This window comes from Streptomyces sp. NPDC094143 (genome assembly GCF_040303825.1).
GTDB lineage: Bacteria > Actinomycetota > Actinomycetes > Streptomycetales > Streptomycetaceae > Streptomyces.
Map to the genome: position 1 here is coordinate 112,739 of NZ_JBEOTZ010000008.1, position 82,774 is coordinate 195,512.

74 protein-coding genes, 2 tRNA genes and 1 pseudogene (1 of these 77 only partly in view) are annotated in these 82,774 nt (G+C 72.4%); 48 read left to right on the top strand and 29 right to left on the bottom strand.

The features are described 5' to 3' along the window. Both lanKC and ABTZ58_RS13345 read left to right on the top strand, forming a co-directional pair. A protein-coding gene (lanKC, locus tag ABTZ58_RS13340) for a class III lanthionine synthetase LanKC (RefSeq protein WP_351354695.1) crosses the window boundary here: on the top strand, positions 1-1,888 show its 3' portion. It extends 713 nt beyond the left edge of the window; 1,888 of the gene's 2,601 nt are visible here — the last part of the coding sequence; the start codon falls outside the window, past its left edge; the stop codon is at positions 1,886-1,888. After that, positions 1,888-2,601 (top strand): GAP family protein, encoded by a 714-nt coding sequence (locus ABTZ58_RS13345; protein ID WP_351354698.1) that lies wholly within the window; start codon positions 1,888-1,890, stop codon positions 2,599-2,601. Before lanKC ends, ABTZ58_RS13345 begins: the two co-directional genes overlap by 1 nt. Positions 2,602-2,743: 142 nt before the next feature. On the opposite strand, the gene ABTZ58_RS40175 is transcribed toward ABTZ58_RS13345, so the two are convergent. The 4 genes from ABTZ58_RS40175 to ABTZ58_RS13360 all read right to left on the bottom strand — a co-directional run bounded on the left by ABTZ58_RS40175 (position 2,744) and on the right by ABTZ58_RS13360 (position 5,367). Next, entirely contained in the window at positions 2,744-3,412 is a 669-nt protein-coding gene (locus ABTZ58_RS40175; protein ID WP_502996061.1) for a DUF8758 domain-containing protein, read from the bottom strand. A 35-nt stretch (positions 3,413-3,447) separates the two neighbouring features. Continuing rightward, a tRNA-Pro gene (locus ABTZ58_RS13350) sits at positions 3,448-3,521 on the bottom strand. A gap of 47 nt (positions 3,522-3,568) precedes the next feature. Then, complete coding sequence (locus ABTZ58_RS13355; RefSeq protein ID WP_351354701.1) at positions 3,569-4,339, bottom strand: Pr6Pr family membrane protein; 771 nt, start codon at positions 4,337-4,339, stop codon at positions 3,569-3,571. A gap of 101 nt (positions 4,340-4,440) precedes the next feature. Next, positions 4,441-5,367: a metallophosphoesterase gene (locus ABTZ58_RS13360; RefSeq protein ID WP_351354704.1), complete on the bottom strand. Its 927-nt coding sequence runs from the start codon at positions 5,365-5,367 to the stop codon at positions 4,441-4,443. A gap of 134 nt (positions 5,368-5,501) precedes the next feature. Between ABTZ58_RS13360 and ABTZ58_RS13365 the strand changes: the two genes are divergently transcribed. Continuing rightward, positions 5,502-5,966: a GatB/YqeY domain-containing protein gene (locus ABTZ58_RS13365; RefSeq protein WP_309097950.1), complete on the top strand. Its 465-nt coding sequence runs from the start codon at positions 5,502-5,504 to the stop codon at positions 5,964-5,966. Positions 5,967-6,052: 86 nt separating this feature from the next. Here the strand turns inward: ABTZ58_RS13365 and ABTZ58_RS13370 are convergent, their stop codons facing one another. Further along, the gene (locus tag ABTZ58_RS13370; protein ID WP_351354707.1) at positions 6,053-8,362 is read right to left on the bottom strand and encodes a transglycosylase domain-containing protein; all 2,310 of its coding nucleotides are present in this window, start codon (positions 8,360-8,362) and stop codon (positions 6,053-6,055) included. Positions 8,363-8,770: 408 nt separating this feature from the next. On the opposite strand from ABTZ58_RS13370, the gene wblA reads away from it, so the two are divergent. Next, positions 8,771-9,109, top strand: a complete 339-nt coding sequence (gene wblA, locus ABTZ58_RS13375; RefSeq protein WP_179272479.1) for a transcriptional regulator WblA — start codon at positions 8,771-8,773, stop codon at positions 9,107-9,109. 145 nt (positions 9,110-9,254) lie between these two features. Here wblA and bagB read toward each other — a convergent pair whose 3' ends face one another. Continuing rightward, a complete protein-coding gene (gene bagB / locus ABTZ58_RS13380; RefSeq protein WP_351354711.1) occupies positions 9,255-10,673 on the bottom strand; it encodes an ATPase BagB in 1,419 nt (472 codons plus the stop codon). A gap of 163 nt (positions 10,674-10,836) precedes the next feature. Continuing rightward, the gene (gene bagA / locus ABTZ58_RS13385; protein WP_309098060.1) at positions 10,837-11,814 is read right to left on the bottom strand and encodes an ATPase BagA; all 978 of its coding nucleotides are present in this window, start codon (positions 11,812-11,814) and stop codon (positions 10,837-10,839) included. 118 nt (positions 11,815-11,932) lie between these two features. On the opposite strand from bagA, the gene sp36 reads away from it, so the two are divergent. From sp36 to ABTZ58_RS13405, 4 genes are all read left to right on the top strand, one after another. After that, positions 11,933-12,091 (top strand): Sp36 family protein, encoded by a 159-nt coding sequence (sp36, locus tag ABTZ58_RS13390; protein ID WP_003991873.1) that lies wholly within the window; start codon positions 11,933-11,935, stop codon positions 12,089-12,091. Further along, complete coding sequence (locus ABTZ58_RS13395; protein WP_351354716.1) at positions 12,091-12,552, top strand: RidA family protein; 462 nt, start codon at positions 12,091-12,093, stop codon at positions 12,550-12,552. Before sp36 ends, ABTZ58_RS13395 begins: the two co-directional genes overlap by 1 nt. A gap of 109 nt (positions 12,553-12,661) precedes the next feature. Then, positions 12,662-13,549 carry an NUDIX hydrolase gene (locus tag ABTZ58_RS13400; protein WP_309098058.1) on the top strand — a complete coding sequence of 296 codons (888 nt, stop codon included), beginning with the start codon at positions 12,662-12,664 and terminating at the stop codon, positions 13,547-13,549. Beyond that, a complete protein-coding gene (locus tag ABTZ58_RS13405; protein WP_351354719.1) occupies positions 13,546-14,376 on the top strand; it encodes an MBL fold metallo-hydrolase in 831 nt (276 codons plus the stop codon). Before ABTZ58_RS13400 ends, ABTZ58_RS13405 begins: the two co-directional genes overlap by 4 nt. On the opposite strand, the pseudogene ABTZ58_RS13410 reads toward ABTZ58_RS13405, so the two are convergent. Next, a pseudogene (locus ABTZ58_RS13410) lies at positions 14,373-15,064 on the bottom strand (nucleotidyltransferase domain-containing protein). The gene ABTZ58_RS13405 and the pseudogene ABTZ58_RS13410 overlap by 4 nt on opposite strands. A 189-nt stretch (positions 15,065-15,253) precedes the next feature. Continuing rightward, positions 15,254-15,928, bottom strand: a complete 675-nt coding sequence (locus ABTZ58_RS13415) for a Crp/Fnr family transcriptional regulator (RefSeq protein ID WP_031115987.1) — start codon at positions 15,926-15,928, stop codon at positions 15,254-15,256. 464 nt (positions 15,929-16,392) lie between these two features. On the opposite strand from ABTZ58_RS13415, the gene nth reads away from it, so the two are divergent. From nth to ABTZ58_RS13430, 3 genes are all read left to right on the top strand, one after another. After that, entirely contained in the window at positions 16,393-17,271 is an 879-nt protein-coding gene (nth, locus tag ABTZ58_RS13420; protein WP_351355026.1) for an endonuclease III, read from the top strand. A 343-nt stretch (positions 17,272-17,614) separates the two neighbouring features. Beyond that, positions 17,615-18,310, top strand: coding sequence for an NUDIX hydrolase (locus tag ABTZ58_RS13425; protein ID WP_351355029.1), 696 nt, complete (start codon positions 17,615-17,617; stop codon positions 18,308-18,310). 13 nt (positions 18,311-18,323) lie between these two features. Then, on the top strand, positions 18,324-19,523 hold the full coding sequence (locus ABTZ58_RS13430; RefSeq protein WP_351354723.1) for a MarP family serine protease: 1,200 nt from the start codon (positions 18,324-18,326) through the stop codon (positions 19,521-19,523). A 65-nt stretch (positions 19,524-19,588) separates the two neighbouring features. Here ABTZ58_RS13430 and ABTZ58_RS13435 read toward each other — a convergent pair whose 3' ends face one another. The 6 genes from ABTZ58_RS13435 to ABTZ58_RS13460 all read right to left on the bottom strand — a co-directional run bounded on the left by ABTZ58_RS13435 (position 19,589) and on the right by ABTZ58_RS13460 (position 27,762). Further along, positions 19,589-19,771 carry a hypothetical protein gene (locus ABTZ58_RS13435; protein ID WP_309096886.1) on the bottom strand — a complete coding sequence of 61 codons (183 nt, stop codon included), beginning with the start codon at positions 19,769-19,771 and terminating at the stop codon, positions 19,589-19,591. 128 nt (positions 19,772-19,899) lie between these two features. After that, a complete protein-coding gene (locus tag ABTZ58_RS13440) occupies positions 19,900-20,838 on the bottom strand; it encodes an alpha/beta fold hydrolase (protein WP_351354727.1) in 939 nt (312 codons plus the stop codon). Further along, the gene (locus ABTZ58_RS13445) at positions 20,835-21,323 is read right to left on the bottom strand and encodes a phage holin family protein (RefSeq protein WP_351354730.1); all 489 of its coding nucleotides are present in this window, start codon (positions 21,321-21,323) and stop codon (positions 20,835-20,837) included. Before ABTZ58_RS13445 ends, ABTZ58_RS13440 begins: the two co-directional genes overlap by 4 nt. A 120-nt stretch (positions 21,324-21,443) precedes the next feature. Beyond that, positions 21,444-22,880 (bottom strand): Na+/H+ antiporter NhaA, encoded by a 1,437-nt coding sequence (gene nhaA, locus ABTZ58_RS13450; protein ID WP_351354733.1) that lies wholly within the window; start codon positions 22,878-22,880, stop codon positions 21,444-21,446. A gap of 199 nt (positions 22,881-23,079) precedes the next feature. Continuing rightward, a complete protein-coding gene (gene acs / locus ABTZ58_RS13455) occupies positions 23,080-25,035 on the bottom strand; it encodes an acetate--CoA ligase (protein ID WP_351354736.1) in 1,956 nt (651 codons plus the stop codon). A 357-nt stretch (positions 25,036-25,392) separates the two neighbouring features. Beyond that, the gene (locus ABTZ58_RS13460; RefSeq protein ID WP_351354739.1) at positions 25,393-27,762 is read right to left on the bottom strand and encodes a SulP family inorganic anion transporter; all 2,370 of its coding nucleotides are present in this window, start codon (positions 27,760-27,762) and stop codon (positions 25,393-25,395) included. 293 nt (positions 27,763-28,055) lie between these two features. On the opposite strand from ABTZ58_RS13460, the gene ABTZ58_RS13465 reads away from it, so the two are divergent. Beyond that, the gene (locus ABTZ58_RS13465) at positions 28,056-29,327 is read left to right on the top strand and encodes a polysaccharide deacetylase family protein (RefSeq protein ID WP_351354742.1); all 1,272 of its coding nucleotides are present in this window, start codon (positions 28,056-28,058) and stop codon (positions 29,325-29,327) included. 151 nt (positions 29,328-29,478) lie between these two features. After that, complete coding sequence (locus ABTZ58_RS13470; protein WP_351354745.1) at positions 29,479-30,303, top strand: Fic family protein; 825 nt, start codon at positions 29,479-29,481, stop codon at positions 30,301-30,303. 352 nt (positions 30,304-30,655) lie between these two features. On the opposite strand, the gene ABTZ58_RS13475 is transcribed toward ABTZ58_RS13470, so the two are convergent. After that, complete coding sequence (locus ABTZ58_RS13475) at positions 30,656-31,489, bottom strand: HAD family hydrolase (protein WP_351354748.1); 834 nt, start codon at positions 31,487-31,489, stop codon at positions 30,656-30,658. 612 nt (positions 31,490-32,101) lie between these two features. Between ABTZ58_RS13475 and ssd the strand changes: the two genes are divergently transcribed. From ssd to ABTZ58_RS13510, 7 genes are all read left to right on the top strand, one after another. Beyond that, positions 32,102-33,214 carry a septum site-determining protein Ssd gene (ssd, locus tag ABTZ58_RS13480; protein ID WP_351354751.1) on the top strand — a complete coding sequence of 371 codons (1,113 nt, stop codon included), beginning with the start codon at positions 32,102-32,104 and terminating at the stop codon, positions 33,212-33,214. Next, a complete protein-coding gene (locus ABTZ58_RS13485; protein ID WP_351354754.1) occupies positions 33,211-34,431 on the top strand; it encodes a TadA family conjugal transfer-associated ATPase in 1,221 nt (406 codons plus the stop codon). The genes ssd and ABTZ58_RS13485 overlap by 4 nt, the downstream gene beginning before the upstream one ends. Next, complete coding sequence (locus tag ABTZ58_RS13490; protein ID WP_351354757.1) at positions 34,415-35,290, top strand: type II secretion system F family protein; 876 nt, start codon at positions 34,415-34,417, stop codon at positions 35,288-35,290. The genes ABTZ58_RS13485 and ABTZ58_RS13490 overlap by 17 nt, the downstream gene beginning before the upstream one ends. A gap of 151 nt (positions 35,291-35,441) precedes the next feature. Further along, positions 35,442-36,233 carry a type II secretion system F family protein gene (locus tag ABTZ58_RS13495; RefSeq protein WP_351354760.1) on the top strand — a complete coding sequence of 264 codons (792 nt, stop codon included), beginning with the start codon at positions 35,442-35,444 and terminating at the stop codon, positions 36,231-36,233. A gap of 131 nt (positions 36,234-36,364) precedes the next feature. After that, a complete protein-coding gene (locus ABTZ58_RS13500) occupies positions 36,365-36,574 on the top strand; it encodes a DUF4244 domain-containing protein (RefSeq protein WP_309096899.1) in 210 nt (69 codons plus the stop codon). After that, complete coding sequence (locus ABTZ58_RS13505; protein ID WP_351354764.1) at positions 36,561-36,920, top strand: TadE family type IV pilus minor pilin; 360 nt, start codon at positions 36,561-36,563, stop codon at positions 36,918-36,920. Before ABTZ58_RS13500 ends, ABTZ58_RS13505 begins: the two co-directional genes overlap by 14 nt. A 166-nt stretch (positions 36,921-37,086) precedes the next feature. Next, positions 37,087-37,503, top strand: coding sequence for an Rv3654c family TadE-like protein (locus ABTZ58_RS13510; protein WP_351354766.1), 417 nt, complete (start codon positions 37,087-37,089; stop codon positions 37,501-37,503). Here ABTZ58_RS13510 and ABTZ58_RS13515 read toward each other — a convergent pair. Continuing rightward, positions 37,421-40,171, bottom strand: coding sequence for a DEAD/DEAH box helicase (locus ABTZ58_RS13515; protein WP_351354769.1), 2,751 nt, complete (start codon positions 40,169-40,171; stop codon positions 37,421-37,423). The two genes, ABTZ58_RS13510 and ABTZ58_RS13515, sit on opposite strands and share 83 nt — an antisense overlap. A gap of 79 nt (positions 40,172-40,250) precedes the next feature. Here ABTZ58_RS13515 and bldG point away from each other — a divergent pair, with 79 nt between their 5' ends. The 13 genes from bldG (at position 40,251) to ABTZ58_RS13580 (ending at position 58,426) form a co-directional block, all read left to right on the top strand. After that, positions 40,251-40,592 (top strand): anti-sigma factor antagonist BldG, encoded by a 342-nt coding sequence (bldG, locus tag ABTZ58_RS13520; protein WP_003991900.1) that lies wholly within the window; start codon positions 40,251-40,253, stop codon positions 40,590-40,592. Positions 40,593-40,726: 134 nt separating this feature from the next. Further along, positions 40,727-41,155, top strand: coding sequence for an ATP-binding protein (locus ABTZ58_RS13525; protein ID WP_351354772.1), 429 nt, complete (start codon positions 40,727-40,729; stop codon positions 41,153-41,155). A 274-nt stretch (positions 41,156-41,429) separates the two neighbouring features. Next, complete coding sequence (locus ABTZ58_RS13530; RefSeq protein ID WP_351354775.1) at positions 41,430-43,835, top strand: sodium-translocating pyrophosphatase; 2,406 nt, start codon at positions 41,430-41,432, stop codon at positions 43,833-43,835. Positions 43,836-44,030: 195 nt separating this feature from the next. Beyond that, positions 44,031-44,621: a small secreted protein gene (locus ABTZ58_RS13535; protein WP_351354778.1), complete on the top strand. Its 591-nt coding sequence runs from the start codon at positions 44,031-44,033 to the stop codon at positions 44,619-44,621. Positions 44,622-45,029: 408 nt separating this feature from the next. Further along, positions 45,030-46,559 carry a DUF7059 domain-containing protein gene (locus tag ABTZ58_RS13540; protein WP_351354781.1) on the top strand — a complete coding sequence of 510 codons (1,530 nt, stop codon included), beginning with the start codon at positions 45,030-45,032 and terminating at the stop codon, positions 46,557-46,559. Between the two features lie 248 nt (positions 46,560-46,807). Beyond that, positions 46,808-47,005, top strand: a complete 198-nt coding sequence (locus ABTZ58_RS13545; protein WP_351354784.1) for a hypothetical protein — start codon at positions 46,808-46,810, stop codon at positions 47,003-47,005. A 246-nt stretch (positions 47,006-47,251) separates the two neighbouring features. Continuing rightward, positions 47,252-50,092, top strand: coding sequence for a type I DNA topoisomerase (gene topA / locus ABTZ58_RS13550; protein ID WP_351354787.1), 2,841 nt, complete (start codon positions 47,252-47,254; stop codon positions 50,090-50,092). A 154-nt stretch (positions 50,093-50,246) separates the two neighbouring features. Further along, positions 50,247-53,555 carry a dTMP kinase gene (gene tmk, locus ABTZ58_RS13555; RefSeq protein WP_351354790.1) on the top strand — a complete coding sequence of 1,103 codons (3,309 nt, stop codon included), beginning with the start codon at positions 50,247-50,249 and terminating at the stop codon, positions 53,553-53,555. 271 nt (positions 53,556-53,826) lie between these two features. Next, a complete protein-coding gene (locus ABTZ58_RS13560) occupies positions 53,827-55,032 on the top strand; it encodes a DNA polymerase III subunit delta' (RefSeq protein ID WP_351354793.1) in 1,206 nt (401 codons plus the stop codon). A gap of 97 nt (positions 55,033-55,129) precedes the next feature. Beyond that, positions 55,130-56,773 carry an alpha/beta hydrolase gene (locus ABTZ58_RS13565; RefSeq protein ID WP_351354796.1) on the top strand — a complete coding sequence of 548 codons (1,644 nt, stop codon included), beginning with the start codon at positions 55,130-55,132 and terminating at the stop codon, positions 56,771-56,773. 108 nt (positions 56,774-56,881) lie between these two features. Next, a tRNA-Thr gene (locus tag ABTZ58_RS13570) sits at positions 56,882-56,958 on the top strand. Positions 56,959-57,183: 225 nt separating this feature from the next. Then, complete coding sequence (locus ABTZ58_RS13575; protein ID WP_351354799.1) at positions 57,184-58,077, top strand: glycosyltransferase family 2 protein; 894 nt, start codon at positions 57,184-57,186, stop codon at positions 58,075-58,077. A 16-nt stretch (positions 58,078-58,093) separates the two neighbouring features. After that, positions 58,094-58,426 carry a hypothetical protein gene (locus tag ABTZ58_RS13580; RefSeq protein ID WP_351354802.1) on the top strand — a complete coding sequence of 111 codons (333 nt, stop codon included), beginning with the start codon at positions 58,094-58,096 and terminating at the stop codon, positions 58,424-58,426. 17 nt (positions 58,427-58,443) lie between these two features. Here ABTZ58_RS13580 and ABTZ58_RS13585 read toward each other — a convergent pair whose 3' ends face one another. Continuing rightward, complete coding sequence (locus ABTZ58_RS13585; protein WP_351354805.1) at positions 58,444-60,123, bottom strand: bifunctional 3'-5' exonuclease/DNA polymerase; 1,680 nt, start codon at positions 60,121-60,123, stop codon at positions 58,444-58,446. 51 nt (positions 60,124-60,174) lie between these two features. After that, positions 60,175-60,918, bottom strand: coding sequence for a Clp protease N-terminal domain-containing protein (locus tag ABTZ58_RS13590; RefSeq protein ID WP_351354808.1), 744 nt, complete (start codon positions 60,916-60,918; stop codon positions 60,175-60,177). A gap of 82 nt (positions 60,919-61,000) precedes the next feature. On the opposite strand from ABTZ58_RS13590, the gene ABTZ58_RS13595 reads away from it, so the two are divergent. Further along, a complete protein-coding gene (locus ABTZ58_RS13595) occupies positions 61,001-62,101 on the top strand; it encodes a DUF2786 domain-containing protein (RefSeq protein ID WP_351354811.1) in 1,101 nt (366 codons plus the stop codon). 7 nt (positions 62,102-62,108) lie between these two features. On the opposite strand, the gene ABTZ58_RS13600 is transcribed toward ABTZ58_RS13595, so the two are convergent. The 4 genes from ABTZ58_RS13600 to rpmB form a co-directional block, all read right to left on the bottom strand. Further along, positions 62,109-62,651: a DUF4232 domain-containing protein gene (locus ABTZ58_RS13600; protein ID WP_351354814.1), complete on the bottom strand. Its 543-nt coding sequence runs from the start codon at positions 62,649-62,651 to the stop codon at positions 62,109-62,111. Between the two features lie 116 nt (positions 62,652-62,767). Next, entirely contained in the window at positions 62,768-63,319 is a 552-nt protein-coding gene (locus ABTZ58_RS13605; RefSeq protein WP_351354817.1) for a hypothetical protein, read from the bottom strand. A gap of 123 nt (positions 63,320-63,442) precedes the next feature. Further along, the gene (gene rpsN / locus ABTZ58_RS13610; RefSeq protein WP_351354820.1) at positions 63,443-63,748 is read right to left on the bottom strand and encodes a 30S ribosomal protein S14; all 306 of its coding nucleotides are present in this window, start codon (positions 63,746-63,748) and stop codon (positions 63,443-63,445) included. Next, positions 63,748-63,984, bottom strand: a complete 237-nt coding sequence (gene rpmB, locus ABTZ58_RS13615) for a 50S ribosomal protein L28 (protein ID WP_309096561.1) — start codon at positions 63,982-63,984, stop codon at positions 63,748-63,750. Before rpmB ends, rpsN begins: the two co-directional genes overlap by 1 nt. Positions 63,985-64,049: 65 nt before the next feature. On the opposite strand from rpmB, the gene rpmG reads away from it, so the two are divergent. From rpmG to ABTZ58_RS13640, 5 genes are all read left to right on the top strand, one after another. Next, a complete protein-coding gene (rpmG, locus tag ABTZ58_RS13620) occupies positions 64,050-64,214 on the top strand; it encodes a 50S ribosomal protein L33 (protein ID WP_010044249.1) in 165 nt (54 codons plus the stop codon). 2 nt (positions 64,215-64,216) lie between these two features. Continuing rightward, positions 64,217-64,465 carry a type B 50S ribosomal protein L31 gene (locus tag ABTZ58_RS13625; RefSeq protein ID WP_031115921.1) on the top strand — a complete coding sequence of 83 codons (249 nt, stop codon included), beginning with the start codon at positions 64,217-64,219 and terminating at the stop codon, positions 64,463-64,465. Between the two features lie 4 nt (positions 64,466-64,469). Further along, positions 64,470-65,672 carry a CobW family GTP-binding protein gene (locus ABTZ58_RS13630; RefSeq protein ID WP_351354825.1) on the top strand — a complete coding sequence of 401 codons (1,203 nt, stop codon included), beginning with the start codon at positions 64,470-64,472 and terminating at the stop codon, positions 65,670-65,672. 7 nt (positions 65,673-65,679) lie between these two features. Continuing rightward, positions 65,680-65,913 (top strand): 30S ribosomal protein S18, encoded by a 234-nt coding sequence (gene rpsR / locus ABTZ58_RS13635; protein WP_114254543.1) that lies wholly within the window; start codon positions 65,680-65,682, stop codon positions 65,911-65,913. Positions 65,914-66,554: 641 nt separating this feature from the next. Next, positions 66,555-66,773 (top strand): DUF397 domain-containing protein, encoded by a 219-nt coding sequence (locus tag ABTZ58_RS13640; RefSeq protein ID WP_051648637.1) that lies wholly within the window; start codon positions 66,555-66,557, stop codon positions 66,771-66,773. Between the two features lie 87 nt (positions 66,774-66,860). On the opposite strand, the gene ABTZ58_RS13645 is transcribed toward ABTZ58_RS13640, so the two are convergent. After that, the gene (locus ABTZ58_RS13645; protein ID WP_351354828.1) at positions 66,861-67,355 is read right to left on the bottom strand and encodes an ATP-binding protein; all 495 of its coding nucleotides are present in this window, start codon (positions 67,353-67,355) and stop codon (positions 66,861-66,863) included. A gap of 350 nt (positions 67,356-67,705) precedes the next feature. Here ABTZ58_RS13645 and ABTZ58_RS13650 point away from each other — a divergent pair, with 350 nt between their 5' ends. From ABTZ58_RS13650 to ABTZ58_RS13675, 6 genes are all read left to right on the top strand, one after another. Further along, the gene (locus tag ABTZ58_RS13650; protein ID WP_502996065.1) at positions 67,706-68,542 is read left to right on the top strand and encodes a Sco1979 family transcriptional regulator; all 837 of its coding nucleotides are present in this window, start codon (positions 67,706-67,708) and stop codon (positions 68,540-68,542) included. A 96-nt stretch (positions 68,543-68,638) separates the two neighbouring features. Then, complete coding sequence (locus ABTZ58_RS13655) at positions 68,639-70,102, top strand: aldehyde dehydrogenase family protein (RefSeq protein WP_351354831.1); 1,464 nt, start codon at positions 68,639-68,641, stop codon at positions 70,100-70,102. A gap of 102 nt (positions 70,103-70,204) precedes the next feature. Further along, positions 70,205-70,756, top strand: coding sequence for a DinB family protein (locus ABTZ58_RS13660; protein WP_309096566.1), 552 nt, complete (start codon positions 70,205-70,207; stop codon positions 70,754-70,756). A 10-nt stretch (positions 70,757-70,766) separates the two neighbouring features. After that, on the top strand, positions 70,767-71,408 hold the full coding sequence (locus ABTZ58_RS13665) for a PadR family transcriptional regulator (RefSeq protein WP_351354835.1): 642 nt from the start codon (positions 70,767-70,769) through the stop codon (positions 71,406-71,408). 74 nt (positions 71,409-71,482) lie between these two features. Next, a complete protein-coding gene (locus ABTZ58_RS13670; RefSeq protein WP_351354838.1) occupies positions 71,483-72,442 on the top strand; it encodes an ATP-binding cassette domain-containing protein in 960 nt (319 codons plus the stop codon). Continuing rightward, entirely contained in the window at positions 72,439-73,200 is a 762-nt protein-coding gene (locus tag ABTZ58_RS13675) for an ABC transporter permease (protein ID WP_351354841.1), read from the top strand. The genes ABTZ58_RS13670 and ABTZ58_RS13675 overlap by 4 nt, the downstream gene beginning before the upstream one ends. 75 nt (positions 73,201-73,275) lie before the next feature. Here ABTZ58_RS13675 and gad read toward each other — a convergent pair whose 3' ends face one another. Together gad and ABTZ58_RS13685 are read right to left on the bottom strand one after the other, a co-directional pair. Further along, positions 73,276-74,682, bottom strand: coding sequence for a glutamate decarboxylase (gene gad, locus ABTZ58_RS13680; RefSeq protein WP_351354844.1), 1,407 nt, complete (start codon positions 74,680-74,682; stop codon positions 73,276-73,278). Positions 74,683-74,713: 31 nt separating this feature from the next. Beyond that, on the bottom strand, positions 74,714-76,000 hold the full coding sequence (locus ABTZ58_RS13685; protein WP_351354847.1) for an ion channel protein: 1,287 nt from the start codon (positions 75,998-76,000) through the stop codon (positions 74,714-74,716). A gap of 102 nt (positions 76,001-76,102) precedes the next feature. On the opposite strand from ABTZ58_RS13685, the gene ABTZ58_RS13690 reads away from it, so the two are divergent. Further along, positions 76,103-76,864 carry a MerR family transcriptional regulator gene (locus ABTZ58_RS13690; RefSeq protein WP_351354850.1) on the top strand — a complete coding sequence of 254 codons (762 nt, stop codon included), beginning with the start codon at positions 76,103-76,105 and terminating at the stop codon, positions 76,862-76,864. A gap of 18 nt (positions 76,865-76,882) precedes the next feature. On the opposite strand, the gene ABTZ58_RS13695 is transcribed toward ABTZ58_RS13690, so the two are convergent. Next, positions 76,883-77,248, bottom strand: a complete 366-nt coding sequence (locus tag ABTZ58_RS13695) for a YbjQ family protein (RefSeq protein WP_351354853.1) — start codon at positions 77,246-77,248, stop codon at positions 76,883-76,885. 134 nt (positions 77,249-77,382) lie between these two features. Here ABTZ58_RS13695 and ABTZ58_RS13700 point away from each other — a divergent pair, with 134 nt between their 5' ends. Beyond that, a complete protein-coding gene (locus ABTZ58_RS13700; RefSeq protein ID WP_351354856.1) occupies positions 77,383-78,258 on the top strand; it encodes a DedA family protein in 876 nt (291 codons plus the stop codon). Between the two features lie 31 nt (positions 78,259-78,289). Here the strand turns inward: ABTZ58_RS13700 and ABTZ58_RS13705 are convergent, their stop codons facing one another. Both ABTZ58_RS13705 and ABTZ58_RS13710 read right to left on the bottom strand, forming a co-directional pair. Further along, positions 78,290-79,996: a threonine/serine exporter family protein gene (locus ABTZ58_RS13705; RefSeq protein ID WP_351354859.1), complete on the bottom strand. Its 1,707-nt coding sequence runs from the start codon at positions 79,994-79,996 to the stop codon at positions 78,290-78,292. Positions 79,997-80,117: 121 nt separating this feature from the next. Further along, entirely contained in the window at positions 80,118-80,609 is a 492-nt protein-coding gene (locus ABTZ58_RS13710) for an inorganic diphosphatase (RefSeq protein ID WP_003991985.1), read from the bottom strand. A gap of 79 nt (positions 80,610-80,688) precedes the next feature. Here ABTZ58_RS13710 and dacB point away from each other — a divergent pair, with 79 nt between their 5' ends. Then, complete coding sequence (gene dacB, locus ABTZ58_RS13715) at positions 80,689-82,278, top strand: D-alanyl-D-alanine carboxypeptidase/D-alanyl-D-alanine endopeptidase (RefSeq protein WP_351354862.1); 1,590 nt, start codon at positions 80,689-80,691, stop codon at positions 82,276-82,278. Positions 82,279-82,774: the final 496 nt, after the last annotated feature.

An 82,774-nucleotide genomic window follows, 5' to 3' on the forward strand; every position in this document is an offset into this window, starting at 1 on the left:
CAACAGCGGCGGCGTGTACCTCGCGACGAACACGGACACCGGCGGCCAGGTCGTGCTGAAGGAGGCCCGCCCCTCGGCCGGTTACGACCTGATCGGCGGCGACTGCGTCCAGCGCGCCCGGCAGGAGTACGAGGCACTCCGCAGATTCGCCGACCTGCCCGCCGTGCCCGCGGTCCACGAGCAGTTCACCTGGCAGGGGCACCTGTTCACGGTGATGGAGTACATCCGGGGCACCACGCTCCTGGAGTGGTGCGCCGCCAGACAGCCCTACCTGCTGCGCCCCGACCCCTTCCGGCCGCCGACGGCACAGGACATCGGGGAGTACCGCCGGCAGGTCGACACCATCCTCGAACAGGTCCGCGCCTTCCTCTCGGCCCTGTGGGAGCGGGGACACGTCTTCGGGGACGTCCACCCGGGCAACGTCATCGTGACACCCGACCTGGAGGTCAGGTTCGTCGACCTGGAGGCGTGCATCGAGCAGGACGCTCCCCGCCCCTTCCCCGGCGCCCCCGGCTTCAACGACTACACCCGCACCGGGCGGGCGGCGGACGAGTACGCCCTCGCCATGCTGGAACTGTCCTGCTACCTGCCGCTGACCCATCTCGTCCGCATGGACGGGGCCAAGCTCCACCAGCTCCTGCACACCAGCACGGAGCGCTTCGACCTGCCGGCCGAGTGGGCCGAGCGCGTGGTGCGGCTCTGCGCACCCCACGAGGTCCGGCCCGCGCCCACCGCCCTGCGCGCGGCGTCCAGCCATCTCGACGACGCGCTCGGCTTCGAGGAGTGGGCCGCCCAGATCGTGGCCGGCCTCGCGGACACCATGACTCCGCAGCGCACGGACCGGCTCTTCCGGAACGACTTCTCGGGCTTCTCACTGTCGCCGGTGTGCCTGGCCACGGGCGCGTCCGGCGTGCTGTGGTCGCTGCTGGGAACGCGCGGCGTCGAGGCCCCGGACCTCGTGGAGCAGGTGATCGACTGGATCGCCGTCCGCGGCCGGGAGTCGGCCGACCGACTCGAATGCGGCCTGTACGACAGTGAACTGGGCGCCGGCTACGCCCTCTGGCGGCACGGTCACCCGGAGCACGCCCCGTGGCTGGTGGACGCCGCGATGGCGAAGGAACGCGACGGCAGCGGGCTCAGCGTGTTCAGCGGCCTCGCGGGTGTCTTCCTCGCCTGCGCCGAGATGGCGACCGGCCCGGATCCCCTCGTCAAGGCGGCCACGGCCGAGAAGCTCGGCGCGGACCTCGTCGACCGTGCCCGGCGGCTCCTGGGCCGGCTCAAGGGCAGCGAGACACCCGACGTCGCTCACTTCGGCCTCCTCCACGGAGTGGCGGGTATCGGCCTCGCCGTCCACCGCTACGGCCTGCTCATGAACGACACAACGGCGGTCGATCTGGCCCGTGAGCTGCTGGAGTTCGAACTGACCGGGTACGTGCGGTGCGCGGACGGCTCCCTGCAGTTCAACGAGGCCGACCGCCGCAGCCTCGGCTACGTCGAGGTCGGCTCACTGGGCACGGCCCTGGTCCTCTCGGAGTTCGCCCGGCACGAGGGCTGGGCACCCACCGGTGCGGGCATCCCCGATCTGACGCGCGCGAACGGGCCCGAGCTGATGGTCCAGAGCGGGCTCTTCCGAGGCCGGTCCGGATTCATCGCCGGTCTGGCCTCCCTGGCCCGGGACGGACACGAGGAACCCGCCCGGTCGTTCATCGACCGCCACATGAACCAGCTCGGCCTGCACGAGGTGCGCCCGCGGGAGAACCGGCTGCACTACCCGGGCACCCGCAACTACAAGCTCTCCAGCGACCTGCGGACCGGCAGCGCCGGGGTGCTCACGAGCATCGCCTTCGCCGAGGGCCGCCGCGACGACTGGCTCCCAGGGGTCAGGTGATGACCGGCGTACTGGGCGAGATCCTGCCCCTGGCCCTGCTCGACACCCTCGGCGTGTCCACCATCGCCATCCCCGTCTGGTTCCTGCTCATGCCGACGGGGCTGCGGATCGGCCGTGTATTCGGCTACCTCCTCCTCGTGTCGGCCGGCTACCTGCTGCTCGGTCTGCTGCTGCTGAGCATGCTCGCGGCCGTCCGGGAGGACCTGCGCTCCGCCCTGCAATCGCCGCTCGGAGACAAGGCGATGGCCGTGACAGGAGGCGCGCTGCTGCTCCTCGCCGTCTGGTACGGGCTCCTGCGCACCGAGAAACCCGGCTCCGGCCGGCTCTCCCGGTGGCGGGAGCAGGCGGTCGGCCGGACCGCCACGGCACGCGGGCTGCTCACCGTGGCCGCCCTGGCGGTCCTCCTCGAAGTGGCCACGATGTTTCCCTACCTGGCGGCCATCGGCACGCTGAGCCGCAGCGCGCTGCCCTGGCCGTCCCAGGCCGCTGCCCTCGCGATCTACTGCCTGGTCATGGTCGCCCCCGCCGTCCTCGTCACGGTGGCCCGCCTCGTCGCCAAGGGCCTGGTCCACAGGCCACTGCGCAGGATCGACGACTGGCTCAGGGACAACGCCCGGGAGAACACGGCGTGGCTCATCGCCCTCGCGGGATTCATCCTGCTGTCGAACACCACGGCGTACGACGGCATCATGGCGTTCCTCTCGTCCGACTGACCCCGAAGCCGGACCAGAAACCACTCAGGGCCCCGACCCGCGTTAGCGGATCAGGCCCCTGAGCTCGTGTTTCGTGCACTGGTACCTACGCGGGGACGTCGCCGTCGGCGCAGCGGAAGCTGTAGCGGAAGTCGAGCGGCACCTACCCGAGTGGATTCAGTTCCTGCTCACGGGTCGAGTTGGCCGGCCAGGGCGGCCTTGGAGGCGGACCAGGGCTCGGCGGACTCCAGCCGGAAGCGGGTGATCTCGGCGGGCTGGAAGACGCCGGGGACGGTCCTCGCTTCTGCTGATCCCGCTTGATGGCGCAGAGCGACGGGGCGACCAGCGGTCCCACATACTGGTACCGCTTCCTCCAGCGGCCGTCGGACGCTACGTCACCCACGATCTCCAACGTGTCGAGGTCGGGCCGGAGACTGCCTGGGCGTGAGTCCCGCTCCGGACGGTGCGGCTCGACGTCGACCTCGATGATCGAGTACTTGGAGAACCGGGCTTCCTCAGGTGTCCCGTCCTTCGTATCCGGCTGACCAGAGACCGGGCGTGACGGACGGAACCTGGGCTGCCTGGAACAGATCATCAAGGGAGACCGCAAGAGCCGCCCGCTTCCTTGGCCAGCCGTTTTCGCGTCCACCCCCGGTCCTCCCGCAACGCACGTACCCGCTGGGCGAGCGCACGGGCGTGGTCGCTGGTCCGAGGGCGCGTAGGCGCCGCTCTTCCTGCGGCACTGGAGACTGCTCCTGGGAGAAGCCGACCGAGATCGTCTCCCAGATGTTTCATAAACGATCTCCAGAAACCCGTCAGGGGCCTGATCCATTCACTGGATCAGGCCCCTGACCTGGTACTTCACTGTCGGGGTGGCGGGATTTGAACCCACGACCTCTTCGTCCCGAACGAAGCGCGCTGCCAAGCTGCGCTACACCCCGATGTCGCTGCTGTCGCGGCGACGTCGTTTACTTTAGCCCACGGGTGGCTAGAGACGAAATCCGGTTTTGCCGCGGTGGCGCATGAGGGCCGGGCGGCCGTGGTCCAGCACCACGAGGAGGACCGCCAGGGCGTAGATGGCCAGGACCAGGAGGAGGGCGTTGCCCAGGACGTGCTCGTAGCCGTCCTGGCCGACGTCCAGGAACGGGTGGAGGTAGCGGTCCGTGGTGCCCGGGAGGAGCAGCTCGCCCCGGATGAGGAAGAAGGTCAGGTAGACCAGGGGGTAGAGCAGCCAGGTCGGGGCGTGGCGCAGGCGCAGGCGGCCCGGGCTCGTGAGCAGCAGCCAGTCCAGTACGGCCGCGATCGGCGTCACCGTGTGGAGCGTGTGGTGGGCCAGGGCCTGCCAGCCGGTGGGGTCGGCGGCCTCGCCCGTGAGGGAGAAGGGGCTCGCCTCGTTCGCCAGGAGCAGGTGGTGCACCAGGGCCGCGACGACGACGTAGAGCAGGGTCGCGCCCAGGAGGGAGCCGGGCAGGGGGCGCGCGGCCGTCCACGCTCGGCGGGCCGAGAAGATCATGACCACGGCCAGCAGGGCGTTCGCCTGGACCGCGAGGTAGCCCGCGGTCCGGGAGGGGTCGCCGAGGAGCAGTTCGAGGGTCACGCCGGCGGTCGCCGCGAGGGCGGTCAGCAGGCGGTAGGCCGCCGCCGCGGGGCGGCGGACCGGCGTGACGACGGCCGTGGCCGGGACGGGGGTGGGCCGGAGCGCCGGCTTGCGCGGGATCGCGGGGAGATCCGGGATGTCCCTGGGTATCGGGGCTGTCATGCCCCCAAGCTGGCAGAACTGGACAAAGGGGGCCATGCGGGCGCCGCTGTGTGGGTTATCCCCGTACCCCCCTAGCCGTACCCCCTAGCCGTACCCCCCGGCTACTCCCGCCCCGCCAGCGTCAGCAGCGTCGCCTCCGGCGGGCACGCGAACCGGACCGGCGTGTAGCGGTTCGTGCCGCAGCCGGCCGAGACGTGGAGGTACGACGTGCGGCCCTGCGCCGAGTGCGTGGACAGGCCCTTCACCCGGTCCGTGTCCAGGTCGCAGTTGGTGACCAGGGCACCGTAGAAGGGGATGCAGAGCTGGCCGCCGTGGGTGTGGCCGGCCAGGATCAGGGGGTAGCCGTCGGCGGTGAAGGCATCCAGGGAACGCAGGTAGGGGGCGTGGACGACACCCATGGAGAAGTCGGCCGTGTCCGACGGGCCGCCGGCCACCTGGTCGTAGCGGTCCCGCTTGATGTGCGGGTCGTCCAGGCCCGTCAGCTCCAGTGACAGGCCCTCGATCTTGAGCGTGCCGCGGGTGTTCGTCAGGTTGAGCCAGCCCGCCGCGTCGAAAGCGTCCCGCAGGTCCTCCCACGGGTTGTGCACCGCGCCGACGGCCGGCGGGTTGCCGTTCAGGCCGTGGCGGCCCTGGGCCTTCTCCATCAGGTAGCGGGCGGGGTTGCGCAGCTTGGGGCCGTAGTAGTCGTTGGAGCCGAAGACGTACGCGCCCGGGAACTCCATCAGGGGGCCGAGCGCGTCCAAGACCTCCGGCACGCCCTCCGGGTCGGAGAGGTTGTCGCCCGTGTTGATCACGAAGTCGGGGCGCAGACCGGCCAGGGACCGCAGCCAGCGCTGCTTCTTGCGCTGGCCGCCGACCATGTGGATGTCCGAGACCTGGAGCACGCGCAGGGGGCGCATCCCCGGGGGCAGCACCGGCACCGTGACCCGGCGCAGGCGGAAGGAGCGGGCCTCGAAGCCCGCCGCGTACAACAGACCGGCGGCGCCAGCCGCCGCGATTCCCAGGGGGACTTTGTATCGCGCGCGCATACGGCCATCGTGTCAGACCGGGCGGGATGCCCGCGTCCGCCGGTGCCCGAAAGGGCCTGGCGGTACGGGCCCTTGCGCTGCCGCCCCGTAAATGGAGGGGCGTCTTTCCCGTCGCACCTGCGACAATCGATGCCATGACCACGCTCAAGTCGAAGCTGCAGGATGACCTCAACGCCGCGATCAAGGAGCGCGACGAGCTGCGCTCCTCGACGCTCCGGCTGACGCTCGCCGCGATCACCAAGGAGGAGGTCGCGGGCAAGGAGAAGCGCGAGCTCTCCGACGACGAGGTGCAGAAGGTGATCACCCGCGAGGCGAAGAAGCGGCGCGAGGCGGCCGAGGCCTTCGCGCAGGGCGGTCGTGCCGAGCAGGCGGAGCGGGAGAAGGCGGAGGGCGAGGTGCTCGCCGGCTACCTGCCCAAGCAGCTGTCCGACGAGGAGCTCCAGCGGATCGTGGCCCAGGCCGTCGAGGAAGCGAAGGCGGCCGGTGCGGAGGGGCCGCGCGCCATGGGCGCGGTCATGAAGATCGTGAACCCGAAGGTGGCGGGTCAGGCCGAGGGCGGCCGCGTCGCCGCCGCGGTGAAGAAGCTGCTGGCCGGCTGACCGCCCGGCCTTCCGGAAGAACGGAAGCGGCCCCCTCCGACCGTACGGTCAAGACGGGGCCGCTTCCGTTTCGTCACCCGGCGGGGTCAGTCGAACCGGCCTCCGTTGCCGTTGCCGCCCCCGTTGTCCTGCCCCCGGAAGAAGCCCTCCGGGATGGAGAACGACGGGGTCGGGAAGGGCTCGCCGCCGCCTCCGCCACCGTTGTTGTTGCCGCCGACCAGGCCGCCGACGAAACCGTCGCCGCCGCCGGTGCCCCCGTTGCCGCCGTCGTCGCCCCCACCGTCGCCGTCGTCGCCCCCACCGTCGCCGTCGTCGCGGTCGATGCCGTCGGGGATGTGGACGTCGTTGAACTGCTCGACGGGCTTGCCCTCCAGCGCGCCGGACATCATGTCGCGCCAGATCGGGCCGGGGACCTCACCGCCGAAGACCTTGCCGTGCGTCCGGCCGCCGATGGTGATGTTCACCATCTTCCGCTTGTGCGCGGGGTCGCCGACCCACACCGCGCCGGCCATGTTCGGCGTGTAGCCCACGAACCAGGCCGCGTAGCGCTCGTCCGTCGTACCCGTCTTGCCCGCGCTGGGACGGCTGCCGAGGCCCGCCTTCGAACCCGTGCCGTCCTCGACGACGCCCTTCAGCAGCTCGTTGATCGTGTCGGCGGTCTTCTCCGACATGGCGCGCGAGCACGTCGACTTCGGGACCTCCAGCTTCTTGGACGCGTCGCCGACCCGCCGGCTGACCGACTCGATGGCGACCGGCGTGCAGTACATGCCCCGCGAGGCGAAGGTCGCGTACGCGTTCGCCATGGTCAGCGGGGACATCTCCTGCGTGCCGAGGGCGATGGACGGGGCCTGGTCCATCTTGCGGCCGTCGGCCCGCTCGACGCCCATCTTCTTCGCCATGGTCGTCACCGGGCAGATGCCGATGTCGCTGATCATCTGCACGTAGTAGGTGTTGACCGACTTGGCGGTCGCCTCCTTCATGTCGTACGGGCCGACCTCGGACTCGTTCTCGTTCTCCAGCCGGGCCGGGTTGCTGCGGCTGTTCTGCCAGGTCTTGCCGTCGCACGCCGAGACCGGCGAGGGGTAGGCCATCTGGTACGGCGCCGAATACACCTTGTTCGCCGGCATGCCGTCCTGGAGGGCAGCCGCGGCCACGATCGGCTTGAACGTCGAACCGGGCTGGTAGCCCATGCCGCCGCCCATGGACTGGTCGACGGAGAGGTTGATCTGCGTCTCGTTCTTCTTGAAGCCGTACGGACGCGACTGGCCCATGGCGAGGATCTTGCCGGTGCCGGGCTGGACGACGGTGGCGGCGGTGGCCACCTCGTCGCTCTTGTAGACGTGGTCCTTGATGGACCGCTGGGCCGCGTCCTGGGCCTGCGGGTCCATCGTCGTGCGGACGGTGAGGCCGCCCTGGTTCCAGATCTTCGCCCGGGCCTCCCGGGACTTGCCGAAGACCGGGTCCGTGAGGAAGACCTCGCGCACGTAGTCGCAGAAGAAGCCCGCGCCCTTGACCGCCGTGATGCAGCCGTTCCTGGGCTTGCTGACCTTCAGGCCCAGCGGGGTCTTCATCGCCGCGGCGGCCTGCGCCCGGGAGATGTCGCCGACCTCGGCCATGCGGCTCAGCACGATGTTGCGGCGCTTGGTGGCCTCGGCCTCGTCGTTGACCGGGTCGTAGCGGCTGGGCGACTGGACGATGCCGGCGAGGAGGGCCGCCTCCTGGACGTTCAGGTCCTTGGCCGACTTGGAGAAGTAGCGCCGGGCCGCGGCCTCGACGCCGTAGGCCTGCTGGCCGAAGAACGTGATGTTCAGGTAGTTCTCGAGGATCTTCTTCTTGCCCAGTTCCTCCTCGACCTGGATCGCGTACTTGAGCTCGCGGATCTTGCGGCCGATGGTCTGCTGGGTGGCCTGCGCGACCTTCGTCGGGTCGTCGCCCGCCTCCTCGACGAAGACGTTCTTGACGTACTGCTGCGTCAGCGTCGAGGCGCCCTGGGCGACCTCACCGCTGCGCGCGTTCTTGTTCAGGGCGCGCAGCACGCCCTTCAGGTCGACCGCGCCGTGCTGGTAGAAGCGCGAGTCCTCGATCGCGACGATCGCCTTCTGCATGTACGGCGACATGTCCTTGAGGGGGACCACCGTGCGGTCGCGCGAGTAGACGGTGGCGATCTGGCCGCCGTCGGCGTCGAGGATGGTGGTGCGCTGACTCAGCGGCGGAGTCTTGAGGTTGGCCGGGAGTTCGTCGAAGCTCTCCACCGATCCCTTCGCCGCCAGCCCCAGCGCGCCCACCGCGGGCAGCGCGATGCCGGCCAGCACGGCCCCCGCGAGGACACTGACACCGAGGAACTTGGCGGCCTGCTGCGTGGGAGACAGACCACCGCCCGAGCGCTTCTTTGGCATGAGGGCAGCCTACGTTCTCAATCGCCGGACAGGCGTATATGCCTTGGCCTAAGCTGCTCCCGACTGTCACAGCAGTGAGGCCACGTATCAATACGTCCGGCGACCCCGAATCGTTCCGGGTGTTCCCCGACTTTTTGGGTGGGGGCGTGTCCGAATCCGCCTTCTGTGTCATACGGCGTCCGTTGTGACGCAACTGAACTGTCCCGTTTTGACGGGAAAGTCATGTATGTCGCCAGCTCACTCCCCCGGGTGATCTGCCGCTTACCCATAGTCCGTTCGGGCCATTCAAGATTGGGCCCGCTGGGGGTGTTGCGCTGTGCCCACCTTCCGTAACGTCCTCAACTGGCGGCGGTGAATATGCCGCTGCCGCCGTGGGGGAGCCTCGATTCGGGAGAGGACGGCGCCGGTATGGGCTGGGTAACCGACTGGAGTGCGCAGGCGGCCTGCCGCACTACCGATCCGGATGAACTGTTCGTTCAAGGAGCAGCGCAGAACAGGGCCAAGGCGGTGTGCACCGGATGCCCGGTGCGTACGGAGTGCCTGGCCGACGCGCTGGACAACCGCGTCGAGTTCGGCGTGTGGGGAGGCATGACGGAGCGGGAGCGCCGCGCGTTGCTGCGCAGGCGGCCCACGGTGACCTCCTGGCGCCGGCTGCTGGAGACGGCGCGCACGGAGTACGAGCGCGGCACGGGTGTCGTGCCCCTGGACGACGACGAGATCTACGAGAACTACGCGGCGGTGAGCTGAGCCCCTCCGGGAGCTCCGCAGGTCCGAGGGCCCTTCACGGGCCCTTCGCCGTCACCGCACCCGTCACCGGACGGTGCTCAGGCCGCCCGTGCGCGCCATGCGTCGTGCGCCGCCCGCCCCGGAGCGCTCAGGCCACCGGCGGTGCTCAGGCGCTCGCCTCGGGCAGCACGGAGGCGTCGGGCAGCTCGCGCTCGTTGGCCGCCAGGCGGTCGCCGATGGCGCGCAGCCCCGCGAGGTCGTGCACATCGCCGGGCAGCGCGGCCACTTCCGTCACGGCCACCTCCGGGTGGAGCGCGGTGAAGCGGTCACGCGTGCGCTGCTCACGGTGCAGCATGTGCATCCGGTCGGCGTGCAGCCTCAGCAGGCCGGCCGTGAGCTGGTCGACGGACCGCTCGGCAGAGCCGGACGCCTGCGTGTCCTCGGCGTCCTCTGTGTCCTGGGCGTCCTCGGCGGGGGAGCCACCGTCGGCTGCCGGACCAGCGGCGCGAGCTGGTGTCTCGGGCGTGGGAGAGTCTGAACTGTCCTGTGCGTCGGGGGAGTTACGAAGTACTGCTTTCCCGCCCTCCTGATCCACAATGCGGGGCTCTTCAAGATTTTCCGCCGCGGCGAGCGCCCGCTCGGCCGACAGCCCGTCGGCGCCGCTGCCGTGGACCCGGTTGAGCACCAGACCGGCCAGCGGCATGTCCTCCGCGGCCAGGCGCTCCACGAAGTAGGCGGCCTCGCGCAGCGCGTCCCGCTCCGGGGCCGCGACCACGAGGAACGCCGTCCCGGGCGCCTGGAGCAGCTTGTACGTGGCGTCCGCGCGCGTGCGGAAGCCGCCGAAGGTGGTGTCCATCGCGGAGACGAACGTCTGGACGTCCTTCAGGAGCTGACCGCCCAGCAGCTTGCCGAGGGTGCCGGTCATCATCGACATCCCGACGTTCAGGAACTTCATCCCGGCGCGGCCGCCCAGCTTCGCCGGGGCCGTCAGCAGCCGGATCAGCCGCCCGTCCAGGAACGACCCGAGCCGCTTGGGCGCGTCCAGGAAGTCCAGCGCCGAGCGGGACGGCGGGGTGTCGACGACGATGAGGTCCCACTCGTCCCGGGCGCGCAGCTGCCCGAGCTTCTCCATCGCCATGTACTCCTGCGTGCCCGCGAAGCCCGCCGAGAGCGACTGGTAGAAGGGGTTGGCCAGGATCGCGGCCGCCCGCTCGGGATCCGCGTGCGCCTCGACGATCTCGTCGAAGGTGCGCTTCATGTCGAGCATCATCGCGTGCAGCTCGCCCCCCGCGGAGTCGTCGATGCCCTTCACCCGGCGCGGGGTGTTGTCCAGGGAGTCGATGCCCATGGACTGGGCGAGGCGACGGGCGGGGTCGATGGTGAGCACGACGACCTTGCGGCCCCGCTCGGCCGCGCGCAGGCCCAGGGCGGCGGCCGTCGTGGTCTTGCCGACGCCGCCCGAGCCGCAGCACACCACGATCCGGGTCTTCGGGTCCGCCAGCAGTGGATCCACGTCGAGCAGGCGCGCGGGGGCGAGGCGGGGGCGGGCCGCGTCGGGCGCGTGCACCGGGTCCGGACGGCTCATGACATCCCCTGCTTCCGACTCGTGACGGGCCTTGCCTGCCCGGGCTGTCCGGCGGGCCCTGCCTGTCTCGGTTCCGTGGTGGCCCTTGCCTGTCTCGGTTCCACAGCGTGCCTCGCCCGTCTCACCTGGCGCACGCCCATGACGGGCCTTGCCGGTCCCCGGCTCATGACACGCCCTGCCCGCGCAGCTCACGGGCGAGCGCGTAGAGCCCCGCGAGGTCCATGCCCTCGGCGAACAGCGGCAGTTCGTGCAGCGGCAGGCCCAGCTCGGCGAGGACCGCACGCTGCTCGTGCTCCAGCGCGTACCGCTCGGCGTACTCCTCGGCCTGCGTGAGCAGCGGATCCACCAGCCGCTCCGCGTGCCCGCCGCGCCGCGCCCCACCGAGCCCGGCGGAGGACAGCGACCGCGCGAGGGTGGAACGCGGGACGGTCCGTACGAGTTCCAGGTCGGCCGCGTCCAACACCTCCGGCCGCACCATGTTCACGATGATCCGCCCGACGGGCAGCCGCGCCGACCGCAGCTCCGCGATGCCGTCCGCGGTCTCCTGGACGGGCATCTCCTCCAGCAGTGTGACCAGGTGCACGGCCGTCTCGGGCGACTTCAGCACCCGCATCACGGCCTGCGCCTGATTGTGTATCGGGCCGATCCTGGCCAGTCCCGCCACCTCGTCGTTGACGTTCAGAAAGCGCGTGATGCGCCCGGTGGGCGGGGCGTCCATGACGACGTAGTCGTACACGAACCGGCCGCTGCGCTCCTTGCGCCGGACCGCCTCGCACGCCTTGCCGGTGAGGAGTACGTCCCTCAGGCCGGGCGCGATGGTGGTGGCGAAGTCGATCGCGCCGAGCTTCTTCAGGGCCCGCCCGGCGCCGCCCAGCTTGTAGAACATCTGGAGGTAGTCCAGAAGGGCCAGTTCGGGGTCGATGGCCAGTGCGTACACCTCCCCGCCCCCGGGAGCGACGGCGATCTTCCGCTCCTCATAAGGCAGCGCTTCGGTCTCGAAGAGCTGCGCGATGCCCTGACGGCCCTCGACCTCGACGAGAAGCGTCCGCTTCCCCTCCGTGGCCAGGGCCAGCGCTAGGGCCGCGGCCACCGTGGTCTTGCCGGTACCGCCCTTGCCGCTGACGACCTGGAGCCTGCTCACGTATTCGAGCCTAACCAGTCCGCGCCCGGGCTACGCGGGAGGCTGTGGACAACCCGTGCCGGGGTCGGCCCCGGACCGCGGCCGTGACCCCGCTCGGACAGGGGCTAAAGTCGGCCGCATGACCAAGTGGGAATACGCAACCGTGCCGCTGCTCGTCCACGCCACGAAGCAGATTCTGGACACCTGGGGCGAGGACGGCTGGGAGCTCGTCCAGGTCGTGCCCGGGCCGAACAACCCCGAGCAGCTCGTCGCCTACCTGAAGCGGGAGAAGCAGTAGTGGGCGCCGTCGAGGCGAAGCTCGCCGAGCTGGGCCTGAGCCTGCCCGACGTGGTCCCGCCGCTCGCCGCGTACCAGCCGGCCGTGCAGTCCGGCCCGTACGTCTACACCGCCGGGCAGCTGCCGATGGTGGAGGGCAAGCTTCCGGTCACCGGCAAGGTCGGTGCGGAGGTCACCCCGGAGGAGGCCAAGGAGCTGGCACGCACGTGTGCGCTGAACGCCCTGGCCGCCGTCAAGTCCGTCGCCGGTGACCTCGACCGCATCGCGCGCGTGGTGAAGGTCGTCGGCTTCGTCGCCTCGGCCTCGGACTTCACCGGCCAGCCCGGCGTGCTGAACGGCGCGAGCGAGCTGCTCGGCGAGGTCCTCGGCGACAAGGGCGTGCACGCGCGCAGCGCGGTCGGCGTGGCGGTGCTGCCGCTGGACGCGCCCGTGGAGGTCGAGATCCAGGTGGAGCTCGCGTAGCACCGTTCCTCGCGCAACCCCTGTCCGGGGGTCCTCCGGGGGTCCCAGCTGCGGAATCCGTCCCGGGGGCCACTCGAACATCCGCCCGTCACGGGATAGCCTCGCGCCCATGGCGAACGGTCAGTGGTACCCCCCGGAGTGGCCGGACCGCATCCGCGCACTCGCGGCCGGCACCCTCACCCCGGTGACCCCCAGGCGCGCGGCCACCGTCATGCTCCTGAAGGACACGGGCGGCGGCCCGGCCGTCCACATGCTGCGCCGACGCGCCTCCATGGCCTTCGCCGGAGGCGCGTACGCGTATCCGGGCGGCGGTGTCGACCCGCGCGACGACGACCACCACGTCCGCTGGGCGGGCCCCACGCGCGCGTGGTGGGCGGACCGGCTCGGTGTCGACGAGACGGCGGCCCAGGCGATCGTCTGCGCGGCCGTACGCGAGACGTACGAGGAGGCGGGCGTGCTGCTCGCCGGCCCGGCGCCCGACGCGGTCGTCGGCGACACCACCGGCGCCGACTGGGAGGCCGACCGTGCCGCCCTGGTCGCGCGGGACGTGTCCTTCGCGGAGTTCCTGGACCGCCGCGGGCTGGTGCTGCGCTCGGACCTGCTCGGCGCCTGGACCCGCTGGATCACCCCCGAGTTCGAGGCCCGCCGCTACGACACCTTCTTCTTCGTGGCCGCCCTCCCCGAGGGGCAGCGCACCCGCAACGCCTCCACGGAGGCCGACCGCACGGTGTGGATCGCCCCGCGCGAGGCGGCCGCCGGGTACGACAGGGGCGAGCTGCTGATGATGCCGCCGACCATCTCGACCCTGCGCCAGCTGACGGCGTACCCGACGGCCGCCGAGGCCCTCGCGGCGGCCCCGGACCGCGATCTCACGCCCGTGCTGGCCACCGCACGGCTGGTGGACGGTGAGATCGTGCTCTCCTGGCCCGGCCACGACGAGTTCACCAAGCACATCCCGACCGCCCCGACCGCCCCGACCGGTGGAGCCCCCGCATGACGGACGCAGCAGCCCTTCCCGGCCGGCCCCGGGGCGGAGTCCTCTCCGGCCCCGCCACCGCGCGGGCCGTCAACGTCCTGGCCCCCAACCCGTCGGCGATGACCCTCGACGGCACGAACACCTGGATCCTCGCCGAGCCGGACTCCGACCTCGCCGTCGTGGTCGACCCGGGCCCGCTGGACGAAGGGCACCTGCGGCGGGTCGTCGCCACGGCCGAACAGGCGGGCCGGCGCGTCGCCCTGACGCTGCTGAGCCACGGCCATCCCGACCACGCGGCGGGCGCGGCCCGGTTCGCCGAGCTGACCGGCACGCGCGTGCGTGCACTGGATCCAGCGCTGCGGCTGGGCGACGAGGGCCTGGCCGCCGGAGACGTGATCACCACCGGGGGCCTGGAACTGCGCGTCGTCCCCACCCCCGGCCACACGTCGGACTCCCTCTGCTTCCACATCCCGGCGGACCGGGCGGTCCTGACCGGCGACACGGTCCTGGGCCGCGGCACCACGGTCGTGGCCCACCCCGACGGTCGTCTCGGCGACTACCTGGACTCCCTGCGCCGCCTGAGGTCCCTCACGGTCGACGACGGCGTCCACACGGTCCTGCCCGGCCACGGGCCCGTCCTGGAGGACGCCCAGGGCGCCGTCGAGTACTACCTCGCTCACCGCGCCACCCGCCTCGCCCAGGTCGAGACGGCCGTCGAGGACGGCTACCGCACCCCGGCCGAGGTCGTCGCCCACGTCTACGCCGACGTGGACCGCTCCCTGTGGCCGGCGGCGGAACTGTCGGTGCGGGCGCAGATGGAGTACCTGGAGGAGCACGGGCTCATCTAGGCCCCTGGAGTCTTCTCGCCGTGCACGCGTGCGTACTCGGCGGCGAGCCAGGGCCCCGGATCGTCGACGTACGACGCCAGGACCTCCGCGTCACCGGCCGGATCACGGCCCAGGACGGCGGCGGCCCGCAGCCGGCCGCCGCGCTGCGGGCAGTACCGGGCGAACGCCTCCGCCATCTCGTGCAGGTCGCTCGTCCAGCCGCCCCAGTGGGGCATCACGAGGGTGAAACCGGTGCGGTGGAGGTGCCGGGACATGAAACGGACGAGCGGCCGACGGGCCGGCAGCGAGCCGGGACGGTAGCGCGGCGGCCGCGCGGCCAGGTCCTCGCCCAGCAGCGGTGTGCACAGGCAGGCGACGAACCATCCCAGGTCGTACCGCTCCGGTGCGCTCAGCAGCCGGGCACGGCTGTACAGCAGCGTCCCGCACCCGTCGATCTGCCCGAACTCCTCGTCCAGTGCCGCCCCCGAGCGCGTCGGCCTCTGTCCGGTCCGCCCCGGTCGGCTCCTCACGCAGCCAGAGCAGCAGATCGAGGTCGCTGACGCCCACGCGCGCGGTGCCGCGCGGAATCGAACCGTAGAGGTACGCGCTGTGCAGCCGCGCCCCGAAGGTGTCCGTCAGCCGCGCCCCGGCCGCGGCGACGACCGGACGGAAGGCCGCGGGCACGCGCGCGAGGGACCTCCCGGGCGATGAGTCCGTGGGCGTCGAGGCCGTGCCGCGGGTGTGGTGGGCGCGGTGGTTCCGGTGGGCGGTGCCGGTCATGCCGTCACTGTGCCGCACGAGTAAGCGGGGACGCCGCCCGGTTGCGGCCATCGGCAGCACGACAGCGGGCCCCGTCCCTGGAGGGACAGGGCCCGGTGACCTAGGGCCAGGGTGCGCGTCAGCGCGAGCGCTTGGCGAGGCGCTCCACGTCCAGGAGGATCACCGCGCGGGCCTCCAGGCGCAGCCAGCCGCGCTGGGCGAAGTCCGCCAGGGCCTTGTTGACCGTCTCGCGGGACGCGCCGACCAGCTGGGCGAGCTCCTCCTGCGTCAGGTCGTGCACGACGTGGATGCCCTCCTCCGACTGCACGCCGAACCGGCGCGACAGGTCGAGCAGGGCGCGGGCGACACGGCCCGGGACGTCCGAGAAGACGAGGTCGGACATCGCGTCGTTGGTCTTGCGCAGTCGGCGCGCGACGGCGCGCAGGAGCGCCGAGGCGACCTCGGGGCGGGCGTTCAGCCAGGGCTGGAGGTCGCCGTGGCCGAGGCCGAGCAGCTTCACCTCGGTCAGCGCGGTGGCCGTCGCCGTGCGCGGGCCCGGGTCGAACAGCGACAGCTCACCGATGAGCTCGCCGGGGCCGACCACGGCCAGCATGTTCTCCCGGCCGTCGGGGGACGTGCGGTGGAGCTTGACCTTGCCCTCGGTGACCACATACAGGCGGTCGCCGGGGTCGCCCTCGTGGAACAGCGAGTCACCGCGGGCGAGGGTCACCTCACTCATGGAGGCGCGGAGCTCCGCGGCCTGCTCGTCATCGAGCGCCGCGAAGAGCGGATTGCGCCGCAGAACGTCGTCCACGAGTTCTCTCCCTTTCGACCTGCTCAGGGGATCTTGCTCCCCCGCGTACCAGGGGACCGTGGTGCCCATTTTGCCGGACGGTCCAAACAGTGTGATCTGTCACAAGGATGCCGCACAGGGGTCCCGGGGTACGCGGCAGGGGTCCAATTGGGCGCCGGTCTTCGAGGGCCGGGGCGGATGACGGTGCCTGGCCTTAGGCTGGCCGGGTGTCCAAATCGCCGGTGAGAGCACAGGCCGAGGGGGCTGCGCGGGTGGTTGTACGTCGCGATTCCGCCGTGGGCGAACAGAGCCCCGATGGCGGTAGGAAAACGGCGAAAGCGACAGGGGAGGCGACGGCCGCCTCTGCGAGGAAAGCCGGATCCGCGCAGAAGGCGGCTTCTGCGAAGAAAGCGGCCTCTGTGGAGAGGGCGGCGCCCGCGAAGAAAGCGGTTTCCGTGAAGAAGGCAGCTGTGAGGAAGGCAGCTGTGAAGAAGGCTCCCGTTGCCAAGAAGGTCACGGTCGCGCCCAAGAAGGCCACCGCCCGGGTCGAGGGCGCCGCCCCCGCCAGGGCGGTCGTCCACCCGCCGATCGGTGAGTCGCGCACGGCGCTGGTGCGCCGGGCCCGCCGGATCAACCGCGAGCTCGCCGACGTCTACCCGTACGCCCACCCCGAGCTGGACTTCGACAACCCCTTCCAGCTCGTCGTCGCCACGGTGCTGTCCGCGCAGACCACCGACCTGCGCGTCAACCAGACGACGCCGTCCCTCTTCGCCAGGTACCCCACCCCCGAGGACCTCGCCGCCGCCAACCCGGAGGAGGTGGAGGAGATCCTCCGCCCGTGCGGCTTCTTCCGGGCCAAGACCAAGTCGGTCATAGGGCTCTCCAAGGCCCTGGTGGAGGACTTCGGCGGGGAGGTGCCCGGCCGGCTGGAGGACCTGGTCAAGCTGCCCGGCGTCGGCCGCAAGACCGCGTTCGTCGTGCTCGGCAACGCCTTCGGGCGCCCCGGCATCACCGTCGACACGCACTTCCAGCGCCTGGTGCGCCGCTGGCAGTGGACCGCCGAGACCGACCCGGACAAGATCGAGGCCGCGATCGGCGCACTCTTCCCGAAGAGCGACTGGACGGATCTCTCGCACCACGTCATCTGGCACGGCCGCCGCATCTGCCACGCCCGCAAGCCCGCGTGCGGCGCCTGCCCGATCGCGCCGCTCTGCCCGGCGTACGGGGAGGGCGAGACCGACCCGGAGAAGGCGAAGAAGCTCCTCAAGTACGAGAAGGGCGGCTTCCCCGGCCAGCGGCTGCGGCCCCCGCAGGCCTACCTGGACGCGGGCGGCAAACCGGCCCCGCCCCTGGGGGCCGGATGAGGCACCCGAACAGCGCCGAGCACGGCGACAGGGCCTACCCGAACAGCGGCAGGGCCCGCCTGAGGAGCGGCACTGGTTGCCCGGGCAGCGGCCGGACCCGTCCGGGCAGTGGCCGGACCGGTCCGGGCAGCGGCAGGGCCCAGGCGATCGGGCGTGCCGGTGATCGCGTGCGCCGGTGCGCGGAGCCGGTGCGACGGCGTGGCGGGGATCGGGCGAGGCGCCGGTTGCGTTCCGTGCGCCCCCCCGGCCGCTCCGCGAGCCCCCCGGACGGTGGATCGCGGGCCGTTCCGGAACGATCTCGGGGGTGCCGGGCGTTGGAAGCGGCAGGACGACGGGGGTGGCGATGACGCGGGCGAGCGGCACACAGGGCGGGCCGGTGACGGTGAGCAAGGAGGGCCTGCCGGCCTGGCTGGAGCCGGTGGCGCGTGCCGTGGAGACGATCCGGCCGACGCAGCTCAGCCGCTTCCTGCCGCCGGCGGACGGCGCGGGGCGGCAGTCCGCCGTGCTGATCCTCTTCGGGGAGGGCGAGCGCGGGCCCGAGCTGCTCCTCATGGAGCGCGCGAGCTCCCTGCGCGCGCATGCCGGCCAGCCCTCGTTCCCCGGCGGCGCCCTCGACCCGGAGGACGGTGACCCGCGCGGTGACGGCCCGCTGCGCGCCGCCCTGCGCGAGGCGGAGGAGGAGACCGGCCTAGACCCCGCCGGTGTCCAGCTCTTCGGCGTCCTGCCCCGGCTGTACATCCCGGTCAGCGGCTTCGTCGTGACGCCGGTGCTGGGCTGGTGGCGCGAGCCCAGCCCGGTCGGCGTCGTCGATCCGAACGAGACCGCCAGGGTCTTCACCGTCCCCGTGGTGGATCTCACGAACCCGGCGAACAGGGCCACCACGGTCCACCCGAGCGGCCACCGCGGCCCGGCATTTCTGGTCGAATCGGCCCTTGTGTGGGGTTTCACGGCCGGAATCATCGACCGGCTGCTGCACTACGCGGGCTGGGAGCGGCCCTGGGACCCCGAGAAGCAGGTCCCGCTCGACTGGCGCGCATGACAGGGTGGCCTTCGTGAACGTGCTGGACATCTTGTTGCTGGTCGCCGCCGTGTGGTTCGCGGTCGTGGGGTACCGCCAGGGGTTCGTCGTCGGCATCCTGTCGGTGATCGGCTTCCTGGGCGGTGGCCTCGTCGCCGTCTATGTGCTGCCCGTCATCTGGGACGCGCTCACGGACAACGCGGAGGTGAGCACGACCGCGGCCGTCGTGGCGGTCGTCGTCGTCATCGTCTGCGCCTCCGTCGGCCAGGCCCTCACCACCCACCTCGGCAACAAGCTGCGCCGGCACATCACCTGGTCCCCGGCCCGGGCGCTGGACGCCACCGGCGGCGCCCTGGTCAACGTCGTGGCGATGCTCCTGGTCGCCTGGCTGATCGGCTCGGCCCTCGCGGGCACGACCCTGCCGACGCTCGGCAAGGAGGTCCGCAACTCCAAGGTGCTGCTCGGCGTCTCGCAGGCGCTGCCGGACCAGGCCGCCACCTGGTTCGCGGACTTCTCCTCCGTCCTCGCGCAGAACGGCTTCCCGCAGGTCTTCAGCCCGTTCGCGAACGAGCCGATCACCGACGTCCAGCCGCCCGACCCGGCCCTGGCGGACAGCCCGGTGGCGACCCGCGCCCAGCGCTCCATCGTCAAGGTCATGGGCACGGCCCCGAGTTGCGGCAAGGTCCTGGAGGGCACCGGCTTCGTCTTCTCCGGCCGCCGCGTCATGACCAACGCGCACGTGGTGGGCGGTGTCGACGAGCCCACCGTGCAGATAGGCGGCGAGGGCAGGAAGTACGACGCCAAGGTCGTGCTCTACGACTGGCGGCGCGACATCGCCGTCCTGGACGTGCCGGACCTCAAGGCGCCCGCGCTGCGGTTCACCTCCGGCGACGCGAGCAGCGGCGACAGCGCGATCGTCGCGGGCTTCCCGGAGAACGGCGCGTACGACGTGCGGGCCGCACGCGTGCGGGGACGCATCACGGCCAACGGCCCGGACATCTACCACCGCGGCACGGTCCGCCGCGACGTGTACTCCCTCTACGCGACCGTCCGCCAGGGCAACTCCGGCGGCCCGCTCCTCACGCCCGACGGCAAGGTTTACGGCGTGGTGTTCGCCAAGTCCCTCGACGACGCCGAGACGGGATACGCGCTGACCGTCGACGAGATCCAGGACGACATCACCAAGGGCCGCACCGCCAACCAGCAGGTGGGCAGCGACAGCTGCGCGCTCTAGGCGCGGCGCCGAGGCACCGGGCGGCGGGGCGGCAGATGGCGGGCGTCACTCGCGCGGGTGACGCCTCAGTCGCGTGTGTGGCGCAGACGTACGGAGACCCAGCGGGCCCGGCGACGAAGGATGCGCGGGATCCCCACCCTGGGATCGGCGGTCACCATCTGCGGTGCACCGCTTCGCTGGTGGGGGTTCGTACCGCTCGCCGAGCGGCGACTGCGGGTTGCGTCACTGTAGTCGTGCGTCCAGCCCATACCCCGACGTGTGCCCCGGCCCCATGGTCGATAACCGCCTCCGGCGGGCCCAATTGGCCTATGCGCCGGGCAAGTGGCCGTTCGTAGGACAAGCGTTCAGACGGGCCGTGCGGGGCGGGGTCGTGCGGTCACCGGTCGGGTTCGGGATCCCGCAGCCAGTTGATGAGCTCGGACGAGAAGGCGACCGGGTCCTCCTCGTGCGGGAAGTGGCCGAGACCGTCGAACAGCCGCCAGCGGTAGGGGGCTTCGACGTACTCGCCGGAGCCGGCCGCGCTGCGGGTGCGCAGCACGGGGTCGAGCGAGCCGTGCAGATGGAGCGTCGGCACGCGCACCGGCCGCTTCATCCGCCGGTTGAACTGGATGCCGTCCGGGCGGGCCAGGGAGCGCACCATCCAGCGGTACGGCTCGACCGCGCAGTGCGCCGCCGAGGGGATGCACATGGCGCGGCGGTAGTTCTCCAGCGCCTCCTCCTCCGGCGGGCGCGGCCCGGACCACTCATGGATCAGCTCGGCCACCAGCGCCCCGTCGTCGGCGGTGAGCTGACGTTCCGGGATCCAGGGCCGCTGGAACCCCCAGATGTGTGAACCGGCGCGGGTCTGCTTGACGTCCCGCAGCATGGCCGCGCGCCAGCGCCTCGGGTGCGGCATGGAGGCGACCGCGAGCCGCCGCACCAGCTTGGGGCGCATCGTGGCGGCCGTCCACGCCAGGTATCCGCCCAGGTCGTGGCCGACCAGCGCGGCGTCCGGCTCGCCGAGCGAGCGGATGACCCCGGTGACGTCGAGCGCCAGGTTGGCGGGGTCGTAGCCGCGCGGCGTGCGGTCGCTGCCCCCGACACCGCGCAGGTCCATCGCGACGGCCCGGAAGCCCGCGTCGGCGAGCGCCACCAGCTGGTGCCGCCAGGTCCACCAGAACTGCGGGAAACCGTGCAGCAGCAGCACCAGTGGCCCGTCGCCCAGCTCGGCGATGTGAAAGCGGGCGCCGTTGGCGGCGACGTCGCGGTGGCTCCAGGGGCCGTCCAGGAGCACGGCCGAGGCCGGTTGTGCCGGGGCGGGGGCGGGGTCCGTCATGACGACGAGCGTGCCACAGCCTCGATGGCCTCGGGGACCCGGTCCTGGGTGAGCTCCGGACGCGGGTGCGGCTTGGCCTTCTGCAGCACGACCGCGCTCTGCTTCATCGAGGCGGCGACCTTCTGCGGGCCCTTGCCCTTCTTGGCCTTCTTCGCGAAGGCCACGCCGACCAGCGCCAGGACGCCCGCGATCAGCACGTTCGCCGCGAAGGACAGCAGGAAGCAGACCGCGAGGTTCCAGTCGCTCCAGGTGCGGATGCCGTACGCCAGCGCGAAGTTCAGCATCGGCAGGGAGAAGATCAGCACCGCGCCGGCCAGCGAGAAGGCGCCGCCGCTGGTGGCGCCGCGCTTGACGTCCTGCTTGAGCTGGGCCTTCGCCAGCGCGATCTCGTCGTGCACCAGCGCCGACATTTCCGCCGTCGCCGAGGCGAACAGCTGGCCGATGCTGCGTTCGGCGCCGACCGGGCTGCCGTCGGGTGCGCTCATCGCGGTCTCCCTCTTCTGCGTACGGTCCGATTTCCGCGTCCTGTGCCTGACTCGCCGCAGTCGTGCGACTGCGTAGGGCCTGACTGCGTACGGTCCCGTTTTTTGTACCGTCTCGTCAGATCATGCCGGACCGTCGCCGTCATCGCCTGCCCCGCCCGGCACTTCGGCAAGCCCGTGGCGCGCTGCTGCCTTCTCCTGGGCGATTCTGCGGTGCTCGGCGGCCTTGCGTTCGTAGCGGTCGGCCAGGCGCAGGTGGTACGCCGGGTCGTCCTCCTCGTAGATGTCCGGGATGCCGTCGGCGTCCTCGTCGCGCTCCTCTTCCTCCCACAGGCGGCGGTACTTGGCGTTGCGGATCTTCAGCAGGACGGTCGCGAGGACCGCGGCGACCAGTGAGCCCATCAGCACCGCCGCCTTGACCGCGCCGGTCATGGCCTGGTCGCCGTCGAAGGCCAGTTCCCCGATGAGCAGCGAGACGGTGAAGCCGATGCCGGCGAGGCTCGCCACGGCGAAGACGTCCGCCCATTCGAGGTCCTCGCTGAGCGAGGCCCGGGTGAAACGGGCCGTCAGCCAGGTCCCGCCGAAGATGCCGAGCGCCTTGCCGACGACGAGCCCGAGCACGACCCCGAGGGTCTCCGGCGTGGTGAACACCTTCGCGAGCGCACCGCCGGAGATGGCGACACCCGCGCTGAACAGCGCGAACAGCGGTACGGCCAGTCCCGCCGACAGGGGCCGGACGAGGTGCTCGATGCGCTCGCCGGGGGAGTGGTCCTCACCCTCCCGGCGGTGGCAGCGCAGCATCAGGCCCATGGCGACACCGGCGATGGTGGCGTGGACGCCGCTGTTGTACATCAGCGCCCAGATCACGAGCGCCAGCGGCACGTACACGTACCAGCCGCGTACGCCGCCGCGCAGCAGCAGCCAGAAGACCACCAGGCCCGCCACGGCACCGCCGAGCGCGGCGAAGTCCAGACCGTCCGTGAAGAACACGGCGATGATCAGGATCGCGAAGAGGTCGTCGACGACGGCGAGTGTGAGCAGGAAGGCCCGCAGCGCGCTCGGCAGGGACGTGCCGATGACCGCGAGCACGGCGAGCGCGAAGGCGATGTCGGTGGCGGTCGGCACGGCCCAGCCGGCCAGGGAGCCGCCGCCGGTGACGCTGGTGAGGGTGTAGACGAGCGCCGGTGCGGCCATGCCGCACAGGGCGGCGACGACCGGGAGCGCGGCGGCTTTCGGGTCGCGCAGATCACCGGCGACGAGTTCGCGCTTGAGTTCGATGCCGGCGACGAAGAAGAAGATGGCGAGCAGTCCGTCGGCGGCCCAGTGCGCGACCGACAGGTCGAGGCCGAGGGCGGCGGGGCCGAAGTGGAAGTGGGCGACGCTCTCGTAGCTGTCACGCAGTCCGGGGATGTTCGCCCAGAGCAGCGCGCCGACCGCGGCGGCCAGCAGCAGCACCCCGCCGACCGTCTCGGTGCGCAGCGCCTCCGCCACATAGGTCCGCTCGGGGAGCGAGAGCCGTCCGAAGACCTTGCGGGGGGTGCTGGAGCGGGGCGCGGTCACGAGGGAGACCTCCGGTCGGTGGGCAGGACTGAACGCATGCCGACCAGACTTCCCGGCGCACCATGGAGCACTTGTTTTTCTTACCCTAGCTAAGGGTGTGGTCCCCCGCATCCCCTGATCTGCGCCGCAGGCGTGCGCAGGGCACCCGGCGGTCCGGCCGTCGGGTGCCCTCCGTGGCTTCCGCCATGCCCGCGGCTGATCAGTCCTCGCTGGGCGCGGCCGGCAGCTTGGCCTGGATGAGGTCCATGACCGTGGAGTCCGTCAGCGTGGTGACGTCACCGAGCTGGCGGTTCTCGGCGACGTCCCGGAGCAGACGGCGCATGATCTTGCCGGAGCGGGTCTTGGGCAGCTCCGCCACCGGCAGGATCCGCTTCGGCTTGGCGATCGGGCCGAGCGTGCTGCCGACGTGCGCGCGCAACTCGTCGACCAGCGTCTCGGTCTCGGCGGCCGTACCGCGCAGGATCACGAACGCGACGATCGCCTGCCCGGTCGTCTCGTCCGCCGCGCCGACCACGGCCGCCTCGGCGACCGAGGGGTGGGAGACCAGCGCGGACTCGACCTCGGTGGTGGAGATGTTGTGCCCGGAGACGAGCATGACGTCGTCGACCCGGCCGAGCAGCCAGATGTCGCCGTCGTCGTCCTTCTTGGCGCCGTCACCGGCGAAGTACCTGCCCTCGAAGCGTGACCAGTACGTGTCGATGAACCGCTGGTCGTCGCCCCAGATGGTGCGCAGCATCGACGGCCACGGCTCGGTCAGCACCAGGTAGCCGCCACCGCCGTTGGGCACCTCGTTGGCCTCGTCGTCGACGACCGTCGCGGAGATGCCGGGCAGCGGCGTCTGCGCGGAGCCGGGCTTGGTGGCGGTCACGCCCGGCAGCGGGGTGATCATCATCGCGCCGGTCTCGGTCTGCCACCAGGTGTCGACGATCGGGGTGCGGTCGCCGCCGATGTTCTTGCGGTACCAGATCCACGCCTCGGGGTTGATCGGCTCGCCCACCGAGCCCAGTACGCGCAGGCTCGACAGGTCGAACTTGGCGGGGATGTCGTCGCCCCACTTCATGAACGTGCGGATCGCGGTCGGCGCCGTGTAGAGGATCGTCACGCCGTACTTCTGGACGATCTCCCAGAAGCGGCCCTGGTGCGGGGTGTCGGGCGTGCCCTCGTACATGACCTGCGTCGCGCCGTTGGCCAGCGGCCCGTAGACGATGTACGAGTGGCCGGTGACCCAGCCGACGTCGGCCGTGCACCAGTAGACGTCGGTGTCCGGCTTGAGGTCGAAGACGGCGTGGTGGGTGTAGGCGGTCTGGGTGAGGTAGCCGCCGGAGGTGTGCAGGATGCCCTTCGGCTTCCCCGTGGTGCCCGAGGTGTAGAGGATGAACAGCGGGTGCTCGGCGCCGAACGCCTGCGGAGTGTGCTCCGCGCTCTGCCGGCCCACCAGGTCGTGCCACCACACGTCGCGGCCCTCGGTGAAGGCGACCTCCTGGCCCGTGCGGCGGACGACCAGGACGTGGTCGACGTTGCCCGCCTTCGCCACGGCCTCGTCCACGGCCGGCTTGAGCGCGGACGGCTTGCCGCGCCGGTAACCGCCGTCGGAGGTGATGACCACGCGCGCGTCGGCGTCCTGGATACGGGTGGCGAGCGCGTCCGAGGAGAACCCGCCGAAGACGACCGAGTGGGCGGCGCCGATCCGGGCGCAGGCCAGCATCGCGATCGCCGTCTCCGGGATCATCGGCATGTAGACGGCGACCCGGTCCCCGGCCTGAACTCCCAGCTCCAGCAGCGCGTTGGCCGCCCTGGAGACCTCGTCCTTGAGTTCGGCGTAGGTGATCGCGCGGCTGTCGCCGGGCTCGCCCTCGAAGTGGATGGCGACCCGGTCGCCGTGCCCGGCCTCCACGTGCCGGTCGACGCAGTTGTAGGCGACGTTGAGCTCGCCGTCCTTGAACCACTTGGCGAACGGCGGGTTCGACCAGTCGAGCGTCTCGGTGGGCTCCTTGGCCCACGTCAGCCGACGGGCCTGCTCGGCCCAGAAGCCGAGCCTGTCAGCCTTGGCCTGTTCATACGCCTCCGCGGTGACGTTGGCGTTCGCGGCCAGGTCGGCGGGGGGTGCGAACCTGCGCTCTTCCTTGAGCAGGTTGGCCAGGCTTTCGTTGCTCACGGCATCTGCCTTTCCCAGGGTGTCCGTTGTGTCCCAGGCCACAGCTCATCAGACCCGGGGGTGCGATGACAAGGGCCGACCGCCGATTGGTTTAGACCTGTCCGGCGGTGGTGTCGGCGGCCGGGGTCATCCGTACCCACGGACGCCGACCAGGGAAAGTTCAGCGGATGTAACGGGGGTCACGCGGTGGATGCCGGGTGGGTGAGGCCCGAGTCCCGGCCCGGGGGCCCGGGCCCCCGGGCTTGGCGGGGCAGGGTGGGTGTCCCCTTGATGAGGGGGCCGCCCACCCTGCCCAACTCGCGCTGCTCAACTGGCGCTGCCCGGCTGGCCGGCTCACGCCGGTCACCGGCCGACGGATCACGCCGTCAGGTCTGCCTCCCGGACCCGGTCGAAGGCGCCGCCGCCGTCCGGGTCGGTGAGCAGGTACGACTCGGCCTCGCCCACGTGGAAGTACATCCCGTGCAGCTCCAGCCTGCCCTCCTCGAGGGCCCGGGCCACCGAGTCGTGGGCGCGCAGGTGCTCCAGCTGCTGGACCACGTTGATCAGGCAGAGCTGCTCGACCGGGTCCTCGGGCGCCCGGCCGGCCAGACTGCCCCAGGGCCGGCTGCCGTCGGCCATGCGCTCCACGCTGGGACGTCCGTGCCGCAGCCACCGCTCCAAGGGGGTCCGGGTGCCTCCGGGTTCGGAGCCCAGAAGTGCCTGCATGGCGCCGCAGCCCGAGTGCCCGCACACCGTGACGGACCGTACGCCCAGCACGTCCACGGCGTACTCGATCGCGGCCGCCACGGAGTCGTCGCCGCTCTCCTCGCCCGGGCGCGGGACGAGGTTGCCCACGTTGCGCACGACGAACAGGTCGCCCGGACCACTGGAGGTGATCATCGACGTGACCAGTCGTGAGTCGGCGCAGGTGAGGAAGAGCTGCGACGGCCGCTGTCCCTCGCGCGCCAGCCGGGCCAGCTCAGTGCGCACCAGGGGCGCGGTGTTGCGCTGGAAGGCGCTGATGCCACGCGCCAGATCGTCCCCACGGCCGGCGCCATTGCCCGCGGCATCCGGTTCGGGGCCGTCCGGCCCGTCCGCGTTCTTCTCGTGCGGGGGTGTGGACTGAGGGCCTTCGCACTGGTGGTTGCGCCAGGCCGTCCAGGGCCGGCAGCGGCAGTCGGCGATGGCGGAGGGTTCGGAGATGCGCGTGCCGGGGTGCCGGCCGGTGATCTCGACGGTGCCGCCCTGCGCGCTGTGCGTCTTCTGCCAGTCCTGCAGCGTCTCGTACGCCGCGTGGTCCATGAACGACCCGTCGAGTTCGACGACGGTGTCCGCACCGTGGGGCACGAGATGCAGGGCCCGGCTGAGCCGCGGCACCGCGAGGAACGTCAACTGTCCTCTGACGTGTACGTGGTGGACTCCTTCCCTCTCGTCGTGCGTGATGCGGGTGCGGGTGAGGCGGTGCAGGGCGACGGCCACGGCCATGGCGATGCCCAGGGCGACGCCCTGGAGGACGCCGAGGGAGACCACGCCCAGGGTCGTGACGGCGTAGACCCATACCTCTCGGTGGCGCGTGACCGTGCGGATGTGGTTCAGGGACACCATCTGGATGCCGACGGACATCACCAGGGCGGCGAGCGAGGCGAGCGGGATGAGCTCCAGGACGGGGACCATCAGCAGCGTGGCGACCACTACGAGAACGCCGTGCAGCATCGTGGAGTTCCGGCTCACCGCGCCCGCGTTCACGTTCGCCGTCGTCCGCACGGCCACGCCGGCGATGGGCAGGCCGCCGAGCGAGCCGGAGACGATGTTGGCGGCGCCCTGCCCGAGCAGCTCCCGGTCGAGGTCGGAGCGCCCGACTCCGGCGGGCAGGCCGGGGCGGCCGGCCACCAGCTTGTCCACGGCAACCGCACCGAGCAGCGACTGCACGCTGCACACCAGCGTGGTGGTCAACACGGCGGCCACGAGGCCGAGTACGGGGCCCTCGGGCAGTCCGGCCAGGGCGTGGTTGCTCCAGGACGGCAGGTCGACCTTGGGCAGGCGCAGTCCGGCCAGGGCGGCGGCCGCGGTGGCTCCGGCGACCGCGATGAGCGCGGCCGGGATCTTGCGCAGCAGACGCCCGGCCCGCCCGGGCAGTCTCGGCCAGAGCAGCAGCAGCGCCAGCGTCAGCGCGCTGACCGACACCGACGCGGGGCGCATCTGCGCCAACTGGGCGGGCAGCGCGCGCAGGTTGTCCGGGACGGAGCTCTGCGGGGTGCCGCCGAGCACGATGTGCAGCTGGGCGACGGCGATGGTGACACCGATGCCGGCGAGCATGCCGTGCACGATGGCGGGGCTGACGGCCAGGGCGCCACGGGCCACGCGCAGGCATCCGAGCCCGAGTTGGGCGAGGCCGGCGAGGACGGTGATGGCGCAGGTCGTCCGCCAGCCGTAGCGCTGGATGAGGTCGGCGGTGACGACGGTGAGCCCGGCGGCGGGGCCGCTCACCTGGAGCGGGGAGCCGCCGAGCCGCCCGGCGACGAGTCCGCCCACGGCGGCGGCGACGAGGCCGGCCTGGAGCGGGGCGCCGGTGGCGAGGGCGATGCCCAGGGACAGGGGCAGGGCGATCAGGAAGACCGCGATCGAGGCCGACACGTCGGCACCCGCGATGCGGAAGCGTCGGGGGCCGTTCGACGGCGGGCTGTGGGGTGGATGAGTGCGCTCGGTCCGGTGCGGGTCGGCGGCACGTGTGGGGACGCAGGCTGACATGGTTTCCCGTCTCCTCCGGGGCTGCGCGGTCGCGTGACTGGGGTCCCGCTCGGGGCGGGGATCGGTCGCGGCCGTGGGTCACGGCGTATTTCGGCGGGAGAAATCAACGCTCGGTAAACGGATCGTAATGCAGGGTAAAGGGCGAGCATAGACTTTACGGGCAAATGGGCGGATAAATCACTCCGAAGAGTGAAGTGGCTATTCCATCGGCTTGTCGTACAAATTCCTTCTCCGTCCCGTGCGACTTTGGCGGCGCTGTCGGCACCCGAGAGAAGGAAGAAGGTGGACGGAACATGGCCGCCACCCACAGGATCGCCGCGGGCTCCGTGATCGCCGCTGTCTGCGCCGCGTCGCTCGCCGGTTGCGGGATCGGCACCCCCCGCCAAGCCGCCGCCCCCGAGCCCTCCAAGGCGAAGCCAGCCCAGGCCCCGAAGAGCATGGTCCGGCTGATCGGGGACGGCTCCACCGCCTACACCGGCGCCCAGCCCCACCTGCCCAGACCGGAGCGGCTGCGGCCCGGCCAGAAGCCCCCGCAGTTCGTCGTGTTCTCCTGGGACGGCGCCGGTGAGGACAGCCAGAAGCTGTTCTCCCACTTCCGCAAGGTCGCCCGGGAGAACAACGCGACCATGACGTACTTCCTGAGCGGCGTGTACCTGCTGCCGGAGGAGAAGCGGGACCTGTACCGGCCGCCCCAGCACTCCCCGGGCCGCTCCGACATCGGCTTCAACGACCGCCGCGGCATCGCCGCCACCGTGAAACAGCTGCGGCTGGCGTGGCTGGAGGGCAACGAGATCGGCACCCACTTCAACGGCCACTTCTGTGGCAGTGGCGGCGGGGTCGGCGAGTGGTCGGTGATGGACTGGAAGGACGAGATCGACCAGGCCAAGCAGTTCGTGAAGACCTGGAAGACCAACACCGGCATGACGAACGCCCCGCCACTGCCCTTCGACTACGACAAGGAACTCATCGGCGCCCGCACCCCCTGCCTCGAAGGCCAGCGCAACTTCATGAAGGCGGCCCGCGACCTGGGCTTCCGCTACGACACGAGCGGCGTCACCAACCAGGTCTGGCCCAAGCGCACGCAGGGTCTGTGGGACCTGTCCATGCAGCTGGTGCCGTTCCCCGGCCACTCCTTCGAGCAGCTCACCATGGACTACAACTTCATGGTCAACCAGTCGGGCACCACCACCCAGGGCAACCCCGCCATGCACGAGTTCTGGGGCGACCAGATGCGCGACGGCCTCCTCCAGGGCTTCCAGCGGGCCTACGACGGCAACCGCGCACCGCTGATCATCGGCAACCACTTCGAGTCCTGGAACGGCGGCACCTACATGCGGGCCGTCGAGGAGGTCATCGAGACGGTGTGCACCAAGGAGGAGGTGCGCTGCGTGTCGTTCCGGCAGCTCGTGGACTGGCTCGACGCCCAGGACCCGGCCACGCTGGAGAAGTTGCGCACCCTGAAGGTCGGCGAGGCGCCCCAGCAGGGCTGGGCGTCCTTCCTGGCCGGACGGCCCGCCCCGGCCCCGAAGGGCGTGCCGGGCGCTCCGGCGGCCAAGGTGCAGTAGCGGGGAAGGGCGGCCGGGTAACCGTGCCCGGCACCACGCGCGCGTGCCGTGCCCGGCACCCCACGCGCGCGCCGTGCCCGGCACCGCACGCGCGCGTGAAGCCGGCCACTCCGCCGCAAGGCGGAGCTCCGGGGTGCGTAGGGTCGTACTCATGAGTACAGCAGGCGCGACCGCCGATCCCCTCGCGGCCCTGGGTGCGTTGCCCGGAGTGGCCGATTCCGTGGAGTCCGTGCGCAAGGCCGTGGACCGGGTCTACGGGCACCGGATCATGCGGCGGCGCAGCAACGCCATCACCTCCGAGGCCGCCCTGCGCGGTGCCCGCGGCTCGGCGGCGCTGTCCGGCGCGGACTGGGCCCTGGAGGAGGTGCGGCGGCGCACGGACTTCAGCGGCGACGACGAGGCCCGCACCGTCGGCGCCGCGCTGCGGCTGACCGCGGAGGCGGGCCAGCTGCTGTCGATCTGGCGGCAGTCGCCCCTGCGGGTGCTGGCCCGGCTGCACCTGGTGGCGGCCGCCGGCCAGGCCGACCAGGTGGGCCGGCCCCGGCAGGAGGGCGAGCGGGTCGACGAGCCGCTGGTCTCCCTGCCGCTGCCGAGCGCGGCCGAGGCGCACGGCCGGCTGGAAGGGCTGGCGGAGCTGATCATGGCAGGCGGCTCCGCACCGGCCCTGGTCACGGCCGCGGTCGTGCACGGCGAGCTCCTCGCCCTGCGCCCCTTCACGTCCCACAACGGCCTGATCGCCCGTACGGCCGAGCGCATCGTCCTGGTCGGCAGCGGCCTGGACCCGAAGTCGGTCTGCCCGGCCGAGGTCGGTTACGCCGAGCTGGGCCGCGAGGCCTACCTGAAGGCCCTCGACGGGTACGTCTCCGGCACCCCGGAGGGCATGTCCGCCTGGATCGCCCACTGCGGCAGGGCGGTCGGACTGGGGGCGCGCGAGTCGACGGCGGTGTGCGAGGCGCTCCAGCGCGGAGCGGCCTGAACCTCACCACACACAGAGATGCGGCGGTACGAAGGCTCGTACCGCCGCTGGCATGACCACCGGGTTACCAAGCGTCCTCGATATGTGCCCATCAGGCCGGGAACTTCGCCCGTCACCTGGTGCGGCTGGCCCGTAATCGACGGGTCGACGTCGCGTGGGTGCCCGGTGTTCATGCTCGGTCCGTGGGGCCGGATGCGTTGTGAAGGTGATCCTCTCGGATGTCCTTGGTCTCGCGGGCCGTTGATTCCTTTGTACTCCTGCCCCCGGGTCGGCGGAAGTCGGGACTGCACTTCTTTACTTTTGGGCGCGAACGTGACTTGGCGCAGCCGTGGGGCGCGTGTGCGCGTGGGGCTCAGGCGACCGTGGCGCGGCGCCGGCTGGCGTACCAGACCAGTCCCGCGGTGGCCGCCGCCGCGCCTATCGCGGCGACCGCGACGAGGGCCGGCCGCGGCGGCACGGAGAACGCGGGGAGGCGCTGCTTGAGCCGGACCGGCCGGTGGAAGTCCAGGATCGGCCAGCCCCGCGCGAGTGCCTCGCGGCGCAGCGCGCGGTCCGGGTTCACGGCGTGGGGGTGGCCCACGGACTCCAGCATGGGCACGTCGGTCGCCGAGTCGCTGTAGGCGTAGCAGCGGCTGAGGTCGTACCCCTCGGACTCCGCGAGCTCCCTGACGGCCTCGGCCTTCGTCGGGCCGTACGCGTAGTACTCCACCTCGCCGGTGAAGCAGCCGTCGTCGCCCACGACCATGCGGGTCGCCACCACCCGGTCCGCACCGAGCAACTCGCCGATCGGCTCGACGACCTCCGCGCCCGACGTGGACACGATCACGACGTCGCGGCCCGCGGTGTGGTGCTCCTCGATGAGGGAGGCGGCCTCGTCGTAGATGATCGGGTCGATCAGGTCGTGCAGCGTCTCGGCCACGATCTCCTTGACCTGCTGCACGTTCCAGCCGCGGCACAGCGCGGACAGGTAGGCGCGCATCCGCTCCATCTGGTCGTGGTCGGCGCCGCCGGCCAGGAAGACGAACTGGGCGTATGCGGTGCGCAAGACGGCCCTGCGGTTGATCAGACCGCCTTGGTAGAACGACTTGCTGAAGGTGAGCGTGCTCGACTTCGCAATGACCGTCTTGTCCAGGTCAAAGAAGGCCGCTGTGCGGGGCAAGGAGTGGTTTTCCACGCCCTTGAGCATAGGGGCAGCCCATTCGGCGTAAGGTGGGGCGCGTGGGTTTGCCTGAGAGGGCTCTCGGGTACACCATGGAAGTCACGGATCGTTCGCGACCGTGCTAACCCGGCCCGACTCCTCCCCCCCCGAGTCGGCCGTGGGGACGACCCCCGCTCTCCCCCCCGGCGGGGGTCGTCGCATGTCCGGATGGGTTTTCTCCCTCTTCTCGCGGCCCGAGTGCCGCTCTCGGGGCGGCTGTGGCCGCCCCTTTCTCATCCCCATGATCCGTCACTGTGTGTAGCGGCAGGGCTGCTCTGTGGACCGCCCTGTGGAGGGCTCTGTGGAGGGCTCTGTGGATCTCGCACAGAGCGTCTGTGGCCGTCACCGGTATGGGTGACGGCGATATTCACAACCCCCGGGGCATCCACAGTTTTCCACCAAGATCCACATGATTTCCGGGATCGCTGCACCGTGATTCCAGCGCACCTCGCTCGTGGCCGGTTCACCGCTGGTTCCGATTGCCGGGGTGCGTTCGGCCGGCTTCTGTCGGCCGGTCAAAGGGAGGCCGCTCCGCCGGTTCTTCCCACGTTCGGGAATCGCGGGGCCGCAGGGGTCGCGCGAGTCGAGCAGCGAAGGGGGATGGACACCGTGGCCGGAACCGTCACACACGATCCGCCGCCGGCCGCCGGAGGGCGGCAGGGCGGACCACTGATCGTCACCGAGGACAGCGAACTCCTCGACGACCTGCTGCGCCTGTGCGCCGCGGCGGGCGCCACACCGGAGGTGCACCACGGGGTGCCCGAGCGCAGAGGCAGCTGGGAGGCCGCGCCGCTGGTCCTGGTGGGCGACGACGCCGCGCGTCGGGTCCGCGGGGCAGCGCGCCGAAGGGGCGTGGTTCTGGTCGGGCGGGACCAGGACGACTCGGGGGTGTGGCGGCGGGCCGTCGAGATCGGCGCCGAGCACGTGTTGATGCTGCCCGACGGTGAGCAGTGGCTGATCGACCGGATCGCCGACGTGGCCGAGGGCGTCGGCCGGCCCGCCCTCACCGTGGGGGTGATCGGCGGCCGGGGCGGCGCCGGAGCGTCCACGCTCGCGTGCGCCCTCGCCGTCACCTCCGCGCGGGAGGGGCTGCGCACCCTTCTCGTGGACGCCGATCCGCTGGGTGGCGGACTCGACGTACTCCTCGGCGGTGAGACGGCCGAAGGGCTGCGCTGGCCCGCGTTCGCGTCCTCGCGCGGACGGGTCGGAGGAGGCGCCCTGGAGGAGTCGCTGCCCGAGCTGCACTCACTGCGGGTGCTCAGCTGGGACCGCGGCGACCGGATCGCGGTGCCGCCGCAGGCGGTGCGCGCGGTGCTGGCGGCGGCCCGGCGCCGGGGCGGCACCGTCGTGGTCGACCTGCCGCGCCGCATCGACGACGGGGTCGCCGAGGTGCTCGGCCAGCTCGACGTCGGTGTGCTGGTGGTGCCCGCCGAGCTGCGGGCCGTCGCGGCCGCGGGCCGGGTGGCGTCCGCGGTCGGCATGGTCCTGCGGGACCTGCGGGTGGCCGTGCGTGGGCCGTATCCGCCGGGACTCGACGACCGGGAGGTGGCCCGGCTGCTCGGACTGCCCCTCGTCGGCGAGGTGCCGGTGGACCCGGGGCTGCTGCGCCCGGACGGGGACACGGCACCGCCGGGTGCCCGCCCCCGTGGACCGCTCGCCCGGTTCTGCAAGGACTTCTGGGAGCGGGCGCTCGTCGAGGCGGGTGCGGCGTGAGCACCCTGGCCGGCCCGGAGGGCGGGAAGCTGCTCGACGGGGTGCGGCGGTGGCTTGCCGAGAGCGGCGCCGAACCGACGCCCGCGCGCGTGGCACAGGCCCTGCGCGAACAGGGGCGGGTGCTCGGGGACGCAGAGGTACTGGGAGCGGCCTCGCGGCTGCGGTCCGAGCTGGTCGGCAGCGGGCCGCTGGAACCGCTGCTCGCCGATCCGTCGGTGACGGACGTGCTGGTGTCGGGCCCGGACCGGGTCTGGGTGGACCGGGGCGGCGGCCTGGAGCTGACGGACGTGCGGTTCGCCGACGCGGCGGCCGTACGGCGGCTCGCCCAGCGGCTGGCCGCCGTGGCCGGACGCCGTCTGGACGACGCCCGCCCGTGGGTCGACGCCCGGCTGCCCGACGGGACCCGGCTGCACGCGGTGCTGCCGCCGGTGGCGGTGGACTGCGCCTGTCTTGCGCTGCGGGTCGTGCGGCCGCGTGCCTTCACGCTGGGCGAGCTGGTCGCGGCGGGTACGGTCCCGCCGGGCGGCGACCGCGTCCTGCGCGCGCTGCTCGACGCGCGGCTGTCCTTCCTGGTCAGCGGCGGCACGGGGACCGGCAAGACGACTCTGCTGAGCGCCCTGCTGGGACTCGCCGGGCCGGACGAGCGCATCGTCCTCGCCGAGGACTCGGCGGAACTGCGGCCGGATCATCCGCACGTCGTGCGGCTGGAGACCAGACCCGCCAACCAGGAGGGCGCGGGCCTCGTCACCCTTGAGGACCTGGTGCGGCAGGCACTGCGGATGCGACCCGACCGGCTGGTCGTGGGCGAGGTGCGCGGACCCGAAGTGGTGCATCTGCTGGCCGCGTTGAACACCGGCCACGAGGGCGGCTGCGGGACGGTGCACGCCAACGCCGCCGCCCAGGTGCCGGCCCGGCTGGAGGCACTCGGCACGGCTGCCGGGCTCGACCGGGCCGCGCTGCACAGCCAGGTGGCAGCCGCCCTCTCCGTGGTGCTGCACCTCGTGCGCGACCGGGCGGGGCGGCGGCGGATCGCCGAGGTGCACGTGCTGGAACGGGACCCCACGGGCCTGGTGCGGACGGTGCCGGCGCTGCGGTGGGGCGAGTCGGCCTTCGTCCGGGAGCGGGGCTGGGAGCGGCTGCGGGGGCTGCTCCGAGGTGAAGGAAGCGAGCAGGGCGAGGACGGGACGAAGGGGGCGGGTCATGACGGGGGCGGCTGAGATGTCCCTGGGCGCGGCCGTGGCGTGCATGGGAGCGGCGGTGTGGCTGCTGGGCGAGCGGGACTCGGCGGCGCGACGGGCGCGACTGCTGCTCGCGAGCGGCGCAACCGCCGGGAGCGAGCCACGGCTCAAACCGCGGTGGACGGCCGAGGCGCTGCGGCAGGTCTCCGGGCGGCTGCCGGCCGAGTGGTGGTCGCCGGTGGCCGGGCTGGTGCTGGCGGTGCTCGGGGCGTCGGTGTTGCCGATCGTGCTGGGCGCGGCCGGGGTGCCGCTGCTGCGCAGGGCCCGGCTGGCAGGCCGCGCGCGGCGGCACCGGGATGCGCGGGCCGACGCCGTGATCACGCTGTGCGGGGCGCTGGCCGGGGAGGTACGGGCCGGCCGTCAGCCGGGTGAGGCACTGCTGCGGGCCGCGCGGGACTGCGGAGGCCTCGCGGACGCGCAGGCGACGGTCCTGGCGGCGGCGCGCTTCGGCGGCGACGTGCCGGAGGCGCTCGCGACGGCGGCACGGCAACCGGGTGCCGAAGGGCTGCGGGGACTCGCGGCGTGCTGGCGGGTGGCCGTGGACCAGGGCGCCGGGCTCGCGGCCGGGCTCGACCGGCTGGCCACCGCGCTGCGCGCCGAACGGGACCAACGCTCCGACCTGCGAGCCCAGTTGGCCGGTGCCCGGGCCACGGCGGTGATGCTCGCCGGCCTGCCGGCCCTGGGCCTCCTCATCGGCACGACCCTCGGCGCCGACCCGCTCCACGTCCTGCTGCACACCCCGGCGGGCCTGGGCTGCCTGCTCGCCGGAGGTGCGCTGGAGGGCCTGGGGGTGTGGTGGGTGCTGCGGATCGTGCGGGGGGCGGAGGAGGCGGTGTGAGCGGCGGCCTGGGCTCGGGCGGGCCGTGCGGGCGGCGATCAGGGAGCGGGTGGTCCTGGGGGCTTCGGTTCGGGTGCCGATGGGAGTACGGGCGGTGGCGTGGGTGTGGAGGGAGCGGTATGGGGCGGGGCCGGGTGGCGGAGGAGGCGGTATGAGCGGGGAAGTTGTCCACAGGCTGGGGGTGGCGATGGGGATCGCGCTCGGTCTCGGGTGGTGGGCGCGGTGGGTGCTGGAGGCACGGCTGCGGCGGAGGATTCGGCGACGACTGGCGGAGCTTTCCGCCCGGGAGGCCGCCGCTCCCGTCCCGCGCCTGGCCTTGCGCCGGGCAGCGCGCAACTGGCTCGCCCCGGTGGGCGTCGCCTGCGCCGGGTGGGCGCTGGTCGGTGGTCTCGCGGGTCTCGCCGTCGGCCTGGCCGGGGCGGTGGGGACATGGCGCTGGCGGCTGCGGCAGGAGGCGGCGGCCGGGACGGACCCGGGCGCCCTCGACCTCGCCGAGTCGGCACGGCAACTGCCCCTCGCCGCCGACCTGCTGGCCGCCTGCATCGCGGCGGGTGCCGGACCGGTGGTCGCGGCACAGGCGGTCGGTGAGGCCCTGGGCGGGCCGGTGGGCGACGCCCTGGCCCGGGGTGCGGCGGAGGTGCGGCTGGGCGGCGAACCAGGGGCGGCCTGGCGGAGGTTGGCCGGTGTGCCCGGGGCCGGAGGGCTGGCACGGCTGCTCGAACGGGCCGACGTGACCGGGTTGCCCGCTGCCGTACCGGTCGCACGGCTCGCCGCCGAGGCCCGTGCCGACTGGGCCCGGGCGGCGACGGCCAGGGCACGCCGGGCGGGCGTCATGGTCAGCGCGCCGGTCGGGCTGTGCTTCCTGCCCGCGTTCATCGCGGTCGGGGTGCTGCCCGTGGTGATCGGGCTCGCGGGCGGGGTGCTCGGAGGAGGTGGTGGCTAGAGGCGCACGATCGCAGGCAAGGACGAATCAGACAGCCGCAGCGCGGTGCGTAAGGCGGCGAAGCAAGCGAGCGACGGAAGCAAGTAAGCGGCGCCCGAAAGAAGTTCGGGCCCTATCCCACGGGGGTTGAGATGGTTCAGATGGTGCGGGCACGGCTGCGAGCCCTGGTGCGCGGGATGCGTGCGGCGCGGCGGGACGCGGGGATGGTCACCTCGGAGTACGCGACGGGCATCGTGGCGGCCGTGGCGTTCGCGGTGGTGCTTTACAAGGTCGTCACGAGCGGAGCGGTCAGTTCGGAGCTGCAGAGCATCGTGAAGGAAGCCCTCAATGCGCGGATGTGAGCGGCGCGGGGACCGGGGGTTCGTGACGGCGGAGTCGGCCGTGGTGCTGCCCGTGCTGGTGATGTTCGCGATGGCGCTGGTGTGGGGCCTGCTGGTCGTGGCCGCGCAGATCCAGTGCGTGGACGCGGCGCGGACGGGCGCACGTGCGGCGGCGCGGCAGGACCCGCCCGGCGCGGTGGTGCGACTGGCCCGCGAGGCGGCACCGCCCGGTGCGAAGGTGACGGTGCGCCGGGACGCGGAGCACGTGCGCGTGGTCGTCGTGGCCGAGCCGCCGGTGCTGCGCGGGCTGTCGTTCGCGGTGCGAGAGGAAGCCGTGGCGGCGGTGGAGGAGGGGGTGGGCACATGACGGGGTGGCCGCGCGGACAGGGGCGGTCGAGCGGGAAGGGGCGGTCGAGCGGGAAGGGGCGTCTCGCTCTTGAACGCCGTGATCGCCGGGGAGAGGGGGTGGACACGTGACGGGGTGCCTGCGCGGGGAGGGGCGGTGGATTCGGGAACTCCGTGACCTCCGTGGAGTGCGCGGTGGGCACGTAAAGCACCCGTCGCGCGGCTTCCCGGACCAGGGGTCCGCCACCGTCTGGAGCGTGGGGGCGATCGCCGTCCTGTGCGTGCTGTTCGGTGTCGTCCTCGCGCTGGGGCAGGCCGTCGTGGTCCGGCACCGGGCGGCGGGTGGAGCGGACCTCGCGGCGCTGGCGGCGGCGGATCACTGGGCCGACGGCGAGACGGCGGCCTGTGCCCGAGCCGGCCGGGTGGCCAGGGCCCAGGGCGTGCGGCTGGTGCGGTGCCAGGTCGCCGGGGAGATCTCGGACGTGACGGCGGCCTCGGGACGGGGGCCGTTTACGGCTGAGGTCAGGGCGAGGGCGGGCCCTGCGGCACCCCACCCGGGTCTCCCGGCGACGGGTCCTGGTCGCCGGGCGGATGCCCCACCGTGACGTCCGGTGAATGCTCCGCCCCGACCTCCGGGGGATGCTTCGTCCCGGCGTCCGGGGGATGCTTCGTCCCGACCTCTGGCGGATGCTCGGCCCCGACCTCGGGCGGGTGCTCCGCCCCGGCCCCCGGTGGATGCTCTGCCCCGGCTTCCGGCGGGTGCTCCGCTTCCACCCCCGGCGCTTCCGTCGGCCGGTCCACCGCCTCCCCGGCCGGCTCCTTCTCCTCCGGTGCCCCCTCCAGCAGCACGGTGAGCAGGCGCACCGCCCCCCTCTTGTGCAGCGGGTCGTTGCCGTTGCCGCACTTGGGGGACTGGATGCAGGACGGGCAGCCGGCGTCGCACTCGCAGGAGGCGATGGCCTGGCGGGTGGCGGTCAGCCAGGTGCGGGCGGTGTGGAAGGCGCGCTCCGCGAAGCCCGCGCCACCCGGATGGCCGTCGTAGACGAAGACCGTGGGCAGCAGCGTGTCGGGGTGGAGCGGGATCGACACGCCGCCGATGTCCCAGCGGTCGCAGGTCGCGAAGAGGGGCAGCATCCCGATGGACGCGTGCTCGGCGGCGTGCAGGGAGCCGCCGAGGATCTCCGGGCCGATCCGGGCCCGGTCCAGCTGGTCCTCGGTGACGGTCCACCACACGGCCCGGGTGCGCAGCGTACGGGGAGGGAGGTCGAGCTTCGTCTCGCCCAGGACCTCACCGGTCATGAGCCGGCGGCGCAGGAAGGAGACGACCTGGTTGGTGACCTCGACGGACCCGTAGCACAGGCGGCCGTCGCCCCAGGGGATCTCGATGTCGGTTTCCAGGACGGAGATGGACGTGGTGTCGCGGGCGACGGTGGAATAGGGCGGGGAGGCCTCTTCGACGAGGGCGACGGAATCTTCCAGGTCCAGCGACCGCACGAGGTAGGTGCGGCCCTGGTGGAGGTGGACCGCCCCCTCGTGCACGGTCGAGTGCGCGGCGCCCGCGTCGACCGTGCCGAGCAGCCGGCCCGTGCCGGACTCGACGACCTGGACCGGGCGTCCGCCCTCGCCGCGGATGTCGGTCAGGTCGGCGGCGCGCTCGCGGCGGGTCCAGTGCCAGGCCCTGGTGCGGCGGCGCAGCAGCTTCGCGGCCTCCAGCTGCGGCAGCAGGGCTTCGCTGGCCGGGCCGAACAGGTCGAGGTCCTCGTCCGTCAGGGGCAGCTCGGCGGCGGCGGCACACAGGTGCGGGGCGAGCACGTAGGGGTTGTCCGGGTCGAGGACCGTGGACTCGACCGGCTGGTCGAAGAGGGCCTCGGGGTGGTGGACGAGGAAGGTGTCCAGGGGGTCGTCCCGGGCGACCAGGACGGCCAGGGCGCCCTGCCCGGACCGTCCGGCCCGTCCGGCCTGCTGCCACAGGGAGGCGCGCGTGCCCGGGTAGCCGGCGATGACGACCGCGTCGAGGCCGGAGATGTCGATGCCGAGTTCGAGGGCGTTCGTCGCGGCGAGCCCCAGCAGTTCACCCGAATGGAGGGCGCGTTCGAGTGCGCGGCGTTCTTCCGGGAGATAGCCGCCCCGGTACGCCGCGACACGCCGGGCCAGCGACCGGTCGACCTCGGCCAGCCGCTCCTGGGAGATGACGGAGATCAGCTCGGCACCGCGCCGGGACCGGACGAAGGCGACCGAGCGCACGCCCTGCACGGTGAGGTCGGTCAGCAGGTCGGCGGCCTCGGCGGTGGCCGTGCGGCGGACGGGGGCGCCCTTCTCGCCCTGCAGCTCCGTCAGCGGCGGTTCCCAGAGCGCGAACACCAGTTCACCGCGCGGGGAGGCGTCGTCGGCGACCTCCACGACCGGCAGGCCGGTCAGGCGGCGGGCGGCCACCGCGGGCTCGGCGGCGGTGGCGGAGGCCAGCAGGAACACGGGCGAGGCACCGTAGCGGGCACACAGGCGGCGCAGACGGCGCAGCACCTGTGCGACGTGGGAGCCGAAGACGCCGCGGTAGGTGTGGCACTCGTCGATGACGACGTACCTCAGCGACTTCAGGAAGGAGGACCAGCGGGGGTGGGACGGCAGGATGCCGCGGTGCAGCATGTCCGGGTTGGTCAGCACGTAGTTGGCGTACTGGCGGATCCACTCGCGTTCCTCGAACGGAGTGTCGCCGTCGTACACGGCGGGGCGCACCGAATGGCCCAAAGGATGTGAAAGTTTCTTCACCGAGCGGCACTGGTCCGCCGCGAGGGCCTTGGTGGGAGCCAGGTAGAGGGTGGTCGCGCCGCGACCGTTCGGGGCCTCGGCTCCGTCCAGGAGGGCGGACAGCACGGGCACGAGATAGGCCAGGGACTTGCCGGAGGCCGTACCGGTGGCGACGACCACCGAGTCGCCGTCCAGGGCGTGCTCGGCCGCGCGGGCCTGGTGGGCCCAGGGGTGTTCGATTCCCGCGGCCTGCACGGCCGAGATGACCTCCGCGCGGATCCGGTCCGGCCAGACGGCATGCCGACCCGCACGCGGGGGCAAGTGCTCCGTATGAGTGATGCGCGAAGCCCTGCCCGGACCGGACGCGAGCCGGTCCAGGACCGCGCCGGGCGCGGGCCGGGAGGCGGGGTCCGTCGGGGTTCGATCGGATCGGTGATTCTTGGCCATCGGCACCGAGTGTGTCACTGGCGTGACGGACAATGGAGCCAAGGCGTCGTGCACGCCTGCCGGTAAGTGATTGAATGCCATCGCGGCTGGCGAAGCGTCCAAGGGCTGAAGCCGAGATGCCCTCAGGGCGACCGCTCGATAGCAAGGTGCTGGAGGATCCGTGGACCTGTCCCTGTCGACCGAGACCATGGGCGATCGCACGATCGTCAGGGTCGGTGGCGAAATCGACGTATATACCGCGCCCAAGCTGCGCGAGCAGTTGGTCGAGCTGGTGAACGACGGCAGTTTCCACCTTGTCGTCGACATGGAGGGCGTGGACTTCCTCGACTCCACCGGGCTCGGCGTACTGGTCGGCGGCCTGAAGCGTGTACGAGCCCATGAGGGCTCCCTGCGCCTGGTCTGCAACCAGGAGCGCATTCTGAAGATCTTCCGCATCACCGGCCTCACCAAGGTGTTCCCGATTCACACCTCGGTCGAGGAAGCGGTTGCGGCCACCGACTGAGACCGGCCCCCGGGCCTCGTGTCCGGGCCGGCCGCGGTGCGGCACGAGTTCGGCAGAAGTGAAGACCGAGGGGGCCCGGGCTTTCGGCGGCCCGGAGCCCCTCGACAGCACGCCCGTAGTTGCGAGGGGGATGCATGGCCACCGTTGAGCTCCGCTTCAGCGCGCTGCCCGAGCATGTCAGGACCGCCCGGCTGGTGGCGGCGGCGGTGGCGCGCAGGGCCGGAGTCGACGAGGCCGTCCTCGACGAGGTCAGGCTCGCTGTCGGCGAGGCCTGCAGCCGGGCCGTCGGACTGCATCAGACCGGCGGGATCTCGGCACCGGTGAAGGTGCTGCTGATCGAGGAGGAGAAGCAGTTCTCCATCGAGGTCGGCGACGAAGCTCCGCACGCGGTGCCCGGCGGTCGCTCCGGCGCGGGCGACGCCGACGCGGAAGTCGAGGAGGACGAGATGGGCCTCGCGGTCATCAGCGGCCTCGTCGACGACGTGGAGGTCAGCGCGGGGGAGCACGGCGGATCGATCAAGATGACGTGGCCGACCACGCCACCACCGACGATCCTGGCCTGACCGGCCACCGCGCAACCCGTTCTTATCCGAAGGGCCCCACCCGTGGGGCCCTTCGTCATGTGCGGGTGTCAGTGGTCGCCTTTACAGTAGTTCCTGTGCCGTTCATCGCGTGAATTCGTTCACGATCATTCGCGCGCTCCACGGTCGCGCCAGAATGCTTTCAGGGCATTACTTCATCAGGCCAATTCCGTTTATCGCGCTCTGTTTTGATCAGGTTCCGGTACCTACAATCCCGTCCACATCTTGAGCTCAGCCCAAGCGTCAAGGAGGACGAATGGCGGGGCTTTTTCTCTCACAACAGTCGGGCCATCCCACCGACCTCGCAGCCGCCGTACTGACCGATGGCAACCGCGTCCTCGTCGTGGTCATCGCGATCGTGGCACTGGCGGCACTGGCGGTCGCGGGCGTCCTGGTGCGCCAGGTACTCGCGGCCGGTGAGGGCACCGACGGCATGAAGAAGATCGCGGCCGCGATCCAGGAAGGCGCCAACGCCTATCTGGCCCGTCAGCTGCGCACGCTCGGCGTATTCGCCGTGGTCGTGTTCTTCCTGCTCATGCTGCTGCCCGCTGACGACTGGAATCAGCGGGCCGGACGGTCGGTGTTCTTCCTGATCGGAGCGGCGTTCTCGGCGGCCACCGGCTATGTCGGCATGTGGCTCGCCGTACGCAGCAATGTGCGGGTCGCCGCGGCGGCCCGTGAGGCCACTCCGGCGGCGGGCGAGCCGGAAAGGGATCTGACCGCCGTCTCGCACAAAGCGATGAAGATCGCATTTCGCACGGGCGGCGTGGTCGGCATGTTCACGGTGGGCCTCGGTCTGCTGGGCGCGGCCTGCGTGGTGCTGGTGTACGCGGCCGACGCACCGAAGGTGCTGGAGGGCTTCGGCCTGGGTGCCGCGCTGATCGCGATGTTCATGAGGGTCGGCGGCGGCATCTTCACCAAGGCCGCCGACGTCGGCGCCGACCTTGTCGGCAAGGTCGAGCAGGGCATTCCGGAGGACGACCCGCGCAATGCCGCGACCATCGCCGACAACGTGGGCGACAACGTCGGCGACTGCGCGGGCATGGCGGCCGACCTCTTCGAGTCGTACGCCGTGACGCTGGTGGCCGCGCTGATCCTCGGTTCGGCGGCCTTCGGTGACGCGGGGCTCGGCTTCCCGCTCCTGGTGCCGGCCATCGGTGTGATCACGGCGATGATCGGCATCTTCGCGGTCGCGCCGAGGCGCTCCGACCGCAGCGGCATGAGCGCCATCAACCGCGGGTTCTTCATCTCCGCGGTGATCTCGCTCGTGCTGGTGGCGGTGGCCGTCTATGTCTACCTGCCGGGGAAGTACTCGGAGCTGGACGGCGTCACCGACGCGGCGATCCTGGGCAAGGACGGCGACCCCCGGGTCCTCGCGCTCGTCGCGGTGGCCATCGGCATCGTGCTGGCCGCCCTGATCCAGCAACTGACCGGCTACTTCACGGAGACCACCCGCCGGCCCGTCCGGGACATCGGCAAGACCTCGCTCACCGGCCCGGCCACCGTCGTCCTCGCCGGAATCTCCGTCGGTCTCGAATCGGCCGTCTACACAGCCCTGTTGATCGGACTGGGCGTGTACGGGGCGTTCCTGCTCGGTGGTACGTCGATCATGCTGGCGCTGTTCGCGGTGGCGCTGGCCGGCACCGGTCTGCTCACCACGGTGGGTGTGATCGTCGCGATGGACACCTTCGGGCCGGTCTCCGACAACGCGCAGGGCATCGCGGAGATGTCCGGCGACGTCGAGGGCGCGGGCGCGCAGGTGCTCACCAACCTGGACGCGGTCGGCAACACCACGAAGGCGATCACCAAGGGCATCGCGATCGCCACGGCCGTGCTGGCGGCGGCGGCGCTGTTCGGGTCGTACCGCGACGCGATCATCACCGGCGCGCGGGACGTGGGGGAGAAGCTCAGCGGTGAGGGCGCCCCGATGAGCCTGATGATGGACATCTCGCAGCCCAACAACCTCGTGGGTCTCATCGCGGGCGCGGCGGTCGTCTTCCTCTTCTCGGGGCTGGCGATCAACGCCGTGTCGCGGTCGGCGGGTTCCGTGGTCTTCGAGGTGCGGCGGCAGTTCCGCGAGAGGCCCGGAATCATGGACTACAGCGAGAAACCGGAGTACGGCAAAGTCGTCGACATCTGCACCAGGGACGCCCTGCGCGAGCTCGCCACGCCGGGGCTGCTGGCCGTGATGGCGCCCATCTTCATCGGGTTCACGCTCGGTGTCGGGCCGCTGGGCGCGTTCCTGGCGGGCGCGATCGGCGCGGGCACGCTCATGGCGGTGTTCCTCGCCAACTCCGGTGGCGCCTGGGACAACGCCAAGAAGCTCGTCGAGGACGGCCACCACGGCGGCAAGGGCAGCGAGGCGCACGCGGCGACCGTGATCGGCGACACCGTCGGCGACCCCTTCAAGGACACCGCCGGCCCGGCGATCAACCCGCTGCTGAAGGTCATGAACCTGGTCTCGCTGCTCATCGCGCCCGCGGTGATCAGGTTTTCCTACGGCCCGGACGAGAGCGTGGGGGTGCGGATCCTGATCGCGGTCCTCGCGTTCCTGGTGATCGCCGGGGCGGTGTACGTGTCAAAGCGGCGCGGAATCGCCATGGGTGACGAAGGCAACGCCGAGCCGAAGCCCAATTCGGCCGATCCGGCGGTGGTTTCGTAGGGAGGACCGAGGAGCCCCAGCTCAAGGTGCGGGCGGGCGGTGCGCGTTGGCGCGTCGCCCGCCCGCTCTGCGTGGGGAGACGATCACGCGTGAGCCTTCTCTCTCTTGGTGCAAAAGGTTACAAAAAGGTCTTAATAGACGTTCGGCGTGCGGTTGCCGTGCATCTGGCGTGTAAGTTCCGGGGCCGAGAGAGCCATGGAAGGGACCAAACCGGTGAACAAGAAGCTCGCGGCCGCACTGTCCGGCGGTGCGGTACTGGTACTGGCGCTGTCGGGCTGCGGCGGCGACGACGGCAACGAGAAGCTGGACTCCTGGGCCAAGCAGGTCTGCGACGCCGTGCAGCCGCAGGCGAAGAAGATCGAGTCGGCCAACGCCGCGATCCAGAAGGAGACCTCGGACAACAGCACGCCCGAGGAGGTTCAGAAGACCGACGCGCAGGCCTTCCAGGACATGTCCGACGCCTACAAGGCGATCGGCGGCGCGGTGAACAAGGCCGGAGCGCCGGACGTCGAGAACGGCGAGAAGAAGCAGCAGGACGCGGTCAAGGAGCTCAACTCGATCTCCGCGTCCTACGCCTCGCTGAAGAAGCAGGTCGACGGGCTCGACACCAAGGACCAGGGCAAGTTCGCCGACGGCCTCAAGGACATCGCCACCGAGCTGGACAAGCTGAGCAAGAGCGGGAACGACGCCCTGCGGAACCTGGAGGAGGGCGAGGTCGGCCAGGCGATGGCCCGCCAGTCGAGTTGCAAGGCGGCCACGGCGTCGGCGGACGCGACGCAGAGCTGAGCCGCGGAGGGGCCGCAGGAGGTCCGGCCGCTCACGTGGTGAGGAAGTGACGGGCCCCGGCTGTGCCCCCGCTCCGTCCCGGGCACGGGCGCGCGATCCTCGCTCCGGCACGAACAGGGGCACGCGATCCTCGCTCCGTCCCGGGCATGGGCGCGCGATCCTCGCTCCGGCCCGGGCGGGGGCACGCGGTCCCGCTCCGGCACGAACAGGGGCACGCGATCCTCGCTCCCGCCCGGGTATGGGCGCGCGACCCCCGCTCGGCACGAACAGGGGCACGCGATCCTCGCTCCGGCACTGGCCGGGGCGTGCGATCTTCGCTCCGGCACTGGCAGAGGCCTGTGATCCCCGCTCGGCACGAACAGGGGCGCGAGCACGTGCGGGAGCGCCCCCGGCCGCCACAATGGGGGCGTGAGTAACGCCAGCCAGTCACCCCTGCCCCCGCTGCCCGCCTCCGACCGCCCCGACGTCGCCGCCCGGCTCCGGGACGCCCTGCTCGGGGCCTCCTTCACCGCCGACGGACTGCTCGAACTGCTCGGCGCCCCCGCGTACGCGGCGCTGGCCCGGAGCGAGACCGTGCCCGCGCTCCGGGCCACCCGCGGGGACACGCCGCTGGAGCTGCTCGTGCGGCTGTTCCTGCTGCAGCAGCCCGTGCCGCACGCGCGCGTGTCGGACGTCCTGCCCGTCGAGGCGTGCCTGGAGAGCGGCTGGCTCGCCCGCTCCGCCGGGGATCAGCTCTCCGCCACGGTGGACGTCCGGCCCTACGGCGGGCCCGGCGGCGAGGACTGGTTCATCGTGTCGGACCTGGGCTGCGCGGTCGGCGGGGCCGGCGGGATCGGCCGTCGTGACGAGGGCGTCGTCCTGGGAGTCGGCGGTGCCTCCACGACCCTCGCCGGCATCACCGTCCGCACGCCCGTCGCCGCCGCGCTCGACCTCGGCACCGGCTCCGGCATCCAGGCCCTGCACGCCGCCCGGCACGCCACGCGCGTGACCGCGACCGACCTCAACCCGCGCGCGCTGCACATCACCGCCCTGACGCTGGCGCTGTCCGGCGTACCTGCCGCCGATCTGCGCGAGGGCTCCCTCTTCGAGCCGGTCCGCGCCGACGAGACGTACGACCTGATCGTCTCCAACCCGCCGTTCGTGATCTCGCCCGGTGCCCGGCTCACCTACCGCGACGGCGGGATGGGCGGGGACGATCTGTGCCGCACGCTCGTTCAGGAGGCGGGGGAGCGGCTGAACGAGGGCGGGTTCGCGCAGTTCCTCGCCAACTGGCAGCACGTGGAAGGGGAGGACTGGCAGGACAGGCTCAGGTCATGGGTGCCCCGGGGCTGTGACGCGTGGATCGTGCAGCGCGAGGTGCAGGACGTCAATCAATACGCCGAGCTGTGGCTGCGGGACGCGGGCGATCACCGCGAGGACGTGGCGGAGTACCAGGCGCGGTACGACGCGTGGCTCGACGAGTTCGAGGCGCGCAAGGTGAAGGCCGTCGGCTTCGGCTGGATCACCCTGCGCAGGACGGGCGCCGCCGTGCCGTCCGTCACGGTGGAGGAATGGCCGCATCCGGTCGAGCAGCCGCTCGGGGACACCATCCGCGACCACTTCGACCGGCTCGACCACCTGCGCGAGCACGACGACGCCGCGCTGCTGGAGGGGCACTTCCGGCTGGCCGCCGAGGTCGTGCAGGAGCAGGTCGGGCTGCCTGGGGCCGAGGACCCCGAGCACGTCGTGCTGCGCCAGAACCGCGGCATGCGCCGGGCGACCCGGGTCGACACGGTCGGCGCGGGTTTCGCGGGCGTGTGCGACGGCACGATGAGCGCGGGGCGCATCCTCGACGCCATCGCCCAGCTGATCGGCGAGGACCCGGTCCTGCTGCGCGACCGCACCCCGGCGCAGATCCGGCTGCTGGTGGAGCAGGGATTCCTGGTGCCGGTGCGCTGAGCGGGGGGGGATCCGTTTCCTGGAAGAACCGGTGGAACCGGTCCGCCGCCCCCTCGGTCGCGAAGGCCGCCAATAATTTCGAGTCGATTTGGACACCTCGCCCGGAACAGGTCGTGAAGAGCCGGACGCCCCCGATCCGCGGCCGTGTCGTCCCCGCGTTCACCTCGGGTTCGCCGCTGCGCCGCCCGCGCGTGTCAGCCTCCCGTGGCTGGGACCGTTCGGACAGGGGAAAAGGGGCGCGGCGAGCCATGGAGAGCGAACCGGCGATCTTCGCGGGAACGGTGTTCTCCCTGTTCGGAGGGGGGCTGCTGGCGTGGACCGTGACGCGCGTGCGCCGGCAGCTGCCTGTCGCCGAGGGGGTGAGCCCGCTCGCGTCGGCGACCGTCGCGAGCGTCGTCGCGGTGCTCGCCCTGACACTCGGAGCATGGTGCTTCACGCGCTTGTGAGGCCCGCTCCGGCGAGGCGCCGACGGGTGACCGGGGGATAGTGCTCCGCACAGCTCCGGGCCGGGTCCGGGCGCTCGGGGCGGCAGGAATGGTGGTAGTCGGGTTACCGTTCGAGTGGCCGTTGCGGGCTTTTCCCGTTTGACACGGGGGCGGGATGTACCGTCACACTCCGCAGCGTCAGCACGTACCCAGCCCCGGTGAGCGACTCCGGGGAGGCCCCAGCGTCGACCGGAGAGAAGAGCGAAGTTGTCCCCGACCAGCGAGACCGCGAAGGGCGGCCGCCGACTCGTCATCGTCGAGTCGCCTGCCAAGGCGAAGACGATCAAGGGCTATCTCGGGCCCGGATACACCGTCGAGGCGAGCGTCGGGCACATCCGCGACCTTCCCAACGGCGCCGCCGAGGTGCCCGAGAAGTACACCGGCGAGGTCCGCCGCCTCGGTGTGGACGTCGAACACGACTTCCAGCCGATCTATGTGGTCAACGCCGACAAGAAGGCGCAGGTCAAGAAGCTCAAGGACCTGCTGAAGGAATCGGACGAGCTCTTCCTCGCCACCGATGAGGACCGCGAGGGCGAGGCCATCGCCTGGCACCTCCAGGAGGTGCTGAAGCCGAAGGTCCCGGTCAAGCGGATGGTCTTCCACGAGATCACCAAGGCCGCGATCCAGGCCGCCGTGGCCAACCCGCGCCAGCTCAACCAGAAGCTGGTCGACGCCCAGGAGACCCGCCGCATCCTCGACCGCCTGTACGGCTACGAGGTCTCGCCGGTCCTGTGGAAGAAGGTCATGCCGCGGCTGTCCGCGGGCCGCGTCCAGTCCGTCGCCACCCGGCTCGTGGTGGAGCGGGAACGCGAGCGCATCGCCTTTCGTTCGGCTGAGTACTGGGACCTGACGGGCACCTTCGCGACCGGCCGCGCCGGAGATCCGTCGGACCCGTCGTCGCTGGTCGCGCGCCTGCAGACCGTCGACGGCAGGCGGGTCGCGCAGGGCCGCGACTTCGACTCCCTGGGACAACTGAAGAGCGCGAACACCCTCCACCTCGACGAGGCGAACGCCCGCTCCCTGGCCGCCGCCCTGGAGCAGACGCGGTTCGCCGTCCGCTCGGTCGAGTCCAAGCCGTACCGCCGCTCGCCGTACGCCCCGTTCCGTACGACGACGCTGCAGCAGGAGGCCAGCCGTAAGCTCGGCTTCGGCGCGAAGGCCACGATGCAGGTCGCGCAGAAGCTGTACGAGAACGGCTACATCACGTACATGCGTACGGACTCCACGACGCTGAGCGACACGGCGGTCGCCGCCGCCCGCGCCCAGGTCACGCAGCTGTACGGCGCCGACTACCTGCCGCCGCAGCCGAGGACGTACGCCGGGAAGGTCAAGAACGCGCAGGAGGCCCACGAGGCGATCCGCCCCTCGGGCGATCGTTTCCGCACTCCCGCCGAGACCGGCCTGACCGGTGACCAGTTCAAGCTCTACGAGCTGATCTGGAAGCGGACCGTCGCCTCCCAGATGAAGGACGCGACCGGCAACAGCGTCACGGTGAAGATCGGCGGCACCGCCTCCGACGGCCGTGACGTCGAGTTCAGCGCGTCCGGCAAGACGATCACCTTCCACGGCTTCCTGAAGGCCTACGTGGAGGGCGCCGACGACCCGAACGCCGAGCTGGACGACCGCGAGCGCCGGCTGCCCCAGGTCTCCGAGGGCGACCCCCTGAGCGCCGAGGAGATCACGGTCGACGGGCACGCCACCAAGCCCCCGGCCCGCTACACCGAGGCCTCCCTGGTCAAGGAGCTCGAAGAGCGCGAGATCGGCCGTCCGTCGACGTACGCGTCGATCATCGGCACGATCCTCGACCGCGGCTACGTGTTCAAGAAGGGCACGGCCCTGGTGCCCTCCTTCCTGTCCTTCGCCGTGGTCAACCTCCTGGAGAAGCACTTCGGGCGGCTCGTCGACTACGACTTCACCGCCAGGATGGAGGACGACCTCGACCGCATCGCCCGCGGCGAGGCCCAGTCCGTGCCGTGGCTGAAGCGGTTCTACTTCGGCGAGGGCACGGTCGCCGGCGCCGCCGCCGACGCGGGCAACGGCGACGGGGACCACCTCGGCGGCCTCAAGGAACTGGTCACCGACCTGGGCGCGATCGACGCCCGCGAGGTGTCCTCGTTCCCCGTGGGCAACGACATCGTGCTGCGCGTCGGACGCTACGGCCCCTACATCGAGCGTGGCGAGAAGGACACCGAGCAGCACCAGCGCGCCGACATCCCGGACGACCTCGCGCCGGACGAGCTGACCGTGGAGCTGGCCGAGGAACTGCTGGCCAAGCCCAGCGGCGACTTCGAGCTGGGCACCGACCCGGCCACCGGCCACACCATCGTCGCCAAGGACGGCCGCTACGGCCCCTACGTGACGGAGATCCTCCCCGAGGGCACCCCGAAGACGGGCAAGAACGCGGTCAAGCCGCGCACGGCGTCCCTGTTCAAGTCGATGTCGCTGGACACCGTCACCCTCGACGACGCCCTGAAGCTGATGTCGCTGCCGCGCGTCGTCGGCACGGACGCCGAGGGCCAGGAGATCACCGCGCAGAACGGCCGCTACGGCCCGTACCTGAAGAAGGGGACGGACTCGCGGTCGCTCCAGTCCGAGGACCAGCTGTTCACGATCACGCTGGAGGAGGCGCTGGCGATCTACGCCCAGCCCAAGCAGCGTGGCCGGGCCGCGGCCAAGCCGCCGCTGAAGGAGCTCGGCACCGACCCGGTCAGCGAGAAGCCGGTCGTCGTCAAGGACGGCCGCTTCGGCCCGTACGTCACCGACGGGGAGACCAACGCGACCCTGCGCTCCGGCGACAGCGTCGAGACGATCACCCCGGAGCGCGGCTTCGAGCTGCTCGCCGAGAAGCGTGCCAAGGCGCCGGCGAAGAAGACCGCCAAGAAGGCCCCCGCGAAGAGGGCCCCGGCGAAGAAGACGACGACGGCCAAGAAGACCGCGGCGAAGAAGACGACGACCGCGAAGAAGGCGACGGCGAAGAAGACCACCGCCGCTGCCGCGAAGAAGACGGCCGCCAAGACGGCGACCGCCGCGAAGTCGGCGGAGGACTGAGGCCGTTCGCGTCCCGGACCGGCCCCCGCGGCCGCGGTCCGGATCTTCGCCCAGGGTTCGGAAAGCGAACGCCCCGGCAACACTTCGGTGTCGGGGCGTGCGCATGCCAGACCGGGCATCCCAGGGTGTCGGTGGCTCCCGATAGGCTGAACGCATGACGCGAGCCGAGCATCCAACGGCCCCTCGGCCGGCCCCCGACGACGCCCTGGTCGCGGACTCCCGCGAGCGCGCCGTCCGCGCCCTGCTGCGCCGCCCGCAGCTGAAGCGGTTGTGGAGCGCGCAGCTCGTGGGCGGCGTGGGGGACACCCTCGCCCTTCTCGTGCTGGTCCTCCTCGCTCTCCAGGCGGCTGTCGCCGAGGGCTCCTTCGGGGGCGGCTACCGGGGCGTGGCGTTCGCAGTGGCGACCGTTTTCGGGGTGCGCATCCTCGCGACGCTGCTGTTCGGCGCCGTGCTCCTCGGCCCGCTCACCGCGCTCACCTCCCAGGACGGCCCGCTCGACCGCCGCTGGACCATGGTCGGCGCGGACGGGCTGCGCGCCGCGCTGCTGATCGTCGCGCCGCTGTGGATCGACTGGACGCCCGAGGACGCGCTGGCCGTCCTCCTCGTCACGGCCTTCGTGACGGGGGTGGCCGAGCGGTTCTGGACGGTGTGCCGGGAGAGCGCGGCCCCCGCGCTGCTGCCCGCGCCGCCCCCCGAGGGGGCGACGGTCCGGCCGCTGCCCGACCACATGGACGCCCTGCGCCGGCTCTCGCTGCGCACCGGGTTCGTGGCGATCCCGCTCGCGGCCGTCGTGCTCGTCGCCGCGGCCCTCTTCAACAACCTGCTGGGCGCCGGCATCGACTGGTTCGCCCAGCACCAGGCGGCTCTCGCCTCCTATGTCGCGGCCGGCCTGTTCGCCGCGTCCCTGTCCGTGCTGACCTTCCTGGAACTGCCCGGCACGCGCACCCCGCGCGCCCGGTCGCCGCTCGAAGGCCTGCGCCGCCCGAGGACCGGCACCGGTCCCGACAAGGGCCGCACGGGCGCGACGCCGCTGCTGGTGCCGGCCTGCGCGGCCGTCGCCGCCGCGGTGTCCGCCGCCGTCGCCGTGGCCGTGCTGCACGCCAAGGACCTCGGCGGCGGCCCGGTGCTGTTCGGGCTGTTCGCGGGTGCGCTGACCGGCGGTGTCGTGATCGGCATCCGCACGGCCCCCGCCCTGCTCCCCGCCCTGTCGCGCCGCCGGATGCTCGCGCTGGCGATCGCCTTCACCGGTGTCGCGCTGCTGGCCGCCGGACTCGTCCCGGACGTCACGACGGTGCTGCTGATCCTCGCCCTGTCCGGCGTCGGGGCGGGCATGGCCGCCAACATCGGGCACACCCTGCTCGACCAGGAGACCGAGGAGTACCGGCGCCCCCGCACGACGGAGCACCTGCACGCGGTCGTCCGCGTCTGCGTGGCGCTCGCCGCGGTGATCGCCCCGCTGGTGGCGGCGGGCATCGGACCGCACCGGCTGGAGAGCGGCAAGTTCGTCTTCGCGCACGGCGGCGCGGCCTTCACCCTGATGCTGGCCGGCGCGCTGCTCCTGCCGGTCGCGGTGCTGGTGCTCGCCAAGGTCGACGACCGTTCCGGGGTGCCGCTGCGGCAGGACCTGAAGGACGCGCTGCTCGGCGGTGACGACCCGGAGCAGGCGCCCGCCGCGACCGGCTTCTTCATCGCCCTGGAGGGCGGCGACGGCGCCGGCAAGTCCACCCAGGCCGAGGCGCTCGCCGAGTGGATCCGCGCCAAGGGCCACGAGGTCGTGCTGACGCGCGAGCCGGGGGCGACGCCGGTGGGCAAGCGGCTGCGGTCGATCCTGCTGGACGTGTCCAGCGCCGGCCTGTCGCACCGCGCGGAGGCGCTGCTGTACGCGGCCGACCGGGCCGAGCACATCGACACCGTCGTACGGCCCGCCCTGGAGCGTGGCGCGGTCGTCATCTCCGACCGGTACATCGACTCCTCCGTGGCCTACCAGGGAGCGGGCCGTGACCTGTCGCCGACCGAGATCGCCCGGATCAACCGCTGGGCGACGAACGGACTGGTGCCGCACCTGACCGTGCTGCTGGACGTCGCGCCGGAGACCGCGCGCGAGCGGTTCACCGAGGCGCCCGACCGGCTGGAGTCGGAGCCCGCGGAGTTCCACGCGCGCGTACGGGCCGGTTTCCTCACCCTGGCCGCTGCCGACGCCGGGCGGTACCTGGTGGTGGACGCCGGGCAGGAGCCCGAGGCCGTCACGACCGTCATCCGGCACCGGCTCGACCAGGTGCTGCCGCTGTCCGAGGCCGAGATCCAGGCCCGCGAGGAGGCGCGCAGGAAGGCCGAGGAGGAGGCCCGCCGCAAGGCCGAGGAGGAGGCTGCCCGCAAGGCCGAGGAGGAGCGCCTGGAGCGCGAGCGCCAGGAGCAGCTGGCCAAGCTGCGCGCCGAGGAGGAGGAGCGCAAGCGCCGCGAGCTGGAGGAGGCGCAGCGGCGCGAGGCCGAACGGCAGGCGGAGGAGGCCCGGCGCCGGGCCGAGGAAGCGCGCAGGAAGGCCGAGGAGGAGCGGGCTCGGCTCCTCGCGGAGGAGAAGGCCCGCGCCGAGGAGGAGGCCCGTCGCAAGGCCGAGGAAGAGCGGCGCCGCAGGCAGGCCGAGGAGGAGGCCCGGCTGCGTGCCGAAGCCGAGGCGCTCCGCCTGGAGAAGCAGCGCAAGGCCGAGGAGGCCCTGCTGCGGGCAGAGGAGGCGCGCCGGCTCGCGGAGGCGGCGGCCGCCGCGGCCGAGGCGGGGCCGAAGATCTCCACGGCCAAGAGCCCCGCGCCGGTAAGCCCCTCCGGTCCGGCGGCGGGACAGGACGCGGCGACCGTGCCGACGCCCGTGGTGACACCGGGCGGTTCGGCGGACGACACGACCGTGCTGCGCCCGGTGCGGGACGAGGAGCGGGGCCGGACCTCCGGCGAGTCCGACGCCGAGGTGACGGCGGAGCTGCCGATGCCGCCGGTTCCGCCGGGGGCCGGGTCCGGGGAGGAGACGGAGGTGCTGCCGCCGGTGCCTGCTCGGCCGGAGGACGAGATCCGCGAGCCCCGGACGCCCTCCCGTACACCCTCCCAGGCGCCCTCCGGGGCGTCGGACGAGACGGCCGTGCTGCCGCCCGTCCGGCCGGGGGACGCCGAGGAGACGGCCGTGCTGCCGCCCGTGCGCGGGCACGGACCGGCGGACCGGGTGCCGCCCGGCTACTTCCGGGACGACGCCCCGGCCGCCCGGGACGAGGCCCCGGCCGCCCGGCCCGACGGGAGGGAGGACCGTACGCGGGAGATGCCCCAGGTCGACGCCGAGGGGACGCCGCGCCGCCGGTCCGACTGGGCCGAGGAGACACCGCTGGACGACCTGCCGTCGCTGGCCGACGAACTGCTCGGACCGCACGACGACGAGCCGGGCGAGGGCCGGGGACGCCGGGGGAGGGGCGGCCGGGGCCGCTGAGGCCTGCGGCGGTCCGGCCGACTCGGGAGCCGGGGCCGGCCTGTGGGGTGCAGACCTGTCCGGGCGGGTCTGCCCCGTTCCCGGTGGGCCGACGGCCCTGGCCCTCAGGGGACGGACGGGTCCGGACAGGTCTGCACCCCCACCGGCGGACAGCCCCGACGGTTCCACACCCGGCACCGGCCACCCCGCGGCCCTGGGCGTCAGGCGCTGTCAGTGGTCACCCCCACAATGGATTCCGCAACGCAGACGTGACGGAAGGGCGGCGTGACCCATGACCGTGTGGGATGACCTCGTCGGGCAGGAGAGGGTGAGCGAGCAGCTGGCCGCTGCCGCCCGGGACGCCGACGCCCTGGTCACCGCGGCCGCCACCGACGCCCCGCCGCCCGAGGCGTCGAAGATGACGCACGCGTGGCTGTTCACGGGCCCGCCCGGGGCCGGGCGCACTCAGGCGGCGCGGGCGTTCGCGGCGGCCCTGCAGTGCGTCAGCCCCGACCGCGCCCTCGGCGGAGCCCCGGGCTGCGGCTTCTGCGACGGCTGTCACACGGCCCTGGTGGGCACGCACGCCGACGTCAGCACGGTCGCCGCCGTCGGCACGCAGATCCTCGCCGACGACATGCGCGACACGGTCCGCAAGTCGTTCACCTCCCCGGCGAACGGCCGCTGGCAGATCATCCTCGTCGAGGACGCCGAGCGGCTGAACGAGAAGTCGGCCAACGCCGTCCTCAAGGCCGTGGAGGAGCCCGCCCCGCGGACGGTCTGGCTGCTGTGCGCCCCTTCCATCGAGGACGTCCTGCCGACCATCCGCTCCCGCTGCCGCCATCTGAACCTGAGCACGCCGTCGGTCGACGCCGTCGCCGACATGCTGGTGCGCCGCGAGGGCATCGAGCCGGCCGTCGCCGCCGCGGCGGCCCGCGCGACGCAGGGCCACGTCGACCGCGCTCGCCGCCTCGCCACCGACCCGGCCGCGCGCGAACGCCGGGCCGCCGTGCTGCGGCTGCCGCTGCGCGTGGACGAGATCGGCGGCGCGCTCAGGGCCGCACAGGAGCTCGTGGACGCGGCCGCCGAGGACGCCAAGCAGCTGGCGGAGGAGGTGGACGGCAAGGAGACCGAGGAGCTGAAGGCCGCCCTCGGCGCGGCCCAGGGCGGCCGCATGCCGCGCGGCACGGCGGGCGTGATGAAGGACCTGGAGGACAAGCAGAAGCGCCGCAGGACGCGCACGCAGCGCGACAGCCTCGACATCGCCCTGACCGACCTGACCGCCTTCTACCGCGACGTCCTCGCCCTCCAGCTCGGCTCGCGCGTGGCCATCGCCAACGCGGACGCGGAGGAGGCTCTGGAGCGGCTCGCGCGCGGCAGCACCCCGGAGGCCACGCTCCGCCGCATCGAGGCGATCTCCGCCTGCCGCGACGCCCTCGACCGCAACGTGGCGCCGCTGCTGGCGGTGGAGGCGATGACGATGGCACTCAGAGAGGGCTGAGCGGACGGGCGAGCGTGCCGGCTTGACGCCGTAACTCGTACGGGGCACGACACGCACGCACAGCACTCATTCCGTCGCGCAGAGTTACGCTCGCTGGATGGACACAAGGCGCACCCCACGCACCGTCTCGTCGCCCGGCCCCGCCACGCCCCGCTCCCGCGGCGCCCACCGCAGGGTCCGCGGCGGAGCCAGGACGGCGGCCGGCCTCCTCGCCACGGCCGCGCTGCTCGTCTCCGCCTGCTCCTCCGGGAGCTCGACGACGTCCACCGCCTCGGCGGAACAGGAGGCGGCCCTGGTGGCGCTGCCGCGGTCCACGCCCGCGGCGCTGTCGCCGTACTACGCGCAGAAGCCGGCCTGGCGCGGCTGCGGCGTGCCCGGTTTCCAGTGCGCCACGATCAAGGCGCCGCTCGACTACGCGAAGCCCTCCGCCGGTGACGTCCGGCTCGCCGTCACCCGCAAGAAGGCCACGGGACCGGGTGAGCGGCTGGGCTCGCTCCTGGTGAACCCGGGCGGGCCGGGCGGCTCGGCGATCGGCTACGTGCAGGCGTACGCCGGCATCGGCTACCCGGCGGAGGTCCGCGCCCGCTACGACATGGTCGCGGTCGACCCGCGCGGCGTGGCCCGCAGCGAGCCGGTCGAGTGCCTGGACGGGCCGGCCATGGACACGTACACACGGACGGACACCACGCCCGACGACGCCCGGGAGACCGACGGGCTGGTCGAGGCGTACCGGACGTTCGCCGAGGGCTGCGGCTCGGACGCGCCCCGGCTGCTGCGGCACGTGTCCACGGCGGAGACGGCCCGGGACATGGACATCGTGCGGGCGGTGCTCGGCGACGAGAAGCTGAACTTCGTCGGAGCCTCCTACGGCACGTTCCTCGGCGCGACGTACGCCGGGTTGTTCCCGGAGCGGACGGGCCGGCTGGTGCTGGACGGCGCGATGGACCCGTCGCTGCCCGCGCGGCGGCTGAACCTCGAACAGACGGCGGGCTTCGAGACGGCGTTCCGTGCGTTCGCGCGGGACTGCGTACGGCAGGCCGGCTGCCCGCTGGGCGCCGAGGGCGCCTCGCCCGAGCAGGTCGGGGAGAACCTCAAGGCGTTCTTCGAGAAGCTGGACGCCCGGCCGGTGCCCACCGGTGACGCCGACGGCCGCCGGCTCACCGAGTCGCTCGCCACGACCGGCGTGATCGCGGCCATGTACGACGAAGGCTCCTGGGAGCAGTTGCGCGAGGCGCTGACGTCCGCGATGAAGGAGAACGACGGCTCCGGGCTCCTGGTCCTGTCCGACGGCTACTACGAGCGGGACGCCGACGGCCGCTACAGCAACCTGATGTTCGCCAACGCGGCCGTGAACTGCCTGGACCTGCCGCCCTCCTTCGCCACCCCCGACGAGGTGCGGGCGACGCTTCCCGAGTTCGAGAAGGCGTCTCCGGTCTTCGGTGAAGGCCTGGCCTGGGCCGCGCTGAACTGCGCGTACTGGCCCGTCGGCGCCACCGGCGAGCCGCACCGCATCGAGGCGAAGGGCGCGGCGCCGATCGTCGTGGTCGGCACCACCCGCGATCCGGCCACCCCCTACCGCTGGGCCCAGGCCCTGGCCGGCCAGCTCTCCTCGGCCCGCCTCCTCACCTACGACGGCGACGGTCACACGGCGTACGGCCGCGGCAGCTCCTGCATCGACCGCACGATCAACGCCTACCTGCTCCGCGGCACCCCGCCGAAGGACGGAAAGCGCTGCTCGTAGCGGGTGTGCCCGGACCCGGAGGGACCGCCTCCGGGGCTGGTGCGGAGCACCCCCGGAAACTGTGTAGACTTACCGTCGTTGCTGATCGCACCATAGTGCGGACAGCGCGCCGCCTTAGCTCAGATGGCCAGAGCAACGCACTCGTAATGCGTAGGTCTCGGGTTCGAATCCCGAAGGCGGCTCCACTGAAACCCCAGGTCGGATGGACTCCGTCCTGGGGTTTCGTCGTTCGGTGATGGGGCCGGGGTTTCGGCTAGTCGTCGCTGCCGCTTCGCCGTGAGTCCGAGTTCCGGCTCGCGGAGCCGGCCAGTTCCGAATCGCCGTCCGGCAGCCGTACGGAGGGGCCCTCGCCGTGAACGGCTAGCATCGCCCGTCGATCGTCAGTTGCCGACCCGGGACGAGGTGAGGACATGGGGCCACCCAGGATCGCCGTCGCCGTGGTGACCATGGGCAACCGGCCCGCGGAGGTGGACGCCCTGCTGGAGTCCGTGGCCAAGCAGGACGCGCCGCCCGAGCGGATCGTGATCGTGGGCAACGGCTGCCCGCTGCCGGAGTTCGCCCGGCGGCTGTCGCTGCCCGGTGAGGTCACCACGGTCGAACTCGACGAGAACCTGGGCTGCCCCGGCGGGCGCAACGCCGCGCTCACCCGGCTGCGGGAGTTCGGCGACATCGACGTCGTGGTCGACCTGGACGACGACGGCCTGCTCGTCGACGCCGATGTGCTGCGCCGGGTGCGGGACCTGTACGCCGCCGACGACCGGCTCGGCATCGTCGGCTTCCGCATCGCCGACGAGCGGGGCGAGACGCAGCAGCGGCACGTGCCCCGGATCGGCAACGCGGACCCGCTGCGGGGCGGCCACGTCACCGGGTTCCTCGGCGGCGGGCACGCGCTGCGGACGGCGATGCTCGACGACATCGGCGACTGGCCCGCCGAGTTCTTCTTCGCGCACGAGGAGACCGACCTCGCCTGGCGCGCGGCCGACGCGGGCTGGCGGATCCTGTACGCGCCCGAACTGGTGCTGCGGCACCCGCGGACCTCTCCCGCCCGGCACGCGATCTACTACCGCGTCAACGCCCGCAACCGGGTCTGGCTGGTCCGCCGCCGGCTGCCGCTCGTGCTCATCCCGGTGCACCTGGGCGTCTGGGTGCTGCTCACCCTCGCCCGGATCCGGTCGCGTGCGGGGCTGCGGGCGTGGTTCGGCGGATTCGTGGAAGGCGTACGGGAGCCGGCGGGGGAGCGGCGGCCGATGCGCTGGCGTACGGTGTGGCGGCTGACACGGCTGGGGCGGCCGCCGGTCGTCTGAGCCGTCTCCGCGGAAGGTGAGGGGGCCCCGGCCGTTCACCTCCGCCGACCCGGACCCGGACCCGGCCGCGGCACTCCCCCGAGTCGCGCGTCCAGACGCGCACCGGCCCCGCCGACCCTTCGCCACTTCCGCCGCCCCCTTCGCCACCCCTGAGGACGCCTCCGCCTGGGCGGACCTGGAGCTGACGAACATCGCCGCACTGGTGCGACGGCACGCGGGCGACCCGCGCGGTGACCGGGCGGTCCTCGTCTCCGCCCTCGCCCGGCTGCTGCTCCCCCAGGCGCGTGGCCGCGGGCGGATCACCGAGGCGGAGCTGCTCGAACGGGCCGCGAGCCGCCCCGGGCATTGATCATCCGGCGTGGGCGGTCACTTGGCGTCGGCGTAGCACCGGACCACCGCCGTCGTGAACGGGAACCGCACCGGCGTCCGTCCGAAGGTGAGCGACCCGGCCAGGTCCGCCGCCTCACGGATCGCCGCCACGACCGTCTCCGCCTCCTCCTCGGGGCAGTGCACGATCACCTCGTCGTGCTGGAAGAAGACCAGTTCGGCTGCGAGGTCCGCGCAGGTTCTGCGCAGCGCGGCGAGCAGCAGCAGGGCCCAGTCGGCCGCGCTGCCCTGGACGACGAAGTTGCGGGCGAAGCGGCCGCGGGCCCGGGCGTTGGTGGACGCGTAGCCGGGCACCCACTGCCGCGGGTCGTCCTCGGAGAGCGGGATGCCCGCCTCCTCCGCGCCCTCGTCGGCCGCCCGGGCCGCCGGCGGACACGTGCGGCCCAGCCAGGTCCGCACCAGCCGGCCCTCCTCCCCGGCCCGCGCCGCCTCGTCGACGTACGCGACCGCCCTGGGGAAGCGGCGGCGCAGCGCGGCGAGGTTTTTCAGGCCGTCGCCGGAGGTCTGCCCGTACACCGCGCCGAGCACGGCGAGCTTGGCCTGGTCGCGGTCGCCGGAGAAGGCGCGGTCGGAGACCGACTGGTACAGGTCGCTCTCCCGGCCGGCCACCTCCATCAGTCCCGGGTCGCGGGAGATCGCGGCGAGGACGCGCGGCTCCATCTGGTCGGCGTCGGCGACGACGAGCCGCCAGCCGGGGTCGGCGACAACGGCCCGCCGGATCACCTTGGGGATCTGCAGCCCGCCCCCGCCGTTGGTCACCCAGCGTCCGGTCACCGTCCCGCCCGCGAGGAACTCGGGTCTGAACCGGCCGTCGCGCACCCAGTCCTGGAGCCACGACCAGCCGTGAGCGACCCAGATGCGGTACAGCTTCTTGTACTCGACCAGTGGTTTCACGGCCGGGTGGTCGACGGACTCGATCTCCCAGCGGCGGGTCGAGGAGATCTTGATGCCGGCCTGGCCGAAGGCCCTGATCACGTCGGCCGGCAGATCGGGGCGGACCCGGCGGCCGAACGCGGCCGACACCTCGTCGGCCAGCTCGGCCAGGCGGCGGGGCTCGCCGCCGCCCGCGTACCGCTCGCCGAGCAGGTCGTGCAGCACCGCGCGGTGCACCTCGGCGCTCCAGGGCAGCCCGGCCCGGTTCATCTCCGCGGCCACCAGCATGCCCGCCGACTCGGCGGCGGTCAGCAGCCGCATGCGGTCGGGGTGCTCGGTCCGCTCGTGCCGCCGCTGCTGCTCGGCGTAGACCGCGAGGAGGTCCGGCAGGGGCAGCCGGACGCCCTGGGGTTCGAACAGGGAGGACTGGGAGCCCGGTTCCGCGGAGCGCAGCGGCGGATCGGGTGGTACGGGGCCGCCGCGCAGCCGGGCCAGGGCGGCCGCGGCCGAGCGCGGTTCTCCGTACCGCCCCTCGTGGCCGAGGAGGAGCGTCTCGGCGGCCTCGATGTCGTAGCACCGCTCGACTCGCACCCCCGTGGCGAGCAGGCGCGGGTAGACCTCGGCGGTGGAGCGCCACACCCACCGCGTGACGCCGGGACGGCTCCGGACGGCCTCGGCGGGGTCCGCCTCCCGCCGCACCGGACCGACGGGCAGCCCGTCCGGGCCGAGGGGGGCGACGTCCACGCCACCGTCCTCGGCCGGGGCGAGCGCCCACCGGTCGGCCATGTCGCGAGTGTGCCAGGGGGGTCTGACAACGCCCCCTCGCCGCACGCGCCGTCAGGACTCGTCGGGCGTGTCCCGCGCCGCCCGCACGATCTTCTCCAGCGTGCGGGCGGCGTACCGCTCGGTGCGCTCCTTGTCGATGCCGAGGCCGCTGAGGACGCCCTCGCCGTTCTCGTGCTCCAGCAGGGCGAGCAGGATGTGCTCGGTGCCGATGTAGTTGTGGCCGAGGCGCAGGGCCTCGCGGAAGGTGAGTTCCAGGACCTTCTTGGCGGCCTGCCCGTACGGCACCAGCTCGGGGGCCTCGTCCACGGCCGGCGGGAGGGCCGCCGTCGCCGCCTCGCGTACCGCGTCGAGGGAGACGCCCTGCTCGATGACGGCCTTCGCGGCGAGGCCCTCGGGTTCGGCCAGCAGTCCGAGGACGAGGTGCTCGGGCACGCCCTCGGCGTTGCGCGCGGCCTTGGCCTCGTTGTGCGCGGCCATGACCGTGTTGCGGGCGCGGGGCGTGTACCGGTTGAAGCCCTGGCCGGGATCGAGGTCTGCCGACTCCTTCGGCACGAAGCGCTTCTGCGCGGCCTGGCGGGTGACGCCCATGCTCCTGCCGATGTCGGTCCAGGACGCGCCGGACCGGCGTGCCTGGTCAACGAAGTGGCCGATGAGGTGGTCGGCCACCTCACCGAGGTGATCGGCGGCGATCACCGCGTCCTGGAGCTGCTCCAGCGGTTCCTGGTGCACCTTCTTGATCGCCGCGATCAGGTCGTCGAGACGCACGGATGACGTGATGTGCGGGTTCGTCGTCATACTGTCAACCGTAGGTTGCACCCCATGAGGTGTCAACCGAGAGTTGACACTTGCCCGGTGGAAGGCGTGGCACCATCGGCTCGTGAGTACGTCCAGCACCGTCGACCGCGCGTTCGAAGCCGCCCTCTACGCGACCGGTGAGAGCGCCCTCGACACCGGCGCGTCCCTGCTCGCCTCCGATCCGGCCGCGGACGCGGAACTCGGCCGGCGCGGGCAGGAGTTCGTGGCGGCGGCCTGGCGGCGCGGCTGGCAGCCCGCCGACGTCGTGCGGACCGTCCGGCGGGAACTGGACGGCACGCACGTCGCGCTCGTCTGCGCCCTGATCCGCGCCCAGGCCCCGGGCGACGTCCCCCGCGGCCGCCGCTGGAGCGCCCAGCTCGCGCAGCTGCCCGCCGGGACCCCGCCCCGCACCGACCGCTTCTCACACGCCACCGCCGTGCTGGAGCTGTACCGCCTGCTGCTGCGCCTGCCCGCCCTGGAACCCCTCGACGAGGCACCGGGGGAGGCGAGGACCGAGTCCCGCATGCTCACCCGCATCCGTGCCCTGCTCGCCAAGGCGGAGGCGACCGGCTTCCCGGAGGAGGCGGAGGCGCTCAGCGCCAAGGCCCAGGAGCTGATGGCCCGGCACAGCGTCGACGAGGCGCTCCTCGCGGCCCGGGCCCCCTCGCCCGACACACCCGGCGCCTGCCGGATCGGCGTCGAGCCGCCGTACGAGCAGGCCAAGGCGGTGCTGCTGGACGCCGTCGCCACGGCCAACCACTGCCGGGCGGTGTGGAACGAGCCGCTCGGCTTCTCCACCGTCGTCGGCTTCGAGACCGACCTGGAGGCGGTCGAACTGCTCTACGCCTCCCTGCTGGTGCAGGCCACCACGGCGATGACGAAGGCGGAGGCCGCACAGCGTGCCGGTGGCCGCAGGCGCACCAGGACGTTCCGGCAGTCGTTCCTCGCGGCCTACGCCCACCGCGTCGGCACCCGCCTGGCAGCCGCCGCCGAGACCCAGCTGTCCGACGACCTGCTCCCGGTCCTGGCCTCCCGGGACGTCGCCGTCACCGGCCGGCTGGACCGGATGTTCCCGGAGACGACCACCACCCGGCTGCGCGGGGTGAACGACGCGGCGGGCTGGACGGAGGGGGCGCAGGCGGCGGACCGGGCCCGGCTGAGGCACCGGCCGCCGCTGCGCTGAGCCGCCGTCAGTCCCCGGCGGACTCGAAGCCACTCACCGTGGCCTGCGCCTGGCCGCCGCCGTCCGGCCGGGCGACGGGGCCGTAGGACCACTTCAGTTCGTGCGCGTCCCCGGGGGCGCCGGGCAGGGTGAAGGACGCCGCGTGCACGACGAGGCTCTTCGCGGGGTCGGCCTCGCCGCGGACGTAGGTGATCGTGAAGGACGTGGTGGCACCCTTCCCCAGGGTGAGCGGCTGGGCCTGGGCGCCCTCCTCCGGGAGCACGTCGGTGGTGCTGCTCTCGGCCAGGAGGTCCACGGCCGGGAAGCCCTTCAGGGTGCACTCCGCGCCCTTGTTGGTCAGCGTCACGGTGACGGTGCCGGTGTCCCCGGCGGCCGGGGCGGCGCCGGCCCCGACCTCGACGCCCAGGTCGGCCGGTGCGCAGGCCGAGCCGTTCGCGGGATCCGCGTTCTTCGTGTCGTCGTCGCCGGAGCCGCCGGTGTCGCCGCCGCAGGCGGTCAGCAGGAGCGTCGAGGCGACGGCGGCGGTCAGGGCGAGGGGGAAGGTGCGCATGAGGTCCTCTGGGCGTGATGAACAAAAAGGCGGTGCCGGGCTCCAGGATCATCACGCACCCGGCGGTCCTCCGGGCACGCACCCCCCCCGCGAATCCTCCGCGAACCGCTCGCGCCCTACTGCGCCCCGAGGCTCGCCGTGGGCAGCCCGGTCGGCAGCTTGCCGCCCTCCGCCTTCGTGTACGTCTCCGCGCCGAGGCCGCCCTCCCAGGTGACCTTCATGCTGCTGCCGTTCACGGAGTCGACCATGCCCGTGGACCGGCTCTTGCTGCCGTCCGTGCACTTCAGGCGGATCGTGCGCATCCCGGACTCCTCGCCCGCTGTGCCGCTGCAGATGCTCCCGCCCGTGGCGAACAGCGCGGCCTGCTCGCCGGTGATCACCAGGGCCACGGCCTTGCCGTCGGTCGTCGCGAGCCAGCTGCCCGCCAGCTCACCGGCGCCCGCGCCGCCGGAACCGGAGTCGGAGCCCGGTCCGGAGTCCGAGCCGGAGTCCGGTCCGGAGTCCGAGCCGCCGCCTCCGCCGGACGCCGTGGCCGAGGGGGCCGGGCTCGTCGCCGGGTCGTCCCCGGAGTCACCGTCGCCGCTGCACCCGGTCAGCACGAGCGCGCCCACCAGCCCCGCGGCCGCCGCCGCGACGCGCACCGCGCCGAAGCGGCGCCAGAACGTCACCGAAGTCACTGCAAGCCCCCAAGCTGTAGCCGGCCGGCCGGCCCGGAACAGCACCGGCCGGCCCATGGCCGGAACGATCGCAGCAAGCTACCAGGGCCCGTCAAGAGCCTCGGGGACGGTCTTCTACCAGGACGATTTCCGCACACCGGGCAGATAGCCCGCGTGCGCCTGCTCCCGCAGGTTCACCCGGGAGAGCCCGAAGGCCCGGAAGTAGCCGCGGGGCCGCCCGTCCACCTGGTCCCGGTTGCGCACCCGCGTGGCGCTCGCGTCCCGGGGCTGCCGGCGCAGTTCCGCCTGCGCGGCCATACGCTCGGCGTCCGTCGAGGACGGCCTGCGGATTATCTCCTTCAGCTCGGCCCGCCGGGCGGCGTACCGGGCGACGATCTCCTGCCGCCGGTCGTTCTTCGCGATCTTGCTCTTCTTCGCCATCAGACCTTCCCTCCCCGGGCGCGGATCCGGGCCACGGCCGCCTCGATCCCGATCGTGTCGACGGTCTTGATCCCCCGTGCGCTCAGCCGGAGCCGCACGTGCCGGCCCTCGCTCGGCAGCCAGTAGCGCTTGGACTGGATGTTGGGGTCGAACCGGCGGGACGTGCGCCGGTGGGAGTGCGAGATGCGGTTGCCGAAGCCCGGCTGTGCGCCGGTCAGCATGCAGTGCGCGGACATGGGTGGTGACGTACCTCTCTGCCTCAGTTGATGCAAATGGAATTCGTTTTCAGTATCATAACGGCATGGCACGCAACGAACTCCGTCCGGTCATCAAGCTCCGGTCCACCGCCGGGACCGGCTACACCTACGTGACCCGCAAGAACCGCCGCAACGACCCGGACCGACTGACCCTGCGCAAGTTCGACCCGGTCGTCGGCCGCCACGTCGACTTCCGAGAGGAGCGCTGACCATGCGCCAGGGCATTCACCCGGAGTACGGGCCCGTCGTCTTCCGCGACCGTGCCGCGAACTACGCCTTCCTCACCCGCTCGACCATGACGAGCGAGAAGACGATCGAGTGGGAGGACGGCAACACCTACCCCGTCGTCGACGTCGAGATCTCCGACGTCAGCCACCCCTTCTACACCGGCACCGCCCGCGTCCTGGACACCGCCGGCCGCGTCGAGCGCTTCGAGCGCCGGTACGGAAAGAAGGGCTGACCCCGTGGCTGTCTCCCCTGGGCTGCCCGTCGTGATCGTCGGCGGGCTGCACGCCGACGCCCGCCGGGCGGCCGTGGACCGGCTGCTCGCGGAGGTGCCCGGCAGCGTCGTCCTCCACCACGACCTGGCGACGGCGGCCGCCGGCACGGTCGTACGGACCGTGCGGGACGCCGGCGGCATCCTCGACGCGGGGGAGGCGCCGCTCGTCAACGACTGCGCGTGCTGCGCCCTGCGCGAGGACCTGGTCCCGGAGCTGGAGCGGCTCCGGGACACCGGTGCCACCCGGCTCGCGGTCGTCGAGCTGTGGGACTCGGTCGAGCCCAAGGCCATGGCCGAGGTCGTCACGGCCGGCGGCCTCACCGTCACCGGCGTGATCACCGCCGTCGACCCGGCCCTGGTCCTGCCCTGCCTGGGCAACGGCGACGACCTGGCCGAGGGCGGGCTCGCCGCGGCGGCGACGGACCAGCGCACGGTCGCCGACACCTTCGCCCGCCAGCTGGAGTACGCCCCCGTCCTGGCGGTCGCCGAGTCCCCAGAGGCCGACGACGAGGACCGGGAGCTGCTCGCCCAGCTGCACCCGACGGCCCTGCGGGTGCCCATCGGGCAGGAGGCACCGGCCGCCCCGGACGGCGACGGCCTGACCGTGCCGGCCCCGCGCCCGCGCCCGCTCTCGCCTCTGGCCCGGGCGGCCTTCGCCGGCTTCGACGTCGAGGCGGCCGCCGCCGCCCAGCACCCGGCCTGCGCGCTGCTGCCCGCCGAGGCCGACGCGCACGGCGTCTCCACCCTGGTCTGGAGCAGCCGCCGCCCCTTCCACCCGGAGCGGCTGTACGCCGCCCTGGAGGACCTGACCTGCGCTGCGGCCCGCAGCCGGGGCCGGTTCTGGCTCGCCGACAAGCCCGACACGCTGTTCCACTGGGACGCGGCGGGCGGCGCCCTGTGCGTGGAGAGCGCCGGACCCTGGCTGGCGTCCCTGCCGGACGCGGCCTGGGAGATGGTCCCGCCGGTGCGCCGCGCCGCCGCCGCGCTGGACTGGCACCCCGAGCACGGCGACCGTGGCCAGCACCTCGTCTTCACCTCGCCCGGCCTGGACCGGGACGGCCTGGAGCGGCTGCTGGAGTCCTGCCTGCTGACCGACGCCGAGTACGCCGCCGGGCGCGACGCCTGGCAGCGGCTGCCGCACGCCTTCGACACCCTCCTGGAGGTCTGACCCCACCATGCCCCGCAAGCCCGAGCGCAAGCCCGCGAAGAACCGGCCCAACCCCCTGGACCAGGCCGGGATCACGTACATCGATTACAAGGACACCGACCTGCTGCGGAAGTTCATCTCCGACCGCGGCAAGATCCGCAGCCGCCGCGTCACCCGCGTGTCGGCCCAGCAGCAGCGGCAGCTGGCCCGGGCGATCAAGAACGCGCGCGAGATGGCCCTGCTGCCGTACTCCAGCCGCTGAACGCGTCCCGGCCGGGTGAGGTTCCCCACGCTTGACGCGTGGGGGACCCCGTGGGCGCGGAACGACGGGCTCCGCACCCGCTCCCGGGACGCTCCCCGGCCGGCTGCGTGCCCGGTCGGCCGCCACGGGCCGGACGCCCGGCGGACCGCCGGCGGGACACGCCGTCCGAGTCGTCAGGCGCCGTTCGTCCCGTCGGGGATCCGGCGATGGTCCGGGCCGGCATCGGTCCGCGGGACGACCTCCCCCTCCTGCGCGTGGCCCGTTTCTCCCTGCCCCCGGCCGTGTCCACCGCTTCCGGATGACGGTCGGCCGGCCCCTTTCGCAGCCGCACAGCCGCCCGCCCGTGCCGCCGAGCGGATGCTCCGCCTCCACGGGACCTCCGCCGAACCCGCCGACTTCACCGCCGTCCGCCGGGAACGCGCGACGGGGCGGGGGCGTCCAACCAGGCAAGTGCTTCGGTGAAGCGGGTGAAGCGGTCGCCGGAGCTGTAACCGGAGGACCACCCGCCGTGCACGTGCATCTGCCCATGCATATGCACTTGAACAGAGCTATGATCCGGGTCAGTTGACCGATGCATCAATGGCCACACCAGCCAGTGCACCACCGGGGAGCGACCTGTGGACCACGACGTGTACAACGGTATGGCGGCCGCCAGGCTGCGCGGTGTGGCCTGGCAGAAGAGCCGGCACAGCAACTCGCAGGGCTCCTGCGTGGAGTTCGCCCGGCTGCCGGGCGGTGACGTGGCCGTGCGCAACTCCCGCTTCCCCGACGGTCCGGCGCTGGTCTACACCCGTGCCGAGATCGAGGCGATGCTGCTCGGCGTGAAGGACGGCGAGTTCGACCACCTGGTGGGTGGCTGACGGCCCGGCTCCGGCGACTGGGGGTGACGGGTGTCCTACGTGCCGTGACGCGCGTAGAACCGCGGCGCGAGGATGCGCCGCGGTTTCTCACTCCGCGTGCGGCCGCGATCCGGCCCGGGGCAGCCGGAACAGCGCCCACACCACCTTGCCGCTGAGCGCGCCGGCCATCGGGTGCCAGCCCCAGCTGTCGCTGAAGGAGTCGACGAGGAACAGCCCGCGGCCCGACTCGGCCGAGAAGTCGTCGGTCTCCCGGGCGACGGGGCTCTCGTGACTGGGGTCGCGCACCGCGCACACCAGCCGCTCGGTCCACCGCATCAAGTGCAGGCGCACGGGCGGCTCGTGGGCTCCGGCGCACGGGGTGTGCGCCGTCAGCCCGTGCCGCAGGGCGTTGGTAACGAGCTCGGAGACGACGAGGCAGACGTCGTCGAAACGCTCGCCCATGTCCCACTGGTCGAGGGTTCTGCGGGTGAACTTCCGTGCCTCGCGCACCGCTTCGTGGCGGGCGGGAAGCGCACAGGAGGCGGCGTCGGACACGGCCGCGGGGTCGAGCGGCGGAAGGCCCTGCCGTAACGGCTCGAGCATGGTCGATCCATTCGTCCCCATGCGAGGCACTCCCGGGTATTCGCGGTCGGTGCGATGCGGCGGTGGTGCGGGACCATGGTTTCGGATGCGTACAGCAGATGCAAGGGCAGATGCACGTGCAGGTGACCGGAATAAGCCGTCCCGTACCGCTTCTTGGTCAATTTTTCCGTCATCTTCGCGTCGCCTTCCGGCCGTTCCCCTGCCTCTTCTTGAGCACGTGCGCGTGCGCCGGCTGTCTCGATTCCGTTTCCGTAACCGGACGAGTACTGCTCGGAGTGTTTTGATGGCAGACTTCGGCCCCTGGAGACGTTGGGGAGGCGGCGAACGTGAGCGCGGGAGAGCCGGGATCGGTGGTGCGGCGCATGCTGCTCGGATCACAACTCAGGCGACTGCGTGAGGCGCGGGGCATCACGCGCGAGGCGGCGGGTTACTCGATCCGCGCCTCCGAGTCGAAGATCAGCCGGATGGAGCTGGGCCGGGTGAGCTTCAAGACCAGGGACGTCGAGGACCTGCTGACGCTGTACGGCATCACGGACGAGCAGGAGCGCGCCTCCCTGCTCTCGCTGGCCAAGGAGGCCAACGTCGCAGGCTGGTGGCACAGTTACTCGGACGTGCTGCCCAGCTGGTTCCCGACCTACGTCGGCCTGGAGGGCGCCGCCTCGCTGATCCGGGCCTACGAGGTGCAGTTCGTGCACGGCCTGCTGCAGACCGAGGCGTACGCGCACGCGGTGGTCCGGCGGGGCATGCAGGGCGCCAGCGAGGCCGACGTGGAGCGGCGGGTGGCGCTGCGCCTGGAGCGGCAGAAGCACCTGGTCGACGAGCGCGCGCCCGACTTCCACATCATCCTGGACGAGGCGGCGCTGCGCCGCCCGTACGGCGGCCGCGAGGTCATGCGCGGCCAGCTCCAGCACCTCATCGACATCTCCGAGCGGCCCAACGTGCGCCTGCAGGTGGTGCCGTTCAGCCTCGGCGGCCACTCCGGCGAAAGTGGCGCGTTCACGATCCTCAGCTTCCCGGAGTCCGACCTCTCGGACGTCGTGTACCTGGAGCAGCTCACCAGCGCGCTGTACCTGGACAAGGCCGAGGACGTCGCCCAGTACGAGAAGGCGCTCAAGGAGCTGCAGAGCGACAGCCCGGGCCCTTCGGAGAGCCGGGACCTTCTGCGGGGCCTGCTCCAGCTCTCCTGACGTACTCCTCCAACTCTCCTGAAACACAAGTACGATGACGTGTGATCAGATCGTGAAGGCGCGATCGAGGGTCTGCCAGGGATCGAGGGATCACACATGTCGTCGTCCTACTTCACCGACCTTGCACAGCAGTACATCGACGGTGAGTGGCGCCCGGGTACCGGTTCCTGGGACATCATCGACTTCAACCCGTACGACGACGAGAAGCTGGCGTCGATCACCATAGCCACGCTCGACGAGGTCGATCAGGCGTACCGGGCGGCGGCCCGCGCCCAGAAGCAGTGGGCCGCGACCAACCCGTACGCCCGCCGCGCGGTCTTCGAGAAGGCCCTGAGCCTCATCGAGGAGCGCGAGGCGGAGATCTCCGAGGCCATCATCGCCGAGCTCGGCGGCACGCGCCTGAAGGCCGCCTTCGAGCTGCACCTCGTCAAGGAGTTCCTGCGCGAGGCGGTCCATCTGGCGCTGGCCCCCGAGGGCCGGATCATCCCCTCCCCGGTGGACGGCAAGGAGAACCGCGTCTACCGCGTGCCGGTCGGGGTCGTGGGCGTGATCAGCCCGTTCAACTTCCCGTTCCTGCTGTCGATCAAGTCGGTCGCCCCGGCGCTCGCCCTCGGCAACGCCGTGGTGCTCAAGCCGCACCAGAACACCCCGATCGTCGGCGGCGCCCTGGTGGGGAAGATCTTCGAGGACGCGGGGCTGCCCGGCGGCCTGCTCAACGTCGTCATCACCGACATCGCCGAGATCGGCGACGCCTTCATCGAGCACCCGGTCCCCAAGGTCATCTCCTTCACCGGCTCCGACCAGGTCGGCCGGCACGTGGCCACGGTCTGCGCCCGGCAGTTCAAGCGCGCCGTCCTCGAACTGGGCGGCAACAGCGCTCTGGTGGTCCTGGACGACGCCGACGTCGACTACGCGGTCGACGCGGCCGTCTTCAGCCGGTACGTCCACCAGGGCCAGGTCTGCATGGCCGCCAACCGCGTCCTGGTCGACCGGTCGGTGGCCGACGAGTTCACCGAGAAGTTCGTCGCCAAGGTGAAGTCCCTCAAGGCGGGCGACCCGCGCGACCCGGAGACCGTCATCGGCCCGGTGATCAACTCCCAGCAGGCGGACGCCCTCGCGGGCGTGGTCGAGCAGGCCCTCGCCGAGGGCGCCACCGCCCTGGTGCGCGGCGGCCGCACGGACAACCTCGTGGAGCCGTCCGTGCTGACCGGTGTCCCCGCCGACTCGGCGCTGCTGCGCCAGGAGGTCTTCGGCCCGGTCGCCTTCCTCGTGCCGTTCGACGGCGAGGAGGAGGCCGTGCGTATCGTCAACGACTCCCCGTACGGGCTGAGCGGCGCCGTGCACACCGGGAACATCGAGCGCGGCGTGAACTTCGCGAAGCGGATCGACACGGGCATGTTCCACGTGAACGACGGCACGGTCCACGACGAGCCGATCGTCCCCTTCGGCGGCGAGAAGCACTCGGGTCTGGGCCGGCTCAACGGCGAGACGATGCTGGACGCCTTCACGACGACCAAGTGGATCTCGGTGCAGCACGGCCGGAGCCGCTTCCCGTTCTGATCCCGCGTGACCCGGCGGACCCTTGCGGACAGAAGCTGACCGCAAGGGTCCGTAGTTTCGTCCTTGTCAGGCAGCAGAGACACAGACGAAAGGCGGCCGGTCATGGTGACGCACGTGGGACCCGAGGCACCCGGTGACGAGCGCGGAGCACTTCTGTCCTTCATCGCCGAGCAGCGCGGCGGCGTCCGCAGGGCGCTGCTGGGCCTGACGGCGGAGCAGGCGTCGTCCCGGCCGAGCGCCAGCGAACTGTCCCTGGCCGGGCTGCTGAAGCACGTCGCCGAGGTCGAGCAGGGCTGGATCGCCCGGGCCAAGGGCGAGCCGCCGGCCGTCCAGCGGGACGAGTCGAACTGGCACGAGTGCTTCGTGCTGGCCGGGGACGAGACCGTGGAGTCGCAGCTCGCGTACTACGAGAAGGTGGCCGCCGAGACGGAGGCCTTCATCCGCGCGGTGCCCAGCCTCGACGACACCTTCGAGCTGCCCGCGACGTCCTGGAACCCGAAGGACGAGCGGCTCTCGATGCGCTGGCTCTGCCTGCACCTGATCCGCGAGACGGCCCGGCACGCCGGACACGCCGACATCATCCGCGAGTCGCTGGACGGCAGGACGGCCTTCGAGCTGGTGGCCGCGGAACAGCAGGTGGCGGCCGGGTCCTAACCTGGACCGCATGTCAGCGATCCGTCTTCTCGTGCTCGGCGCGGTCCGTATGCACGGCCGCGCCCACGGCTACCAGGTGCGCAACGACCTGGAGTACTGGGGCGCGCACGAGTGGTCCAGCGCCAAGCCCGGCTCGATCTACCACGCCCTGAAGCAGATGGCGAAGCAGGGGCTGCTGCACGCGCACGAGGTCGCCCCGTCCACGGCCGGCGGGCCGCCGCGCACGGAGTACGAGGTCACCGACCGGGGCACCGAGGAGTACTTCCGGCTGCTGCGGGAGGCGCTGGTCACCTACGACCAGCGCGGGGACGTGAAGACGGCCGCGGTCGGGTTCGTGGTCGACCTGCCCCGGGCGGAGGTGGTCGCGCTGCTCAAGGAGCGCACCCTGCGGATCGAGCAGTGGCGGGCCTCCGTCCTGGAGCACTACGTGCCCGAGGAGGGGCCCGGGCAGCTGGGCCACATCGGGGAGATCATGAACATGTGGGTCCACACGGCCGACTCCGAGGCCGAGTGGACCCGCGGCCTGATCGAGCGCATCGAGGGCGGCGCCTACACCTTCGCCGACGAAGGCGATCCGTTCGTGGGGGTCCTGGCCGAAGGCGAGGAGAACCCGTACGCGACCGGGGAGCGGCATCCCGGGGACGCCCTCTAATCAAATTTGACGAATAGCTGTCGGCAGCGTTACCTTCGCCCCTGTAGTCAAGTTTGACTAGAGAGGGAGGCTCAGTGGCCGACGCGGCGATCACCGTCGAAGGCGCGGAGAAGAGGTACGGCGCGAAGAAGGCGCTGGACGGGCTCGACCTCACGGTCGCGCGCGGCACGGTGCACGGGGTGCTCGGCCCGAACGGCGCGGGCAAGACCACCCTGGTCAGGGTTTTGTCCACGCTGCTGCGGCCCGACGCGGGCCGGGTCGAGGTCGCCGGCCGTGACGTGGTGCGCGAGGCCTATGCCGTCCGGCTGCGCATCGGCCTGCTCGGGCAGCACGCCGCGCTCGACGAGGAGCTCGGCGGCCGGCAGAACCTGGAGCTCTTCGGCCGGCTCCACCACCTGGGCGCGCGGCGGGCACGCGCGCGTGCCGATGAGCTCCTGGAGCGCTTCGGCCTGGCCGACACCGGCCGCAAGGCGGTCCGGCAGTACAGCGGCGGCATGCGGCGCCGCCTGGACCTCGCGGCGTCCCTGATCACCGAGCCGGAGGTGCTCTTCCTGGACGAGCCGACCACCGGTCTCGACCCCCGCGGTCGCGCCGAGGTGTGGAACTCCGTCCGCTCCCTGGTCGGCGGCGGCACCACGGTGCTGCTCACCACCCAGTACCTGGAGGAGGCCGACCAGCTCGCCGACCGCATCTCGGTCGTCGACTCCGGCCGGGTCGTCGCGGACGGCACGGCGGACGAACTGAAGGCCGCCACCGGCGGCGACCGCATCGACGTGGTCCTGCGGGACGCCGGGCACCTGGGCGCGGCCGTCGCCCTGCTGCCCCTCACGGGCGTCACCGTCGACGTGGACCGCCGGCTGCTGAGCGCCCCGGTCACCGACCGCATGGCGGCGCTGTCCGAGGTCGTGAGGGCCCTGCGGCAGGCCGGGATCGAGGCGGAGGACGTGGCGCTGCGCCGCCCGACGCTGGACGAGGTGTTCCTGCACCTCACCGGAGACGACCCCGACGACCGCCGAGCGAAGGAGGCCGCGTGACCGCCCACGCCCTGACCGACTCCTGGACCATGACCCGCCGGGAGCTCGCCCGCTGGGGGCGCCAACCGGTCCAGGTGGCCGTCGGCCTGGTCTTCCCGGTGATGCTGCTGCTGATGTTCGGTTACCTGGTCGGCGGCGGCCGCGGCGTGGCCGGGGACTACCGCGACTACCTCATCCCGGGCATGCTCGCGCTCACCATGGCCTTCGGCCTGGAGGGCACGATGATCGCCGTCACCCAGGACCTCGACAAGGGCGTCATCGACCGCTTCCGTTCGATGCCCATGGCCAACGGGGCGGTGCTGGTGGGCCGTTCCGCCGCCGACATGCTCCAGTCGGCGCTGACCCTGCTGGTGCTCCTCGCCGTGGGCGCCGCCCTCGGCTGGCGCCCCGGCGGCGGCCCGACCGCCCTCCTGGGCGCCCTGGGGCTGCTGCTCCTGTTCCGCTTCGCGATGCTGTGGATCGGCATCCACCTCGCCCTGGTGGCCGGCAAGCCGGAGCTGGTCCAGGCGGTGCAGATCCTGGTCTGGCCGGTGGGCTTCCTGTCCAACGCCTTCGCGACCCCCGATTCGATGCCCGGCTGGCTCGGCACGGCCGTGGAGTGGAACCCCATGTCCCACACCGCCACGGCCGTACGGGACCTGTTCGGCGTGCCCGGCACGGAGTCCGGGCACGTGGGGTGGGCGGTCGTCTGGCCCCTGGCCCTGCTCGCGGTGTTCTTCCCGCTCGCGGTCAGGAGGTTCGCGCGGCTGAGCCGTTAGAGGCCGAGCCGTCGCCGTGGCCTGCCCGGCCATTCCCGTCTGCTCCGGGCGACGACGGAAATGGTCGGGCAGGCCCTAGTGGTGGAAGCCCGTCGCCGCGTCCTTGTCCCGGGTGAGCGGGCCCGGCTGCCGGCGCAGCTCCGGCAGCAGCCGTTCCAGGTCCTGCGCGAGCAGGTCGGCGAGGTCGGCGGAGAAGCCGTTGCGGCACACCACCCGCAGCACGGACAGGTCCTCGCGGTTCGCCGGGAACGTGTAGGCGGGCACCAGCCAGCCGTGCTCCCGCAGCCGCCGCGAGACGTCGAAGACGTCGTACGCCGTCACCTCCGGCGCGGTCGTGAAGGCGAAGACCGGCAACTGGTCGCCCTGGGTCAGCAGCCGGAAGTCGCCGAGCGCCGCCACCCGCCCGGCGAGCCCGGTGGCCACGTCCCGGGCGGCCTGCTGCACGGCCCGGTAGCCGTCCCGGCCCAGCCGCAGGAAGGTGTAGTACTGCGCCACGACCTGGGCGCCCGGCCGGGAGAAGTTCAGCGCGAACGTCGGCATGTCGCCGCCCAGGTAGTTCACCCGGAACACCAGCTCCTCGGGCAGCGCGTCCGCGTCCCGCCACAGCGCCCAGCCGACGCCGGGGTAGACCAGCCCGTACTTGTGGCCGGAGGTGTTGATCGACGCCACCCGCGGCAGCCGGAAGTCCCACACCAGGTCCTCGTCGAGGAACGGCGCGACCATCGCGCCGGACGCCCCGTCCACGTGGACCGGGATGTCCAGCCCGGTCCGTTCCTGCAGGGCGTCCAGCGCCGCGCACAGCTCGGCGATCGGTTCGTAGGAGCCGTCGAACGTGGAGCCCAGGATCCCGACGACCCCGATGGTGTTCTCGTCGCACAGCTCGGCCGCGGCCTGCGGGTCCAGATGGAACCGCTCGCCCTCCATCGGCACCAGCCGGGCCTCCACCTCCCAGAAGTTGCAGAACTTCTCCCAGCAGACCTGCACGTTGACGCCCATCACCAGGTTGGGCCGGACGCCCGGGTAGCGGTCGGCGTTGCGCTTGGCCCAGCGCCGCTTCAGGGCCATCCCGGCGAGCATGCACGCCTCGCTCGACCCGGTCGTCGAACACCCCACGGCGGCGGCCGGGTCGGGCGCGTGCCACAGGTCGGCGAGCATCGCCACGCAGCGCCGCTCCAGTTCGGCCGTGCGCGGGTACTCGTCCTTGTCGATCATGTTCTTGTCGCGGCACTCCGCCATCAGCACCCCGGCCTCCGGCTCCATCCAGGTGGTGACGAAGGTGGCGAGGTTCAGCCGGGCGTTGCCGTCGAGCATCAGCTCGTCGCGGACCAGCTGGTGGGCGGTCGCCGGGGCCATGGGCTGGTCCGGCAGCCGGTGCGTGGGCGGGGCCTCGGCCATGTCGCCGACCGGGTTGGCGGGGCCGTAGAAGGGGTTGACGGACAGTCGGCGTCCGGCGGAGCGGCGGGTGCCGTCGTCGAGCGGCATGGGAGCCTCCAGGGGGGTGGGGGAAGGGGCGTCAGCGGACCGGGGTGCCGTCCTCGCGCAGTTGCATCTGGGGGCGGCCCGTCACCAGCAGCCAGGCGGGCAGCGAGGCGACGCAGAGCAGGGCGATGATCTCCGGCGAGGCGACCAGCACCGCGGCGACGAAGAGGCTGACCCAGCCCTGCCGGGTGATCGCCAGCAGGATCCCGAGCACCGCCGCCGACACCCCCACCGCCGGATGCACCCCGGAGACCAGGGCATGGGCGCACAGCCCGAGGGCGGTGCCGACGAACACGGCCGGGAAGATGCGCCCGCCCCGGAAGCCGCAGGACGCGGCGACGAGCAGCGCGGCCAGCTTCACCACCGTCAGCAGGGCGTACTCCCCGGCCGACCTGCCGTCCGGGTCGCGGGCCAGCTCGGCGATCTCGTCGAGCCCCTTGAACAGGGTCAGATGACCGCCCAGGGCCGCGAGACCACCCAGCACGAGCCCGCCCGCCGGGAGCATCAGCATCGGGTGCCGCAGCCCGCGGAAGGCGCCGTGGACGTACGGGAACGCCCGCACGGCGGCCATGCCCAGCAGCGCTCCCGCCGAGGCGATGACGACGGCCGCCAGCAGGTCCCCCCAGCCGGGCCGGCCGAAGGACGGCAGGTCCAGGTCGAAGCTCGGGTGGTCGATCAGGCCGGCGGTCAGGGCACCGGTCGCGCCCGCGGTCAGCGGCGCGAAGAGGTTGTCCCACAGCAGTCCGCGGGTCTCCTGCCGGGCCAGCGCCTCGGAGATCACCAGGGCGGCCGCCACCGGGGTGCCGAACAGGGCGCCGATGGTGGCCGCCTCCGCCAGTGCCGGCCAGATGCGGCCGGGTGCCTTCGGCAGGACCCGGGCCCCCAGCCAGGCGGCCAGGGCGACGTTCACCATGATGATCGGGTTCTCCGGGCCGAGACTGGGCCCGCCGGCCAGCACCAGCGCCGTCGCCAGCAGCAGCCCGGGCAGCACCACGGGCGGAAGGACGGGGGCGTCCAGGCCGACGGTGGCCGGATCGGGCCCCGCGTGACCCGGCATCAGCCACACCACGAGGCCGACCGCCACGCCGGTGCCGACGAGCATCACGAGCATCCACAGCACGGAGTACCGGCCGATCCCCAGCGCGTCCGGCAGCGGACCCCACAGCACCTTCTGGAGCTTCTCGGCGGCGGCGCTCACGCCCACCAGGACCAGGCTGGAGAGCACGCCGACGGCCGCGGCGGGCACGATCGACGGCAGCAGCACGCGCGCGGGGGCCGCGGGGGTGACGGAGGGCGCCCGCCGCTCGGTGTCCTGGACCACGGGCACACGATAAACGGATCAAACGGTACAAACCGGAAACACGCTTGCACCTCACGTGGCGTGAGGCCCGACCGTGAAGCACGGAAGAAGAAGGGAGCGGAAGTGAGCTACTCCGTGGGACAGGTCGCGGGCTTCGCCGGCGTCACGGTGCGCACGCTGCACCACTACGACGAGATCGGCCTGCTCGTGCCCGGCGAGCGCAGCCACGCGGGCCACCGGCGCTACAGCGACGCCGACCTCGACCGGCTGCAGCAGATCCTGTTCTACCGGGAGCTCGGCTTCCCGCTCGACGAGGTCGCCGCCCTGCTCGACGACCCGGACGCGGACCCGCGCGCGCACCTGCGCCGCCAGCACGACCTGCTGACCGCCCGGATCGAGAAGCTGCGGAAGATGGCGGCGGCCGTGGAGCACGCCATGGAGGCACGCACGATGGGCATCAACCTCACGCCCGAGGAGAAGTTCGAGGTCTTCGGGGACAAGGACCCGGAGCAGTACGCCGACGAGGTGGAGGCGCGCTGGGGCGGCACGCCGCAGTACGCCGAGTCGCAGCGCCGCGTCGCCCGCTACACCAAGGAGGACTGGCAGCGGATCCAGGACCTGACGGCCGACTGGGGGCGCCGCTACGACGCCCTGATGGCCGCCGGCGAACCGCCCACCGGCGAGGCGGCCATGGCCCTGGCGGAGGAGCACCGGCAGCACATCTGCACCTGGTACTACGAGTGCCCCCACGAGCTGCACCGCAGCCTCGGCGAGATGTACGTCGCCGACGAGCGTTTCAAGGCGTTCTACGAGTCGATGCGGCCGGGTCTCGCCGAGCACCTGAAGGAGGCGATCGCCGCGAACGCGGCCCGCCACGCCTGCTGATCCCCGGCCCGGGGGTCCTCACTCCCGGGCCAGCACCACCGCCGTGCCGTACGCGCACACCTCGGTGCCCACGTCCGCCGCCTCGGTCACGTCGAAGCGGAAGGCGAGCACACCGTTGGCGCCACGCGCGCGTGCCTGCTCGACGAGGCGTTCCATGGCCTGGTTGCGGGTCTGCACGAGCGTCTTGGTGAGCCCGCGCAGCTCGCCGCCGACCAGCGACTTCAGTCCGGCGCCGATCTGGCTCCCCAGGTGCCGGGAGCGCACGGTCAGGCCGAAGACCTCGCCGAGCACCTCCCGCACGTGGTAGCCGGGTACGTCGTTCGTGGTGACGACGAGGACGTCGGGCTCAGGGCCCTGTCCGCCGCCGTATTCGTCGATGCCCATGTCCACAGCTTTGCCCGGAGCGGGCCACAGTGCATCCTGTTATCCCCCATGGAACCTGGGCCGCGACGGCTGCGTTGATACTTTGAGGCAGTCAGCCCCAGCCCGTATCCCACAGCAGCAGGAGCCACATCCCCGTGACCACGCTTGCGCTCGGCCCCGAGTGGCTCAGCCCGGACTACCTCATCTCGACGTTCAGCCTGCCCGGCATCCTGCTCATCGTCTTCGCCGAGTCCGGACTCTTCGCCTTCCTGCCCGGCGACTCCCTGCTGTTCACGGCGGGCCTGTTCGTCGCCGAGGGCACGTACATCACCCAGCCGCTGTGGCTGGTCTGCACGCTGATCGTGCTCGCGGCCGTCATCGGCGACCAAGTGGGCTACATGATCGGCAAGTTCCTGGGCCCGAAGCTGTTCAACCGTCCCAACTCCAAGCTGTTCAAGCAGGAGAACCTGGACAAGGCCCACGAGTTCATGGAGAAGTACGGTCCCAAGGCGATCGTCCTGGCCCGCTTCGTCCCCATCGTGCGCACCTTCGCGCCCATCGTCGCCGGCGCCGGCCGCATGAAGTACCGCACGTTCCTCACGTACAACGTCATCGGTGGCATCGCCTGGGGCACCGGCGTCACCCTCGCGGGTTACTGGCTGGGCCAGATCGACTTCATCAAGAAGAACGTCGAGTCGATCCTCATCCTGATCGTCCTGCTCTCCGTCGTCCCGATCATCATCGAGTACCTGCGGGACCGTGCGAAGAAGAAGCGCGAGGCGGCGCAGGCCCCCGCGGCCGCGCAGTCCCACCCGCCGGTCATGGACGACGCGACGACCCAGCTCCGCCGCATCACCCCCGACGACCGTTCCCCGCAGCAGCCGCACCACCAGAACGGCTACAACGGCCCGCAGCACAGCGACCGGCAGTACAGCGACCGGCAGTACTACGACCAGTACCCCCAGGCCCCCGGCTACGGCCAGCAGCGGCCGTACGGCACCCAGCAGGGCCCGTACAACAACGGGTACTGACCCGACCCTCGTCCGGGCCGCGGAGACCGCGCTAGAACCCGCGCGTGCGCTTCGCGGCCCGCCGCTTCTCCGCGGACCCGATCCGCAGGAACAGCCGCGAGATCTCGGACCCCAGATTCACCCCGATGGCGATGGCCATGGCGAGCGCCACCGCCTTGGACAGCGACACCAGCCCCTCGTCGATCTCGTTCTGCGCGATCGCCAGCAGTCCGAAGTACGTCGCGGAACCCGGCAGCAGGGGTCCGATCGCCGCGGTCGTGTAGGGCAGCGCGGAAGCGAACTGGTAGCGGGACAGCAACTGCCCGAACAGCCCCACCAGTCCCGCGGCCGCCGCCGTGGACGCCACCGGCGAGATGCCGCCGGCGTAGTGCATCGCGCCGTACACGACCCAGGCGACACCGCCGTTCAGCGTCACCCACACCACGGTGGAACGTTCCTGCTGGAGCAGCACCGCGAACGCCAGCGACAGCAGCATCGACGCCCCGATCAGCAGCGCCGGCTGGTCGGACACCCCGAGCGCCGCGTCCGGGTTCAGCCGCGCCCCCAGCTGCACGCCGAAGTACAGCACCGTCAGCACGCCCGCGACGATGCCCACGAAGAAGTACAGGACCTCCAGCAGCCGCGCGGAGGCGGTGATGTAGAAGCCGGTCAGCCCGTCCTGCACCCCCGCCACCAGCGCCCGCCCGGGCAGCAGCGCGAACAGTCCACCGGTGATGACCGCGGAGGCCTTCACGTCGACGTGGCCGAGCGTCAGCGCGACCCCGATCGCGGCCGGCGGCATCGCGGCGACCGTGAACTGGTAGAACTCCGGCAGCCCGCGCCCCGCGCACAGCCACGCCAGCCGGTCGCCGAGCATCGCGCCCAGCGCCGCCGCGACGAACACGATCAGGTCGCCGCCCACCAGCACCGAGGCGGCACCCGCCAGCAGCCCGCTCGCCCCGGTCAGCGCCCAGCCGGGATACGGGTGTCGGTTGCGGCGGATCTCCGCGAGACGCCGGTAGGCCTCCTCCAGGGAGACGGCCGTCTCGTCGTCGCTGAGGTCGTCCACCAGCTGGTACACGGCCGCCAGCCGCGTGTAGTCGGTGCCCCGGCGCCGCACGGTCCGCGACGCCGTGACGGGGTCGTCGACGAGCGAGGGCTGGTACGAGATCGCCAGCAGCGTGAAGGTGACGTTCGGCTCGCAGCGGTCCAGCCCGTAGGAACGGCACACGGCGAACATCGCCGCCTCCACGTCCTCGGCGCCCTCGCCGCCGGCCAGCAGCAGCTCGCCGATGCGCAGCGTCAGGTCGAGCACGCGCGGCACCGCGGGCCCCGCCTCGTCACCGCTGCGCTGGACCGGCTCCGGCGCCGGCCGCTCCGCCACCGGCATGCGCAGCATCGTGCGCATCCGGTCCTGCCAGGGCACGTCCTTGGTCAGACTGACCTTCGGGATCCCGTTCGGCGGCGTGAAGGCGGTCGGGGCCTGGCGCGCGCTGTACGTGCTCGGCGGGGTGAACGCCGACCCCTCCGGCTCCGTCCCCGGCGCGTGGGGGACGTCCAGTCCCCGCGTCAGGGCGAACTCGGACGTGGTCTCGGACTCCGAGCCGGTCGCTCTGGGGACGGCCAGTCCGTCGGGGATCGCGAACTCCGACGTGGTCGACATGTCCCCGTCGACGGCGGCCCCCAAGGCCCCGGACGGAGCTGCGAAGGCACTCCTCGCCTCGTCCGACCTGGGCTTGCGGTCCTCCGCGTCCGTCACTGCCTGGCGCTCCCTGTACGACACGTCAGCCTCGTACCCCCCACAGCCTCAGTATGCGCACAGACGGACGAACGGGCCGCACGCGACGCAGGCGTGCGGCCCGTTCGGCCGGGGCGAGGGGTCAGTGACCGCCCTGCTCCTTGAAGCGCTTGTAGGAGCGCTCGATCTCGGCCTCGGCGTCCGTGCGGCCCACCCAGTTGGCGCCCTCGACCGACTTGCCGGGCTCGAGGTCCTTGTAGACCTCGAAGAAGTGCTGGATCTCCAGGCGGTCGAACTCCGACACGTGGTGGATGTCCCGCAGGTGCTCCACGCGCGGGTCGTGCGCCGGCACGCACAGCAGCTTGTCGTCGCCACCGGCCTCGTCCGTCATCCGGAACATGCCGATCGCCCGGCACTGGATGAGGCAGCCCGGGAAGGTCGGCTCGTCCAGGATGACCAGCGCGTCCAGCGGGTCGCCGTCCTCGCCGAGCGTGTTCTCGACGAAGCCGTAGTCGGCCGGGTAGCTGGTCGAGGTGAAGAGGCGACGGTCCAGGCGGATCCGACCGGTCTCGTGGTCCACCTCGTACTTGTTGCGCGAACCCTTCGGAATCTCGATCGTGACGTCGAACTCCACCGGTGGCTCCTCCATGATCAACACACAGTTCTGGTGGTTAAGTGTCCCTCACGCAGGTGTGTGATCGCGAAAGGGGCTGGTGGTCGTGCCAGAGCTGAGGCCTTGGCAGGCCGCGAGAGCGCACGCGGCGCGGCTCGCGGACGCCGTACGACCGCGCCTGGCCCGGGCCGCAGCGGCTGCGAAACCGCGGGTCGCGCGGTTCGCGGGAGCAGGGAAACCGCAGGTCGCGCGGGTCACGCGGCCGAAGACCTGGCAGTACACCGCGGGCGCCGCCACCGCCGGTCTCGCACTGGCCGCCGGGGTGGTGACCGCGGTCGGTCCCTGGGACTCCTCGGGCCAGCGTACGGCCGAGCGCGACCGGGCCGTGGCCCTCGACCGCGCGGGTGGCACAGATCACGGCGGGGCGCCCGGCACGCCCGCCCGGTCCCGGCCCGCCCCCAGCGCCGGGCCCGTCCTGACCGGCCTCGGCGGCGTCAGCACCGTGAAGTCCGCCCCGCACGGCAAGGCGCTCGCGAAGGTCCTCGCGCCCCTGCTCAAGGACCCGGCACTCGGCCCCCGGCCCGCGGCGTCGGTCATCGACGTCGCCACCGGCAGGCGCCTGTACGGCGCCCACCAGGACGCGCCGTTCACACCCGCCTCGACCACGAAGATCGCCACGGCCGTCGCCGCGCTGTCCGCCATGGGCGCCGACCACCGCCTCACCACGCGGGCCGCGCTGGAACCCGACACGAAGGAAGTGGTCCTCGTCGGCGGCGGCGACCCCACCCTCACGGCCCGGAAGCAGAAGACCGACGACGCGGCGAGCCTGCGCACCCTGGCCGCCGAGACGGCCGCCGCCCTCGCCGAGCGGGGCGTGCGCGAGGTGACCCTGTCCTACGACACGACCCGCTACGCCGGCTCCCCGAGGCACCCGATCGGGAACAACCCCAATCTCGCCCTGGTCAGCCCCCTGATGGCCGACGAGGGCCGCACGGACGACTCCACGAGCGGCCCGGTCACCCGCGTGACGGACCCCGCGGAGGACGCGACCCGTCAGTTCAAGGACTTCCTGACCTCCCACGGCATCAAGACCACGGCCCCCGGCCCGTCCAAGGCCACGACCCGTGCCGAGACCCTCGCGGCGGTCTCCTCGCCGCCGCTGTCGGCCCTCGTCGAACGCATGCTGACCAACAGCGACAACGACATCGCCGAGGCCCTCGCCCGCCAGACCGCGCTCGCCACCGGCGAACGGGCCGACTTCGCGGGCGCGGGCCGGGCCATCGGCGCGCAGCTGCGCGCACTCGGACTGCCGCTCAAGGGCGCCGCCTTCAAGGACGGCAGCGGTCTCGACCGCGCCGGCCGCCTGACGCCCGGCCTCCTCACCGCCCTGCTGGCCAAGGCGGCCGACCCGTCCCGCCCCGAGCTCCGCCCGGCCCTCACCGGCCTGCCCGTCGCCGGCTTCACCGGCACGCTGAGCTCCCGCTACACGGACGGAGCATCCGGCGTGATCCGGGCCAAGACCGGCACGCTGACCGGTGTCCACACCCTCGCGGGCACCCTGGTCGACCACGACGGCCGCCTGCTGGCGTTCGCCTTCATGGCCACCGACACGGACCGCATCGCCCCGGCGGCGACGCAGAAGGCGTTGGACAGGGTCGCCACGACGTTGGCCGCGTGCGGCTGCAGATGAGGGTCGAAAAGCGACCGGCGCCCACGGCGAGGCCGCCCAGCCGGCCTGCGGGCAGCCGCCGGCCCTGCTCGTGACTAGTCACGCGCCCCGCGCCCGGCCAGTCACCCCCGGGTGGCTTTCCGGGCGCGGGCCGGGGGGACTGGCGGCCCGCGCACGGGCAGCCATCCGGCCCGGCTCGCAGGTAGCAGCTCCGGTCGCCCCGCCCGTGGGCAGCGGCCTGGCCCGCTGCGGGCGGCTGCTTCGCTCAGTCGTGGCAGCGGCGGGGTTCCGCCCGTGGGTGGCTGCTCGGCTCCCTGCGGGCGGTTGCTCACTCGGCCGGGGATAGTCGCCTGGTCCGCTCGCGGGCTGTCGTCGGCCGCCTGTGGGTGGCTGCCCTGTCCGGCTGCTGGCAGCCGCCCGGTCCCGTGGGTGGCTGCTCGGCTCCCTGCGGGCGGTTGCTCACTCGGCCGGGGATAGTCGCCTGGTCCGCTCGCGGGCTGTCGTCGGCCGCCTGTGG

Excerpts from the sequence above, each read along its gene's own strand:
- gad (WP_351354844.1), bottom strand. The coding sequence starts at position 74,682 with ATGCCGCTCGACGACGGCACCCGCCGCTCCGCCGGACGCCGACTGTCC.
- ABTZ58_RS13345 (WP_351354698.1), top strand. The coding sequence starts at position 1,888 with ATGACCGGCGTACTGGGCGAGATCCTGCCCCTGGCCCTGCTCGACACC.
- ABTZ58_RS13600 (WP_351354814.1), bottom strand. The coding sequence starts at position 62,651 with ATGCGCACCTTCCCCCTCGCCCTGACCGCCGCCGTCGCCTCGACGCTC.
- ABTZ58_RS13475 (WP_351354748.1), bottom strand. The coding sequence starts at position 31,489 with ATGCTCAAGGGCGTGGAAAACCACTCCTTGCCCCGCACAGCGGCCTTC.
- ABTZ58_RS13470 (WP_351354745.1), top strand. The coding sequence starts at position 29,479 with ATGAGTACAGCAGGCGCGACCGCCGATCCCCTCGCGGCCCTGGGTGCG.
- ABTZ58_RS13460 (WP_351354739.1), bottom strand. The coding sequence starts at position 27,762 with ATGTCAGCCTGCGTCCCCACACGTGCCGCCGACCCGCACCGGACCGAG.
- ABTZ58_RS13400 (WP_309098058.1), top strand. The coding sequence starts at position 12,662 with ATGGCGAACGGTCAGTGGTACCCCCCGGAGTGGCCGGACCGCATCCGC.
- ABTZ58_RS13530 (WP_351354775.1), top strand. The coding sequence starts at position 41,430 with ATGGCGGGGCTTTTTCTCTCACAACAGTCGGGCCATCCCACCGACCTC.
- ABTZ58_RS13355 (WP_351354701.1), bottom strand. The coding sequence starts at position 4,339 with ATGACAGCCCCGATACCCAGGGACATCCCGGATCTCCCCGCGATCCCG.
- ABTZ58_RS13465 (WP_351354742.1), top strand. The coding sequence starts at position 28,056 with ATGGCCGCCACCCACAGGATCGCCGCGGGCTCCGTGATCGCCGCTGTC.
- ABTZ58_RS13370 (WP_351354707.1), bottom strand. The coding sequence starts at position 8,362 with ATGCCAAAGAAGCGCTCGGGCGGTGGTCTGTCTCCCACGCAGCAGGCC.
- ABTZ58_RS13405 (WP_351354719.1), top strand. The coding sequence starts at position 13,546 with ATGACGGACGCAGCAGCCCTTCCCGGCCGGCCCCGGGGCGGAGTCCTC.
- ABTZ58_RS13535 (WP_351354778.1), top strand. The coding sequence starts at position 44,031 with ATGGAAGGGACCAAACCGGTGAACAAGAAGCTCGCGGCCGCACTGTCC.
- ABTZ58_RS13515 (WP_351354769.1), bottom strand. The coding sequence starts at position 40,171 with ATGGCATTCAATCACTTACCGGCAGGCGTGCACGACGCCTTGGCTCCA.
- rpsN (WP_351354820.1), bottom strand. The coding sequence starts at position 63,748 with ATGGCGAAGAAGAGCAAGATCGCGAAGAACGACCGGCGGCAGGAGATC.
- rpsR (WP_114254543.1), top strand. The coding sequence starts at position 65,680 with ATGCCCCGCAAGCCCGAGCGCAAGCCCGCGAAGAACCGGCCCAACCCC.
- ABTZ58_RS13500 (WP_309096899.1), top strand. The coding sequence starts at position 36,365 with ATGGTTCAGATGGTGCGGGCACGGCTGCGAGCCCTGGTGCGCGGGATG.
- bagB (WP_351354711.1), bottom strand. The coding sequence starts at position 10,673 with ATGAGCCGTCCGGACCCGGTGCACGCGCCCGACGCGGCCCGCCCCCGC.
- ABTZ58_RS13585 (WP_351354805.1), bottom strand. The coding sequence starts at position 60,123 with ATGGCCGACCGGTGGGCGCTCGCCCCGGCCGAGGACGGTGGCGTGGAC.
- ABTZ58_RS13525 (WP_351354772.1), top strand. The coding sequence starts at position 40,727 with ATGGCCACCGTTGAGCTCCGCTTCAGCGCGCTGCCCGAGCATGTCAGG.
- ABTZ58_RS13660 (WP_309096566.1), top strand. The coding sequence starts at position 70,205 with ATGGTGACGCACGTGGGACCCGAGGCACCCGGTGACGAGCGCGGAGCA.
- ABTZ58_RS13490 (WP_351354757.1), top strand. The coding sequence starts at position 34,415 with ATGACGGGGGCGGCTGAGATGTCCCTGGGCGCGGCCGTGGCGTGCATG.
- ABTZ58_RS13565 (WP_351354796.1), top strand. The coding sequence starts at position 55,130 with ATGGACACAAGGCGCACCCCACGCACCGTCTCGTCGCCCGGCCCCGCC.
- rpmB (WP_309096561.1), bottom strand. The coding sequence starts at position 63,984 with ATGTCCGCGCACTGCATGCTGACCGGCGCACAGCCGGGCTTCGGCAAC.
- ssd (WP_351354751.1), top strand. The coding sequence starts at position 32,102 with ATGGACACCGTGGCCGGAACCGTCACACACGATCCGCCGCCGGCCGCC.
- ABTZ58_RS13495 (WP_351354760.1), top strand. The coding sequence starts at position 35,442 with ATGAGCGGGGAAGTTGTCCACAGGCTGGGGGTGGCGATGGGGATCGCG.
- ABTZ58_RS13695 (WP_351354853.1), bottom strand. The coding sequence starts at position 77,248 with ATGGGCATCGACGAATACGGCGGCGGACAGGGCCCTGAGCCCGACGTC.
- ABTZ58_RS13440 (WP_351354727.1), bottom strand. The coding sequence starts at position 20,838 with ATGACGGACCCCGCCCCCGCCCCGGCACAACCGGCCTCGGCCGTGCTC.
- ABTZ58_RS13360 (WP_351354704.1), bottom strand. The coding sequence starts at position 5,367 with ATGCGCGCGCGATACAAAGTCCCCCTGGGAATCGCGGCGGCTGGCGCC.
- ABTZ58_RS13655 (WP_351354831.1), top strand. The coding sequence starts at position 68,639 with ATGTCGTCGTCCTACTTCACCGACCTTGCACAGCAGTACATCGACGGT.
- ABTZ58_RS13575 (WP_351354799.1), top strand. The coding sequence starts at position 57,184 with ATGGGGCCACCCAGGATCGCCGTCGCCGTGGTGACCATGGGCAACCGG.
- ABTZ58_RS40175 (WP_502996061.1), bottom strand. The coding sequence starts at position 3,412 with ATGGATCAGGCCCCTGACGGGTTTCTGGAGATCGTTTATGAAACATCT.
- ABTZ58_RS13640 (WP_051648637.1), top strand. The coding sequence starts at position 66,555 with ATGGCGGCCGCCAGGCTGCGCGGTGTGGCCTGGCAGAAGAGCCGGCAC.
- ABTZ58_RS13645 (WP_351354828.1), bottom strand. The coding sequence starts at position 67,355 with ATGCTCGAGCCGTTACGGCAGGGCCTTCCGCCGCTCGACCCCGCGGCC.
- ABTZ58_RS13545 (WP_351354784.1), top strand. The coding sequence starts at position 46,808 with ATGGAGAGCGAACCGGCGATCTTCGCGGGAACGGTGTTCTCCCTGTTC.
- ABTZ58_RS13505 (WP_351354764.1), top strand. The coding sequence starts at position 36,561 with ATGCGCGGATGTGAGCGGCGCGGGGACCGGGGGTTCGTGACGGCGGAG.
- wblA (WP_179272479.1), top strand. The coding sequence starts at position 8,771 with ATGGGCTGGGTAACCGACTGGAGTGCGCAGGCGGCCTGCCGCACTACC.
- ABTZ58_RS13625 (WP_031115921.1), top strand. The coding sequence starts at position 64,217 with ATGCGCCAGGGCATTCACCCGGAGTACGGGCCCGTCGTCTTCCGCGAC.
- ABTZ58_RS13435 (WP_309096886.1), bottom strand. The coding sequence starts at position 19,771 with ATGGGCTGGACGCACGACTACAGTGACGCAACCCGCAGTCGCCGCTCG.
- tmk (WP_351354790.1), top strand. The coding sequence starts at position 50,247 with ATGACGCGAGCCGAGCATCCAACGGCCCCTCGGCCGGCCCCCGACGAC.
- sp36 (WP_003991873.1), top strand. The coding sequence starts at position 11,933 with ATGACCAAGTGGGAATACGCAACCGTGCCGCTGCTCGTCCACGCCACG.
- ABTZ58_RS13365 (WP_309097950.1), top strand. The coding sequence starts at position 5,502 with ATGACCACGCTCAAGTCGAAGCTGCAGGATGACCTCAACGCCGCGATC.
- ABTZ58_RS13560 (WP_351354793.1), top strand. The coding sequence starts at position 53,827 with ATGACCGTGTGGGATGACCTCGTCGGGCAGGAGAGGGTGAGCGAGCAG.
- ABTZ58_RS13445 (WP_351354730.1), bottom strand. The coding sequence starts at position 21,323 with ATGAGCGCACCCGACGGCAGCCCGGTCGGCGCCGAACGCAGCATCGGC.
- ABTZ58_RS13425 (WP_351355029.1), top strand. The coding sequence starts at position 17,615 with ATGACGCGGGCGAGCGGCACACAGGGCGGGCCGGTGACGGTGAGCAAG.
- ABTZ58_RS13590 (WP_351354808.1), bottom strand. The coding sequence starts at position 60,918 with ATGACGACGAACCCGCACATCACGTCATCCGTGCGTCTCGACGACCTG.
- rpmG (WP_010044249.1), top strand. The coding sequence starts at position 64,050 with ATGGCACGCAACGAACTCCGTCCGGTCATCAAGCTCCGGTCCACCGCC.
- ABTZ58_RS13665 (WP_351354835.1), top strand. The coding sequence starts at position 70,767 with ATGTCAGCGATCCGTCTTCTCGTGCTCGGCGCGGTCCGTATGCACGGC.